We start from the raw sequence: 115,343 nt of genomic DNA, 5'->3' as shown, positions 1-115,343 counted from the left end.
TCGGATGAGAAAGCGTGGAGACGATTTAGGTGCAGCTAGATCTATTAGTGAAAAAGAAAATGTTGTTCGCTTAATGACCATCCATTCCTCTAAAGGTCTGGAATTTCCTGTAGTGTTCCTCGCAGGTATGGGAAGACCATTTAACCAAATGGACTTTAATGAGTCATATTTATTTGACCAAAACTTTGGACTTGCCGTAAAGGCAATAGACCCTATCAAACGTATTTCCTTTACATCGCTTCCATTCCTAGCGGTAAAAGAAAAGAAACAAATGGAACTAAAAGCAGAGGAAATGCGAGTTCTCTATGTGGCGATGACTCGTGCCAAAGAGCACTTATTCTTAGTAGCAACTATAAAGGACTTAGCAAAAACCCTAGATAAATGGGAGGATTCTCAAACACTTATGAGTGATGAGATGATCCCAGATTATAAAAGGGCGAAAGCGAAAGGATATTTGGATTGGATAGGTCCTGCTCTTGCTCGACACCGGGATTATAGTCAGCTATCTCAAATAAACGAGGCAAACATAGTGGAGGGTCCCTCCAAGTGGAATATAGTTGCTAAGCATATAGATGAACTTAAAGTTCACCAGGAGGAAGAGAAAAAAGAGGAAACTTCGCTTCAAGGACTTCTGCAGCTAGAAAATACTGCGGTACTAGACGATATAAAGAAAATTTTTGATACGCGTTACGAATTCGAGGGGTCCACTCATAAACGTTCTAAGCAGTCAGTGAGCGAGATGAAGCGACTACAATTATTGTCCGAGCGCCATGATGAAGAGTTCTTTGGCCCTACTACTACTCCTTTAAAAAGTAAAGTGGCTAAGCGTCCTTTCTTTTTACAGGAAGGAACGAAGTTGACGGGAGCAGAAGCAGGTACTGCTGTCCATGCATTTATGCAGCATGTAGATTTATCTGAACGAAAGACCGAAGAACAAGTACTGGCATTTGCAGAGAGGCTAAAAGAACGAGAAATCATTACTAATGCTGAAAAAGAAGCGATTAATCCACAAAAGATGGTCCCTTTCTTTCATTCCGAAATGGCCGAACGTTTGAGAGTTGCTAAAAAAGTAATGAGAGAATTTCCTTTTACCTATGCTTTAGTTGATCAAGATGGCGATAAGCAGATTGTCCAAGGGGTTGTAGACTGTTTATTCCAAGAAGATGATGGTCAGTGGGTGCTGCTAGATTATAAAACAGATAAAGTAAAGCATTTACAAAACAACGAGAATCTTTTACTACAAGAGATGAAAAACAGATATGCAATACAGCTTTCGTTATATGAAAAGGCTATCGAAGACATCTTGAAGGTCGATATAAAAGAGAAAGTATTATATCTATTTGATATAAATAAAACAGTAGTTATTTAGGGGGAAGTTTGGTGATTTTACCTACGCAAGAAAAAGAAAGAATCATTTCTATCGATGTAATGAGAGGCTGTGCTTTACTAGGGATCTTTGTAGTAAATATGCTATTTTTTCATGGCCCGTATATTTATGTGAATCCATATGACTGGTATCAAACTCCAGCTGATCAAGAAGCCTATAAGTGGATTGATATTTTCGTACAAGGCAGTGTCTATCCACTGTTTGCGATGCTATTCGGATACGGATTAGCAATGCAATTTATGAAGTCTGAGTCAAAGGGTACCTCCTTTTCTCGCCTCGCAGTAAGTAGGCTATTGATACTACTAGGAATTGGGTGTATTCATGCGTTTCTGATCTGGTCTGGTGACATTTTGATTACCTATGCATTAGCCGGATTGTGTTTAATAGTGTTAATGAAGTTAAAGCCTCTATGGTTAATGCTAATTGCAGCTTTATTGTATTTACTACCTAATGGCTTGTTAACTGGATTGGTCTACTTCATGACAAAATTAGCTCCTGACCAGTCCGTTCTTTATACAGCAATTCAAAAGGTAGAGGAATCGGCCGTAGCCTATTCACAAGGATCATGGTTTGATGTATTTGGACAAAGGTTAGCTGATTGGCTATACATGCAAGGCTATGGTCTAAATGTTGTACTTATTCTTTGTACGATATTGCCGCTTTTAATGCTTGGTTCGGCTGCTGCAAAGCTAAGACTAATCGAGCGAGCGAGAGAGCTGAAGCTATTTTGGATCATTACAGTAATTATTGCGATGACAGCAGGAACTGCTATTAAGTGGTTACCGTTTAGTCAAGGTGATGATTTATTTACAATGACTGCACAAGACACTTTTGGTGGGCCTCTTCAAGCCATTGCTTACGGTGGTTTCCTTGCATTGATTTGTACAATTCCTATAGTAGGAAAACTATTATCCCCAATTGCTAAAGCTGGAAGAATGTCTATGACCATTTATTTAATGCAATCTATTCTTGCAACTACTATATTCTATGGTTATGGCTTTGGTTTATACGGTAAGGTCGACATAGCGACAGGAACATGGATGGCAGTAGGTATCTTTGTGATACAATTGATTTTTGCAGAAATCTGGTTTACTAAGTTCAAACAAGGGCCCGTCGAATTATTGTGGAGAAAACTGACTTATTCGAAAATATGATCGAAAAAGATGAAATTAAACAAAGTTTGTAATAGACTATATTAATAGATTCAAATTTCTTTAGAGGAGTGTTTATAGATGAAGCTATTGTCATACCGATTAAACGATAAAATTTATTTTGGTCCAAAAGTAAAAAAAGAAGAAGCAGTATGGGATGTACTTACTATTCAAGAAGAATTACAAGTGCTACCTAATTTTCCTGCAACTATCGTCCAAGGTGTCAGCTTCGGGATGGATTTTATTGAACAAATACGTGTTTTAATAGAAACAGCTTTAAAAGAAGAGGATCCAAATCGTTTTAAACGCTCATTTACAGAAATTGAATGGCTATCACCGATACCTCGCACACCAAAAAATGTAATGGCAATTGGTAAAAACTATGCGGATCATGCAAAGGAAATGGGTGGGGTAGCGGAGGACTTTGTTGTATTTACAAAGGCTCCAACAACTATTGCAGCAGATGAACAAACATTACCAGTTCACTCAGAGGTTACTACTTCCTTAGATTACGAGGGAGAGCTTGCCATTGTTATAGGAAAAGAAGGGAAAAACATTCCATCCAAACTTGCGTATGATTATATCTTTGGATATACAATTGCCAATGATATAACAGCACGAGACCTACAAAAGAAACACCAACAGTTCTTTTTAGGAAAAAGTTTAGATTGGTCATGTCCGATGGGACCTTATGTCGTGACGAAGGATGAGATTCCAAACCCGCAGGACTTAACGATCGTTACAAAAGTTAACGATGAAATACGTCAAAATGGAGTTACCTCCGATATGATTTATTCAGTTGAGAATATTATTTGTGAAATATCCAAAGTTGTAACCTTGGAGCCTGGAGATATCATTTTAACAGGCACACCTGCTGGAGTAGGTAAAGGGTTTAATCCTCCAAAATTCTTGAAATCAGGCGATATTGTGAAAGTTTCTATAGAAGGAATCGGAACGCTTGTAAACAAGTTTGAGTAATGGTAGTTTAAAAGTGGTATAGTAAAGATATATTAAAATTAACGTTGAGGTGAAACAATGGATTTCTTAGCAAGTACGCACTTACACATAACAACTTGGGTAGTAGCATTAATTTTATTTTTTGTTGCTCTAGCAATGTCTAATTCAAAGGTTGTTCATATGATCTTACGTTTAGATTATTTGCTAATCATCCTTACAGGAGTTGCTTTATTCATCAAAGGGATGGATTATGGAGAAGGCATGCTGTATGGCTTGAAGTTTATAGCTGGTATTCTTGTAATTGGTATGATGGAAATGACTTTAGTTAAAAAAGCAAAAGGTAAACCATATACGACGTTCCTTGTATTAGTATTTGTGTTCTTCTTTATTGCTTTATTCTTAGGATTCAAGCTTCCAATGGGTATTAATTTCTTAGCGTAATTATTAAAACTCTCATGTTTACATGGGAGTTTTTTTGTATTTAAATAAAAAGTTTATACCCATTGTAATACAGGGAAGAGCGATGGTAGATTTTTGCTTCGGTAGACGCTATCCTTATGGTGAGCTAGAAGCTATTACCCATATCTGAAGTGATGATTTATATAGTCCCTTTAAGAAGCTATGGTGAAAATGAAGGTTGATTTAAGATTCAACCCTCTAGAGCAATAATAAAAAGATGATAATATTGATTATAGTCATTCATTTTTCCAAAAGGGAGGTTAACCCATATGATCTATCTGAAAAGCTTCAAGCTTTCTCCTCATACAGTCAATAATCCAAATGCATATCCATACAATGTGTTAAAAAAAATAACTGGAGAAGTGTTAGTCTTTCATAACATTACAGTAGTGTATGGTAACAATGGTTCCGGTAAGTCCACACTATTAAATTTAATGGCAAACAAGCTTAAAATTACAGGGGCTGAGGAAATAACAAATAATAGCCATAACATGTACCCGTTAGATTACATATCAGAATGTTCATACGCGCTAGGTGAAAATAAGAGTGACGGAGAGTCAGATCAACTACCGTATAATAGTTTGTACATCAAAAGCGAAGATATTTTATATGAGATCAAGAAGATTCAGCAGGAGGCAGTTCTTAAGGAAGGTTACCTGTACCAACACTCTAGGTTGGGATATACTAAGGAACATTTGGAAGAGTTGAAACATTCTTCACAGATGTACAAACAAATGAAGATTATGAATTTTTCTAATGAGAAGTATTCTAACGGTGAGACATCCATGCAAATATTTGATGAATATCTTGTCCCAAACGGATTATACTTGCTCGATGAACCTGAAACCTCTCTTTCTCCTACAAACCAAATTCAGTTGGCAGAAGAAATCAATAAACTCGTAAGGTTTTTTGACTGTCAATTTATTATAGCGACACATTCTCCATTTATGTTGGGAACACTAGATGCTAAGATTTATAACCTTGACGCACCCCTTTTGACAACAAATAGATGGACTGAGCTTGAAAACGTAAGATTTTTCTACGACTTTTTCAATAATCGGAAGAATGAATTTGAATAATCTGCAGAAACATCTGCCGGTTCTTCAGAACGCATATAATAGCCAGCCAAACTAGCCACTTAATGGTTGAATAAATAAAGCAATATACTTCTAATAACTTTTCGAAAAAAATAAGTAAGTGAATCAATTTCATAATTCCTATTTTTATAGAAGAATATGAACATTAAAGATAAACCAATTAAAATCATGTGCTTATTAAAGAGTAAAGTAGAATTGATTTTCGCTCTAGGCGGACGCTTTCCGTGGGGTGAGCGATAAGCCATCACCCATCGCTAACGCGCATGGTTGTGATGTCTTATCTGTCTCACTCATCCCACAGGAGTCGCCGCCTGCCGCTGCAATCAATACAGAGATAATATTCGTGTTTCATTGTTGAAACGCTATTTATAAAATTAACTCAAGTATGACTCTTTTAAAAAAAGGCATAGAGCTCGCGAAATTACATCTTCGCGAGCTACTTGACCAATAGAGAAGTTATTTATTCCTTTATTAGCTAAAACGCATTTATTCCGTTTCTAATAGTTGTAGGGAGGCGACGGAGAGAATTAAGCCATAAGATTACCGAAAGTAGAGTGTTGTCGTGACGGTAGTCACGACAACACTCCTAAAACTTCTCCGATAATGATATGGCCAAAGTCTATCCCAAAGCCGACCGGAAACGAATAGGCACCAGCTTAAGGTTTTTATACCTCAAAATAGGAAGTAAAGATTTAATGGTTTATCATTAAAGATATACATATCCTTCTTATTAGCCCTTTCAAAAAATAAGTAAGAATTATTCTTTAAAAAAGCGAAGAGCTCGCGAAATTACATCTTCGCGAGCTACTTGACCAATAGAGAAGTTATTTATTCCTTCATTAGCTAAAATCCTTTATTCCGTTTCTAATAGTTGTAGGGAGGCGACGGAGAGAATTAAGCCATAAGATTACCGAAATTAGAGTGTTGTCGTGACGGTAGTCACGACAACACTCCTGAAATTTATCCGATAATGATATGGCCAAAGTCTATCCCAAAGCCGACCGGAAACGAATAGATTCCGACTTGGTTTTATATCTTGTTGTCAAAGGAAGAATAGAACAACTTAGTATATGACACAGTTTGGACGAATACTTTTTTATTTTCTACCGATTTCTGTTTAAAACATAGCGAATGAAACGTAGCTTTGTTAAAATTAACGATGATAAGTCTTGTTTTAGGGTATAAATAAACAAGACAATTTTATGTTTACCCGATGTAGAGGAGGATTACCTTGAAATTTAAAAAATGGCTTGTTTGTATTGTACTTTTCAGCAGCCTATGGATGACAACTGCTTTTAGTGCTCAAGCAGAAGCTGATTCATCTATACAAAATGAAAGTATTTATGACTTATATGTTGATCGATATTTTAATAGCACTGTTGCTAATGACTACAATGTTAATACGAAAGATCATCTTGCTTTCGCTGGTGGAGACTTTAAAGGAATCATGGATAAAATGGATCATATACGTGATTTAGGCTTCACGATTTTATCGATTGGTCCAGTTTTCTCAACGGAATCCTATGATGGTAAAGCAATTTTAGATTTTAATGAAATTGAAAAACATTTTGGAACAGCTGATGAATTAGAGGCTTTGATTGAGAAAACACATACTCAAAAGATGAAACTAATGATAGAATTTCCATTGAATAACTATAGTACGCAGCATACTTGGGCAAGTGAAGAGGACAAGCAAGATTGGATTATATCCAAAGACGGTGTACTACAACTAGATTTAGAAAATTCAGAAGTACAAACAGAACTTATAGACACGATTGTAGCTTTTGCTAATAAGTACAAAATTGATGCAGTGAAGCTTTCTGAAATAGAAGGCGCACCTACAGAATTTATAAACGAAATGATTACAGCATTAAAAGAAGTAAGGAATCCAATGTACGTTATAGCATTAGAGGAAAGCGATGCGAATTTTGATGTCAACTATTCAGAACAACGCATGGTCGAACTAAGAGATGCGTTCAAAAACACGGATTACCCTTCAGATGTTATTAGTTCTGTTGAATCCAATGATTTACTCTTAATTGATAATTTAGTATCAGAACGTTTTACTTACCATAGTGCTTTGGAAAACATGTTCCCTCCGACGCGTATTCGCACTGCTATTGGAACCCTACTGACATTACCTGGAGTTCCTTATATGACATATGGAACGGAAATTGCGATGAACGGTCAGGTACCAGAAGAAAGCCATCAAATCATGAATTTTCGTGTGGATGAAGAATTAATCGAATATATCCAAGACGTTAACTCCATTCGCAATAAATCGGCTGCACTTAGATCTGGTGACATAGAAGTACTAAAAAATGAAAATGGTTATGCAGTATATAAGCGTGAATCAGGTGAAGAAACGTTTATCATAGTCGTAAATAATACTAGTGCTACTCAACGTATTGATCTTTCAAGTAAAGTGATCGGCGAAGACAAGGAAGTTAGAGGGATTTTTGAATCCGATTTAATTAGAAGCACGGATGACGGCTCCTACCGCATAGTTATAGATCGCGAAATTGTGGAAGTCTTTCAAGTAACAGACCGCAAAGGTTTAAATACAGCTTATATAATCGCTATGGTAATCTCTTATTTGTTGTTTATCGTATTCCTCGTAATTGTTTGGAAAAAAGGAAAACAAAGAAGAAGAGACGATGAAAACAAAGCGAAATAATTAAAAAAACTATCTCTTGAGTGCCAAGAGGTAGTTTTTTATTAGTTAGAAAATTATTAAATTACGAATCTTTAGATGAATTGTTGTCTAGCTCCATCGCCTTGTCCCTCGGGGGCAAATGAATAAAAGGGACTCGTTGCAAAACAAGAAAGTTTGCGGTAGCAGAGGAACTGCCTCTTCGCTTTTCTCCATTTTCCGGGGCAGACCTAGGCGCTTGCGCTTTTCTTGTTAGCTATGATCTGTATGAAGTGGAGGTAGGATTAACCAACCTTTTTCCTTCGTTAACTGCAATAATTTTGCACCTAATTGAGCTTTTTTCATATGGAATTGACCATACATTGTAGCTATGTCTTCTCTTGTAGAAATACCCATTGCCTTACTGCAGGCTACTAATCCTGCTGCACCATCGATTGCTAACGCAGCTGCAATTTCAGGATCATTGAATTTTGCACCTGGTGGGATATTTTCCACTTGAGCTACAGGACGCTCAGGAGGGGCAGGTGGAAGTCCAATGCCATTTTCCTTGAGAATTCTTTCCAAATACTTGTTTTCATCCTTCATGGCATCCACGGAATCTTCAAGAATTTTTTTAAAATCTGTATCTCCTGCGTGATTATAAAAGGTTTGGTGTGCAGCAATTAATCCTTGGTTGGTTGTTAAATTAGTCCAAATAGCAAAAACTTCACCACAGTGTAATGGTTGCTCTTTTTGATTCCCAGATAAAATACCCATTTTTTCACTCCATTTCGTCTTAAGTCGACATGATTTTTTCAGGTCGACCTTATTATGTGACAACATGGAGGAACTATTCTAGTTCCAATAAAAAAGACAAATCTGCTGGAAGATTTGTCTTTTAATCTATTAAAAGTTTTATGCTTCTTTGTTCAAAAAGAAGACAGAGATTGCTCCAGGTCCAGTGTGGGCACCAATTGTGGAACCAATCATATGAATTTCTACATCTGTAGGCTGCATTTTTTCTAATATCATTTCTTTTAGTTCTTGTGCTCGATCTAATACGTCTGCATGACTAATAGCAATTACTTGTCCTTCTAGATTTCCTCCGCGTTCCTCGACTAATTCTACTATACGCTTCATTACTTTTTTAGTGCCGCGAATTTTTTCAATCGGTACAAGTTTGCCCTCTTCTACATGTAGTACAGGCTTGATGTTTAATAGGCCACCGATAAATGCACTTGCTTTTGATACTCGTCCACCGCGGGCCATATAATCTAAGTCATCTACAGTGAAAAGATGCTCCATATGCTTAGCATTATATCTAATTTTCTCTTCTATTTCTGTATGGCTTAGTCCTTCATCTCTTAGCTTTACCGCTTCTTTTACAAGCAGTCCATATCCAAGGGAAGCACATTTTGAATCAATGATCGTTAGCTTCATCTCGGGATATGTCTCTATTAATTGTTCCTTCATCATGACAGCTGTGCTATAAGTTCCTGAAAGCTCAGAAGAGAAAGCGATGTAAATACCCGGTTCTCCCGATTTAGCAAGGTCCTCAAAAATACGTAGGAAATGTTCAGGAGAAGTTTGAGAAGTTTTAGGTTGCTTACCGTTTCTTATCTCGGCGTATACCTCTGTTGAATTAATATCGTTTATGTCTTCATATTCTTTATCGTCAATATGAACACGAAGTGGTGCTAACTCGACTTGATTTGTTTCAAAAAATAATTTTGGTAAGTCACTTGCACTGTCGGCAAATATTCTCATTTTTGTCCTCCTAAAATTTGTGAATTATATTAATTCAATTTTAATCTTTCTTTTAAGAATTCTGCAATACCATCTTCATTATTTGTTGCAGTAATTTCATTTGCGATATTTTGCAAAGGGGAAATAGCATTACCCATTGCGACACCAACGCCAGCATATTCAATCATTTCTAAATCATTGTCCTCGTCTCCAAATGCAATAATTCTATCTTTAGGGATATTTAAATATTTGGATACATGGTCTAGACCTACTGCCTTATTTAGACCGTGTCTAACAATTTCAATAACATCCCAAGGTGCTCCCCAACGGCGGTGGTCAATAACTTCTGCATGTACTTCTTTCAGATGCTTGCGAACATCGTCTATTGAATTTTCTTCAGCATGTATGAGAAGACTAGTAGGATCCGCTTGTAAAAATTGACGAAGGTCACCAGTAGTTATATTGGGATTTCCTTGTACTAAAGCGGAGATCATTTGTTCATCATGATAATGTAAGTATACGTCATCTAGGACTTCTGCGAGCATATTTTTTATCGAATAGCTTTGGACGGCCTCAACTACTTCTTTTACAACTTTCAAGCTAATTGGTTTATGTATCATTTGCCATGAACGATTTCTTGGATGATGTACGAATGCCCCATTGAAGTTGACAATAGGTGTAGTTAGCCCAAGTTCATGATAATACATTTCACTTGCGCGATAGGGTCTACCCGTTGCAATCATTACTTCATGCCCTTCATCCTTAGCCTTTAATAAAATTCTTTTAGTGTTATCAGAAATAACCTTTTGGTCGGTTAATAAAGTTCCATCTAAGTCTAATACGATTAAGTGTCGTTCCATGTGCATATTCCCCCTCATCTTATTAAAGTTTATCTTGTTCCAGATGTTCCGTCAAAATGTATTAGTTCGCGATTTTGTAAAAAAACTTTTACTTTGCTAAAATAGTAATATAACGAATAAGGGGTGTATATTCAATGATTACTAATTTAGAAAATTGGGGAGACATCCCTGTGCTACATATATCAGAAGAAAACTTTACAAATAATGCTCCCGTAGTCTTTTTCCTTCATGGTTTTGAGAGTGCAAAAGAGCATAACCTTCACTATGCGTATCAGTTAGTCCAAAAGGGTTGCAGAGTAATTATGCCTGATGCCCATTTACATGGAGAACGTGATATACATCTTGACCAAATACAGATCAGCCTTCGTTTTTGGGAAATTGTTTTAACATCAATCGAAGAGCTAGGTAAACTAAAAAAAGAATTAAACACACGCGGATATGACAACGGACAAAAAATAGGTTTGGCTGGAACCTCTATGGGCGGTATTACTACACTGGGCTGTTTAACGGCCTACCCCTGGATCGATGCAGCTGCTATTATGATGGGAACCCCGGGATATGTAAACCTTGCTAAAGATCAAATGACTTTAGTTGAGCAAAGAGGATTTAAGATTCCAATGAATGAAGAAGAAAAGAAAAAAATGTTTGATACACTTTCTATATTTGATGCTTCTAAGCAATTAGAGAAACTAGAAAATAAGCCATTATTTTTCTGGCATGGCATGAAGGATGAAGTAGTGCCTTTCGCACCTACTGCCAAATTTGTTGAAGAATTGATTGAAAAATATAGTGATTCTCAGATTGAGTTTATGAAAGAGAAAAGCGTTGGTCATGCAGTTTCAAGAAAAGGTATGCTTCGTGCAACGGAATGGTTAGCTAACCGTTTGGCATAATTGATATATCTTTGTTATGATGAATGAAAGATGTAAGGAGGTATTAGTATGGATCAAGATATGAAAGATAGTATGATGGCTGCCCTGGAAAATGTTATTGACCCAGAGCTTGGCGTAGATATTGTTAATTTAGGTTTAGTATACGATGTGGATCTAACTGATGAGGGACAAGCAACAGTTACGATGACATTAACTTCTATAGGATGCCCGATGGGTCCAATGATAGTAGATCAGGTTAAAACAGCACTAGCTGAGCTACCTGAGGTTAAAGACACTGAGGTTAATATTGTCTGGAACCCGCCATGGTCAAAAGATAATATGTCTCGATATGCAAAAATTGCATTAGGTATTCGATAATTATAATAACTTCTCTATTCATAAGAGAAGACATTTAAAACAAAAACAAGGCATCTTCTGTTCAAGTCGAACAGGAAGTGCCTTGTTTGATTATACGCGTTTTTTTGTGAATTATAAGAGTCGTTTTCCTGAGCTGCTTAGGATTTGAGACTGAATGCAGCGAGGGAAAATCCTGGAGTCGTGCCCACGAAAAGCGTCCGCAAATGGAAATCAACATTATAAACAAGTGAGTAAACGAACGACAATCGTTCACTTACTCTAATTAATCTATCCGACAAACGCAAAGAGGACAGCTTTCGCACTGGTTTTCTCTTCTTAATAACTCTAAATCGTTTATCGTAATAATACCTTTATGAAACGAAATTAGACCCTCGCTTTTCATATCATTTAACATTCGATTAACTACTTCCCTACTCATCGAGCAAAGGTTAGCTATCTCCTGATTAGTAAGTGAGAAATTAATTTTAATCTTACCATCAGACAATGGTTCACCATACGTGTTACACAAGCGTATTAAAGTAGAATATAGAGCGCCTTTTTTACCATAAAGCATCAAATCACGAAACCTTGTCTGGTTTTTTAAGTAAATAAGCTGTATATATTTTGTCCATTCCACCATTAACTGAGTAGAATTAACAAGAAAATTTTCTAATTTATTTTTTGGTAGCACTAATAGCTGTGTAGTCTCCAACGTAAGAGCAGAAAAGCTATGATGAGTATTATCTGCGAAAACACCAGATTCACCTATACAGTTTTCGGGACCTACTATTCTTAAAGTGAGTAATTTGCCACCCTCTGTATCTTTATTAATCGCAATAGAACCGCTTACGATAAAATATACGTCTTGTGCTAGTTCGCCTTCTACATAAACCGAACGATCCTTCTCTAATTTTATAATAGAACCGTATTGTTTAAATAATAACCTAATATCTGGGGATACTAAAGTATGATCCACCTCAACACCACCTTTATATGTACCTATAAATATAGCATATATTCCGTTACATAAAGCTTAATACTTTACAAATTATGCTACAAGGATTTATATTTATAATAGTCAATAAAGGTCAAAGTTTTGTGAAATGGAGCTGTTAATTATGCAAATGAACCAACAAGATCAAAAAAGTCCTTTAGAAACGTACGGACGTAATTTAGTAAATGCAGTAAAAGACGGCAAAATGGACCCGGTTATCGGTAGAGATCAGGAAATTCGAAATGTCATTCGTATTTTATCAAGAAAGACTAAAAATAATCCTGTTCTGATCGGAGAGCCAGGGGTTGGTAAGACCGCTATTGTAGAAGGATTGGCACAAAGAATTGTAAAAAAAGATGTACCAGAGGGCTTGAAGGATAAAGAGATATTCGAATTAGATATGAGCTCGCTAATCGCAGGAGCAAAGTATCGTGGGGAATTCGAAGAAAGGCTTCAAGCAGTACTTAAGCAAATCAAAGAGAGCGAAGGAAAAATCATTTTATTTATTGATGAAATCCACACAATAGTTGGTGCTGGGAAATCAGATGGTGCCATGGATGCGGGGAATATGTTAAAGCCAATGCTCGCACGAGGAGAACTGCACTGTATTGGAGCGACTACTCTTGATGAATATCGTATGTATATTGAAAAGGACCCAGCTTTAGAGCGCCGTTTTCAGCAAGTATTAGTAAGAGAACCCTCCGTAGAGGATACAGTATCCATCCTTCGCGGTTTAAAGGAACGCTTTGAATTACATCATGGTGTACGTATACACGATCGAGCAATTGTAGCAGCATCTCAGCTTTCCAACCGCTATATTACAGAACGTTTTCTTCCTGACAAGGCAATAGACTTAATAGATGAAGCATGTGCCATGATTCGTACGGAAATAGATTCAATGCCTCAAGAGCTGGATGAAGTAACAAGAAGAATGATGCAGCTCCAAATTGAGGAGCAAGCGCTGATGAAAGAAAAGGATTCAGCTAGCAAAAAGAGATTAGAACAATTGCGTCAGGAATTAGAGGAGTTAGACAAGTCCTCAGCAGATATGCGTAAAAAATGGGAATCAGAGAAAGAGTCCATTCAAGTAGTTCAAAAAAAGAGAGAGCTGTTAGACCGCTATCGTAGAGAGTTAGAGGAAGCAGAAAATAAATACGATTTAAATAAAGCAGCAGAGCTACGTCATGGTAAAATACCACCTTTAGAAAAGGAACTTCAATCATACGAAGATGAGATAAACAATGATTATGATTCACGTTTACTTCGTGAAGAGGTAACTGCTGATGAAATAGCCCATATTATTTCAAGGTGGACGGGTATACCTGTAACTAAGCTGGTAGAAGGAGAAAGAGAAAAACTTCTCCGTCTCAAAGAAACATTAGGAGAGCGTGTAGTTGGTCAAGATCAGGCAGTACAATTAGTGACAGAGGCTGTTTGGCGCGCACGAGCAGGCATAAAAGATCCAAATAAACCAATTGGCTCGTTTCTCTTCTTGGGGCCAACTGGTGTAGGTAAAACAGAACTAGCTAAATCTTTAGCCGCAAACCTGTTTGACTCAGAAGAACATTTCATTCGTATAGACATGTCCGAATATATGGAAAAGCATAGCGTATCTCGATTAGTCGGTGCACCTCCAGGATATATAGGCTATGAGGAAGGTGGTCAACTTACAGAGGCTGTGCGAAGAAATCCATATTCTGTAGTGCTATTAGATGAAATAGAAAAGGCTCATCCAGATGTTGCTAATATTTTGTTACAGCTGATGGATGATGGAAGGATTACAGATAGCCAGGGAAGAATCGTCAATTTTACAAATACGGTTGTCATTTTGACTTCCAATATAGGCTCCCAATATTTATCCAATACCACAGGGGAAGTTTCAGAAACGGACGAGGAACTGGTAATGACTGCTCTTCGCGCACACTTCAAGCCAGAGTTATTAAACCGTATGGACGACATTATAATGTTCCACTCCTTAACGACTCATCACTTTGAATTGATTGCGAAAAAGTATGTAAAACAACTACAGAATCGTTTGTTGGAGCAGGAAGTTACATTAGAGGTAGAGGAAAATGTCTATACGTGGATCGTGGAAGAGGGAACAGATGCAGCTTATGGTGCTAGACCGCTCAGAAGATTTATTCAACGATATCTCGAAACAGCAGTTGCAAAAATGCTAATTGGAGGGAATGTCCTGCCTGGTAGCACAATTGTAGCGAGCCTGGAGGATGGCCAGCTAATGGTGAAATAGTATCGCTATACAGCTATCAAATAAAAAAACTCCCTTTTGAAGGGAGTTTTTTTTATTAATGATGTTTAGCTTCTACAGGCTCATCCGGAATTACTTTAGTAATTAGTATAATTATAATAGCTGCTGGGATAGCCATATATAAACCATGGAAAAAGTTAAATTCTTCTACGCCATTAACTGATCCTACTACGTAATTTAACATCGTAACCAAGATAAGTGTCCAAATTACTGTCATAACATATTGCATATAATTTCACCTCAAAAAAATTAATTTATCTATAGCTATCATAACATAGGGTTGTCCTATACAAAAGAATTATTCTTAACATCCAACAACTATGTTGAAAAATGTTCATATATTCGCTATTATTAATACCAGGTACTAATAATAGATTACAAGAAAAGAGGAATTTCATGAATGCAGGAATTATAGGTTTAGGAACTTATGCACCTGAGAAGATTTTAACCAATGAAGACCTTGAAAAAAGAATAGATACATCGGATGAATGGATAAAAACAATGACTGGTATAGAGGAGCGTCGAATAGCTGCTCCTGGAGAAGAAAGTTCACATATGGCTGTAAAGGCAGCTAAGGAAGCAATAGAGGATGCAGGAATTTCTCCGGAACAAATAGGACTAATTTTGGTAGCAACAGTAACCCCGGATCGCCCTTTTCCTAGTGTCTCCACGATGCTTCAGGAGCAATTAGGGGCTACTAATGCAGCTGCAATGGATATATCCGCAGCATGCGCAGGGTTTATGTATGGTGTCGTTACTGCAAAGCAATTTGTAGAATCTAAAACGTATTCTCATGTGTTAGTAATTGGTGTGGAAAAGCTGTCTAAAATTACAGACTGGGAAGATCGAAATACTGCTGTCCTCTTTGGGGATGGAGCAGGGGCTGTAGTTATTGGAGAAGTCTCAGAAGGCAGAGGCATATTGTCCTTTGAGCTCGGAGCCAATGGTAGTGGAGGAAAGTATTTATTGCAGGACGGACCTTACATTACGATGAATGGTAGAGAGGTATTTAAATTTGCGGTTCGCCAAATGGGTGAATCTGCTATTAATGTTATCGAAAAAGCAGGATTGCAAAAAACAGATATTGATTTGTTAATCCCTCATCAAGCAAATATTCGTATTATGGAGGCATCTAGAGAACGATTAGAGTTGCCTGCTGAAAAAATGGCAAAAACCATTCATAAATACGGCAATACATCATCTTCATCTATTCCACTAGCATTAAAAGAAGAAGTAAAAAATGGAAAAGTGAAAGATGATGATATTATTGTAATGGTAGGTTTTGGTGGAGGTTTGACTTGGGGAGCAATAGCGCTAAAATGGGGAAAATAATTTAATTTGTCGAAGGGACGGACATACATGACGAAACGTAGGGTTGTAGTAACAGGATTAGGTGCCGTAACACCACTAGGTAATGATGTAGAAACTACTTGGGCTGGTATTAAGGAAGGTAAATCAGGTGTTGGAATGTTAACAAGACTTGACGCATCTTTGTTTCCAGCGAAAGTGGCCGCAGAGGTAAAAGATTTTGACATAGAGAAGTATATTGAAAAGAAAGATGCACGAAAAATGGACCGTTTTACTCATTATGCTTTAGCTTCTGCAATTATGGCAGTAGAGGACGCCAATTTAACAATCACAGAAGAGCTAGGTCTACGAACGGGCGTTTGGATTGGTTCAGGTATTGGTGGAATGGAGACATACGAGAATCAGTTCCGAGTATTTTTAGAAAAAGGAACGAGACGCGTAAGTCCATTCTTCGTGCCAATGATGATTCCTGATATGGCTGCAGGTCAGGTGTCAATTCATTTTGGGGCAAAGGCGATTAATTCATGTACGGTAACGGCTTGTGCATCCGGCACTAACTCTATAGGGGATGCTTTTAAAGTAATCGAACGAGGAGATGCAGATGTGATGATTACCGGCGGAGCAGAGTCTCCGATTACGCATATGTCTGTAGCTGGTTTTTGCTCCAATACGGCACTTTCTTTAAATACAGATCCTAATACCGCATCGAAACCTTTTGATGCTAATCGAGACGGATTTGTTATTGGTGAAGGAGCTGGAATTCTTATATTAGAAGAATATGAGCACGCTGTTGCTCGTGGTGCTAAAATCTATGCAGAAATAATAGGTTATGGTTCTACAGGAGATGCCCACCATATTACTGCACCAGCTCCAGAAGGAGAAGGGGCAGCTAGAGCGATGAAGCAAGCATTAGACGATGCAGGAGTGTCTCCGGAGAAAATCGATTATATTAATGCGCACGGTACTAGTACGCCTTATAATGATCAGTTTGAAACAATGGCTGTAAAATCCGTATTTGGTGAGCATGCGTACAATCTGGCTATGAGTTCCACTAAATCTATGACTGGTCACTTGCTCGGTGCGGCAGGAGGGGTAGAGGCAATATTCAGTGTATTAGCTCTCCATGAAGGCATCTTACCGCCTACCACAAATCTGGAAACGCCTGATCCGTTATGCGATTTAGACTATGTTCCAAATGAGGCAAGAAAAGAAGAAATTGACTATGCTATGAGTAATTCATTAGGTTTTGGTGGTCATAATGCAAGTATATTATTTAAAAAAATCAAATAAACAACAAAAAATCCACGTTCTTGTGAACGTGGATTTTTTTGTATATTATAGTTCTTTTAGAACAAATATATATTAAAAAGTATTAAGAAATAAGTGTATATTTAATTTATTTTCATAACAATTTTCCATTATTTAGACTAATTAAAACCTTGATATTCCAATGTTTATAATAATTTTGTATGGTTCAGAATATATTAAATAAACAAAATATATAAAAAATTTGTATTGCGCTTGTAATCATCCTGTAATAGACTTTACAAAAGGAATCAAATAACAGAAAAGTTTTAATCTTTAATTATTTGGAAAAAATCAGACCGAACATAAAGTTGCGTGAGAGGAGAATTAGTTTGAACAACTCAGAACAGCTATTAACCATAAACAATTTACATACCGGATTCAGAATAAAAGATACATATTATGATGCCGTGGATGGGGTATCCATTTCGCTAAAGAGAAATGAAATTCTGGCAATCGTAGGAGAATCAGGTTGTGGGAAATCTACTTTAGCAACGTCCATTATTGGGTTACATGACCACAACAAAACAAGAGTGGAAGGCGAAATTATATACAATGGTATCAATCTTGCTAAATTGAATGATGAAAACTTTAATGCTGTTCGAGGAGAAGAAATAGGGATGATTTTCCAAGATCCCTTATCTGCATTAAACCCGTTGATGAAGATTCAAGACCAAATTGAAGAAAGCCTTGCCTTTCATACAAAGCTGAGTAAGTCTGAAAGAAAAAAAAGAGTATTAGAGTTATTAAAACAAGTAGGTATCCCAAATCCAGAGCGAACTGCAAAACAATTCCCACATCAATTGTCTGGAGGGATGAGACAGCGGGTTATCATTGCGATTGCAATCTCTTGTAAGCCTAAAGTAATCATTGCAGATGAACCAACTACTGCATTGGACGTAACCATTCAAGCTCAAATATTGGACTTACTTATTGACTTACAAAAAGAAACAGGTTCGGGAATTATATTAATAACACATGACTTAGGCGTAGTAGCTGAAGTAGCAGACCGGGTTGCAGTAATGTACGCAGGACAAATTATTGAAGAGGCTCCTGTAGAGGAACTATTTTCTAATCCGTTACACCCTTATACTCGTTCATTATTTAACTCTATACCACAGATGAATAGTGAGAATGATAGGCTTGAAGTTATTCAAGGAATTGTACCTTCTTTAGCCAAATTACCTCGAGAAGGATGTAGATTTTCTGCCAGAATCCCTTGGATCAGTGAAGAGACACATGAAAAAAATCCAGTATTGCATGAAGTTTCTCCAGGACACCTTGTCAGATGCACATGTTGGCAGCATTTTCATTTTGAGGGTGAGAAAGGGGAAGTAACCAATGAGTTTTATGCAAATTAAGGACTTACATGTTCATTATCCTATCAGGGGTGGATTTTTTAATACAGTGGTTGATCGTGTGCATGCAGTAGATGGAATCTCGTTAGAAATTGAAAAAGGGAAAACGTATGGATTGGTAGGAGAATCTGGCTGTGGAAAGTCTACTACTGGTAAATCTATTATTGGACTTGAAAAAATAACATCTGGACAAATCATATACGAAGGACAGGATGTTACAAATAGCCGTCGTAGTCCATCTTCTTCCTATAATCGAGATATTCAAATGATATTTCAAGACGCTCACTCAAGTTTAAATCCTAGAAAACGAGTTCAAGATATCATAGCAGAACCTATTAGAAATTTTTTGAAACTGTCTCCTACCGAAGAAAAAAGAAAAATTAATGAACTGTTAGAAATAGTGGGAATGAGCGAGGATGTCAAGGTAAAGTATCCTCATGAGTTTTCAGGCGGTCAGAAACAAAGGATTGGCATTGCTCGTGCTATTGCAACAAATCCTAAATTGATCATAGCAGATGAACCAGTATCAGCACTAGATTTATCGGTTCAAGCACAAGTGTTGAATTTTATGAAAGATATACAAAGAGAATTTGGATTAAGTTACTTATTTATATCCCACGATTTGGGTGTAGTTAAACATATGTGTGATGAAATTTCTATTATGTACAAAGGTAAATTTGTAGAAACTGGAAGTAGGGAAGATATTTATACAAATCCTCAACATATCTATACAAGGAGATTGCTATCGGCTATACCTGACGTAAATCCAAAAGGTAGAGAAGCAAGAAAAAGAGAAAGAATTGAAGTAGAAAAAAATTATGTAACTGATCATCAGAAATACTTTGATAAGGATGGGAAAGTATTAGATTTAGTACCAATCTCAACTACTCATCAAGTAGCAATGGCCACTAGAAGCAAGGAGGTCATCTAATATGTGGAAAACAATATTGAGAAGAGTTTTAGCCATGATTCCACAGCTTTTTGTCTTAAGCCTACTAATATTTATATTAGCTAAGCAAATGCCTGGAGACCCATTCACAGGCCTAATAACACCAGAATCCGATCCTAATCGATTAGAAGAAATGAGAGTGTTAGCAGGATTTTATGATCCTTGGTATGTACAATACTACAATTGGATAACGAATGCAATTCAAGGGGATTTTGGTAAGAGTTATACGTATAGCATGCCTGTTGCGGATTTAATAGGATTTCGGGCGATGAACACACTGTGGCTATCCTTGCTCAGCGTTGTTCTTCTATACTTAATAGCTATTCCGTTAGGAGTATTGGCGGGGCGCTTTCAAGATACATTCCTAGATAAAACAATCGTACTATACTCTTTTGTGACCTATGCGATCCCAACATTCGTACTTGGCTTGCTAGCATTATTCTTTTTCGGTTATCATCTTGGATGGTTTCCGACAGCCGGTACGGTGGACATAAAGTACGAGGAAGGTACCCTTGGGTATGTATGGAACCGAATTTATCATATGCTATTGCCTGCAATGACCTATGCAATCCTTGGAACGACCGCAGTAATTCAGTACCTAAGATCTGAAATTATAGATGCAAAGTCGATGGATTATGTCCGTACAGCAAGAAGTAAGGGAATTCCTATTAAAAAAGTATACAGTAGACACATTTTCCGAAACTCATTATTGCCAATTGCAGCTTTTCTAGGGTTTACAATTACTGGGTTACTAGGTGGCTCCATATTTATAGAAACCATTTTTGGATATCAAGGCATGGGGCAATTGTTTATACAATCTATATCCTCCAGGGATTATAGCGTTATTACCGCTTTAGTATTGCTTTTTGGCTTCTTAACTTTATTAGGTAGTCTATTGTCTGATATCATCATGAGCATTGTAGATCCACGTATTAGAATAGATTGACCCAAAATATAAGGTTAAGGAGAGAGTATGATGAGTGAACAAATACTTAATACAGAAATTCTAGAAAAAAACACACAAAGCTCTCCGCCTACAGGTTTTCAAGTGCTAGTAAGAGAGTTTAAAAAAGATAAGTTAGCAATGTTCTCGCTATTTTGTTTAGTCATTGGAATAATAGCTATCTATATCTCAGCAGCAATGATCAATCAAGAAGAATTAATGAATGTAAGTTTAAGAGACAAATTTTCAGAACCTGGCGAAAAGTTTATTCTGGGAGCTGATCAGGGTGGACGTTCCATTTTAGGACAGTTAATCATCGGAGCTAGAAACTCCATTACTATAGCATTATCGGTGACAATTATAACAGGTATTGTAGGTGTGGCCATTGGTATGATTACAGGCTACTTTGGTGGTTTAATAGACAATATATTTATGAGAATTATTGACTTTTTCATCACTATTCCAACTTTAATGATCATCATTGTGTTTGTAACAATTATTCCGAAATACTCTATATTTGAGTTCGTTCTTATTATGAGTACTTTTTTATGGGTGTCAACGGCCCGACTGGTTAGAAGTAAGTCATTAACTGAGAGTAGAAGAGATTATATAAATGCCTCTAAAACATTAGGAACTGGCAATGGCAGAATTATCTTTACAGGTGTTATGCCTAATCTTAGCTCTATTCTAATCGTTGAACTGACGTTAAGTTTTGCAGGAAATGTAGGTTTAGAAACAGGATTATCTTATTTAGGCTTTGGCTTACCGCAAAGTGTACCTAGCTTGGGAACTCTTGTGAGTTATGCGAATAATCCGTTAATTTTAGAGGACAAATGGTGGGTATGGCTACCAGCTTCCTTGCTAATTTTGTTATTAATGCTTTCCATCAATTATGTAGGGCAAGCGCTACGTCGCTCGGCAGACGCAAGACAAAGGCAAGGATAATGAATATGGTATTAAACGATTTCTGTTTGATATATAAAGATATATAAAAAGGAGGAAAAAGGATGAATAAGAAGCTTTGGACATTATTAGCTGTACTAATAGCATTTATGCTTGTGTTAGGCGCATGTAACAACGACGAAGAATCTTCAGGCTCAAATACTGAAGGAACAACAGAACCGGCAAAGACTGAGGAAGATAAGGATAAAGAAGAAGATAAAGAGGAAGAACCTGCTGCAGAAGAAGGTACTTCAGAATTTTCTCAAAAGGTTGAGCATGAGGGAGATGCAATTGATGGCGGAATTTTAAAGGTTGCATTAGGAACAGATACTCCTTTTGAAGGGATCTTCTCTCTAGTATTATATCAAAATGGTGTAGATGCAGATATTTTAGATTACGCTAGTAATTCCATTTTCTCTGTAGATGGTGACTTTTTAATTGATGACAGAGGTATTGCTACACTTGAAGCAGACCCTAATACAAACAAAGCAACAATTAAAATCCGTGAAGGTGTAAAATGGTCAGATGGCGAGCCTTTGAAAATTGAAGATGTTATGCTTCCATATTTAATCATTGGACACCCAGACTATCAAGGTATTCGTTATGACGGAGATTTTAAAAATATCATTGGTGCAGAAGAGTATAATGCAGGAACTGCTGATACAATTTCTGGATTAAAAAAGGTTGACGAAACTACATTAGAAATTTCCTTTAAAAAATTATCTCCAGCAATTTATTCAGGTGGAGATGGTCTATGGGGTTCTGCTGAACCAAGTCATATTTTAAAAGATATTCCAGTAGGACAATTGTTAGAATCTGACCCAGTTCGTAAAAACCCATTATCTTTAGGTGCATTTAAATTTGAAAAAATTATTCCTGGTGAATCTGTTCAATTCGTAAAAAATGAGCATTACTTTAAAGGTGAGCCTAAGTTGGATGGAGTACTTTTAAAAGTAGTACCTTCTAGCTCTATCTCAAAAGCTTTAGAAACTGGTGAATACCACATGACAGCTGGATCATTACCAGCAACGAAATATGCGGAAGTAAAAGAATTTAAAAATGCTTCAATACTTGTACAACCAGAGCTATCTTATTCTTACCTTGGATTTAAATTAGGAAAGTTTGATACTAAAGCTAAATTAAGTACGATGGATCCAAATGCCAAGATGGCTAACTTAAACTTACGTATGGCAATGGGTTATGCTTTAGACGTAGAGTCTGTAAATGAGGCATACTACGATAATTTACGTACTCGTGCTACTGGTTTAATACCACCAGCATTTGCTTCTTTCTATGATGACACTTTAGAAGGCATTAAGTATGATCCAGCAAAAGCAGAGCAATTATTAGATGAAGCTGGTTATAAAGATATCGATGGAGACGGATTCCGTGAAACTCCAGAAGGCGAAAAATTAGAGATTAATTATGCAGGTATGTCAGGAGACGTTACAGCTGAAGAAATGGCTGCATATTGGATTCAAAACTGGAGAGACGTTGGTCTAAAAGTGGTTTTAACAACTGGCCGTTTAATCGAAATGAACTCTTTCTATGATAAAGTAGAAGCAGATGATCCTGAAATTGATATTTACATGGGAGCTTGGGGAACAGGTACAAACCCATCACCACTAGGCTTATATGGAAAAGACTCAGCATTTAACTATAGCCGCTTTACTTCACCTGAATTAGATGAATTATTAGCAGCTATCGATTCACCGGATGCATTTGACTCTGCAAAACGTGCGCAAGCATTCCGTGATTTCCAAGTATACATGTCAGAGCAAGTTCCAGTAATTCCTACTCAATTCCGTAGCGCAATTTATGTAGTAAACAAAGCAGTGAAAAACTATGATGTAACTTATGGAACTGACTTTGGATTACATGAACTTCAACTAGTATCAGAAGAGCCATTAAAATAATCTTCAAAAAAACCGTTCCTAGACGAAAGTTTAGGGACGGTTTTTCATATGTTTTATGAAGGACGTGATACTAATGAGACTACTAATTTTTCTAATAAGCTACGGAATAGCAATTATCAGCTGCTCCCATTTAGTACTATATTTAAATTTCTTATCTTTAGGATATTCATGGAAATCTGTGTTGATGTATATGCTAAACTCAAAAGACTTTATTGTATTTTGTCTATCTATTTTAGGATTAACGATTAGTGTCTTCTACCGAGACCCATTGCGGCTTCCATCTTAACTAGTGTTTCATTTGCTAATTGGTTAGCTTTTTCTGCACCGCGATCTAGAATGGAATCTAGTTCTGATGAGTTTAATAATTCCTCGTATCTCTGTTGAATAGGTGCTAGATGATTAATAATAGCTTCTGCAACAGATGCTTTAAAATCTCCATAACCTTTTCCTTCATATTTAGCTACTAATTCTGGAATAGGTGTACCCGTCAAAGCAGATTCTATTGTTAATAGATTAGAGACACCTGGTTTGTTTTCAGTATCAAATGCTACGATTCCTTCTGAATCAGTAACAGAGCTTTTGATTTTCTTTTCTATTTGCTTTGGCGTATCTAAAATACGAATAGTTGCTTTTTGATTAGGGTCTGACTTACTCATTTTTTTCGTTGGATCCTGCAGGGATTTGATACGTGCGCCGTGCTTAGGAAGCTGGATTTCAGGCATAGTTAATACATTACCGTATCTTTTATTGAAACGTTCTGCCAAGTCACGAGTTAGCTCTATATGTTGTTTTTGATCATCGCCAACAGGTACGATGTTTGTTTGGTAGAGAAGTATATCAGCGGCCATAAGTGGTGGGTAAGTCAATAATCCAGCAGTCACAGCATCTTTCCCATCTGATTTATCTTTGAACTGCGTCATTCTTTCCAGTTCTCCAATGTGAGAAATACATTGCATCATCCATCCTGCTTTTGCATGGGCTGGAACCTCTGATTGGACAAACAAAATCGACTTCTCTGGATCTATTCCTACCGCTAGATATAAGGCTGCCAACGAACGAATATGATTTTGAAGTTCTTGGGGGTCTTGAGCTACAGTAATAGCATGCTGATCTACGATGCAAAAAATACAATCGTTATCATTTTGTAGGTCTATAAACTGTCTAAATGCGCCGATATAATTTCCCAAAGTAATTGTACCGGTAGGCTGGACGCCCGAAAAAAGTGTTTTCATAAAATTTTCCTCCTTAGAATATAAAAAAACATCATGCATCCCTAAAAAAGGGACGAATGATGTAATATCCGTGGTACCACCCAGCTTGCTAAAATAAATAGCCACTCTTCTTCATAACGCGAAGGAAACGGTATAAGCTACTTGACCTTTCACTTATACTGCTCAGAAGCCCATTCCATTTATCGTATGATCTGCTTGCAGCATCCGCAGACTCTCTAAACATACTCTATAAATGTACTTTCTTCATCAAAGCTCTTTATTTAGTTTTGATTATTATATATAGAAGAAACTCAAAAATCAAGGGACAAATTTATCCATAATAAAAAAGTAACGCTATACATGTACAAGCTAAAATCGATAACCCTAAAGCAAATAGTGGTTTAGGGGAGAAAGAAAAAACTTCGGAAGGAAGTCGCATATTCTCTATTTCTTCTCTCAAATGCTTCCGCGTGAAAAATTTTCTAGAGCTTGATACATATAAGTCAAAAAATCCTCCTGATACAACATATGTAACTAACCCTACAAATGTAACAAGCCCTCCTATATAGAAGGAAACATTAATATATGCTTCCAAATCGATACGTATAGACGTTAATAGCATCACTAAAACTATTATAATTTGAGCACTAAAAAAATAGATAAGCTTCTTTTTCATAATTCACCTCTAATAATTTAAATTATAGAAGATTTGCTTGAAATAATCAAAACTAATAAAAAAATATGGCTATGTTAAAGTTCGGGGGTGATTTATGATGCAAAGAAATATTTAAATCAGAAAGTAGAATTGATTTTCGCGCCAGCCGGACGCTTTCCACGGGGTGAGCGATAAGCCATCACCCATCGCTTACGCGCGTGGTTGTGAGGTCTTATCTGTCTCCCTCATCCCGTAGGAGTCGCCGTCTGGCGCTGCAATCAATAAATGGGAACAGCTTTAATGCATCGATAAGTGCTTATAAATTTACTCGCATAAACACAGCTAAAAACTGCACCAACCCAATTTCATAATCTAGTTTATGTTCTTAATAGCCATTTGAAAGTTCCTTTTTTAATTATTACAGTCACTATAAAAAAGAATTGTTAATCAAAATCAACCAATAACTTTAACAAAGCTAAAAATATAAAAGATAATTAACAAAATAGTTAAGAATCTTCCTAATTCGTTAGGACAATGTAATGATTTTGTTACATGATTGTAAAAATATTTAAAAAAAGGTATGTACAACTCTCTTATAAAATGTATAATAATAAATGTAATGAATTTTTCTGAATATTAGGGAGGTTATTTTTGTGAAGAATAGTAAATTAGTATGGCTTCTTAGCCTACTGTTAGTTGTAGGTCTATTCCTAGCTGCATGTGGCGGCGACGATGAGGCTAAAGAAACACCAGCTAACGAACCAGCAACTGAAACAGATGGAGAAAAAGAAGACGATGGTGCTGAAGAAGCAACATTAGACGAAGAGCAAGTATTAAACTTAATCATGGGTTCTGAAATTCCAACTCTTGATTCTGCTTTAGTAACTGACTCAGTAGGTTTCGATCTACTAAACAACGTAAATGAAGGTCTTTACCGTTTGAATCAAGAAAATGTAGCTGTACCAGCAATTTCTGATGGAGAGCCAACAGTTTCTGAAGATGGATTAGTTTATACGTTCAAATTACGTGACGCTAATTGGTCTGATGGTACACCAGTTACTGCAAATGACTTTGAATTCGCTTGGAAACGTGCTATGAACCCAGATACTGCTTCTGAATACGGTCCATATATGATGGAAGGCGTAATCGCAAATGCATCTAAAATTGTAGCTGGAGAAGTTGAGTATACTGAATTAGGTGTTAAAGCTCTAGATGAGAAAACATTAGAAGTTACTCTTGAAAAACCAGTTCCTTACTTCTTATCATTAATGTCATTTGGTACATTCTTACCACAAAAAGAAGAATTCGTTACAACTCAAGGTGAAAATTACTCTAAAAACTCTGAAGCACTTTTATACAACGGACCATTCGCTTTACAAGATTGGGATGGAACAGGCTTAAGCTGGAAACTAGTTAAAAATGATCAATATTGGGATAAAGATACTGTGAAACTTACTGAAATTAACTATGATGTAGTTAAAGAAGTAGCTACAGCGGTTAACCTTTACACTAATGGTGAAAAAGACCGTACTGGTCTATCTGGTGAGTATGCAATGCAATATGCTAATGATCCAGAACTAGTAACAGAAATGGAAACATCAGTATTCTATTTCAAATACAATCAAGAACGTAATGGAGAACCTACTCCACTTGCTAACGTAAATATTCGTGAAGCAGTTTCAAAAGCTATCAACAAAGAAGATTTAGTTAAAGTAGTTTTAGCTAATGGTTCTGTACCTGCTCATTACCTAGTACCACAAGGATTCACTTTTGACGAAGATGCTAATGATTTCCGCGAAGTTAATGGAGATATGTCTACATTTAACGTAGAAGAAGCAAAAGCAGCTTGGGACAAAGGCTTAAAAGAACTAGGAGTTACTGAGCTTACTCTAGAAATTCTTGGCGGAGACTCTGATCTTTCTAAGAAGATGGATGAGTATTTCAAAAATCAATTAGAAACAAACTTACCAGGTTTAACTGTTACTCTTAAAGAAGTACCATTTGCAGTGCGCTTAGATCTTGATACAAACCAAGACTATGACATTCAAGTTGCTGGATGGGGACCAGATTACCAAGATCCTTACACATTCATGAGCTTATGGTTAACTGATGGTGGTAACAACCAAATGTCTTATTCTAACCCGAAATATGATGAGTTAGTAACTTCTGCTAACAATGAATTAGCATTAGATACAGAAGCTCGTTGGCAAGCACTTGCTGATGCTGAAAAACTTCTAATTGCTGAAGACTATGCTATTGGACCAATTTACCAACGTGGTCTTATGCAACTTCAAAAACCATATGTTAAAGGTATCGTTGCTCACCCATTCGGTGGAGACTATAGCTACAAATGGGCATATATCGAAGGTAAAAACTAAGATAGTTTAAAGTTTTAAAAATCTCATAAAATGAGAGTATATGTATTCCTTTCGGAACATATACTCTCTTTTTAAATGAGTCGAAATATACGCAATATTTTTACTATAAAATATGATTTTGACAAATTACTATTTTTTTTGTTTAATATATAGATTAGTAAAATTATAATTTATTAAATAATTTAGGAGGTGCAAAGATGGCGAAATATATTTTGCGTCGTGTTTTTTATATGTTTATCACGCTTTTCCTGATTGCGACAGCTACATTCTTCTTAATGAAGACGCTACCAGGATCCCCTATAAGCTCTGCTTCAAAACTATCCCCGTCTCAACTTGAAATAGTGGAAGCGAAATATGGATTAAATGATCCAGTTCCCGTCCAGTATGTAAATTACATGCTTAACTTAGTTCAAGGTGATTTAGGTAACTCGTTTCAGTTCAAAAATGCTGAAGTTACTGATTTGATTTTAAGTCGTATTGGACCATCGTTCCAAATTGGTGCCCAAGGTCTTATTGCCGGAGTACTAGTAGGTATTCTTTTAGGAATGATTGCTGCATTAAAACAAAATACATTTTGGGACTATGGAAGTACCATCATAGCCATTATTGGTATCTCTATACCATCGTTCGTGTTTGCCACAGTATTACAATATTGGTTAGGTGTAAAGTGGGGAATTCTACCGGTAGCTTTATGGAAAGATGGATGGGCCTCAAGTATTATGCCTTCCATTGCATTAGCACTGGGACCACTGGCTACTGCAGCTCGTTTTATAAGAACCGAGATGGTAGAAGTTTTAAGCTCTGATTATATAACATTAGCAAAGTCTAAAGGAGCCAATGGTACTGAAATAGCATTTAAACATGCTTTGCGAAATGCTTTGATTCCGTTAGTGACTGTACTTGGTCCGATGGCAGCAGGATTGTTAACTGGGTCATTAGTAATTGAACAAATCTTTGCTATCCCAGGAATCGGAGAACAATTTGTAAAATCTATTAATGTAAATGACTATTCTATTATTATGGGTACTACGATTTTCTTCTCTGTATTCTTAATTGTTGTAATATTCATTATAGATTTACTTTATGGAATCATTGATCCACGTATTCGTTTGTCAGGAGGTAAAAACTAATGAGTCAAGACTTGAAAAAATTACCTGCTGATTCATTTGATAGAATCCATGTAGATAGCAGTCAAGCGGAGAGAATTTCTAAACCGAGCGTAAGCTTTTGGAAAGATGCTTGGTATCGTATAAGAAAAAATAAAGCTGCTATAGTCAGTGTTTTTATACTAGTATTTATTATTCTTATGTCATTGATTGGTCCATACATTGGCCCTCATGATGCAGAAACACAAACAATTACACATGCTAACTTGCCACCAAAAGTTCCAGGAATCGAAAAGCTTGGAATTATGGACGGATATGGAAACTTGGCAGGTAAAGAAGTCAATTTATATGAATTAAAAAATGTAGATACTTATTATTGGTTTGGAACAGATGGTCTAGGTCGTGATATGTTTGCTCGAGTATGGGAAGGAACTCAGGTGTCACTTTTCATCGCATTCATGGCAGCGCTAATTGACATGGTTATTGGAGTGGCCTATGGAGGTATCTCGGGTTACTACGGTGGACGTGTAGATGATGTTATGCAGCGTATAGTAGAGATTCTAATTGGTATTCCGAATCTAGTAATTGTTATTCTCATGATTATGTTTATGGATCCTGGTATCACGGCAATTATTATTGCCATTACGATAACTGGATGGATAGGTATGTCTCGCGTTGTTCGAGCTCAGGTTTTGAAATATAAAAACCAAGAATTTGTTTTAGCTTCTCGTACGTTAGGTGCTTCAAATAACAGAATCATAACAAAACATATTCTACCAAACGTTTTAAGTATTATTGTTATTAACACGATGTTTACTATACCTGGTGCGATTTTCTTCGAAGCTTTCTTAAGCTTTATCGGGTTAGGATTACAACCGCCTGCAGCTTCTTTAGGTACACTAATTAATGATGGAGTTAAATTACTAAAATTCCAGCCACATATTTTAGTATTCCCAGCTGTAATTATAAGCTTACTAATGCTGTCCTTTAACCTTCTTGGTGATGGTTTAAGAGATGCGCTAGATCCAAAAATGAAAGACTAAAGGAGGAAAGCAAGGATGGATAAAATATTGGAAGTTAAAGATCTAGAGCTTTCCTTCCATACTTTTGCAGGTGAAGTTAAAGCTATTCGTGGTGTTAACTTCGATCTTTTAAAAGGTGAAACACTTGCAATCGTAGGGGAGTCTGGTTCTGGTAAGTCAGTTACAACTAAGGCGATTATGCGTTTATTACCGGAATCAAGCTCTGAATTTAAAAATGGACAGATTCTTTTTAATGGTAAAGATTTAACAAAGCTTACGGATAGAGAAATGCAAAAGATTCGCGGAAAAGATATCTCTATGATTTTCCAAGATCCAATGACTTCTTTAAACCCAACAATGACAATAGGTAAACAAATTATGGAGCCTATTTTAAAGCATCGTAAAGTAAGTAAGGCAGAGGCAAGAAAAATAGCGGTGGATTTATTGCGTCTAGTTGGTATGCCAAAGCCGGAAGCTCGTATAAAACAATATCCTCATCAATTCTCTGGTGGACAGCGTCAACGTATTGTTATAGCTATTGCCCTAGCTTGTAATCCACAGATTCTGATTGCGGATGAACCAACAACGGCATTGGATGTAACAATTCAAGCGCAAATTTTAGAATTAATGAAAGACTTACAAAAGAAAATTGATACATCCATCATCTTTATTACGCATGATTTAGGAGTAGTAGCTAATGTTGCGGACAGAGTAGCTGTAATGTATGGTGGTAAGATTGTGGAAACTGGGACGGTAGATGAAATATTCTATAACCCTCAGCATCCATATACATGGGGCTTGTTAAGCTCTATGCCTTCATTAGATACTGCTGAAGAAAAGCTCTATGCAATTCCAGGAACACCACCCGATTTGTTAAGCCCTCCTAAAGGAGACGCTTTTGCTCTTCGTAGTGACTATGCGATGAAAATAGATATGGAGCAATCTCCTCCATTCTTTAAGGTTAGTGATACGCATTACGCTGCTACATGGTTATTGCATCCCGATGCACCAAAAGTAGAGCCACCTGCTTCTATTGTTGAACGTATGAAAAATTTCCCTGGAAGTCGTTACTACGAAGGGAGTACTAACTAATGGCTGAAAAATTACTAGAAATTAAAAATTTAAAGCAATATTTTAACGAAGGTAAAGAAAATGAAGTTCGTGCAGTAGACGACATTAGCTTTGATATCTATAAAGGTGAAACTTTGGGTTTAGTAGGTGAATCCGGATGTGGTAAGTCTACAACTGGACGAACTATTATTCGACTTTATGATGCTACTGACGGAAAAGTTATTTATGATGGTGTAAACGTACATGATAAAAAATCAAAAAAAGATTTAAAAATCTTTAACCGTAAAATGCAAATGATCTTCCAAGATCCTTACGCATCTTTAAATCCGCGTATGAAAGTTTTGGATATCATAGCAGAAGGTTTAGATATTCATGGCTTAGTTAAAAATCAGACTGAACGTAAGGCGCGAGTAATTGAATTGCTGGAAACAGTGGGTCTTAATAAAGAGCATGCTGAACGTTATCCTCATGAATTCTCTGGTGGTCAGCGTCAACGTTTAGGTATAGCTAGAGCGTTAGCTGTAGATCCTGAATTCATTATTGCGGATGAACCAATATCAGCTTTAGATGTATCTATCCAAGCCCAAGTAGTTAACTTATTAAAAGAATTGCAGGAAGAAAAGGGTTTAACATATCTTTTCATCGCGCATGACCTTTCCATGGTTAAATACATTTCAGATAGAATTGGTGTAATGTATTTCGGTAAATTAGTAGAGCTTGCACCTGCCGAAGAATTATACTCAAATCCATTACATCCATATACGCAGTCTCTATTATCTGCTATCCCGCTTCCAGATCCTAACTATGAGCGTACTCGTGTACGTAAGTCTTATGATCCTTCTTCGCACAAATATACGGATGGGGAAGAAATTGCAATGCGTGAAGTTACACCGGGTCACTTTGTATTTTGTTCTGAAAAGGAATTTAAAGAACTAAAAGCTATATCCCAATCACGTATTTAATAAACCATTAAAAGTAGGCTAATCGAAGAAATTCGAATTAGCCTACTTTTTTTGTCAGAATATATTTTCAAAGTTAAAGCTAAAAATAAGTTATACAAAATTTCTATGCTTATGGAGTAAAAGGGTGAAAAAGAAATAATGATATAGCTGAACATTTAGATTAATTATAATTTTTATTGTAATATTAGACGTATGTACTCTTTTCATCGTACGATATAGTTGTTAGAATGTTAGACGTAAAGAAAGGGAGACGGTTATGAAACAAAAATTATTAACAGTAATTTCTGGTATTATGCTAGGTGTTTTAATGATGACACCATTCGAAGTTTCAGCTGAAACAAAAGCTTTCTCGAAGGATTTTACATCGAAGGAATTTGGCTTTAATTCAATAGAGGAAACGTTAGTATCCTCTTCTAAGCTATTTGTCTATGACTCCGGACTTACTTTTAACTATCCTGATGCGGTAAGAGGAGTGTACGTGACGGGTCACTCAGCAGGCGGTTCAAGGTTTAATCAATTAGTAGAGCTAATGGATAATACTGAGTTAAACGCTATGGTCATCGATATTAAAGATGATTTTGGGAACCTAACTTATAAGCCTAAAGAGGATTCACCTTTGTTCAAGTATGAAATTGGAAAACCATACATAAAAGATCTTAGAGGAATTCTAGAAGTGATGGAGAAAAAAGAGATTTATCCGATTGCCCGCGTTGTTGTTTTTAAAGACACGGAACTAGCGGAAAGAAAGCCAGAATTATCATTTGTTGAAAATGGTTCCGTTTGGAAGAATGGAAGAGGCGAAGCTTTTGTTAATCCATTTATGCAAGAAGTATGGGATTACAATGTAGAAGTTGCAATTGAAGCAGCGAAAATGGGATTTAAGGAAGTTCAGTTTGACTATGTACGCTTTCCAGAAGGATTTGAAAAAAGAGACACTACATTAGAATATGGTAAGGGAAAATATGAGGCATCTGAGTTGGACTCAACCCAGCGTAGAGTTTCAGCAGTAACTGACTTTGTTGCTTATGCTAGAGAAAAATTAAAGCCATATGGTGTACAAGTGTCTGTTGATATATTTGGATACTCCGCAACACTACCAGAAGCTCCAGGTATCGGACAAAATTTCTCGAAGATATCGGAAAATGTAGATGTCATTTCATCCATGATTTATCCAAGTCATTGGACATCTTATTTTGGGATTGCGAAACCGGATTTAGAACCATACCGTCTTGTCCAAGAATACGCTAAGGTTGAGAATGCCAAGCTAGGAGAGCTAGAAAACCCTCCAGTGTCCAGACCTTGGTTACAAGATTTTACTGCTTCTTATCTAGGTAAGGGGAATTACTTAGTATATGGTAAGACCGAGGTAGAGGCTCAAATAAAGGCATTAAACGAAGCCGGTATTAACGAATTCTTATTATGGAATGCCGGGAATAAATATACACCAGGTGTAGATTATACACCAGTTAACTAATGTGACAAGTGTCTAGGATTAAAAGCTCCCAAGATTTTACGAAAGTAAAATTTAGGGAGCTTTTGCTTTTTTACTATCTGCTATTTTGATAGGATACTTCCATACAGTTGCTTAAAGCGACAACAATGGGGGAAATTAAAACTATAGATGTACGTGATATCCAATCCAACTGACTATTCGATCATTTTACTTAAAAAATGAGCAAACGCGCCTTAATTACAACATAAAATGAAACTTTTTTTCATGAAAAACGTACTATATAGTGTAACAGTTGTTTTCATTAAAGAACTGCTAATTGAGAATGAATATTTTTTAGAAAATATGGTTTAAATGCTTTTAAAAAAGGGTATCATTGTATTAAAGAAACATTATTATTCTAAAAATGTATCAGGTTGTTCATTATATGGACAAATTGTAAATACTCTTTATAAGTGAGAAAATTTCTGGAAAAATGTATTTTAAATACTTATTAATTAGTGTATACTATAAAAGTGCTAAACTACATTAAATTAATTATAATCTACTTTATATAACACAAGTAACAATCGAGAGGAAGTGTTTTTTAATATGATGGTTACATTATTTACTTCTCCAAGCTGTACTTCATGTAGAAAAGCAAAAGCCTGGTTAGAAGAGCATGACATTCCTTACACAGAAAGAAATATCTTTTCTGAACCATTAAGTATCAGTGAAATTAAAGAAATACTACGTATGACCGAAGACGGTACAGACGAAATAATATCTACTCGTTCAAAAATATTCCAAAAATTAAACGTTGATGTGGAGAGCCTACCACTTCAAAGGTTATATGAATTAATTCAAGAATATCCAGGTTTACTTCGTAGACCTATCATATTAGACGAAAAACGTTTACAAGTTGGATACAATGAAGATGAAATTCGAAGATTTTTACCTAGAAAAGTTCGTGCGTATCAATTACTAGAAGCGCAAAGACTTGTGAATTAGTTCAGGATTAAGCTGATGATTTTCAAAGAAATTTTGAAAATCATCAGCTTTTCTTTATTAGTTTTTCTTGCCTCATGTTATAATTTTTAAAAACATAAAAAGTTGTATTAATATTTTTAAAAGTGAAGCTGGAATCCTTTTCTTTTTTTATTAAACAACATACAATAGTAATAGACACTACAATAATGAGGCGGAAGAAGCGAAAGGAGATGTGTTAAATGGATATCGAGCGCATCAATGACAACACTTTCAAAGTATACATTTCATACATCGACATTGAAGAAAGAGGCTTCAGCCGAGATGAAATATGGTTTAATAAAGATAAGAGCGAGCAGCTTTTTTGGGAAATGATGGATGAGGTTCATGATGATGATCATTTTGAGGAGTTAGATGGTCCCTTATGGATACAAGTTCATGCGATGGAAAAAGGTTTAGAAGTGATTGTCACTCGAACGGAAATGGCAAAAGATGAACGATCAGACGATAGCTTAAGTGCAGAGGATTTATCAAACAAGATATTTAAAAGTGCTGTCTCCAATTCCATGGGGCCACATGAGTTTGATGATTTTTCAAATTATATGGATGACTTAGATGAAATACCCGCAGAATATACTTTTATATTCGAAAATTTTGAAGATGTTATTGGATTGTCCAAAAAACTTGATGATTTAGATCTTGACACTTCTTTATATCATTATAATGAAAAATATTACTTACACGTAATTTTTGATATGGATATGGTGGAGTTAGAAGTTATTTTAAATACGTTGAGTGTTATTTCAGAGTTTGGGCAAAGCACAAAAACAACAATTCACATAATACAAGAGTATGGCAAAGAAATTATAGCAGCCAATGTGATGGAAGAATTAAATAAACATTTTTAAAACCTTCTGAAAAGAAGGTTTTTTTGTTTTAAAAATTTGGCTATGTTAAAGGGTAGGGTTGATTTATAATCCAAAGAAATCTTAGATCAGAGAGTAGAATTGATTTCCGCCCCAGCCGGACGCTTTCCGTGGGGTGAGCGATAAGCCATAACCCGTCGCTAACGCGCGCGGTTGTGATGTCTTATCTGTCTCACTCATCCCACTGGAGTCGCCGTCTGTCGCTCCAATCAATAAATAGGAACAGCTTTAGCATTAATAAAGAACTAATAAATTTACTCGCATAAACAAAGCTAAAAAACTGTCACCAACCCCATTTTCATCATCTATTTATGTTCTTAATAGCCATTTGAAAGTTCAATTGTTTATGTTTACAGTCACTATAAAAAAAAGAATTGTTAGTCAAAATCAACTAGTAACTTTAACGAAGCTAAAAATTTTAACCTCATACCATTATGATTTTGATTATTGTGTTTTATTTCTTTTATTTGTATATTAAGAATGGAGGTGATTATCATATTAACAGCCCTAACAAAGGACGGCGAAATCTTCATACCAGCTCATTATTCAAGAGACAGTTTAAAAATGATGAGACAAAATGTCTATAATTGTGCTGAATGTAAAGAGACGCTTATTTTAAAAGTCGGCAACATCAAAATTCCTCATTTTGCTCATCAACATAATACCGTTTGTGCACAGTCATTTTCAGAAGGGGAAAGTGAAGATCATCTGAGAGGGAAAATTCAACTGTACGATTTTTTGCAAAGTAAAAAAGTACCTTGTAATTTGGAACCATTTATTTTAGATATTAAGCAAAGGCCGGATATTTTAATCTTTACAGACAATATAAAGGTTGCACTGGAGTATCAGTGTAGTAAAATACCCACTAGCATCATACGAAAGCGTAATAAAGGCTATATGCAGGTCCATATCAAACCACTTTGGGTTTTAAAAACCCCTAACCCACTGGATTTTCCCCTTCAGCAAATTGGTTCCATGAAGATTTCTGCTTTTCAAACAGAACTTTTATATCATAGTATGAATGGTAAAGTTCTAATCACGTACTGTCCTCAAACCAAATCCTTTTCCTATATTTCTAATCTCCTTTATCTATATTCCAATCATTTTATCGTAAAAATTAATAGGCTACCCATTACTATGCAAACATGGCCTTTAGCTATGGTTAAAACAATTACTGAGCACGAGTTTCAGACTTATTTAAAACTCTACCAAGATAAGAGAATGAAACGTTTAAAAAATTTATATCTATATAACCGTAAAGGTATTCAATCTTCCTTTTTACAGGTGTGCTATAAGTGGAGAATAAATCCTATAAATCTTCCTTTGTTTATTGGGGTACCGTCTTATGGGGCTGATGCGTTTGATGAGCATGCCTGTGAATGGCAGCTGCAGTGGATCGATTTTTTACTAGGCAATAGTCTGATGTTAGACACGATTACCGACCAACACTATCGCTATTTCTTACTGGTTCATCGTTGGAAGGATCCCAATCGATTAGTAATGCGGATAAAGGCTTTAAAAGCGTATGTAGCGATTCTCTTGGAATGCTTAGATATACCGAAACAACTTCACCTAGAGAGTACATGCAACTATACCAAAATGCATAAATTACTTTATAACCAATTCCTTGCAAAAGGAGCTGAAAATTGAGAAAATAGAATTGGTTCGTAGTTCGAAACAATAGGAGGAGAGAGTATTTTGACAGCAGATACAAAAAATAAAATCTTAACAAGAAGTGAAGTAGATGAACGTCTTACTTGGAAGTTGGAGGATATATTTTCTACTGAAGCGGATTGGGAAAAAGAATTTAAGGAAGTAGCGGAGTTAGCTAAAAAAGCCTCTTCTTATCAAGGAACAATAAGTTCTGGACCAGAAGCATTATTAGAAGTTTTAACATATCGTGACGAGCTAACTAGCCGATTACGTAAGCTATATACTTATGCTCATATGCGTAATGATCAAGATACTTCAAATAGTAAATACCAGGCTTTAGATAGCCGTATAAAGTCTTTATACGTAAAAGTTTCCACAGAGCTTTCGTTTTTAGTACCTGAAATATTGTCTTTAGATGAAACGGTACTAGGAAATTATCTAAAAGAAAACAACGACCTTCAAGTATATAAACAAATGCTAGAAGAGATAAACAAAGAACGTCCACATGTACTTCCAAAAGAGCAAGAGGCACTACTTGCTCAGTTTTCTGAAGTGACCGGGGCATCAGCAGATACTTTCGGTAAGTTAAACAATGCAGATTTGGAATTCCCCTTCATTAAGGATGAGAATGGCAATGAAGTACAACTTACACATGGTCGCTATAGTAGATTTTTAGAAAGTGAAGATCGACGAGTGCGTGAGGATGCATTTAAGGGTATGTACGAAACCTATGGTAAATTTAAAAATACATTTGCGTCTACTTTGAGTGGGAATATCAAAGCAGATAATGTTAATGCAAAGATCAGAAACTATTCATCTGCTAGAGAAGCTGCTTTATCAGCTAACCACATCCCTGAATCGGTTTATGATAACTTAGTGGAAACGGTTAACAAAAATGTACATTTACTTCATCGATATGTCAGTCTTCGTAAAAAAGTTCTAGGTGTAGATGAGTTACATATGTATGATTTGTACACACCACTTGTCAAAGAATTGAAAATGGAGTATACGTATGAAGAGGCTTGTGCTGTAATGCTAGAGAGCTTTAAACCATTAGGTGAGGAATATGTATCTATCGTTAAAAAAGGTCTTGAGAGCCGTTGGGTAGATGTTGTAGAGACGAAAGGAAAGCGTTCTGGTGCCTATTCATCCGGTACTTATGGAACTAATCCTTATATTTTAATGAACTGGCAAGATAACGTAAATAACTTATTTACACTTACTCATGAGTTTGGACATAGTATTCATAGCTATTATACTAGGGAAAATCAACCGTATGTGTATGGGGACTATTCTATATTCGTTGCAGAGGTAGCGTCAACTTGTAACGAGGCTTTGTTAAATGATCATTTACTAAAAACAATAGAAGATCCTAAGAAACGTATTTATTTACTAAACCATTGGCTTGAAGGGTTTAGAGGGACAGTATTTAGACAAACCATGTTTGCGGAGTTTGAGCATATCATTCATCAATTAGACCAAGATGGAGAAGCATTAACAGCTGATAAGTTTACAGAGGTGTATTACGAGCTAAACAAGAAATATTTTGGTGACGATATTGTTATAGATGAGCAAATTGGTTTAGAATGGTCTAGAATTCCTCACTTCTATTACAATTACTATGTATATCAATATGCAACTGGCCTAAGTGCCGCTACTGCACTGAGCAATCAAATCTTGTCTGAAGGACAGCCAGCGGTTGATCGTTATATTAATGAGTTCCTTAAAGCTGGGTGCTCAGATTATCCAATCGAAGTTTTGAAAAAAGCTGGAGTAGATATGAACACAGCTTCTCCAATTGAAGAGGCTTGTAAAGTATTTGAAGAAAAACTAAATGAATTAGAGCAGTTACTGAGCTAATTAGACAAAGCCATCTCTTAATAGAAGAGGTGGCTTTTACTCGAATGGAAAAATATAAATTCTAGGATAATGTTTGACGAATTTGTGAAAGTGAAGTACAAGGAGTTGTTTTTATTACTGGAGCATGCTAAAGTAAGAGTGTGAAATAAATCACAAGATAACATACACCCCTTTGTTTGAACGTGAACATTTCTCCCATCCCCTTTGTAAAAAACCCTTTCCTAATTGAGGAAAGGGTTTTTTCTTTTGGCTATGTTAAAGTTATTGGTTAATTTTGATTAACAATTCTTTTTTATAGTGACTGTAAACATAAACAAAGGAACTTTCAAATGGCTATTAAGAACTTAAATAGATGATGAAATTGGGGTTGGTGACAGTTTTTCAGCTTTGTTTATGCGAGTAAATTTATTAGCGCTTTATCGATGCTAAAGCTGTTCCGGTTTATTGATTGGAGCCCCAGACGGCGACTCCAGTGAGATGTGTGAACAGATAAGCCATCACAACCTCATGCGTAAGCGATGGGTGATACGCGGAAAGCGTCCAGTTGGAGTGGAAACCAATTTACTTTCCGATTTAGAAATTTATTTGCATCATAGATCAAGCCTAGCCTTTTCTTTATATAAAATCTAAAGCAGTATATGGCAATAGCTATGGCTCATTAACCGAGGGGAAAAGCTCTTTTATTACATAATAAAAGGCTGTAAACAAGTGTTTACAGCCGATGAATAATCTATTTATCTATTTTTTAAACGCCAAACTACTAGATTTGGAAGTACGATTCTTTCAACCTCTTGACGCAATAAAAGCTTTTTTAATTCACATTCAGCTTGTTGCATCGTTAAACCGTAGTAATCAGCTATTTCCTTAGTAGTCAATGAATGAAATCGATTTAATAATTTATCAAGTCCGGGTGGATCTTGTCTTTTGGGAGAAGCATTTAACATCTCCTGTAAAATTTGTACATATATATCATAAGGATAAGTGCCAGAAATTTTGATGCCTTCATCTTCAATGTTTTCATTAAAAAATACAACCGTTGGGAACGTATCAACTTCCATTTCACAAGTGATGGATAAATCACTTTGGAAGGAGCGTAAACATTCCTGAGACTGGAAGTCACGTGTAAATTCCTCTACATCAATTTTCGCTTCATATGCAAGCTCCTGTAATACCGAAAAAGAAGTTACATTTTTTGTTTGAAGGAATAGATATTCCTGTATTTTATTAAAAAAACGAAGTCCAGCTTTTTTTCCTTGAAATTCTGCTGCTTTTACTGCAATAGAAGGCAATACAGAATGCTGAATATATGGATAGTTGATATCATCTTCAACTGTTCCTTTGGAAAAAACGCAGGCAGTATTTAAATTGTTTAGTCTTGTACTAAGCACTGTTCGAATAGTAAAGTACTGCCCATACTCCACTTGTAATTTTCTAATAATCGGTTGCAAATCCCAACAAGCAGAACAAAGCGGATCTAAAAACATATACATTTCAAGTGGCTTGTTTGTAATAGGAGCATTGATCGGCTCAACAGGAATTTGTATTCTTGTCACATCTTTTCCTCCTCATGACTCATTTGATTGACCATGTGGTTGGCAGTAAGTACAAGTCTTCTATATAAATCATGACGCACCTTTCCATCAAGTTCGACTTCGTCCATTGCATCTGACATACAGCTGAGCCAAGCTTCTGCACGTTCTGGTGTGATAGAGAAAGGGTTATGGCGCATCTTTAGCATGGGATGGCCATGTTCTTCTGAATATATGTTTGGTCCCCCAAGGTATTGGGTTAAAAATTGTTTTTGTTTACGCGCTGTTTCCGTTAAATCTTCAGGAAATATTGGCTTTAGCTTTGGATGTTTTGCTACTTTGCTATAAAACGTATCAACAAGGAGTGATAATTTATCTGCACCTATCTCGTCATATGGTAAAATCGGCTTCTGGGTCATAGTTGTTTACTCCTTTGCTTTAGCACTAAATACATTTTAGCAATCAAATACGAATATCTCAAACAATTAGACTGTAATCAGAAACAATATAGAAAAAACGACCAATTTTGGCGGTCGTTTATACGTCAAGCTAAGAAATTATTTAGAACTTTTTTCACATAATTTTCTGTTTCCTTATAGGGAGGAATTCCGTCGAATTTTTTAACTGATCCTGGTCCGGCATTATAAGCGGCCAGCGCTTTTTCTATATTACCATCAAATTGCTCTAACATCTGTTTCAGGTATTTTGTTCCACCCATGATGTTTTGCTCTGGATCCAGAATGTTTTGTACACCTAAATACTTAGCTGTGCCTGGCATAAGTTGCATTAAGCCAGATGCCCCAGCAGAGCTAATTGCACTAGGATTAAAATTCGACTCTTGTTTGATGACAGAAGAAATTAATTTTGCTGGCACATTATATGCGTCAGAAGCTTTGTTTATGATTTCTTCTATTGATGAGGGGTTACCTACAGAAACTTTCATAGACTGGTAGGAATTATTTATACCGTTTTCGGGTATATAAACAGGTGAGTCACCACTATAGAAAAGGGAATCGAAAGTAGTTGTGGGACCCCCAATAGATGTTTCTTGTAGAACCTGTCCAAGCATTTCTGAAAAAAGGGAAGAAGCGTTGTTAGTTTGAGAACTTTGGACACTTCCCAATGTTTGCATAGCATTAATATCCATTAACGTTTTTAGTGACTTTATATCTATAAAGCATCAACCTTTCAAAGAATTCATAGCCTTTACAAGACGTGCAATCTTTTTATCGGTCGAACGAAGGGGGATTTGATGTTTTTTCAATAATTCATAAAAGAATTTTTGCCCTTTTTCGACATCTTTACTTTCATATTCTACCTCATAATCTTCAGTATGACTATATGAGGAGTGGTCTAAGAAAAGTATGCCTTCCTCCAGCTTCAATTGAGCACGATTAGTCTCTATACTACCAAAGCAAGAAAGGGATTTAGAAGCAATCAGCTCATCAATGAAAGCGATAGAAGGAAAAATTGCTTGGTTAATGATTAAATCTCTTTGCTCATCCGTTACTAAAATTGTTTGCTCATTCATCACGTGCTTTTTTACTGGTGATTTTAGGGTAAGTTCATTTCGATCTTCCAACACTCTTAAGCGAAAGCCCATATGATTATTTTTAAAATATTGGTCAGGTGTATCAAAATAATAGTTTATTTGACTTTGAAAATGCTTAGGCTCGATATGGAAAAAGTCTGTCAAACTCATGAATTCTTCTTTCGTTAATAAGTTTTTAAATTCAATCTCTTGTTCAGATAACATAGTCTCACACCTTTCATATTATTTCATTATAGACGGTTTCCAATGAGTTTCAATATGTTAAAATAGTTACAGAATAGACAGAAGGGAACGATGTGTTTTGCCTATTACATTTCAAGTACAAAGTGGCGTGCAACTAGAAAATGATATTCGGTTTACTTTAGAGGATGTGCCTAAAGGGTTAAATATAAAAGCTGGCGGACAAATGATTACAGATTCTGATTCTTTAGCTTTCGTATATTTATTAGAAGGAGATAGCGAATATCACTATCTTAAATTTGGTCAGGATGTATGGCCATTACTAGTTAATACTTTAAAAGCTACCGAGGATCCTATTTTACAAATTGGAGACCAAAGGGTCGTTTTAGTGAAGTTTAAAGAAGAGTTAGAGATGCTAATTTTCAATATAGAAGGCAATGATAACTACGGAGCAGAATTTGCTCAAGCCGTTGAAAATGCTTTTAAAGAAATTTTAAAAGCATAATAAGTGTTCAAAGTGGAGGTTTAGTAGTATGGGCCAATGGGAACGTTTTTTAGAGCCGTATAAGCAGGCAGTTGATGAGTTAAAAGTTAAAATGAAAGGTATGCGGACTCAATTTGATATTGAGAATACTAACTCCCCTATTGAATTTGTAACTGGTCGGGTTAAACCACTGGCTAGTATATATGATAAGTCATTAGAAAAGGGAATTGTATTTGAACCTTCTGCAACACTTGCAAGAGAAATCCCAGACATTGCTGGACTTCGAATGATGTGTCAATTCGTAGATGATATAGAAACCGTTATCCAATTACTCCGTAGTAGAAAAGATATGACTATTATTGAAGAAAGAGATTATGTTAGTCATAAAAAGCAAAGTGGCTATCGATCCTTTCATGTCATCATTGAATACCCTGTACAGACAATTCACGGTGAGGTTACTATATTAGCGGAAATTCAAATTCGTACATTAGCAATGAATTTTTGGGCATCCATAGAGCATTCGCTAAACTACAAATATAAAGGTGTGTTTCCAGAAGAAATTAAAACCAGGCTGCAATATGCCGCAGAGGCCGCATTTCGTTTAGATGAAGAGATGTCACTTATTCGAGGTGAGATTCAGGAAGCACAAAAATATTTTAGTGAGAACAAGGAACAATCCCCACCTCACATAAAAGAAGAAAAAATATAAAAGAGAGGCCGTGGTACAATGAATTTCTTTATACAGTCTCGAAATGATGAACTATCCAATCAATTAATGGAAACTGCTAAAATGTACCTTACAGATTTTGGACTAACTTTAAATGAAGAGAATCCTGATATCGTTCTTTCCATCGGTGGTGACGGGACATTATTGCATGCTTTTCATAAGTACAAGCATATGACAGATTCTGTTGCATTTGTTGGTATTCACACAGGGCATCTTGGTTTTTATGCGGATTGGAAACCTTCAGAAATAGAAAAACTAGTTATTAGTATTGCCAAAAAAGAATTTAAAGTTATCGAATATCCATTACTTGAAGTAACGATTAACTATAAGCATGGAGAAGATAGCTCTGTTTATTTGGCATTAAACGAATCGACAGTGAAATCTCCAGACGTTACCCTTGTGATGGATGTGGAGCTAAACGGTAGCTTATTCGAGCGATTTAGAGGAGATGGCTTATGTATGTCCACTCCATCAGGAAGTACTGCTTACAATAAAGCACTAGGAGGAGCAATAGTACATCCTTCTTTAGAGGCTATGCAGCTAGCTGAAATTGCTTCCATTAATAATCGAGTGTTCCGTACGGTTGGTTCTTCTTTAGTGTTGCCTAAGCATCATACCTGTTTACTAAGACCAGTGAATGGTCCAGATTTTATGGTGACTGTCGATCATCTACACCTGCTACATAAGGACGTTGCCTCTATTGAATATAAGGTCGCAGAAGAAAAAGTTCGTTTTGCTAGATTCCGTGCCTTTCCTTTTTGGACTAGAGTGCATGACAGCTTTATAGATAGTGACTTAAAATAATGATGGAAAATAGAATACAGCTTTCCTTCACTGTGGACAAATCACTTCTACTAAGAGAAGCGATTAGCCAATATGGCATATCAAAAAAAGCCCTTACTAGTATTAAGTTTGAAGGTGGTCAAATTATAGTAAATGGGGAAGAAAAAACAGTTAGACATACACTTGAAAAAGGTGACCTCGTAACTATTGTGTTTCCTAAAGAGAAAAAAAGCGAAGGCTTAATAGCCGAGGAAATGTATTTTCCTATATTATTTGAAGATGAACATTTACTTGTTATATCTAAAAAGGATGGGATAAGTACAATTCCTTCTCGTGAGCATCCTACGGGAACAATAGCAAATGGGATTGCTGGTTACCTTGAAAAGAATTCATCTGTTTCCACCGTACATATCGTGACTAGGCTGGACAAGGATACGTCGGGCATTGTCTGTATTGCAAAACATCGTCATGCTCATCACTTAATGAGTGAAATGCAAAAGGCTGGATCTATTTATAGAACCTATGAGGCAATTGTTCATGGCAGTGTAGAACAAGATTCTTTCCTTATCGATGCCCCAATAGGCCGAAAGGATACCAGCATTATTGAGCGAAGGATTGACCCAGAAGGTAAGCAAGCTAAGACGTCTGTAGAAGTAATAAAAAGATTTACTGTTAATGGTGAAAATCTGACTCATGTAAGGTTGAAGCTTTTTACCGGTAGGACTCACCAAATAAGAGTACATATGATGTCAGTGGGGCACCCATTAATAGGTGACGATCTGTATGGAGGAAGTTTGGCTATAATGACTCGTCAGGCATTACATGCTAAGCAACTAAAATTGGTGCATCCATTTACAAAACAAGCTTTAACGATAGAAGATGAATATCCTATGGATATGGCGGCGGTTTTGGAAAAAGCTACGATAGATAAATGAGTAAATAAACTCAAAATAAATACTGGATGAAAACAAGGGGGGGTGAATCAAATCGCTGCCCTTGTTTCATTTGATAGGTAGTGTTCGTCTTGTTGTGACATCGATACAGAACAACTTTATACATTGTACTAATGTAGGGTTAAGTAGTGAATTCTTTTACATTTAGTTTTAGTATGATTTCCCGGGGAATAATATATTGATGTAACTTTTTTGCCAAATTAAGAAAGCAGTTGCTTAATAAAAATTGTGGTCTTACAATAGTAAAGGATAAATGCCGAAGGGAGGGAAAGATATGAGAGAAGAAAAGATGGATTTATTAGAATTAGAAGAATCAAATTTAATTCATTTTTTACTTGCAGATTCTATGGATGAATTTAGAGAAATTTTTATGGAGCTACATCCATACGATCAATCATTATTTTTTGAGAAGGTAGAGCCAGAGCTGCGACAGAAAATCTTTCATTATCTTTCTCCAAAAGAGATGGCAGAGCTTTTTGAAGCAAATAAGTTTGATGAAGAACTGTATGAATTTTACTTAAAAGAAATGGATACGACATACGCAGCTGATATGCTTTCCTATATGTTTGCTGATAACGCAGTAGACGTCTTAAACGAGCTTGAGGATGCCCAGGTTGCTAGCTACTTAAATATTATGGATAAGGAATCTGCTCAGGAAATAAAAGACTTGCTACATTACGAGGAATATACTGCTGGGTCTATTATGACTACGGAATATGTAGCAATTCCAGAAAATTCAACCTGTCGTTCTGCAATGACCATTTTAAGAAATGCAGCTCCTGATGCAGAGACCATTTATTATTTATTTGTAGTAGACGAAGCTCATCGACTTTCTGGAGTAATATCCTTAAGGGATTTAATAGTAGCGGATGAAGATACCCTGATAAAAGATATTATGAATGAACGTGTTGTTAGTGTACTAGTAAACGAGGACCAAGAAGAGGTTGCTCGAATGATCAAAGATTATAATTTTTTAGCTGTTCCTGTTCTAGATTTTGAAAACCATCTACTTGGAATTGTAACTGTAGATGATATTATCGATGTATTAGATGAAGAAGCTTCTGATGATTATTCTAAGCTTGCGGCGGTTTCTGACATGGATACTTTCGATAAAGGGCCATTTTCTGCTGCAAGAAAAAGATTGCCGTGGCTAGTTATACTTCTTTTCTTAGGTATGATGACAGCAAATCTTATGAGTATTTTCGAACAAACACTAGATAAGGTAGCTCTGCTTGCTGTGTTTATTCCTTTAATTGCCGGGATGGCTGGTAACAGTGGAACTCAAGCTCTCGCTGTAGCAGTTCGAGGAATTGCAACAGGTGATATTGAGGAACAAAGTAAAACGAAGCTATTATTTCGTGAAGCAGGAACAGGTCTAATAACAGGGTTAATATGTGGCTTACTAGTTATAGGGGTCATTTACTTCTGGAAACAGGATCTGTTAATTGGAATGCTTGTAGGAGCAGCAATTTTTGGCTCTATATTTTTTGCAACGCTTGGAGGATCTTTTATACCCTTACTTATTCATCGGTTGAAAATCGATCCTGCGGTAGCTTCAGGGCCATTTATAACGACTATTAATGACCTAGTTAGTATTTTAATTTATTTGGGCTTAGCAACCCTGTTTATATCTTCTTTATAGATTCACCAATCCAAACTTTTTGGCATAAAGTAAAGGAAAAAAGGATGTGCCCATGAGCTCTTTAAATGATCCTATACTTTATATATCCGGTCCCCCTGTTTTTCATCTACCTCCACAGATACGCGCCAAGGAGGAAGTAGAAATAGTAGTAGATGAGACCATCATAGAAGAAGAAAGTACTTCTATTTATGAGATGAAGAATAAGATATCAGAGAAGAATATTGCTGTATTTGAAAAACTGAAATTTTTATCTAAACCATTTCAACGGAAAGTTTATCGCCCGCTAAGTTTTCACATGGTTGATGGTAGTATTATTCAAGGCGAAGTGCAAGAAGTGACTGATGATCAGGTAATAATTTGTACCAATGGCGAGAATTTAGAGAACTATCCCATACATCAAGTAAACAAAATATTTTGGCGTGGAAGTATATTGAAATAGTTTGAGGCTACCTTATATAGGTAGTCTTTTTTGTTTACCACGATAAGTATATGGCATTGTTTACAGAGGTTAACGAGTGCAGGGACTATGCAAGAGAAAATTATACTTTGACATATGAAAAAAACCCGTTCGGTGAGTAACCGAACGGAAAAGACACTACAATATTGGAAGACGATCAGTCACACACATCTAAGAATACATCTGCTACACATTCAATTCCACAGAAACAATTTAAATCTACAGTTACACAGCTACCAGTTAAATCGAAATTACGGACTTTACAAATTTGTTTTAGATCAATCTTAGTACCATCACCATTCAATAGATTGATCCCTTTCCTATGAGCATCAAGTGGTTCTAAAACTCTTAAGGTAGCACAGCAATCATCAAAAATATCTTCTACACGGAAAAATACTGATACACAATCATTATCATTTGGTCTAGGTGTTAAATCACGGAAGAAGGCTTTGAAAGGATCACCATCTTTTGTCAATAACATAAAAACACGTGTATCTGCTTGATTTCTTGATGGACTTACAAGTCCTCCAAGTGGCTCTAAAAAGCAACTAGTTGGACATGGACCGCAATTATTTTCTGCTTGATCTTGTATATCCTTGATAGCTCGAACTACATCACATACGCAACGTTTAGTTCTATCATGACCATTAAAGTCATCTACATTTCCACAACCCATTTTGTTTCACCTCCTTTGCTTCTTTCTTTAGTAATTTATGTTGAGGGTTCTAATTGAACAAGGGCAAATAGCTCAGTTCCATTTGTATATTTACAAAGTCTGCGTACATACTAACCTAAAAAAAGAGGAGCAAATAGCCAAATGCGCAAAATAGTGTATATTCTACTGTTGTCTTTATTATTGACGGCTTGTTCTAGCTCTAAAGATCAGGTGTATTCGGACAGAGATACCTCAAAACTTGAGCAAGTCCTTAAGGAGCAGGATAAGATTGCCGGATATCAAAGTGTAATTGATAACAATGATGTGGTTGTTGCAATAGATATTCCGAGGTTCAAACGTTTCCAAAAAGTTAAAATAGAAGATGAAGTAAAAAAAGCAATTGAAAAAGAGTTTCCAGATAAAGAAGTAATCGTTACAGGAGATATAAAAATTAAATGGGAAATTGAAAAAATAGTAGACAAGAAGAAGAAAAATGACGAATTAAAAAAGTCAATTAGTGACATTAAATCCCTATCGAAGGAAGAGACATGATGGATCAAAAACAATATCAAAAAATTGTCGATAAGCAAACTCCTAAGGCCCCATTATTTATGAGCTGTTTTAAAGCATTTCTAGTAGGTGGAATATTTTGCACAGTTGGACAACTAATTACTTTTTTCTATATACGTTTTTTCAATTTTACCGAAAAGACTGCTGGTAATCCCACAGTAGCAACGATGATTTTTATTGCCATGATTTTAACGGGGACAGGTTTATACAAAAAAATCTCTCAGTTTGGAGGGGCAGGATCAGCGGTCCCTGTTACTGGGTTTGGTAATGCTGTAATTTCAGCGTCCATCGAGCATAAGACAGAAGGATACGTTTTAGGTGTAGGTGGCAATATGTTTAAGCTTGCAGGATCTGTTATTGTGTTTGGTGTACTTTCCGCTTTTTTAGTGGCTTTAATTAAAACTATTTTAGTTAAATTGGGAGTGGTTTCGTGGTAAATACCGGTGGAACGATTTCATTTACGCAACGACCTAGTATTGCAAGTGCCGGAGTAATCGTTGGTCCGGTTGAAAAATCAAGTCCATTTGCCGAGGGCTTTGATGAAATACTAGAAACTGAAAAAGAAACTAATGAAACATATGAGCAGGCAGCAAGTCGATTTATTGAAAAGGCCTGTTCTACGGCAGTAAAAAAAGCACATGAAAAAATGGATAATATTGACTTGTTAATTGGAGGGGACTTAGTAAATCAAATGTCACCTTCTAACTTTGCTGCAAGAAAGCTTGCTATTCCTTATTTCGGTGTTTTTTCTGCATGTGCGAGTTCAATGGAGGCAGTTATCATTGGATCGCTTATATTAGAATCCGGAAATGCTAAGAATGTCCTTGCCGGGGCATCGAGTCACCACCCTTCTGTGGAAAGACAGTTTAGATATCCCTTAGAATACGGAGCTCAGAAACCAAAAACAGCTCAATGGACAGTAACTGCAGCTGCTTTTGCATTATTACAAAGTAAGGCTAAAAATGCTCCTTATATTACTCATGCTACTATGGGCAGAGTTGTGGATGGCCAGCAATCGGACCCTCTTCATATGGGAGCTGCAATGGCACCTGCTGCGAGAGATACGATTGAAAGGCATCTGAAAAACACGAATAGCAAAATGACTGACTATGATTTAATTATGACTGGCGATCTTGGGAAAATAGGTCTTTCTATATTAAAGGAAATGTTCCAAGACGAGAATAGTGGAGTTATTTTACAGGATGCTGGTGCTCAATATTATGGAGACAACCAATTTTTTAATGCTGGAGCGAGTGGTCCTGGTTGCTCCGCCTCTGTATTCTTTAGCCATATTTATAGTCAACTTAAAAAAGGAACGTTTAACCGAGTATTGTTAGTAGCTACAGGGGCTCTATTGTCCCCTTTAACTTATCAACAAGGGGAAACAATCCCTTGTATAGCACATGCCATAGAATGTCGAATGGAGAAGAAGGGATAATATGATATCATCATTAATTACAGCTTTTGTAGTAGGTGGATTAATATGTGTAGTTGGGCAAATCTTAATGGATGCATTTAAGCTTACGCCAGCCCATACGTTAAGTGGATTAGTTGTTACAGGATCGATTCTAGATGGGTTTGGTTTATATGAGCCTCTCATCGATTTTGCTGGAGCTGGTGCAACTATACCAATTACCTCTTTTGGAAACTCATTAACTCATGGAGCGTTGGCCGAAGCAGAGAAGCACGGATTAGTTGGAGTAATAACAGGAATGTTTGAAGTAACTAGTTCAGGTATTAGCGCAGCAATCTTATTTGGTATCATTGGAGCCTTTATATTTCAGAAACGGAAAACCACCTACTAATTAAAATGCCCTACTTCCTCTTACCCCTTTGCATACTATAAGTTGAAAGGAAGGGGGGAAAGATATGTACGGCTATTGTGGTGGCGAAAGTTTTTGCTATGGTGGTGGTTACGGCTATGGCTATGGCGGAGGTTATGATGGTGGAGGATACGGTGGTTTTCAAGGTTCTAACGCATTTGTTCTGCTTGTAGTGTTATTCATTCTTTTAATAATAGTAGGAAGCACCTTTCTCCCTTAACACCTGGATATAAATAATGCGAGGGGGAAAATACATGCAAAATTCTTTTTTTAGAGCGATTGAGAATAAAACTGGCGTATCAATGGATCAGCTTTTTACATTAGCTAACGCTATTTCAAATGCGGATTTTACTGATGAACATCAAGTTAGAAAAATCGTAAGAAAAGTAGGTAGGGTAGCTAACAAACCTGTTTCTGAAGAATTAGAAGATCAGCTGACGAACTCTATCCTCCAAAAAGGAAGTTCCATCAGTTTAACTGATATTGAAAAAATGTTGTAATTTTTTTAAAAAAGAGGTTTAAGGTAATTTCAAATGGGGTAAAGAGCATAGAGTTTATAATGGAGGTGGATAAGAATGGGGTATATTATTCCAGTTCAACCTTTGCAGTCACAAATTTATGCTAATCGAATGCAAATGGAAGAATATAATTTTGCTCAAATCAGCAATGTTCAAACAGTTAAAATGAAATCACTTTTTGATAATCACTTAACAAACCTTCAACAAAATGAAGACGTAGAACAAAAAGAAGAGAAGCAATTATCGGGTAATAAGGAACTTTCTAGCTTGCCATTATACAAAGGCTTTATCCAACCTAACCCCGTCAATTTATCACCTATTATTGCAGAAATATCAGGTAAAGGTCATTTTGTAAATACCTATATTTAAGCAAAAACAAAACCCGCTAACATACCGTTAGCGGGTTTTGCTTATGTAGGATTATAATTCTTTTTCCATAGCTCGGTGAGGAATATTTGCCTCCAGAAATTCTGGGGATGTAATAGTATACCCTCTTTTTTCATAGAAAGGTAGCGCCTGACTTTGAGCATTAAGCTTTAGCTTTTTAAATTGATGATCCATCGCATATTTCTCCATACAATCCATCATCAAGTTACCTAAATGCTTCCCTCTGTACTCTGGTAAGATACATACTCGCTCTACTTTACCGACATGGGGCTCTGCAATACGGATCCGGCCAGCTCCAAAAGGAGTGTCTCCATCATAGGCTACAAAATGCGTGGAATTCAGATCATATTCGTCTAACTCTAAATGTAGAGGAACGTCTTGTTCCTCTACGAACACTTTTCTTCTTATATGAATAGCATCCTCATATTCTTTCTCTGTTTCAACAATTTTTGCAAATACCAAGGTTACTCAGCTCCAGACAATCTAAATGTTTCATATACGGTCCATGAACCGTCTTCTAATTGGTACAACAGGTGAATTCGGTCAATTTCTTCCTCAAACTGTGCACCAATCATTTTTAATTGAGGTAAAATATCGTCGTGTTCACTTCCACTAAGTTTTTGTGCAATAGTAATATGAGGAACAAACGAATACGTTTCATCATCATGAAATTCAATAGAATTTAAATCCTCATGAAGCTTCTCTAGCTCTGGAGTTGATTGAACATTAAAATAGATAGCATTTGTTACAGGTGCAAAAGAACTTACCTTTGTAGTTTTCATAGTAAAAGGTTTATGTTTTTTAGCTATATCATTAATATGGTTAGCTATTGTTTTAATTTGGGCTTCATCTGCCTCAAAAACTCCCTTCAATGTCATATGAGGAGTAATTAGGGCATAATGGGGATCATAACGCTTTCTATAAGAGTTTGCAAAATCTTGTACCTTTTTTGATGGAAAAGCAACAATACCGTATTTCATAATCATGACCTCCTTATAATTATCTTACAATATATTTCTATTATATCAAAAATACCCTACAGACTGAAATTGTTTAGCAGTGATCTTTTAATATCTGGCTGCCAAAGCTTCCATGTATGGTCTCCATTTAATTCGTCGTAAAAGGTAGAAACTCCTTTATTTTTTAGCAAATCATGAAGTTGTCGATTAGGTGTAAGGAAATCGGTGAGTAGTCCGTCTCCTGTTTTAACTGCCGTTTCTTCATTTCCTATTACTTGATAAATGGAAAAAGCACTTACCTCTTTATGATTTTCCACCTTTTCTAATATTTCTTCATTAACCAAAGGGGAGTGAAGGATGACCTTGCCGAAGGTGTTTGGGTATCTCAGAGCAGTAAGCAAAGAAATTGTTCCTGCCAGTGAATCACCTATTAGAGCTCTTCCCATTCCAATTTGATAAGTGGGATAATTTTCATCAATATAAGGAACAAGCTCTTGTGCTATAAACCTTGAATACGCAAGCTGTTGTTCTCCCTCTGGATGATATTTACTTCGGCGATCTTTTACATTTTTATAAGGCACGCCCACAATGATTAAGTTTTCTATTTCCCGGTTTTCATATAACTCATCTGCAATCCTGGATATTCTGCCAAGCTGAAAGTAGTCTTTTCCGTCTGATGCGATTAAAACACTATATTTGTATAATGGTGAATAATTGGGAGGTAAATAAATTAATAACTGGATCTCTTCATCTAACGCTTTACTGTAAATTGTTATGTCTTGTAATGTGCCTCGATTCATATTTACACCTCGTTGTCATGTTATATAGAAATTGTATCATATACTGGTAAAGAGGTATAATAAGAGGAGTTCACAAGGATTGTTTTACATTGTTAGATTAGGATATGTTAAACGGTGGGTTGATTTAGGGTGCAAAGAAATCTTAGATCAGAGAGTAGAATTGATTTTTCGCACCAGCCGGACGCTTTCCACGGGGTGAGCGATAAGCCATCACCCATCGCTTACGCGCGTGGTTGTGATGTCTTATCTGTCTCACTCATCCCGTAGGAGTCGCCGTCTGGCGCTCCAATCAATAAATGGAACAGCTTTAGCATCGATAAAGCAATCAATTTACTCGCATAAACAAAGCTGAAAAACTGTCACCAACCCCCATTTCATCATCTATTTATGAATAGCCATTTGAAAGTTCCTTTGTGTATGTTTACAGTCGCTATAAAAAAGAATTGTTAGTCAAAATCAACCAATAACTTTAACAAAGCTTTAGATTATAAGGAGGTTATTTTTTTGGAAAATGAATCATTAAGAGTGCATTCGAGAACAGTAGAGCAAGCCACGTTAGATGCCTTAAAACGTAGAGGGGTTACCATCGAAGAGGTTGCTAAAATAGTATATGAAATGCAGTTTCCTTATAATAAAGGATTAACAATTGAACATTGTATTGAGTCGATCAAGAGCGTCATGAAAAAAAGAGAAATGCAGCATGCCATTTTAGTTGGTATTGAATTAGATGAGCTTGCTGAGAAGAAGATGCTTTCCGCTCCTCTTCAGCAAATTGTAGAAGCAGATGAAGGTTTGTTCGGAGTAGATGAAACAATCGCATTAGGCGCTGTATTTACATATGGAAGTATAGCCGTCACCACGTTTGGGCATCTTGACAAGAATAAAATAGGTATTATATCAAAACTAGATACAAAGAAGGGTGGAAGTATTCATACCTTTTTAGATGATTTAGTTGCAAGTATCGCTGCTAGCGCAGCATCTCGTCTCGCTCACCGAACGAGAGACTTAGAAGAAGCAAATGAAACCTTTGAAGATATAACACCAGAAGAAACAGCTCCAGAAACTAAAATTAAAGGTGCAACAACATAATATAATATATAATCGTATTAAAGTCTGTGGACAAACTGAAATTGAAGTTTGTTTGCAGTCTTTTTAGTTAAATGAATTTATTAGTACAATTTATTTCGCCTATCAATTGGTAATTTCCAATGAGTGGAGGCGAAGTTATTATCCCTCTTTTCCATTCACATAAATATAATGATTTTGAGTTTATATTTTATCAATTAACATGATTAGGTACATTATTTCTAAAGTATTGTAAAGAATAAAATATATAAGAGCGTTGATCTCCATATTAAAAGGAGGAGAATCTTCGGACTCTCCTCCTACATGTTCTAAGTAACTACGATATATTACTAATTCAAAATAAAAAAACTGACTTTTAGAAAATAATCTATTCGATTGTAGTTGGCTCGGTTATAGTAGAGTCACTTTGTTGGAAATATAAAAAAGTTTCCTCTTCTAGTTCATTTTGTAAACGTTCTTTGTTTAAACCTATGGACATTGGTCCTTGAAAAATAGGTTCCCACCATGTTTGAGTTTCAGTCATTATATTTCCTCTCCTTTTTAAAAGCTTTTAAATAATTCATTTGATTTTTATATACCCCAATTTGTTGCACCATCAAACACTAATTACGAAATTAAAACTTTTCATAAGACAGGACTGGTTAAAGAACGGTTAAAAAGATTACTTTATAACTCATCCTTTAAAAGTAGTATGCCATTTTTGAATCATTTAATGTACTAGTTAGAAAATCCAATTTCTTTCGTCTACTTGAAAAAAATAGTATGCTTTAGCAAGAAGGTCTTTTAGCACTAAAGAAGTTTTACTACAAAACAAAGTCGATGAGGAGATGATTTATGTGAAATTTAATTCACAGCAGTTGGATATTATGTTAGAGGAGCATCATGCTTTTTACTACTCAGGCATAACAAAATCCGCGAAGTTTCGAATCGAACAATTAGAAGTGTTGAAAAAAACGATTAAGAAGTATGAAACTGAAGTAATTGAAGCTCTTTATAAGGACTTGAGAAAGAGTGAGTTTGAGTCATATACGACAGAAATAGGCTTAATATATGAAAGTATTTCAAACATGAACAAAAATTTGGAGCACTGGATGCAACCTAAACAGGTAAAGACTCCAATGGCCTTAATGCCATCTAAAAGTCAGATTATTAGTGACCCCTATGGAACTGTATTAATTATTGCCCCATTTAACTATCCTTTTCAATTAGTAATGGAACCGTTAATTGGTGCAATTGCTGGCGGTAATTGTGCCATGATTAAACCTTCAGAAACTACTCCTTACACTACTAATATAGTGAAAAAGATTGTTACAGAGGCATTTCATCCGCATTATATAAGAGTTGTGGAAGGAGAGAAAGAAGAAACTTCCCTTTTAATCCATGCTCCATTTGATTTTATTTTCTTTACAGGTAGTGTAAATGTAGGGAAGGTAGTAATGGAAGCAGCTTCTAAAAGACTCACTCCTATTGCTTTAGAATTAGGTGGGAAAAGCCCGGCTATTGTCGATCATACAGCTAACTTAGATTTAGCCGCTAAACGTATTATTTGGGGGAAATTAGTGAACGCCGGACAAACTTGTATTGCACCTGATTATTTACTAGTAGAAGAGCAGGTAAAAGACAAGCTAATTGAAAAATTACAGGAAGCAATTCATCATTTTTATGGAGAAAATGTACAAGAAAGTCCAGACTACGGCAGGATAGTTAATACCAATCACTTTAAACGACTACAAAAAATGATTGTACAAGAAAAGGACCAGATTATTTTTGGTGGAAAATCAGACAAGGAAGATTTATATATAGAGCCTACAATTCTAGATGGTGTGCAATTTTCTAGTCCATCTATGCAGGAGGAAATCTTCGGACCAATTTTACCTGTAATCACTTACAAAGAGTTACCTGATATTATTCGTCAGATTAGAAAATTTCCTAAACCTTTAGCTGCCTATATGTTTAGTGAGCATGAGGGGGCTCAAAACTATTTCCTAGAAGAGCTTTCATTTGGAGGCGGTTGTATAAATGATACTATCATGCATGCAGGTAGTGCACATTTACCTTTTGGTGGGGTAGGAAACTCTGGAATGGGTGCATATCATGGGCTAGCGAGCTTTGAATTATTTACTCATCAGAAATCTATTGTGAAGAAGAGCACAACTATACCTCTTAATGTAGCATTCCCGCCTTATAAGAACAAAATAAAGCTAGTAAGAAGTTTATTAAAATAATAGTATTTTTTGGAGGTGCGATGATATAAAATTGTCGCACCTTTAGTGCGTTATAATTAACTAATGTCCAAATGGTGACAATGAATAATCCTATTATATCAATGCAATATTGACATTTTGTATCTTTTTTACTAATATTTGAAGTGAAGCGGTTAGGTTTTTACGATAAATTAAAATTGGAGGACAAATTATGGAGTCCATATTTGGAACAGGTTCCGAAGATTTATTGCTCACAGTAAAAGAAGCTTTACATAAAGAGTCATTGTCAGATATTAACCTTTTGGGAGAAAAACTTGAAGATACATTATATAAAATGAATCTGATGAGCTATGCAGTAAATAAAACAATGATTATAGCTTTAACTAATCGTGCAGGAAAAATATTATATGTAAATGACAAATTTACAGAGATATCTGGTTACTCTCGTGAAGAATTAATCGGAAAAACTCATCGAATTATTAATTCCTTCACCCACCCGTCTGGTTTTTTTGAAGAATTGTGGAAAACTATTCTTCATGGTCAAACATGGGTAGGTGAAATATGTAACAAACGTAAAAATGGAGAATTGTATTGGGTAAAGACTTATATTTTGCCTATTAATACGATTGACCAAGGTACATACTTTTTAAGTATTCGAACAGATATAACGCCTGAAAAAGAAAATGAGCTACGTTTAAAGACTAATATCATTAATTCCTTTGATACTGTAGTGAGGCATGTAAACAACTTAATTTTTAGATTAGATAAAGAGTTGAATTTTACCCTACTAACCGGAAAGATAGCAACAGAGTATTTTTTGGAAAGAGGAATTCCGATGATTCACCCTTCCAATGAACTGTTTGCGGAACAAACATCTCAATCCTTCAGTCAGACGATGGATTATTTCCCTAAAGAAATATCTGATAGATTTAAGGAGAATATTTCAAAGGTCTTTTTAGGGAAGGAAGTTTCTTATAAAGAGTGGTTTGGGCCGAAATGCATTCATATCACCATCTCACCTATTGAAAAAGAAGGTGAAATAATGGGCGCTATAGGAATAGGAAATGATATTACGGAAATAGAAAACACTAGAAGGAAGCTATCAGAGCTAGCGTACGAGGATCACTTAACAAATACATACAATACTGCAGCGTTAAATAGGGATATCCAGCTTAAGATAAAATTAAAGGAAAAGTTTAGTTTTCTATATATTGATTTAGACCGATTTAAAAATATTAATGACTCATTAGGTCATGTTACAGGGGACTTGCTATTACAAAAGGTTTCTAAAAGAATGAAGAAATTCTATAACAAAGGCGCCAAGATATATAGGATGGGCGGGGATGAGTTTGTTATCCTTTTGGAGGATGACTATTTTTCTTGTAGAGACTCATTAAGTAATGCCCAACTTTTATTAAAAGAAATTGAAAGGCCGTTTAGCATTCATGAAATGGAGTTATACATTTCATGCTCTATTGGAATTTCCTGCTTTCCTGAACACGGCGATAGTTATACCGCTTTACATAGAGCTGCAGATTTAGCGTTAAATGAATCGAAAGATAAAGGGAAGAGAACAGCAGTCTTGTATACATCTGAATACGAAAAAGGATATATAGATAAATTGTCTTTAGAGAGTGATATTCGAAAGGGACTTAAAAAGAACGAATTCTTTCTAGTCTACCAACCGAAATTAAACATAACTACCAACAAGGTTCAAGGCTATGAAGCTCTTATTAGATGGAATAGAAAGGGGGGAAATATTATTCCTCCGAATGAGTATATTCCATTTGCAGAAGAGACAGGGCTAATTATTCCGATTGGTAGGTATGTTCTTAAGGAAGCATGTAAGCAAGCTACACAATGGTTAAAAGAGGGATTGTCTTTTAGTACAATATCTGTGAATATAAGTCCAGTTGAGTTAGATCAAAATGACTTTACAACCAATGTAAAATATATTCTTCATGAGACGGGGCTTCCAGCACATTATCTAGAATTGGAAATTACGGAAAACATTCTAATGAAAAATATAAGCAAGCTGTCTAGTATATTGGATGATTTAAAACAACACGGTGTTCGAATTGCAATGGATGATTTTGGCTCCGGCTTTTCAAATTTCCGTTATTTAAAGGAACTCCCTATTCACACTTTAAAAATAGACCAAGTCTTTATGAATCAGATCATAGAAAAAAGAGACGAAGTAATAGTGTCCTCTATTATAAAAATAGGCAAAAGTCTTGGTTTAGAAGTAGTAGCAGAAGGTGTGGAAACAGAGGAAGTCATCCAGTTTTTAAAGCTGCATAATTGTGAAATTGTCCAAGGCTTCTATTATTCTAAGCCTCTTCGTGTGGAAGACGTTCCGGGATTTAAGCTATTGGCTTCGCAAATATAAAATTATATGGGGATCTTTTAATCTTTTAAATTGGATGATAACTACCTTTTCATTTTTGAGAATTAGCGAACTCCTACTAAAGTAAAAATACCTTGAGATTCACTTCTCAAGGTATTTTTACTTAGTATATGGAGGATGTAAGTCTTTGATGCAATGGATATAAAAAGAAGAGACTAGCCCGTAGCCTCTGTGTTTGAAGTGTAAGGTAACTGAATAGTTACCGTAGTTCCTTGTCCTTTTTGGCTTTCAATGGCAATCGTTCCACCATGTTCAGTAATAATTTTTTCGGAAATCATCATTCCAAGGCCTGTCCCGTTAATCTTAGTAGAGAAAAATGGATCGAAAATTTTCTCTACAATCTGCTTGTCCATTCCTACTCCATTGTCTCTAATTTTAATAAGGATGATATCCTGGGGATCGATGGAACAGCTAATATGGATTTTGCCATTGTCAGAAATTGCCTCTATCGCATTTTTCACTAGATTAATAAGTACTTGCTTCATCTGACCTTCCTCACCATAAAGGTGTATTGGACCTTTTATAATATCAGTAGTCAAAAATATCCCATTCAAGTTAATCTCGGGTTGAAACAAAACGAGAAGGTCATCTAATGTTTGAGTTAAATCATATTTCTTTGGCAATTTTGCGTGTGGCTTTGCTAAAACTAGGAATTCACTAATAATGTAATTGATTCTTTCAATTTCGTTTTCAATTACTTTCGTGTAACGGTAATAGGGCTGAGTAGGGTCCCCATTCATAATCTGCATAAAGCCAGATATAACTGTTATAGGATTTCGAATCTCATGAGCTACTCCAGCAGCCATTTCCCCAGCAACTTTTAACTTTTCTGATTGTAGTAATAAATTCTCAGTTTCTTTTTTAAAGCTAACGTCCCTACTAATTATAGAAAGAGCAATGAGCTCGTTTTGGTAATCATAAATAGGAGAAAAAGTGATTTGGGCATCAAAATAAGTTCCATCTTTTTTTCGATCAGTTGTTTCGAGAAAATGATAGCTGGCCCCTTTTAATACCTCTTGTTTTCTTGCTTCATCTAGCTGATATTGTGGGGATAAAATAGAAACACTTTTTCCTATTACTTCTTCCCTTTTCCAACCATATAAATCCTCAAATGCAGGATTTACCTCTATTATTTTATTGTCTTTATCAAATACGGTAATACTATCCTTCGCATTGTCAAAAAAAAGCTGTAAATAACTTTCTCGCGAATATTGCTCTTTTCTCATAGAAGTATTTAGTTCAGAAATCTTATTCCAATATTTACGGTCAAAGTATGTATTTAAGATGGAAGTGAAAATAAGTATAGCTAAAAGTAGTATAAAAGCAATTAAATCTTCTGAGGACAAAATATATGTATAGTCATCATATTTATAATAGATGAGACCAAGAATTTCAATGATAGTTAGAAAGAATAATAATATTCTAGGAACGATGTTGGAATAGATGACTGCGATGTATATTGGGTAAATAAAAAATACTATCATTACTACGCTGTCACTGTATATATTCAAGATTAATAGATAAAGATTGAGTGTTGTAAACAAAATGTATTGGATAATTGGGTTCTCTGAGTTTACCCAACATAACAACGATAATATGAGTAGGTATACAATCCCAGCGTACAGATAAATTAATAGGTCCTTGTTATGTAAAAGTGTTGCAAGAATAATATGGCATACGGTAAAACAGGAAAAAATAATGAAAAACAATTTATTTTTATCTTTCGTAATATTAATATATTCCATTTTTCCCACCTCCTATCAAATTAGATACTTCTTATATTAGCCTATTTAGAGGTATCTGAAAATACAAGATTTTGATAAGATGGAGTAAGAATAAAGGAGGAGTCATTATGTCATACAAATTCCAAGAGCAAGAGACTGTCTCTTTGCTAAAACAATTAGTGGAAATTCCTAGTCCTTCCGGTTATACAAAGGACATCATGGACTTTATGGAGCAGTTTTTAAAGGATATTGATGTGAATTATATTAGAACTAACAAGGGAGCGCTTATTGGCACCATTACAGGTGAAAATGATACTAAACATCGTTTACTGACAGCACACACCGATACTTTGGGAGCTATGGTAAAGGAAGTGAAGTCTTCTGGCAGATTGAAGCTTGCAATGGTAGGTGGCTTTAACTGGAACGCAGTAGAAGGTGAGTATTGTACAATCCATACTGCAGATGGAAGAAAAATACGGGGCACCATTCTCATGCATCAAACAACAGTACATGTATATAAAAATGCGACTACGCTCGCTCGTGATGAGCAAAACATTGAGGTACGAGTGGATGAGAAAGTAAAAAATGCTAGTGAAACAAGAGAGTTAGGTATAGAGGTCGGGGATTTTGTTTCATTTGATCCTCGATTTGAGCAAACGGAATCTGGCTTTATCAAGTCACGTCATTTAGATGACAAAGCAAGTACTGCCCTTTTACTCCAACTAATGAAGGCTATTAAAGAAAATAAATGGACGATTCCTTATACAACACACTTTTATATTTCTAATAATGAGGAAATTGGATTTGGGGGCAATTCTAACATTCCAGAACAAACAGTGGAATATATAGCAGTAGATATGGGTGCAATAGGCGATGGACAAGCCTCGGATGAGTATACTGTTTCCATTTGTGCAAAAGATTCCTCTGGGCCGTATCATTATGAATTAACCCGAAACTTAGTAGAACTAGCTAAGGCAGAAGGAATCGATTATAAGTTAGACATCTATCCATACTATGGTTCTGATGCTTCTGCTGCAATAAGAGCAGGTTTTGATGTCAAGCATGCATTGTTTGGACCAGGAATCGAAGCGTCGCATGCATATGAAAGAACGCATATTGAATCATTAGAAAATACAGCGAAGCTATTGTATTCTTATATACAATCTGAAATTCTGTAATGGATACTAGTAGACATTTTTACGATTAATTTGTAAAATTGTCTGCTAGTTCTTTTTTTACTTGTATTTTTGCTAGTAAATCCATATGATAAAAAAGTGAATAAGAAGGAGATATACAAATATGGACAAACAATTACAAGAAGAAATACTTAAGAGAAGAACCTTTGCAATAATTTCCCACCCAGATGCTGGTAAAACGACTATAACGGAAAAGCTTTTATATTTTGGAGGAGCTATTCGTGATGCAGGTACAGTGAAGGGGAAAAAATCTGGGAAATTTGCAACTTCAGACTGGATGGAAATTGAAAAGCAACGTGGGATTTCTGTAACATCCTCTGTTATGCAATTTGACTTTAATAATTGTCGTATAAATATATTAGATACACCTGGACATCAGGATTTTAGTGAAGACACTTATAGAACATTGATGGCTGTGGATAGTGCAGTGATGATTGTAGATGCTGCCAAAGGGATAGAGGCTCAAACATTAAAACTATTTAAGGTTTGTCGCATGCGCGGTATTCCTATCTTTACTTTCATTAACAAACTAGACCGACAAGGTAAAGAACCTCTTGAATTAATGGAGGAGCTAGAAGAAGTACTTGGAATTCAATCCTATGCAATGAATTGGCCTATTGGTATGGGAAAAGAATTTTTAGGGATTTACGATCGCTACAATCATAGAATTGAGCAATTCCGCACAGAGGAATCTGAAAGATATCTTCCTTTAGATGATGAAGGAGAATTAGCTGTCGATCATTCTATGAAAGAAACATCTTATTATACGCAAGCTATGGAAGATATTATGTTGTTAAATGAAGCAGGGAATGATTTTGATAAGGAAAAAGTACTTTCTGGTGATTTAACACCTGTATTTTTTGGTAGTGCATTAACTAACTTTGGTGTGCAAACCTTCTTAGAAACATATCTTCAGTTTGCTCCAACTCCACAGCCGAGAATGACAGATGTTGAAGAAGAAGTAAATCCTTTGAACGAAGATTTTTCCGGTTTTATCTTTAAGATTCAAGCGAATATGAATCCTGCTCACCGAGATCGAATAGCATTTGTACGTATCGTTTCGGGGAAATTTGAACGTGGAATGACTGTTACTCTGGCACGTACTGGAAAAACGTTTAAAGTCACTCAGTCTACTCAATTTTTAGCTGATGACCGTGAGACAGTTGAAACTGCAGTAGCAGGAGATATTATTGGTCTTTATGATGTAGGAAATTATCAGATTGGCGATACGGTTGTTGGAGGGAAAAAAGCATTTAATTATGAAAAGCTTCCTCAATTTACGCCAGAAATGTTTGTAAAGGTTACTGCTAAAAATGTATTAAAATCTAAGCATTTCCATAAAGGTATCATGCAGCTTGTACAAGAAGGTGCAATTCAATTTTACAAAACACTTCATACAGAAGAAGTAATTCTTGGCGCAGTTGGACAGCTTCAATTTGAAGTATTCGAGCATCGTATGAAAAACGAATATAATGTAGAAGTTCGTATGGAGCCAATTGGATCGAAGGTAGCTCGTTGGATTGAAAACGAAGAAGATGTAAAAGAATCGATGACAGGTCCAAGAAGCATGCTAGTAAAAGATCGTTATGATCACTATGTATTCTTATTTGAAAATGAATTTGCAACTCGCTGGTTCCAAGACAAATATGAGCATATAAAGCTATATAACTTACTATAAGGTATAGATCCCTACCAAATAGGGAATTGTAAATAAAGGTAATCGGAAGAATGCTCGCATTCTTTTGGTTACTTTTTTTATTAGGCTATGTTAAAGAGTAGGGTTGATTTATGATACAAAGAAATCTTAGATCAGAGAGTAGAATTGATTTCCGCACCAGCCGGACGCTTTCCGCGGGGGGAGCGATAAGCCACCACCCATCGCTGACGCGCGTGGTTGTGATGTCTTATCTGTCTCCCTCCTCCCGCTGGAGTCGCCGTCTGGCGCTCCAATCAATAAATGGGAACAGTTTTAGCATCGATAAAGCGCTAATCAATTTACTCGCATAAACAAAGCTGAAAAACTGTCCAACCCCAATTTCATAATTTATTTATGATTACAATAGTCATTTGAAAGTCACTTACATAATGTTTACAGTCACTATAAAAAGAATTGTTAGTCAAAATCAACCAATAACTTTAACAAAGCTTTTTATTATAAAAAACGAGAGAATTTGATTTCTATATGGAGCAGAAAGAATAAATTAAAGAAGTACATTTTCCATTGAGGTGAGTGAAATCGTGGTATTTTTAACTTATATAACTGGAGAGCTACCCGTTCTAACCATCATCGGCTGTGTATGAAAGGGGAAGTAGTTCGTAATTAACGTTATTAGTTGTTTCTGCACATTTCTACGGCATAGAAAAAAGTTATACAATTGTTATATTCTCTTTATTTATCTATCCCTAAGCAATAATAAAATTTGAACTCTTACGTCATAGAGCATATGATATAAATAGCGAAAGTAAAGGTGGTTCCCTGTATATGAAAATTAGTGGTTTCTCTATAAAAAGACCTGTATTTACTACTGTAATTATGTTTTTAGTAGTTATATTAGGAGCTGTTTCTTTTTTTAAAATTCCAATCACATTGATCCCAGAGTTAAATCCTCCAATCGGCGTTGTTGTAACTAACTATCCTGGTGCTGGGCCAATAGAGGTAGATGAAAAAATAACCAAACCATTAGAAACTTCTTTAAGTACCTTACCTGGTATTAAGTCAATCAGTAGTACCTCTCAAGAAAGCGCTAATTTTATTTTATTAGAATTTGATTGGTCTACAGATATGGATGATGTTCAATTGGACATCATGCAACGAATAGATTTAGTGCCCGTACCTACTGGAGCAGATAAACCAAGATTTTTAAAATTTGATCCTGCACAGTTTCCAGTCATTCAGTTATCACTAAGAGCTGCTGATGATGGACAAGATATTCGATTGATAGCAAAAGAGCTAGAAAAAGAATTAATCAGCACAGAGGGTGTTGCAAGTGTTAATATATCTGGCTCACTTGTCGAAGAAGTGCAGATATTATTAGATCAAAACAAATTAATTCAAAATGGACTAACTCAAAGTGATATTGTCCAGTTAATTCAAGCGAATAATATTTCTCTTCCTGGAGATCCAATAGAAACAGAGGAAAAGATGTCCTTAACTACTCGAATTATGAGCTCATTAACCTCTGTTGAAGAAATACAAAATTTAATTATTACTGTTAACCCAATTGATGGTTCGAAAATAACTATTTCCGATGTTGCAACAGTTCAGTTAGCCGAACAAGAAACAAATAGTGAAACAAGAGCCAATGAAGAGCCGGCTGTTCTCTTGTCTGTGCTCCAAGAATCTAGTGCAAATACTGCACAAGTATCTACAGCCTTTCAAGAAGCTTTGGACAAGCAGCTAGAGAAAGAGGAATATAAGGGAGTTACAGCGGATATTCTTTTTGATCAAGGGGATTACGTAAAGCTGGCCATTAACAATATTGGAACCACTTTAGTAACAGGTGGTTTATTGGCAATGGTAGTTTTGTTCGTGTTCTTAAAAGGGATTAGAAGTCCAATTATTATTGGTGTAGCAATTCCATATTCTGTTATTGTGACATTTTTACTGATGTACTTTGCAGGTTTTTCTTTAAATATAATGACGCTCGGGGCACTTGCATTGGGAATTGGGATGCTAGTTGATAATTCGATTGTTGTTATTGAGAATATCGAAAGGCATCTCGGTTTAGGAAAAGACCCTAAAGCTGCAGCTTTAATAGGCACAAAAGAAGTAAGTGGTGCAATTACGGCCTCTACTTTAACAACTGTAGCAGTATTTATACCTGTAATTTTCCTTTCAGGTCTTATAGGGCAGATATTTACCGAATTTGCGTTAACTATTTCCTTTAGTCTTATTGCCTCACTTTTTGTTGCACTCACTGTGATACCTATGATGGCTAGTCGAATGTTAAAAAAACCAAAAGGAGATTTAGAGGCGAGAAGACGAAGATCGAAGGCTTACAACAATTTGGAGAAGTCAGTTAAGTGGTCTTTAGGTCACCGAGCTTTAGTTCTTACTATGACATTAGCTTTACTAATTATTTCTGTATTTGGTATTTTCCGTGTAGGTACTGAATTTTTACCTCCTACGGATGAGGGCTTTGCTTCTATTAGTGTAAGGCTACCAAATGGTTCATCGTTTACATCTACAAATGAAGTAGTAGACGAGATAGAGAATATATTGCAGGAACAGAAGGATGTAGATGTCTATGTAAGCTTTGTAGGCGGAAGTCAAGAGGGCATGTCTCGAGGTACTTCTAGATCTAACATCGCAGAAATCTCTGTGAAACTAATACCGCTTGATGAACGAAGTCAATCTACTTTTGAATTTGTAGATAAAGTACAGCCTAAAATAGCACAAGCAATAGGAGAAAGAGCAGAGATAAACTTTAATGTTCAAACAGCATCAGGCTCCTCACCTAATGTGGTATCTTTCAATATTTCCTCTGCTGATAAAGATATATTAAACCAAGCCGTTGCTGATTTGCAGGCTGATTTAGAAAAAATAAAAGGCGTAACTAAGGTCAACAATGACATTATTTCTACCGTAGAGGAAGTGCAAATGATTGTTAAGCGAGATGCAGCAACTGAACTAGGTCTCGCTCCTGCACAAGTAGCTCAAATGGTTAACAATGTAACGAGAGGTGTGTTGGCTTCCCAAATAATCTCGGAAGACAATGAAGTTTACGGAGTTTACGTTAAATATAACGAATCAGACCGGGAAAATATTGAAACCTTAAAGCAATTAAAACTGCGTACTCCATCAGGTCAATTTGTAAACCTTGAGGATGTTGCAAGTATAGAGGTTGCTGAGGGACCAGTAGCTATACGAAGCTTAAACCAGGCTAGTGCGGTTGCATTTTCTGTTAAGTATGAGTCAGAAAATACACTAGGGGATATGTCCGAACAAATTGATCAAGTAATAGAGAAACAAAACTTTAATGATAAAGTGCAGGTCAATTTTGGTGGCGACAGAGAGTTGATGGATAATGCCAAAAATGATATGATTTTGGCTGTTTTATTGGCGGTAGTCTTAGTGTTTATCGTAATGGCGGCTCAGTTTGAATCTTATAAATATCCGTTTGTAATCATGTTTACTGTACCGTTAATCGTGATAGGAATTGGAATTGTCTTATTCCTTACAAGTACTCCTATTAGCGTTTCAGCTGTGATTGGAATATTAATACTTGTTGGAATTGTTGTGAATAATGGGATAGTCTTAGTAGATTACATTAACCAGCGTAAAGCAGATGGCTATTCATCCTACGAGGCAATTACGACTTCCGTACGAGATAGAGTACGTCCGATACTAATGACAGCTCTAACGACAATATTAGGTTTAATTCCATTAGCCCTTGGAATTGGAGAGGGAACAGAAATAAATCAACCAATGGCTTTAACTGTAATTGGTGGTTTAGTTGCTTCGACTTTACTAACATTGTTTGTAGTGCCAATCATCTATAGTTTAGTGGACAAAGAGACAAGGAAAATAAAATCATCTTAAATATGAAAAGCTCCGAACATTTACGTACTGTAAAATTTCGGAGCTTTATTTTTGTATATATTGTTTTGGTTTAAGGCACTAGACCTAATAGTATCGTGTAACACCTTTTCCGATTAAAGTTTATGTATGCGCATTTAGAGGTCTTTAGTATAATCAAAAAAAGGGGATGATTACCAATATGTCTAATGCATTGATTACAGGATTTCCAGGGTTTTTGTCGAAAAATATCATAAAGGAACTACGTCATCAAAATCGATATTCCGCTATTTATGTTCTTGTTCTTCCTAATCTAGTTCAAAAAGCTGAACAGGTAATAAATGAAATTTACGAGGACGGAATAACTAATCAATCGATTATTGTGGTAAAGGGGGATATTACACTTTCAAATGCCGGACTTGATAATGAAACAATTAACAACTTGAAGCAAGAAATAAATGATGTATGGCATTTAGCAGCTATTTATGACTTAGCTGTTCCAAAAGAAATTGCCTGGAAGGTTAATGTTGAAGGAACCAAATTATTTAATGAATTAGTTCTTAAACTTCCCAACTTAAAAAGATACATGTATTTTAGCACGGCTTATGTGGCGGGAAAAAGAGAAGGTAAGCTACTGGAGACGGAACTTATTAAACCCCCTGGATTTAAAAATCATTATGAGGAAACAAAATACGAGGCAGAAGTACTTGTAAACAACTTAAAGAGCCAACTGCCAATTACCATTATTAGACCAGGGATTGTAAGGGGACATTCCATCACAGGAGAAACGATTAAGTTTGATGGGCCATACTTTTTTATAAACATGATTAACAGATTGAAACGATTACCAATAATACCTTATCTCGGTAAGTCAAATTCTTTTATTAATGTAGTACCATCTGATTACATAACGAAAGCCTCGATATATTGCTGTTTTGATGAAGAAGCAGAAGGTAAGACTATTCATTTAACTGATCCAAAGCCTTATCCTGTTGAAGAGGTATATAGAGCTTTTGTTAGAGAAGTTACAGGGAAATACCCAAAGGGGAGAATACCATTAGTATTAGCAAAGGGATCTGTTAGCTTATTACCTATAAGAAAGTTCCTGCAGGTGGAAAAAGAGACTTTAGATTATCTCACTTGGAATTCTTCTTTTGATACAACAAATGCTGAAAAAATTCTTCGAAAAGGTGAAATATATTGTCCAGATTTTATAGAGTCGGTACCTTCTATGGTTCGATTTTACAATAAACATAAGGACGACCCAACATATCACATTCTTATTAAATAAAGCTTTGTTAAAGTTATTGGTTTACTTTGACTAACAATTCTTTTTTATAGTGACTGTAAACATTATAAAGGTGTCATTCAAATGATTATTAAGATGAAAAATAAATTATGAAATTGGAGTTGCCGACAGTTTTTCGGCTTAGTTTATGCGAGTAAATTTATAAGCAATTTATCAATGGATTAAAGCTGTTCCCATTTATTGATTGGAGCGCCAGACGGCGAATCCTACGGGATGAGTGAGACAGATAAGACATCACAACCACGCGCGTAAGCGATGGGTGATGGCTTATCGCTCACCCCGAGGAAAGCGTCCGGCTGGCGCGGAAATCAATTCTACTCTCGGATTTAAAGATTTCTTTTTCTATCTATCGTAAATCAACCCTACTTTTAACGAAACCTGAAATAATTATGCTTTACTAATCACTTAAATATTGTTATTATAGACATATAAATAAATAGACTCTTGACGTTCGTCAAAGGGGAGTAGCTATAGGGAAACCTATTTCATAGTCGTCATTACATGGCTTTTGCCATCGGTTATGATAGCACATTAATTTTTAATTTGCTTAGCAAGACCTTTGCCTTTTTTAGGCAGGGGTCTTTTTATATTTCAAAGGAGGATTTTTATGGATTATGGAATTTTGTTAGAGTATGGATGGGTTTTACTTGTCCTAGTAGGACTGGAAGGCTTGCTAGCTGCCGATAACGCAGTAGTAATGGCAGTAATGGTTAAGCACTTACCAAAGGCCCAGCAAAAAAAGGCTCTGTTTTACGGTCTATTAGGAGCTTTTGTTTTTAGATTTGCCGCTTTATTTATGATTACGTTTTTAGTCAACATTTGGCAGGTGCAAGCACTAGGTGCTGCTTATCTGTTATTTATCTCGATTAAACATATTTACGATCAACGTAAAAAACCAGGTCCACATATTGAAACAGATGGTATAGAGAAGGAAGCAAAAGGTTCAGGATTCTGGATGACTGTATTAAAAGTAGAATTAGCAGATATCGCGTTTGCAATTGACTCTATGTTAGCTGCAGTTGCGATTGCAGTAACATTACCATATTGGGGAGACTTTGAAATTGGTGGAATTAACGGTGGACAATTTGCAGTAATGTTCATCGGTGGTGTTATTGGGCTAGTTATTATGCGTTTTGCCGCACATAAATTTGTTCAATTACTTGAAAAATATCCTACACTAGAAACGGCTGCATTTTTAATAGTAGGTTGGGTAGGGGTTAAGTTAACAGTACTAACACTATCTCATCCAAGTGTAGCTATACTTGATGAGCATTTCCCACATTCAACTGGATGGAAATTGACTTTCTGGGTTGTTTTACTAGTAATCGCTATTGGTGGATATTTACTTGGTGTAGCCAAAAACAAAAAGACTGCTTAATTTTAGTAAATATATAATGATTTAGTTAAAAGTATGAAAAGATAGTATTGTTACTGCTATCTTTTTATACTTTTTTTTTTTACAATGATTTAATAGGCTCTCTTTAACTTGAAAGGAACATATTAAATGAAAAACTATACATTTAAAGCGAAATATAAAATGACACCGGCTCAAATAATTGTTTCTTATTATTTTATTGCCATTGCTATTTCAGTTATTCTACTTCGCTTACCCGGAGTTCATAGGCCAGGTGTGAAAGTAGACTTTATTGATAGCTTGTTTACAGCAGTTAGCGCCGTCAGTGTAACAGGGCTCACCACTATAAGCATTGTAGATACATATACTATTTTTGGGTATATCATGCTTATTCTAATTCTCCAGCTTGGAGGAATTGGAATAATGTCCTTAGGAACATTTATTTGGCTTGTGGTTGGTAGAAGAATTGGTTTAAGGGAAAGGCAGTTAATCATGGTTGACCACAACCAGTCTAAAATGTCGGGTGCTGTAATGCTTATAAAGGAAATTATTAAAATTCTCTTATTCATTCAATTGCTCGGATCAATTATACTGACAGTTTACTTTACGCAATACTACGATACGTTTAAACAAGCATTGTTACATGGAGTGTTTACTTCTGTTTCTGCTACTACTAATGCCGGTTTTGATATTACAGGTGAATCCTTAGTTCCTTATCATCATGATTACTTTGTTTTAATCATCACTAGTATAATGATTGTATTTGGTGCGATTGGCTTTCCTGTTTTAATTGAGGTAAAAGAATTTCTTTCCAATAAAAACAAAAGTTTTAGATTTTCATTATTTACGAAGCTCACTACTTTAACGTATGGGGCCCTATTAGTTATAGGAACAGTGATGATTTTTTTACTTGAATTATTTAATACTCTTAAGGATCTCCCTTGGCATGAGAAATTCTTCACTGCTTTTTTTCATTCAGTATCAACTCGGTCTGCGGGGCTAACTACTGTGGACATCAATATGTTTAACGAAGGAACTAATCTTTTTATGAGTGCACTCATGTTTATTGGTGCTTCTCCTAGCTCAGTAGGTGGAGGAATACGGACAACTACCTTTGCCCTTGCAATCTTGTTTCTAATAAACTTTTCTAGAGGTAAAGAAAATATACAAATATTTAATCGGGAAATTCATTTGCTCGATATTTATAGGGCCTTTGCAGTATTTGTTTTAGCTATCCTGATGGTCTTTGCTGCAACAATTATATTGTCGGTTTCGGAACCGGGTGTTCCAGTAGCATCCCTACTATTTGAAATAACCTCTGCGTTTGGTACATGTGGTATGTCGCTTGGGGTGACAGAGAACCTATCTTCCTTTGGTAAGCTAGTAATCATGCTCCTCATGTTTATAGGAAGAGTTGGTTTAATATCTTTCCTATTTACACTAGGAGGTAAGCGAAAAATTACCAAGTACCATTATCCAAAGGAACGTGTAATTATTGGGTAATTAAAACTGCTTTTGAATAACCGCTAGTTATTCTTACAGAACACAGTGACTAAGCTTGTGGAAAGAGATAACCAATCAATAACCCTCTTGTGAAACAAAGTGGAAACAAAAGCTATGAGGAAACAACAGAAGCCCCAGAATTTACCGAATGGTAAAATTTCTGGGGCTTTTGAAATTTTAAAGCGGGTAAATCAGCCTTCTACTAATTTCTGGGATGAAATTTGGTGATTATTAATTCGTTACTGTTATATTTTCTTTTGTTTGCAAAAAGAAGAATTGTGGAGCTTCTCCGTTTTGGAATGCAGTCAGTAAGAACCCATTATCTTCTTTGATGATTCCTTGCTTAAACAAATCCACATTAACAGTAATCGGTGTGATAAATGTCTGCTTGTACAATTCTCGTTCTGACAAATTTAAGTGTGAAAAGTCTACTCCACCAATCGAGGGATCCTCTATTAGTAGCTTATAGATCGCAGACTGAGTTTCTTTGTTTAAATCATTATTCCACCAAGGCTTCCGTGGTTGGAATTTTTGTTTTGATAAATAATCTAGTTTCATAACAGATTTAATAGTTGCTAAAGGAATATTTTCTAATTGTTCTAGGAAAGCAAAAAGACGAGTATATAGGTCCTCTAGCTGATGACCAATTCTAGACCAATTTCTTTCTTCCCAATAGGTACCGAATTGTTGGAAAAAGTCGAAAGGTGTTTCAAATACATGCTCAAATAGAAATTCTAACGTTTGGTCCATTCTATGTGCATTCCAATACTTTTCAAGAACGTCTTCCACTTGCTTAATACGTAAAATATCATGAAAGCTTAATACATTATTAGAGAAAATTTCATATGGCGCTTGGTCTACATACACATAACCATACTTTTCCGCTTCAACTCTCAATCCTGTACCTCTTAAAAGCTTCAAAAACCCTAGTTGTAATTCTTCGGGACGCATTTCGAAAACTTCATTGAAAGTATTTCGGAAGGAATGATAATCCTCTTCTGGTAGCCCAGCGATTAAATCTAAATGCTGATCGATTTTTCCACCGCTTTTAACCATAGTAACTGTCCTTTTCAACTTTTCAAAGTTCTGTCTGCGTTTAACTAACTCATTAGTCAAATCGTTGGTAGATTGAACACCAATTTCGAAACGGAAAAGACCAGCTGGAGCATTTTCATTTAAAAATTGAATAACTTCTGGTCGCATAATATCAGCTGTTATTTCAAATTGAAAAACAACTCCCGGTAAATGTTCATCGATTAGAAATTGAAACATTTCCATAGCATAACTTCTACTAATATTGAAGGTACGATCGACGAATTTTATAGTTTTTGCACCATTTTGCATTAAATATCGGATATCCTCTTTAACTTTTTCACGATTGAAATATCGAACACCAACTTCAATAGAAGAGAGGCAGAATTGACAAGAAAAAGGACACCCTCTACTAGTCTCAACGTAAACAATACGTTTAGAAAGATTGGGTAAATCTTCTTCGAAACGATACGGAGAAGGAGATTCACGTAAATCTAATTTTGGAGGTAGCGGATTTAGAATAAATTTGTCGTTTTGTACATATGCTAGTCCAGGTACTTCTTTTAGCTCTTTCTTTTTGGAAAGGAAGTCTAAGGTTTCCTTGAAAGTCTGTTCGCCTTCTCCAACTACGATATAGTCAATTTCTGGCACTTTACGGAGCCAAACATTCGTGTCATAGGAAACTTCGGGACCGCCTAAAATAATAGTTATGGAAGGATCTACTGTTTTTAACATCTTGACTACTTTAATGGTTTCTTCAATGTTCCAAATGTAACAGCTAAAGCCAACTACATTCGGTTTTTTTTGGTACAAATCAGCTACTATATTAAAAGTTGGATCTTTTATAGTATATTCAACAATAAGGGGGGAATAGTCAGGTGCTGCTGCAGCCTTTAAACAACGTAATGCCAAATTCGTATGGATAAACTTTGCATTTAATGTGGTTAATATTATATTCATTTTCTTAACTCCTTTAGTTTTGCATAACTATTGTAACAGTGAATATTCATGTCGACAATATGGTCAAAAATAACCATATCCAGAATTATAAAAGTGTGGAATAATCAGAATTAATCAATAATTTAAAAATTTGAATTGTTTATTCTCAGATTCTTATGAGAGGTTGGGTGCAAAATGTTAGCAGAATACGAGTACAAACAAAGGTTTGAACAGGTTTTCCAACTCTTTTCTAGTGGATTAATATTTATAAGCGATGAAGGAGAAGTATTAGACGCTAATCCATATATAGAAAAAGTCTTAGAGATAGAACGAGAAAAATTGCTTAAAATGAACTCTAATACACTTTTAAATATGTTCTCCCTCACAGGAGCTTCTAGGAAGACATTTCTACAGAATTTAGCTTCAAAAGGACAAGCAGAATTTTTTAGTGAATTTCAAACATATATGGGTGACAATAGGTATCTACATTTGATTGTATCTAAACAGAGTGAATCGAATTTATTTCTCATGGAAATACATGATGAATCAGAAAAGATGTTTATGAAGAAGCGCCTCAATCATAACGAATCGTTAAGTACTCTAGGACAACTTGCGGCAAGTATCGCTCATGAAATACGTAATCCCATGACATCTTTAAAGGGATTCACACAGTTGTTACTGAAAACTGCTAATGAAGACGGAAAAAGATACTTGGATGTTATTGATCATGAGATACAAAGAATGGAAGAAATATTGACAGAATTTCTTCAAGTTTCAAAGCCGAGCAACAAAGAGTACACCTACTTCGAAATTGACCAGCTCATAACAGAGGTAGCTAGTTTCATGACTCCTCAATCTCTAATGAAAGCAATTGAAATCAATATTACTAATGAATTATATCCGAACATTAGAGTATTGGGAAATAGAAACCTTTTAAAACAGGTTTTTATAAATGTCATAAAAAATGCTATTGAATCTATGGTAAAAAGTGGTAAAATAGATATTAGATTATCTTTGTCTTGTGATGGATTTATAAGTATTAAAGTAAAAGATGAGGGGAATGGAATTGGAGAAGAAGAGTTAGCTAATATTTTCAAGCCATTCTTCACGACTAAATCGACAGGGACTGGGCTTGGATTATCTCATGCCTATGAAGTTATGGAGGCTCATGGCGGTAAAATAGAGGTTGAGAGTATGGTAGGAAACGGAACGATCTTTAATTTTCTACTTCCCTTACAAATAGCTTCCTAAGCTATTTTGACAATCTATTAGTCTGACCTATATAATGATTGTTAATGTAATTTAATATAGGTGAGGATGACGACAATGACCAATGACTTATCGAGTAGTGCTTTGAAATTATTTATAGTACTTTCCCGTGCTCATAAAGTAATACATGAATGTACAAATCATTTCTTTCAACAAAATGGGTTAAATCCAACTGAATTTGCGGTATTAGAGCTTTTGTTCCATAAAGGAAAGCAACCCTTGCAACAAATAGGAAATAAGATATTACTCGCTAGTGGGTCTATAACTTATGTAGTAGATAAGCTTGAGGGGCGTGGCTTTATAAAGCGGGTTTCCAGCGATACAGATCGAAGAGTTACCTATGCGGAAATTACAGAAGAAGGTTCAGAGTTCATGAAAGAATTATTTCCACGTCATGAGCAGCAGTTAGTACAATTAATGAGTAGCTTGACAGAAGATGAAAAAAAAGATGCTATAGAATTAATAAAGAAGCTTGGTCTGTCCATTAAAAAATTATCTTAAGAACTTCGAGCCATAGTACGGCCCGAAGTTTTTATTTTAATTGATTTTAATAGTATTTGCCATTTTTATGAAATCTTCAATAGCAGGCGATTCTGCTGTATCAAAAACCGTTAATTTTACTCCTAAGCCATCTTGTAGGAATGTGTAGCCATAAACATTATTGCCATCTGGAATTTCTGCTTTGTACGACTTAACATCTTCTATTTGTTTCCCAGAAGGGACAATTGATTTATCAGTGATTTCTGTTACGTTGCCTTCTGAATTAGATGCTTTTACCGTCTCTACTAGCTCATTGGTTACATCTGCCATATTAACCTCAGAGGCATTATAGACTTCTATACGCATAGATTGCTCTTCATTTTCTTTATTGAATAGCAGGTCTTTATTTGGTTCTTCTGCGGTTAATTCATAGCCATCTAGTACGGATATGGAGTATTCCTGATTATCACTATCTACAGAAGTTCCAGTTGCTTCAGAACTATTTTCTTTTTCCTCTGAACCGTTAGCTTCACTGCTGTTTGTAGAATCTGTTACTTGATCATCGTTAGATGTCTCTTTCTCTGAAGAACCACAAGCAGCAATCAAAAGTGTTAACAGTAGGACAGATAGTATTGAAATTACTTTTTTCATTTATTCAGCTCCCTTTCTAGTATTGTTATGGTTTACATAACTTTCATATTAGTGGTAGCACCAGGAATAGCATTAAAAGAAATATAATATGGGCTACAATATTAAGCGGCATACTTTTTTTCTTTTCGTAAAGCCATCCAAAAATGATTCCTACAATAATAGCAAAAAAAACACCAATGTAGAAACCACTCACTATAAAGGATGCTCCATATAAAATGGAACTAGTTAGTATAGCGAGAGTAGGAGAGAACCAATTCTTCACTGCATTTTGGATGAAGCCACGCCAGAAAAATTCTTCTCCAGGAATAATGATGAAGAACAATAAAATGTAATGCCATATAGCAGAAGGTGCAAATACACCAAAGAAACGTGAAACTTCTTTCGTCGCTTTAGACGGTAATAGCTCCAGTAGCTGAAAACCTAAAAAGCACAAGAAGTAAGTTCCTATACCATATACTATACCCCAAAATAAATAGTTAAACGTTTTCAGCTGGTCTTCTAATTTTGAAAAATAAAAAGAAGAAGCCGTTAAAAAAAGTGTTGTAAACGAATAGAAATACCAGAATACGTTTTCATTATTAAACGTAACCCAAGTAAAAACAAAAGCTAATACTAGTGATATTACTAGACCTATAAAAAGTTTTCGATTATTCATATATGCACATCCTTACCATAGTCACAAAAAAAGAGAAGTATAGAGTTTTATGACGGTCTAGGAAAAAGAATTGCCTGTTACTTAGAAATAAAACCGTTCATCTCATGGAGAGGAACGGCATGACGTTTAATCTTCATTGCTATATAATATCTTATAACGCTTATGGTTGATTACCGTTTTTTCTTCTAGTTCAAGCTCGTTAAAGTTTTCCATATAAGTTAAATCAACTATGACAGAATTCTCGTTAACTTTTTCTACTATACCTTGAAGACCATTTTTAAACTCAATAATGTTACCGACTTCAGCGATTTTCATAGATTGTCCCATCCCCTTAAGAACATAATATAATACAGTTTGCCCTAAAAAAAGATGTACGTAAAGTATTTTTATCAAAAGTTTTAAAACTATACATTTTGACTGATATTAAAATACTACTTTTCAATAATACATGAGTAATTCAGTTTAGGAGGCATTCTATGATTGTTGTTTTTCGAAGGAATAGTAAACACCATATTTAAAATATAAGGAGATTTAAAAATATGCAATCGATAGATGAACAACTTAATGCGCTAAAAAGTGGGATGGTAGATCAAATTCACGTCTCTAAGGAAGAGTTTTTAGCATTTAGAGAAGTACTTGTAAAAAGAGAAGATTTTAAACACTTTAGTGGTAATGCGATGCAAGGTGGAGATATAATATATACTTATCTAACGCATCCAAGAAGTTAATGTGCTGAAGTACATTACTTTACACTAAATTGTCGGTATATTCTGATTAGTATAAGTGGTTTATGTATAGATAGTAGTGGGAAATATACAATTTTCAAAAGGAGAGTTTTCTAATGATGGAATCTATTCTAAAAAGGCTAGAATATACAAGAGAAAAGATGATTCAATCTGCGATAGAAAATGGTGTAACTAATAGGGAAACTATTCGATTAAGCGAAGAGCTAGATCATTTACTTAACGAGTTTCATTCCCAAGTTAAACAGCTAAGCACATCTAAACAAATCGACTAATAAATTGGAGAAGATATGAATGGATTCAGCTTTAATCAAACTAAAAAAAGAATTGAACCAATCCATTATAGGTAGAGAAAAAGAAATCGATTTTATGTTAATGGGTTTGTTAGTTCAAGGCCATGTGCTATTAGAAAGTGTACCGGGATCAGGAAAAACAATGATGGCTAAATCTTTTGCAGAAGCTATTCAAGGAGAGTTTAAACGAATACAATTTACTCCCGATGTTCTTCCTTCAGATGTAACAGGAATTAGTTACTTTCATCCTCAGAAGCAGGAATTTATTCTGCGGATAGGTCCAGTTATGAGTAATATTTTGCTTGCAGATGAAATTAATCGTGCCACTCCAAGAACTCAGTCCAGTCTTTTAGAGGCGATGGAAGAGAAACAAGTGTCAATAGATGGTGAAACTATTAAGCTACCTTATCCTTTTATGGTGATTGCTACACAAAACCCAATAGAATCACAGCAAGGTACCTTCCAGTTACCTGCTGCTCAGCTAGACCGCTTTCTATTTAAGCTTAATATTGGTTATCCAACCATGAAGGAAGAGAATTACATTTTAAAACATTTTGGTCAAGCTCCTGGAAAAGTTAAAACAAAGCAAGTTGTGTCTCTTGATAAAATTGAAGAATGGACTAAGCAAGTAAACAATATTCAAGTTCATGAAGACATTTTTACTTACATCATACAAATTGTACAAGGGACGAGAAAACACCCGTACATAGAACTAGGGTTAAGTAGTCGAGCTTCTTTAGCTATGCTACAGGCTTCTAAAGCCCACGCCTTCATTAATGGTAGGGAGTATGTGACACCTGACGACGTAAAGAACATCATAGACCCTGTTTGTTTGCATCGCCTAAGATTGTCCTCGCAAGGAATGCTAATCCATGAAATATCTAGCATTATGACAGAATTGATTAAAGAAATTGAAGCACCTGTAGAGGCCAATATATAATGACGTGGAAACGTAACGATGTAAACTATAAGTATATAAAAATATATAGGGATATATTGCTGATCAGTGCGGGATTTCTTTTTATCTTTGACCAGCATGTACTTTTCGTTATTATTATCTTTTTGTTATGTTTCGTGTTGATTCAACTGCTTTACTTTCAAAAAGTTGGTAGTGGACTTACTTTTGTAAACGAGAAAAAAAGAGTTAGATTAATGAAAGGGACTACCTCACATTTTGAGCTGACTTTTAAAAATAAAGGTATGCCGATTTGGAATGGCACCATTACATTAGCATTCCACGATTCAGTTGCTCCAGTTAGAGTCAATAATATTTCATCTTCAGGATTTTTTGAGGTGAATGTTCCTTTTTCTATTGGATACAATAAAACAGTTACGATACAAGTACCTATAGTTGGTAGTCGAAGAGGTCTTTCGAGGTTTAGAGGCATAGATATTAATATCCCTCATCCTTTAACGGAAGGTTCTATTATATTGAATTACCAACCATACATATTGTTGGATGCGATCGTTTATCCAACTATCTATCCAATTAAAGAAGAATTTCTTCCTACTCGACTTAAGCCTGGAGAGCTGGAGTTAAATTCTTCTTTGTTTGTTGACCCATTCTTCCCTGTTGGTACTAGAGAATATGAACAAGGTGATCAGTTTAATCATATTCATTGGAAAGCAAGTGCAAGGACACACCAGCTACAAACCAAAATTTTTACAAAAGTTACTAATGTATCGGTATTATTTTTAGTTAATCTTGCAGATGGGTATAGGATGGTTCATGATTTTGAGGATAAGATAGAGTGGCTTGCATCTAATGTGGAAGCTTGTTATAAGGCAAATGTTCCCTTTGGATTTGGCTTAAATATTCGAGCATCAGGAAAGAGACCATTCGTATTTGTTCCTTTAGGCTCTGGTGATGTACATAGACTAAATGCTTTAGAGTTACTTTCTATTTTATCGGTTAGCAATATCACTATACCATTTGAAAATATTATTAAATATATTGATAGTCATGAGGAAATGCCGGTGTCTGTTCGAGTTTTTTCTCATAATATAGAGAAGTATCATTCCATATTAACCCTATGGGAGCAGAAAGCGATTGTAACATATCTGACTGAGCAAGAGGAGGGAGATTATGTTAAATAACTCCACTCAAACTTTCCCTGTACAAAAATTGTCCTATGAAAAGTACCTGAAGGATATGTGGATTGTTAGCTTGTTCTTTGTTTTATTGTTAAATGAGACTTTGGTGAGTTTGCCGATTCTATGGATTGGTATCCAAATTTTAATCGGGATGATTGCCCAGTATACTTTTTCCAAGTTTGGGCCTAGTTTAATCATCGCATTTATTATTCCTACGGTGTCATTATTTTTCCTCTTTTTATTTGGAGGTCCCTTTTGGCTATATTGTATAGGGGTTCTAATATCTGTGTGTTGCTTACATTATAGATATAATGTCATTCAGTTGGACGAGGACAGTGATAATCCTTTTGCCTTACTGTCTTTAATGGTATTTTTCTCTGTCCACTTAGCTTGTTTTATGCTTATGATCGAAAATTATAAAGTCTCTTTATATAGTGTATTTATAGGAGGAGTTATTTTCTTTGTAGGGTTAAGGTTATTTAGTGTTTGGAGAAAAAGTTACAGTCATACAAAAGAATCGTTAAACCGATTTGCACTATACTATTTAGTTGGTTTGTCAGTTATCTTTCTTCTAACTTTCTTAACCTATTTAATTTTTAGCCCAATGAGACAACTTTTAAATGTGATCCTCCAGGGGTTGTTTACTATTGTGATGTTGCCTTTGACACCTTTGTTCATTTTACTTGAAGAATATTTGAGTAATTTATTCGGCGAACCTGCAGAGGAAAAAGAACATGATATTTTAGCAAATGACGACTTAATGGATGGTTTACTTGAAGATAAATCTGAAGCAATTACTTCTTCATTTCCAATAGAGTGGATTCTATTTGGGGCGTTAGGTATAGTAATACTTTTAATCGTTATTTATATAATCAAAAAGAAAATAGAATTTCCTGTGCAACAAGAAGGGAATAATTTTATTTATAAAAATGATAATTTGGCAATTGAGGAGGAAGAATTATTAAAGCAAAGTACCATTTATAAAGTTGAAGCTTCATTCCTGAGAGAGCTGTACTTAGAATTTGAAAAAGAGGCAATATCATTAGGGTACAAGAGAGAAATGAGTGAAACTGTTAGGGAATGGTTTAAAAGAATGTCATGGGAGGTAAAAGGTGAATTCTTTTCTACATATGAAGAAGTAAGATATGGTGGTCACATGGTAGGAGAAGAACAGGCCGATATTTTTATAGAAGAACTGGATAAAATAAAAAAAATAATTTTTTTTAAAAAAGAGGTTTAAATAAATGTGAGCAGGGCATATTAATAAAGAACACAGCAACATTCTCATTTCCCCCTTTTTAAGGATCATCCATTGGATGGTCCTCTTTTTTTGTCTAAATTTATCATTTGCGTATTCTTTATTGAAATAAAGTGCACTTTCCTGATATAAATATTTACATCTTTTAATTATGGATGTAGGGGCAGTTTGCTGATCCAGTAGGATGCATGGGACAGTGAAGAGACAAAACAGGTGATGATAGTTTATCGTTCGCCCGATGGAAAGGGACCTACTTCATTTCTGAAAAGAGATATAATATTTTTCTCTTTTCAATCGTCCCTGTCTTACATAAAAACCGAAATTATGAAATGGATTAATCATTAAAGTGAAATTTTAAATAAACTTGTTTTATTTTTCTGATAAACTGTATTTAATACAATTATATTGGAGGAGTTATTTATGTCGGAGCAACTAAAAATAGGTTTTATTGGCACAGGTGTAATGGGTAAAAGTATAGTTAAGCATTTACTGAAAGCAGGTCATGAGGTTAGTGTATACACAAGAACTAAGGAGAAAGCAGATGAGTTACTTACTTTAGGTGCAAGATGGGTCTCAAAGCCTAGTGAAGCTGCTAGCAGTGTACAATACCTCTTTACCATGGTTGGCTATCCACACGATGTAGAAGAAGTTTATTTTGGAGAAGAAGGAATTTTCTCAATAGAAAACAAAGGATTAACTGTCATCGATTTAACAACATCTACACCTACTTTAGCAAAAAAAATTAACGATCGTGCTAAGGAGCTAGAGATGCAATCCCTAGATGCTCCAGTGTCGGGTGGAGATATAGGTGCTCAATTAGGAAAGCTATCCATTATGTGTGGTGGAGAGAGGGAGACCTTTGATAGTTCTTTACCAGTACTGAAGCTATTTGGTGAGACCATTCTCCATGAGGGAACTGCGGGCGCTGGACAACATACTAAAATGTGTAACCAAATAACAATTGCATCTAATATGATAGGAGTCTGTGAGGCACTTACATACGGAAAGAAAGCTGGGTTGGAGTTAGAGCAAGTATTAAGAGCAATTTCTACTGGTGCAGCTGGTTCTTGGTCATTAAGCAATTTAGCACCGCGGATGATTAAAGGTGATTTAGAGCCGGGATTCTTTATCAAGCATTTTGTTAAAGATATGAAAATTGCTTTGGAAGAATCAGAAAGAATGAATTTGACATTACCTGGGTTAGAGTTAGCGAAGTCATTATATGACCAATTAATAAATGACGGATATGAGGATAAAGGTACTCAAGCACTAATAAAATTATACGAATGATATAGTAATATTTTACCTCTGTATGATACAATTGGTATAATCGTGAGCGTGGAAAGGAAGATTTTTTGTGAATGACCACAAAGGAATATTACTAGAAAGCGGAACCAATGAGTTGGAAATCGTAGAGTTTCAAGTAGGTACAAATAGTTTTGGCATTAATGTGATAAAAGTAAAGGAAATTATTCAACCTATCCCGGTTACTTTTATCCCTCTTTCACATCCGCATGTGGAAGGCATTATTCAATTACGAGGTGATGTTCTACCTGTGATAAATATGAGTAAAGTTTTAGGTTTGCCAATGCAATCAACAAGTGAGCAACAAAAATATGTTGTTGCGGAATTTAATAAACAAAAGGCTGTATTTCACGTAGACAATGTAACTCAAATACATCGTATATCATGGGATCAAATAGAAAAGCCTGGTTCCCTATATCAAGGAGGATCTTCCCACGTAATAGGAGTTATTAAAAGAGGCGAAGACATGCTCTTATTATTAGACTTTGAAAGAATTATTGTGGATATAAATCCTGAATCAGGAATGAGTATAGATTCGGTGAAGAAGTTAGGGCCAAGAGAAAGATCTAACAAAAAAATTGTAATTGCAGAAGATTCACCTCTATTAAGGAAATTATTGCATGATACTATGCATGAGGCAGGTTATGTGAACCTAGAGTTCTTTGAGAATGGGAAGGATACTTTAGCATACCTGGAGCAATTAGAGAAAGTCTCTCCAGATGTATCGGAACATGTTCAAATGATCGTAACCGATATTGAGATGCCACAGATGGATGGGCATGCTTTGACAAAATCTATTAAAACCAATAGTAATTTAGCCAAACTGCCAGTAGTCATTTTTTCAAGTCTGATTACAGACGACCTTAGACACAAAGGTGATTTAGTAGGAGCAGAAGATCAAGTAAGTAAACCAGAAATTACTGAACTAGTTTTAAAAATTGATAAATATATACTGTAACAAATATATAGGAATTAAAAGAGGGATTCTCATAGCTAATGCTATAAGAATCCCTCTCCATAATATTATATCGAATATACACTACTCAGCGTTAAAATAGGGTTAGGTAACTAGAACATTATAAGGAAGAAGAAATACACTTTTTTGACTTATAAAAGTGTTTGCTTCTACGAAATTTTATCGATCTAGGTAAGATTTCATCTTACTTGGGCGTCTATTGGAAACACGAGCAAACTTCGCAGTACAAGATGTAGAGTGATTAGTGGACTTGCTTTTAGTAGCTTTGGGAGGTCCTATATAATCGGTTAATAATTGTTTAGCCATTCTTATACTCATTTTCCTGATAGGGTTTCTATAAGTATCATCTAAATGACCGAGATGTGGTAAAGTTTTAAAATCTTCTTTAACCGGAAGAAGGTGGAAATAATAGTCAGCACACTGAACTAAAACGGAGGATTGCTGTTGGCTATTTCTAGGATTACGCACAAAATGAAGACCAATTTTACTAGCTTTTTTTTCTGTGATCATTTTTTGAATAGCTAATTTTTTCAGCTCATAAAGGGGCTTGTTGTCTATAGCAGTTTTTGCATGCCTATTAACTGTATATATCGCAGTCGCTAACTGCTTGTCTGATTCAGTAGTCATAATAAGTACACTCCTTTCTTTTACTCTTTCTATACATACTATCATACCAACTAATGACCTAATTGTGTACACAAATCAAAAAAATATTATATAAAAATATTTAATAGTATTTTTATTAAAAATTACCATTATTTGACGATACAAAAGAGAGTACAGTGTGTTGATTTTTGCAATATGTCTTATACGAGGCTACTGGAGGCTAACATGAACAATTACGAACAGCTTAAGATGGATGATTACTTAGCAGATATGATTCATGAACAACCCAACCTGATAACTTGCCTATTGCAAAAAAAGGAAGATGGTTCTCATGTAATTATTTATACAAATAAAAGTGCTAACAAATTTTTAATAAGTGCGATAAATTTAAATAATTTCACTCAAGAATTATGGATTCAATTAGAACCACTTTTTTTAGAAGAGGCGAAGCAGAAAGTCTACCATAACTTTGACATTTTATTAAACGACCAAGTTTATACGTTTGATATTACAATAGCTCCAATGGGAGAAAAAACAAGAGGGATATATGGTTTGATGATGGTTGATCAAACGGTAAAACCCCATTTTGATCCCTTATTAGAGGTTCAAGAAAAATACCATTCGTTAATAGAACACAATCTAGACACCATATTGGTTATTGACAAAGAAGGTAAAATTCAATACGCAAACAAAATAATAAACACAGTTTATGGATATAAGTCGAATGAGTTATTAAATATACCATTTGAAAAATTTGTAGGAGAAGAATCTCTGTGGAACTTCCGCAATATTATGAGCCATGTAAAGACAGGCAAAGCTACCGAAATGCAGAATTGCTTGATACAACATGAAAAAGGCCATTTTATAAGTACAGATTTAAAAGCAATTCCTATAGTAATTGGTGGAACTGTAAGTGGACTTCATATAGTTCTGCGAAATACAATCAGTGATACCGAGGAGCAGGAGCAATTATTCTATCTTGTTTACCACGATCATTTGACTGGCTTATGGAATAGAAGAGCATTAAAAGAACACTTACATGAAAATATTAAAGACGCTCAAAAAACAAATAGTGAAATATCTATTATACGAATTGACCTTGATCGATTTAAATTAATAAATGAATCATTGGGTTATACATATGGTGATGAGTTACTGAAAAAAATTGCAGATCGTTTAAGTTTATATATTGATAAGGCGAGTAATTTATATAGGCAAAGTGGAGATGAATTTGTTTTTTTATTAAAGGGGAAAACAAAGGAAGCTACTAGTGCTTTTGCGGAAAATATATTAACGGAACTAGCCAAACCGATTTATTTAGATCATCAAGAGTATTTTGGTACAGCCTCTATAGGAATATCGATGTTCCCTTATGATGGAGAAAAAAGAGATGAGTTATTGTTAAAGGCTGATCAGGCTTTATATGTGGCAAAAGATAGAGGCAGAGCTCATTATCGATATTTTCAGGAACAGATGAATTTATCTTTTCCAAATGCAGCATTAATGGAATCACACTTAAGAAGAGCAATTGAAAAAGACGAGTTGTCTATACATTATCAGCCACAGGTCAATCTATTGACTGGGGAGATAAATTCATTCGAGGCTTTGCTACGTTGGAATAATCGAAAGTTTGGATATGTCTCTCCTATGCAATTTATCCCTCTGGCAGAAAAGTCGGAAATTATTTTCAAGCTGGGAGATTGGGTTTTAGATGAGGTTTGTAGACAGTTAAAGCAATGGCAAGATAAGGGCTTCCGAATGGCGAGAGTGGCAGTCAACATTTCACCTCAACAATTTAAACAAGATAATTTTGCTTTCAAGATTAGAGATAAAATTAAGAAATTCAATATACTTGCCTCTTCTTTAGAGGTAGAAATTACAGAAAGTGCGATGACCGACTTGCAGAACACTTTCACTATTCTAAAAGAATTGAAAGATATTGGAGTCGTTATATCAATTGATGATTTTGGAACCGGTTATTCCTCACTGAGTTATTTAAGAAAGTATCCAATCGACATTATTAAGATTGATCAGTCCTTTATAAAAGACATGGAAACTGACGAAAAAAGCGCTGCTATTGCAACGACGATTATTCGTTTAGCTCATAGCTTAGGCATGGAAGTAATCGCTGAAGGAGTAGAAAAAAATACCCAGGTGGAAATCTTAAAAGCAGCGAACTGTCAAAAAGCTCAAGGCTTCTTTTTTAGTCGACCTATCCCGATAGAGGATATTAACAAATCATATATGAATTATCAATAATAATTGTAGACCCAGGAGAGAGCAAAAAGCACTTTTCTATGGGTCTTTTTTTATTAATATAGACTCTAACAAGCCATAGTGCTTTTCTTAGAAGGGTATGATAAAATATTGAGTGAATGTTCATTCAATTTTAAAAGGGGTGTGTTTCCAATGTTATTAAAGGGGAAAACGATTATTGTCACTGGTGGTTCTAATGGGATGGGGAAATATATGGCAATGGCTTTCGTAGCCGAAGGGGCAAATGTCGTCATTACTGGTAGGGACAAGGAAAAGCTAGATAATGCAAAATTAGAGATTGCACAGAATGGGGAACAAGTGGAAGTATTTCAAATGGATGTACGAGACCCTGAGCATGTTGCAGCAATGGTTGAGTTTACGGATAAGGCATTTGGTAGCATAGATGGCCTAGTTAATAACGCGGCAGGCAACTTTATTGTCGAGACCTCCAAGCTTTCTCCAAATGGTTGGAAGACCGTAATCGATATTGTCCTAAACGGTACTTTCTATTGTTCAAATGCTGTAGGTAACTATTGGATAAATAAAGGAACGAAGGGTTCTATTATTAATATGCTTGCAACCTATGCTTGGGGAGCAGGGGCTGGAGTAGCTCATTCTGCTGCAGCTAAAGCAGGAGTGATGTCCTTAACTAGAACACTAGCTGTGGAGTGGGGAAGTAAATATGGTATTCGAGTTAATGGAATTGCCCCAGGTCCAATTGAACGTACGGGTGGAGCGGGGAAGCTTTGGGAATCAGAAGAAGCTGCTAAAAGAACAATTCAAGCGGTTCCTCTAAAGCGTTTAGGTAAACCAGAAGAAATAGGTGATCTTGCAACATTCATCATGTCAGACAAAGCTGCTTATATGAATGGAGAAATAGTAACGCTAGACGGTGGACAATGGTTAAATCAATTTCCATTTTAAAATAAATGTTAACTTCATCTGAAATGGTGAATTCCATAAAAAATAATAGCGGGTATGTGAATGGATGGTAGTCACATACTTGCTTTTTTTATGGAGTAATAAAGTGTTGCGCCAAAGTCAGCAAGTGTTGCGGGAACCAATGAACCAATATGAAGTGTTGCACCTAATTCCTCTTATATCGAAAATTCTTTAGAGATGTTTAATGAGCGATGTCCTCATTTGAATTTAAAAATAATGAGATATTGTAAGCGATTTCATAGTTTTTTATTCCTTTCATATGCTATCATAGTTTTATAGGTTGTGTTTTCCAATTAGGAAAACAGACAAAGGAGTAGGATTCAATGATATTTGTAAGTAGTAAGGACTTTTTGCAAATTCCTATTAAGGATTACATTATTTCAGCGGATAAGGTTGCTCATGTGCAATTAGGAAATAATGCAGAACATGCATTGCTTGTGTTAACAAAGACAGGTTATTCTTCAATCCCAGTCCTAGACGTAAAGTATCGTCTGCAAGGACTTGTTAGTACTCAACAAATTACAGATGAAATACTTGGCCTTGAGCATATTGAATATGAACGATTACCTGATTTAAAGGTTGATCAAATTATGAAAAAGGATATTGCTTCTATTCACGTGAATGAAAAATTTCAAAAAGGTTTAGACCTCTTAGTCAATAACCCATATGTATGTGTTGTAGATGATGAGGGTACTTTTATCGGTATTTTAACGAGAAGAGTTATTTTAAAGCAGATGAAAAAGTATTTATACCAATCCCAGGAACCTCAAGAATGATTTAATATAAATAGCTAGCGTAATATTAAGACACTTACTGTGTGGGTTAACAGTAAGTGTCTTATTTTATGGGCAAAATAAATGGGGTATATAGATTTCCTTTAAATTTCTTAAGGCCTAGCCTGTAGCTACGATTAAAAGAAGAAAATACTCATGTTTGATATGTAAAAAAATTTTCCTATTTCTCTTTCCGTATGATTGTTATGACTTTAGAATTAAATTAGATTACTTAATAAAAGAAATAAAGTATACAATTAAGATGACTAAGTACTATAGCGATAAAGTAATCTCAATTGTAAGGAGTAACATGGAATAACTATGACGAGATGAATGAGAGAGATAAGTCCTGCAGTAAGTATAAATACATGCTTGTAAATTCTCGTGTGGAACATCAACCATTTGAAATAGTAACCAAACTTAAAGAAAGAGGGGCAATAAATGAATTCAGATTATCTTATTATCAAAACATTAGCTGAAGAACAAAATATGCGTAAGGCCGCAGAGCGACTTTTTCTTTCTCAACCAGCCTTATCCTTACGTCTGCAAACAATTGAAAAGGAATGGCAAACAAAATTATTTTTAAGATCTCAAAAGGGTTTAACAGCAACTCCTGAGGGAGAACTTGTTATTGAATTTGCTAACAGTATACTCCAGCAAAGAGAAGAACTTTTTGAGACCATTCAATCTTTAAGCTCTAAGGTGCATGGAACATTAAAAATTGCATGTGCCTCTATAGTAGGTCAAAATTGGCTCCCAAAGGTATTAAAGGATTTTGTCCAAACGTATCCAGAGGCTAAGGTTTCTTTGTTAACCGGTTGGAGTTCAGAAATAGTGAAGGCTATTTACGATGGAGAAGCCCAAATAGGTATTGTACGTGGACAAACAGATTGGAAAGGGAGCAAAATACATTTATTTAGAGATACTCTTTATTTAGTGGATAAAGAAATGACAAACATTGATGAAGTTTTAACAACGGAAAAGCCTTTTATCCAATTTAAAAGTGATTCGAATTATTATCAAGAAATTCAGCAATGGTGGCAAAAACACTTTTCTGTTAATCCGAAGCGTCAAATTATTGTAGATCAAATTGAAACATGTAAGCAGATGGCTTTAAATGGTATTGGGTATGCTATTTTGCCTTCCATCACACTGACAGGTCATGAGGATGTAAACAAGATTCCGTTAACTAATAATGAAGAAGAGTTTGAACTTACAAGGGATACTTGGTTAATAGGGTATGACAGCTCATTCGAACTTCCACAAGTTGAGGCATTTGTAAAAATTGTGAATGAGCATGCGAAGAAATTCCACTAAAGGAACTTTTTTGGGTGAGAAACGTACTAAAAGATATACATAATAGGAGGGAAATAATATGCAGATACGTAAGTTTGCTTGGGCGATCGTAGCACTTTTTATCATTTTTTGTATACAACCATTAGATGCCTTAGCAGCTCCAAGCTTAAAGGTCAAGACTACTCTAGGTTTTGACGGAAAGGCAAAGTATGGAGAGGGCCTTCCTATAACCATCACTGTAGAAAATTCAGGTGATGCTTTTTCAGGGGATATCGTGCTTGATATGTTCGAATCCTATAGTTTAGGGAATGGGCAGGCAATTCCATTTGAAATTGGTGCTAACGAAACAAAGACAGTTCAAATTGCCTCTTCGGGGTTAAGTGACGATTATTTATACTCTAACTCCAATATTCAGCTTGTACATTTTTATGAAGGCGGCTGGAAAAAAGGAAAATCCATTGAATATAAAGGCTCCAAGAATTTAAAGGCAAATTTTATGGACCCATCCTCGACCTTTTATTTGACAATGACTAACAGTGCCGACCGTTTAACTGTTTTAAATGGTTTAAAGCAATCGAATAGTCAGGTAATCCATTTGAGTCAACTAAGTGATTTCAGCTATCCTACTGAAGGTATAGCATGGCAAATGGCAGATTACATATTCATAGATGAATATGTTTTAGCTGACCTATCTAATAGTCAGCAACAGGCTTTAGTTGATTATGTTAGTTCAGGGGGATATATCCTTGCTGGGGCCTCCGATAATACGTCCGCAGAACTTGGATTATTAGCAGAACACTTACCGTTCAATTTGCAATCGACCACAAAAAGTCTTTCACCTGAAACTGTTAGCTCTATTACTGGAGAAAAGTTATTAACAAATGATTTAACAGTTTATGAAGCAACTCTAACTGAAGGTGCACAGCCTTTGATCAATTTAGATGGTACATTACTTGCTGGTCAAAAAAAGTTGGGCAAAGGTGCAATTATACAAACAAGCTTTTCTTTAGGTGATGCGCCTCTAGCAAAAGACGAAGCGTATCCAGAGTTAATGAAAAAAATTCTGAACCCTTTAAAAACGCAGGCTACTAACTATATGTATGGATATAACGTGAAGGATCAATTAGTACATGAAATTGGTAATACGAATTCACTTTTTGCTTCTTTTAAAGTCTCAACTCCTTTGATGATAGGAATTGTAATTGTTTATATGCTTTTAGTGGGACCTTTACTGTACTTTATATTGAAAAGAAAAGATAAAAGAGAATACGCTTGGGGAATTATTCCGCTTCTTGCTATTATAACTTCTGCTGCCATATTTGGTTATGGAGCAAAGGATCGCATTGCCAGACCACAAGTTCAGCAATCTTCATTTTTATATGTAAATGAAGATAGCAGCCTTAGTGGGTACTATGCGGAATCTATTTTGAGTAATAAAGGTGGAGAATTTGCTTTTACGTCTCCAACTAGTACTTCTATGGTAGCAAGTCGAGAATACAACTCCTTTACAGGCGATGTAGTTAATATTCATGAAAACGTAATACTTGAAAAGAGTGCTTCAAGCTCAGAACTAACCTACCGCGACCTTGGTTATTGGTCCGTTTCTTCATTTTATGGAGAAACATTTATTCCAGATATAGGTAAAATAGATTCGGATCTTCGAGTAGAGGCAAGTAAACTATCAGGTACTATAACGAATAGCTTCCCTTTTACCCTTAAAGAAGTTTCTATATGGTCGGGTTCCAAGATAATAAAACTGGGAGATTTAGAACCTGGTGAACAAATGGCTGTAAATAAGGATATAGGATCCATTATGCTAAGTCCAACCTCCAACCCTTATATTAATAGTGGGGGCAGCTATGGCCAAAATGCTGGAAATCAAGACGATTTAATAACTCAACGTAAAAAGTCACTGTATGCAACAAGTAAAACTATTGAGCAACAGACAACCAAACCTGCTATTACTGCATTTGTAGAAGATAATGTAATACCAATCGAGCTTAAAGATAAAAAGGTAGAAATGTCTGCACTTCATTTATTAATACAACCATTTGAGGCAGAGACAATTATATCAGGAGATTTTACACTTCCTTCCACTAGCTTTACGGTTAATGTTGAAACAAATGCATACGGAAAATACATGGAGCCAATGGAGAATAGTAACTTTGAGTGGTATTTAGATGACGGAGAATATATTACGTCATGGAAGCTACCAGAAACTTTATCAGTAGAAGGCGTGACTTATACACAATTGCAAATTGCGAATACGGATCGCAACTCACAAACGATCGAGCTATGGAATAATAAATCCGAAACATATGAACCAGTTGATGAAAGCAGATTTACGATAAAAGAAAATATTTCCGATTATATTAACCAAGATGGAGTAATTATATATAAATTGACGAAGGATTCTATAGACGGAAATTCTTATACACGACTTCCAGAGGTTCGGATGAAAGGGGAGGTTAAGTAATGATCGAGATTAAGGGATTAACCAAAAAGTATGGCTCTTTTTATGCTTTAAATGATTTAAATTTAACCTTACAAGAGGGAACTGTTTTTGGATTTGTCGGGGCAAATGGTGCCGGCAAATCTACGACTTTCTCTATTTTAGCTACATTGTTGCAGCCTACCTCCGGTGAAGCGTTCGTCAATGGAAAAAGTGTTAAGACGGAGCCTCATGAGGTAAGAAAACAAATCGGCTACATGCCTGACTTTTTTGGTGTCTATGATCAACTGAAGGCAAATGAGTATTTAGACTTCTATGGAGCTTCTTACGGTATTCCAGAAGCAGAGAGGGCTGTTTTAATACCCCAGTTATTAGAATTAGTGAATCTAACACATAAACGATATGAATATGTAGATCTCCTTTCTCGTGGGATGAAACAACGTTTGTGCTTAGCAAGGGCATTGATCCATGATCCAAAGGTATTGATATTAGATGAACCAGCATCTGGCCTAGATCCACGTGCACGTATTGAAATGAGAGATATATTAAGACAGTTGAAGGAAATGGGAAAAACTATTCTAATTTCTTCTCATATATTACCGGAGCTAGCTGAAATGTGTGACGAAATTGGAGTGATAGATGGAGGTAAACTGATTGCGCACGGTTCTGTTCAGGAAATTCAAGCACAGCTTGCTGGCGAGAGACATATAACCGTTAAAGTAAAAGGTTTACTTGAAAATGTAGCAACCTTCTTTGAAGAGGATCCTTTTGCTTCTAAAGTAGAGAGCGACCCTGTGAGAAACGTTATTAGGTTTAACTATAGGGGAACGGAAGAAGATCAGATTAATTTACTTAAAAAAGCAGTAGAGCAACACCTAAAAATTATATCTTTTGCAGAAACAGAAACAGATTTAGAAGACGTATTTATGGAAATTACGAAGGGGGCGAAGTAAGTTGAAACAAGCTTTAAATAATCCAGTACTTATCAAAGAGATAAAACTTCGCTTTCGCTCTCTGAAAAGCTTCACAGGTATTTTGTTTTATCTTATTGCCATGTCTATTTTTGTGTTTGGTTTTATACTATTAACAACATCTTTTACAGGCACAGGATATTTTAGACCAGAAGAAAGCTTCTTTATGTTTGTGATGCTTACCTATATTCAGCTCGGTCTTATTCTTTTCATCACACCTGGTCTAACAGCTGGAGCAATTAGCTCAGAGCGTGAGAAACAAACCTTGAATATATTGTTAACAACGTCTCAAACTTCTTTTCAAATTATTATAGGAAAGCTTTCTTCATCCATTGCTTTCTTATTGTTATTGTTAGTGGCAGGCTTACCTGTATATAGCTTTGTGTTCCTTTTTGGTGGGGTATCACCAGGACAGCTTGGGCTAATCTTTTTATTCTTTTTCTTAACCATGATGGCAATTGGCGGTATAGGCATTATGTATTCCACAATTATTAGGAAGACGATTGTTTCTATGATTGCTACCTACGGGACAATGATTTTTTTAGCTGGGGTAACTGGATTTATTTATCTAGTCCTTACTGGTATGAACAGTATGGCTACGGGAGCACTTGCAACTACTCCTCAGCCAATAGCTCATTTTTTTGCAACGATTAATCCGGTTGTCCTTATGTTAAATTTAACAATGTCCAGTTCGGAGAGCTTTATCGGCCAAACAACGAATATAGATTTTCCGATATGGGCGGGATATGCTATTTTTTACGTTTTACTAACGGTTCTAACAATCTTTATAGCAGTCAAAAAGTTACGAGTTAATATGAAAAAATCTAAGTGAGGAGGATTGTAAATGGAGGACAGAAACAGATTGATTCAGTGGATTAAAAAAGCTAGATATAGCCTAGCAATTGAGCACTATTTTAAAATGCTCCAAGGAGCACTATTTTACGCATTTCTTTCTGTTGCTGTGATTTTACTAATTTCTCGCTTATTTGTCTTACCATATTACACAATTTATGCCTGGTCATTAGCCATTATTGTTTTTGTCACTTTATTAGGATGGGCATTTTGGAAAAGGCCGAAGAAAGAAATTGCTCTTCAACAGTTAGATGCATATTTCCCAGATAATGTTCTAATGACTGCCGTGTCATTTATGCACAATAAAAACCCCCTCGCTCAAGGTATTTTGCGCAAAGCTGAAACTAGTGGGGGAGCAGCTTTTGAGGCATTTAAAAAAAGAAAAAAGAATTATTTTGAAGTAAAATGGATGGTCGGGTTTATAATCTCATGTGCAGCGATTCTTTTGTTATACACCTTTCCAGCGATTACTCAATTAGAGGCAAAAGATATTGAACAAGAAAAACAAATAATAAGTGAAATAAAGAAGGAAGTAGAGAAACTAGAGAAAAAAGATTTATCTAAGGCAGTAAAAAAAGATTTAGAGGAATTAAGGGAATCATTGAAGGATACAGAACTTGCTGAAGAAGCATTGAGAGAGCTTATAAAAAAACAAAAGGAGCTTGCTCTTAAGGAACAAAAATTAGAGGAAAAGAAAGATATGGCTAACTCAGATGGATCAGAGGGCTCCGCATTGAATGAGGAAGAGCTAAAAGAGCTTGCTTCCTTAAAGGAGTCCAACAGCGCATTGGCAAAAAGTTCAGCATCTGCCCACTCTACTCTAAGTAAAATGGGGAAAAAGCTTCCATTTTCCTCGAACAATGTAGCACAAGGTAATACAAATTCAAATAATAACAGTAACAATAACCAGCAAGGCCAAGGACAGCAAGGCCAAGGACAGCAAGGCCAAGGACAGCAAGGTCAAGGCCAAGGCCAAGGACAGGGTCAAGGACAAGGACAGGGTCAAGGACAGGGTCAAGGTCAAGGTCAGGGTCAAGGTCAAGGTCAAGGCCAAGGCCAAGGTCAAGGTCAAGGCCAAGGCCAAGGCCAAGGACAGGGTCAAGGGCAAGGACAAGGCCAAGGCCAAGGCCAGGGTCAAGGCCAGGGTCAAGGTTCAGGAGGGCAAGGAGCTGGTAAGGGTTCTGGAGGAAGGGACCTCCTTTCTATTCCATCTAGAATAGGTGGTACTGGAGATACGAGTGTGGACAGTGGAAGCCTTGGCGAGGGTGACTCTTCTAGTGAAGAACCCGCAGAAGCGCCGACAACTAGAGGTACGGTTAAATCTTACGAGGAAGTCATCAATGAATACACGGACTCCTATTTAAAGAGTTCGGACAGAATGCAGTTGCCTAGTGATTTGCAGAGGATTGTTCAGGATTATTTCTCATCCGTAGAAAATAACGATTAATGGAGGAAACTATGGAGTTAACAACTGAAGACTATATCAATATGAGTAAACGTTTAGAAACGGTACGCCAGGAAATTGGTCAATTTATTGTTGGCCAAAAAGAGGCAGTAGAATTTTCTATTTATTGTGTTTTAGCAGATGGCCATGCACTTTTAGAGGGATTGCCAGGACTTGGGAAGACTATGCTTATCCGTACAGTTTCTGAGGTACTTGACCTTTCCTTTTCACGTATTCAGTTTACCCCTGACCTCATGCCATCCGATATTACCGGGACTAGTATGATTGAACGATTAGAGAGTGGTAAACAACAATTTAGTTTTCAAAAAGGACCTATATTCAGTCAGATGGTTTTGGCAGATGAAATAAATCGTGCAACTCCTAAAACTCAAAGTGCCCTCTTAGAGGCGATGGGAGAGAAAACTGTTACGGTCCTCGGAGACACAAAGAAGATGGATCGACCATTTTTTGTATTAGCAACACAAAATCCGATTGAAATGGAAGGGACTTATCCATTGCCAGAAGCACAAATGGACCGATTTTTATGTAAGATAATTGTTTCCTATCCAACTAAAGAAGAGTTAATAGAAATTACAAAGAGAACTACGGGAAGCCAAGACATTCGTTTGAACAAAGTAATGAATGCAGAAGATCTGATTATTGCTCAACAAATGGTTAAGGAAGTATTGATTGCGGATGACATGTTAGAGTATGCAGTTGATCTTATTGCAGCTACTCACCCGGAATCTTCTGTCGTCCCAGAAGTTCAGCAATATGTTCAATATGGAAGCGGCCCTCGTGGTTTGCAAAGCCTTATTAAACTAGCAAAAGCAAGAGCCTTGGTTTCAGGACGTTATCACGTTTCGATAGCAGATATTAAAACCGTAGTAAAGCCTGTACTAAGACATCGTTTGTTGCTTAACTATGAGGGGGAAGCAGAAGGTAAAAGTACGGATGATTTAATAGAAATTATTTTACAAACAGTGAAGCAAGGACAAAGTGTATGAGTAAGGATTACTTGATCCCAAAAGACTGGGCTGGAAAACTAAGTCGATTGTCTATAGCAACCAAATCTAAACTACGTGGACAGCATAAAGGGTCTCATCGCTCCCAAAGATTCGGCGCTTCTCTAGACTTCTCTGATTTCAGGGAATACACGCCTGGAGATGATGTTCGTCAAATTGACTGGAATGTTTATGCTAGAACAGATAAGTATTTTATCAAACGTTTTTTAGATGAACAGGAAATGAGAGTACATATTCTACTAGACTCCTCAAAATCGATGGGAGAAAAAGTAAAGTGGAATTTTGCTAGGCAATTAGCAGCTTCCCTAGGTATCCTTGTACTTCAAAGAGATGATCGACTTACCTTTTCCATGGTTTCAAATGAAAAAGTTCCTCTTTTTAGAAGAAAAGGGGCAACCTACCGTAAAGCTTTTGCACAAGTAATAACCGATTTGAATCCGCCCTCCATGGCAGATTCCTTTGCTAAAAATGCAATCTCCTTTCTGCCAAAAGACAGTACTGTATTATTCCTTATTACGGATTGCTTGGAGGACATAGAGCATTTAAGAACTCTTATACAAAAACTACCTCGCTTTGCGGGTGATATACGACTGTTACAAATTGTTACGAATGATGAGTTAACCCCTTCTTTTTCTGGTGACATGCAGTTGGAGGATGTAGAAACCGCTCAACAATTAAATATATCTATGTCTTCCAGAGTAATAGATTCTTACAATGAGGAAAGAAAGCTGCATCAACTTGCTTTGGAAAAGTTATGTAGTAAATTCGGTATCAAACTAATACAGGTCAATGCAGATGAGGGCATTTCTCATGTCCTATTTCATCAATTACTAAGAGCAAATTGGGTGCAGTGAGGTGAGTACATTTGGGTTTTAGTCAATTACCATATTTATGGACAGCAATATTTCCAGTAGTTGTTCTCCTTTATTATTTCTTCCGAAAAAAATACAAGAAACAATCCGTTTCATCTACGCTTTTTTGGGAGGAAGTAATGAAAGAAACGAGAGCCTCTCCTTATTTACAGCACCTTCAAAAAAACGCCTTATTTTATCTTCAGATGTTAGCAATGATTTTACTTGTTCTTGCACTGATTCAGCCTTATTGGAAAAAAGAAGCACTTGCGGGAGAGCAGGTTATCTTTGTCTTAGATACATCCGCTAGTATGGAAGTAAATATTAATAATGCTAATTTATTTGACCTTCATAAACAAGAAATGCTTGATATGATTGAGCAGTTATCTGGTAAGCCATTCACCCTTATTACTACAGGAAATGAACCAACTGCTGTATTAAAACAAGAAACAAATATAAATCATATAAAAAATGAAATAAATAAATTAGAAGTGACATATGATGATGAGGCATTTTCCAAAACACTAGATTTTGCTCAATCTTTTTTTCAAACGAAAGATACTTCGGTTTATGTATTCACGGACATGCTTGATCGACAGACATTACCACTGCACTATGAAAATGTCAGCTGGAATGTTATTGGACAGCCAGTAGAAGTGGATAATATATCCATTAAACGTTTTGGGGCTACTAAGATGAAAAACGGAACTTCAGCATTGGTCCAAATTGACAATCAAACGAACGAAGAACAAAATGTCTCTTTAAAAGTATCGAATGGAGAGAAGGATGTTATAAAAGAAGCGGTTATTTTGCCACCTAGAGAAACGGTGACTCTTTCTTTTAATGAGTTGGAGGAGGCAAGCTTTCTTAAAGCTACTATTGATGTTTCTGATGATTATCTCCTAGATAATGAAATGGTTGTATTTATGCAAGACCAGCTTTCTAAGATTTACATAGATAGCTCGCTACATACATTGGTTCGTACAGCATTTCAATCACTAGGGATTGAAATGAGCAGTATACCATCAGAGCAGGTAAGCTTAGTAAAAGAAGAAGGTATTCTCGCTACCAATCAGTTTGGTTTGATAAATCAAATGGAAAGACCAGCCTTATTTATTGGAAGAAATGATGTGACGCCAATCGAAGTGAACGGTAATGTTCAAACTGTGGAGCACCCGTTATTTTCTTTTGCTGATTTATCGGATATTTATGTGAGCAGTGTATACCCAGGAGTAGATGGCTATTCTACAATTGCAACAGTCGATAATAAGCCCTTTATACAGGTATCACCCAAAGGCGATGTAGTCGTGCTTTCCGATATACAAATGACTGATTGGCCATTAAGTCCTTCCTTTCCATTATTTATGTGGAGCGTCAAAGAACAGCTATCCAATAGTAATCTATATTTAGGAACATTTACTCCAAATGAAAGAAAACCTCAATCGTTAGGCAGTACGACGAACGAATGGGAAATATATACGATGGAGGATTCTTATTTATATTCTATTGAAAATGGAGGAGCCTTTATGGCACCAAAGGAGCCCGGTGTGTATGTCATACGTTCAGGTGAAAAAGAAAAATACTTTACGGTAGCGTTATCACAAAAAGAAAAAGAAATTTCCAAAGGAGCTTCTTATTCCATTGGAGCTCAGAAAACAGATAAGCAATCCGAGAATCATGAACAATTTTCGCTAGTTCCATTTTTAATTGTTGTATTGCTCTTGTTGTTTGTTATTGAGTGGGAGGTGCAAAGACGTCGTGGATTTACGAGTTGATCAACCACTATTGCTATTAATATCACTACCTATTCTTATTTATTTTATATGGATTTGGAATAAAGACAGAAAGCACTGGAAGAAGGAAGGTCTTGTAGTGTTCTTTATCCGCTTGCTTGCTATTCTTTGTTTAATACTTGGTCTTACGAATCCTTATCTATTAATGCCGATCAAAGAGGAACAGGTAGTTTTCCTTATTGATCGTTCTGCCTCCGTTCAAGGTACGGAACAACAGGTTTCTGAGTGGATTGAAAAAAGCTTAGATGCTCAAACAGACAAGCATCTAGTTGGAGTTTATTCTTTCGCTGAAAATTTTCAGTCAGAGATAGCATTAACGAATGAGGATATAAAGCTTCCTGTATTGAGTCCAATGGATTTACCTGGTAATACAGATATAGCTAAAGCATTGCAATTATCTACTGGAATAATTGATCCCAACAAAGCTACACGAATTGTTCTCTTTACCGATGGAATTGAAACAAGTGGATCGGTGGCAGACGAACTCATGAAAATGACAGGTAGTAATGTAACTGTTGATGTGGTGGAGCTTGAGAGAATATCATCGGAGGATGTAGCGATTACTACTTTTGAGACTCCACCTGTAGCCTTTGAAGGAGAACAACAGCAGCTAAATGTGGAGTTAGAGGCTACCAAGGCAACTAATGCAGAGCTATTACTTTATCAAAACGATGAATTATTATCTAGAGAACAAGTATCCTTGGAACAGGGCTCCAATAGTTTTACATTCCGGAACACGTCTAAGGGTGAAGGTCTATTGAAATATGACGTACAGGTGATAGTTCAAGGGGATGCCCTAATCGAGAATAATAAGCTTACGAGTGTTACGAATGTAGAGAGCTCTCCAAGATTGCTGATTGTCACCAATGAGGATGCTACAACTAATATTACTCAAGTAATTGACCAAGAGGCAATTACTACAGATGTTATCTCTGCAAGTTCCTTACCATATGATTTATCAAATTATCTAGCCTATGATGCAATTATTTTTGATAATGTTCCAGGGCATCTTGTTGGAGAGCAAAAAATGAACGTCATCGAACAGGCAGTCAAAAATTTCGGTACTGGATTTATGATGGTTGGTGGACAAAATAGCTTTGGACTAGGTGGATATTTTAAAACACCTATAGAAAAGTTATTACCCGTTGAGATGGAAGTGAAGGGGAAGCAACAATTACCTTCCTTAGGACTTATTATAGTGATGGATAGGTCAGGAAGTATGGCTGGCTCTAAAATGGAGTATGCAAAAGAGGCAGCTGCTCGTTCGGTAGAAATGCTAAGAGACGATGATTATTTAGGCTTCATAGCCTTTGATGATCGACCATGGCAAATCATTGAGACAGAGCCACTTACAGACAGGGAAGACGCGGTTGAAAAGATCCTTTCTGTAGGCGCCGGGGGAGGAACTGAGATATATTCAAGCCTTGCGCAAGCATACGAGCAGTTACAACCATTGAAGCTACAACGAAAACATATCATCTTACTGACAGATGGCCAATCAAGCTCTTCTAATGACTATCAAACTTTAATAGAAGATGGAAAAGAGAACAATATAACTGTTTCCACTGTAGCGGTTGGTCAGGATGCAGATCGTGCTTTATTAGAAAGCCTTGCTGAAATGGGAGGCGGAACATTTTATGAAGTACAGGATGAATCTACCATTCCAGCGATTATGTCTACTGAAACGGCGATCATCTCCAGAACCTATATAGAGGATAATCCGTTTTATCCTACTATTTATGGAGACCCGACCTGGTCTAGTTTGTTTGTGGAAGGAGTTCCACAGATGAATGCATATATTGCAACCACTGCAAAACAAACTGCAAATGTTATTGCACAAAGTGAGAAGGAAGATCCAGTTTTAGCTGAATGGATGTATGGTTTGGGAAGAACACTTGCCTTTACTTCTGATTCTACTGGTGCCTGGAGTGGTGATTTTGCTCGTTGGAATAATTGGGGAGATTTTTGGAACACAGCAGTCTCTAGAATGCTCCCATCCTATAGTGAAGTGCCATATACGATTCAAAAAGCAAGTGATGGAAGCTATACGGTAACAGACCCATCTGGAAAATCATCCTTTATAGAAGTGGCAGCGGTCAATGAAAAAGGGGAAGAGCTAGAAGTAAGTTCAGAGCCATTGGCGCCTGGAAAATCACGTGTCACGGTTGAGAGCGAGCCAGGACTTGTATTTTTCCGAGTTTCCAATGAACAGGACGCTGTCTATCAAGCTGGAATATCTATTCCCTATAGTGAAGAATATAAGGTCCAACAGCCAGATGTCCAAAAACTACAGCTTATAACAAACAGAACTGGTGGAGAACTTTTAAGTGAACCAGCAGAGGCGTTTCGAGATATGGATGTCACTAGCTCCGAAAAACAGCCTATTAGACAGATGTTAATATTAATATCGATAATCCTTTTCTTTATCGATATAACAATCAGGAGATTTGGATTTAAACAGCTAATTTTACCATTTAAGAAACCTAAAAAAGTAATTACCCCTTCCACTACAACAAAGTCAAGTAATATGGAAAAGCTAGTGAGAGAAAAGAAAAAACGATAAAACGTAAAAAAGCGCAACAGAGGCTTGTATCCTCCGTTGCGCTTTTATCATAGAATGACAGGTTTCTTCCTTTTAACCCAAACAAGTGTAATGACCCAAGTGCAAAGTAAAATTACAGCACCTACTAAAAATGGTATGTTAATATTTACGTCAAATAATATACCAGCAAGTGCAGGGCCAATCATATTGCCTAAACTCATATAAGCATTATTCATACCAGCAGCAAACCCCTGCTCATTGCCAGCAAGCTTAGAAACGATAGTATTAACAGCTGGTCTAATCAATGTAGTAGCAATCGAGAAGACTGTTGCTAAAAATAAGATAAGCCAAAAGGAGTCTACTAAAAAGAATAGAACTAATGAGACGGCTCCCACAACTAAGTTGACAAGAATAACGTTTAATTCACCAAAACGTTTAAATAAGCGATCAATGACAACTGTTTGAATAACTACTCCCACAAATCCACCTACCGTTAAAATAGCAGCTATTCTTTGCGGACTATAATCGTATTTGTGATCTACATATAAAGAAAAGGTTGCCTGGAAGTTAGCGATTCCAAAAGAAAATACAAAAATGATAAATAACATCATAAAGTAAGGTGTATAAATCGAGCTTTTCATTTGAGAAAGAATATTTTCACGTTTTTTTATAGCTGGATTTAAATCAGTTATTACATTTTTAATATCAGGCAAAATGATCAAGGATACTATTGCGGAAAGAAAAGAAACTACCGCTGCCATGTAAAATGGAAAGGATAAACTAACTCCTGCTAAAAATCCTCCAATAGCCGGCCCAATCATAAAGCCTAGTGACATGGAAGCTCCAATGAACCCCATACCTTTCCCACGTTCTTCATAACTTGTTATGTCAGCGACAAAGGCCATCGTTGCAGGTACTAAAAACGCTCCTCCAACTCCACCCATAAATCTTGCAATATAGAGCATCCATTCTTGAGTAGCTATCCCAAACCATAATTGTGAAACAGCGAAGATGATCAAGCCAATAATAATCATTTTTTTTCTTCCATGTTTGTCAGATAGTTCACCCGCTAATGGGGAAAATATAAATTGTCCTAAGGCATAGGATGCGATAATAAAACCTAAGGCTTGCCCAGCAACTCCAAAAGTTTCTAAATAAGAAGGCATTACTGGAATAACAATTCCTATCCCTGACATTACAATAAACATATTGAACATCAGAATATATAATGCAAATTTATTTCTTTTCTCTGTCATAATGACTCCTGCTTTCTCTCGTACTATTATTCATCTATCGATAATATCATATTTTCTCATTAATACATACTTTCGTGTCCCGAAAAATTATACAATTTTTTTCAATTAGAGTACTGTGTAAAATAAATAATAATAATATAAAGCATTAATGAAATATGAGGTTTAAGCATATATAGAGGCCGCTTTCGAAGTAGGGTTAGTCCTATAATAAATCATTGTAAAAAAAAGGTTGTTTGATTATTTATGATTGTTTGTAACAGATTCCATTCGAAGGACATTAGTGGTGGATAATTATGTTAAAATCATTTGTAAGATTGTGGATAATGTTACTGGGTAGAAAGATTATAAGTGAGAGGAGGTAGTTGTTTGTATGAGAAAAAAAATAGTAGTAATCGTTGCTATTGTTATTGTATCTATTTTTGTTTTAGTGGATCTATTCATGGAGGACTTATGGGAGAGTAATGAAAATTTATTGAAAGAAGAAGCGTTGTCTATAGAGGAATCTGTAGAAAATATAAATTTTAACGAGTTAACGCCATTTGAATGGGATGTAGCTTATGCTTTTGACCCCTATACAACAAATGACACGATCTACGAAACAGTTGGATATAAGTGGGATAAAATTAGGGAGACGATAAATGAAGGTATGAACCAAATTGTGTTTCTAAAGGATGGAAAAGTAGTTTGTTATTTATATGGGTACCCTGAGAACAATGGTTATGGTATCTATTTTACGCAAGAAAATAGAACGGAACTATCCTCTGCTTCTGTGATTAATTCGAAGGATGATTTAGTTTTTCAAGTTGTACGAAGTAATAATGTTATATATTTAGAAAACAAGGTGCGTAAAAAGTAGTTAATTTCAAAAAAAGAGGGTCAGACGTAACAATCCTCGAAATAAAATGTAGTAGTTTTCCGTTATGACGGACGCTTTCTCTGGGCACGTCTTCCATCTCCTCATCGCTTGGCTATTGCATAAAAAAGTAAAAACGCGAAATCAAGTTGCAGATTTCACGTTTTTTTTATTTATTCTAGAAGAAATAATTAAGTTGTTGAAATTAATTATCTCCCATTTTAAATTTCAAGAATAATTCATTGTAATGGCCTAGCATTTCGAGACCAAGATTTTTGTAAACTTCTAAATTATCTCTAGCTTCTTCTGTAGGATAGAAACGCTCGTCTGCGATAACCTCTTCATCCATTATTTCCATCGCTGCAGTATTAGGAGTGGAATAACCAACGTAATCTGCATTTTGAGCAGCTACCTCTGAATCTAACATGAAGTTGATGAAAGCATGTGCACCATCCACGTTTGCTGAGGTTTTAGGGATTACCATATTATCAAACCATAAATTAGAGCCTTCTTCAGGAACAGAATAGTCTAGTTCTTCATTTTCCCACATCATGTCAGCAGCTTGTCCAGACCAAGTAAGGGCTACAGCTGCTTCTTCATTTACCATCAGCTGCGTTACTTCGTCACCAATAATTGCCTTTACATTTGGAGTCAAGCCTTGAAGCTTTTCAAGAGCACTTTGAAGCTCATTTTCATCTGTAGAGTTTAAGGAATAACCTAGGCTATTTAATCCCATTCCAATGACCTCACGTGCTCCATCTACTAATAATACCTTGCCTTCCAATGAGGGATCCCACAAATTATCCCAGCTTTCAAATGTTTGCCCCTCCAATAGGGAAGGATTATATACAATTCCTACTGTTCCCCAAAAATAGGGGATAGAAAACTCATTTTTAGGATCAAAAGGTAAATCTAAAAAGTAAGGATCAATGTTTTTTAAATTTGGTAACTTGGAAGGATCGATTGGCAAGAGTAAATCATTTTCCTTCATTTTTTCAATTGCATACTCTGAAGGGACAGCTATATCATAAGAAGTCCCGCCTTGTTCAATCTTAGTCATCATTGCTTCGTTTGAATCAAATGTTTCATAAACAACTCGATATCCAGTTTCTTCTTCAAACTGGTATATCAACTCAGGATCAATGTATTCTCCCCAGTTAAAGACAGTAACAGTATCACTACCAGCATTATTTGCATTTTTTCCTAAATAATCGTTTGTGATAAATAATACGATACATACAACTATAATGGCTACAGCTGCTCTTACAATTTCCTTCATTTACGTATCCCCATTCCTGTCAGGTTTTTACCGCCTCGCTGGCTAATGAAGTAGTAACCTACAACTAAGAACAATGTTACGATAAAAATAATACCTGAAAGTGCATTTATTGTTAAAGTAATTCCAGCTCGAGCCATGGAGTATATTTCAACAGATAGAGTACTAAAACCATTTCCTGTTACAAAAAAGGTCACTGCAAAATCATCTAAAGAATAGGTAAGTGCCATAAAGAAACCTGCGAAAATACCTGGCTTGATGAAAGGGATGATAACCCTTCTTAAAATGTCTCTTCTAGTTGCACCTAAGTCAGCTGCCGCATCGATTAATGAGCTGTTCATCTCTTGTAGCTTTGGAAGTACCATTAAAACAACAATAGGAATACTAAAAGCAATATGAGAAATAAGCACAGAGGCAAATCCTAGCTTAACGCCCACCATAGTGAATAGAATTAAAAATGACGCCCCAATGACAACGTCAGGACTTACGATTAACACGTTATTTAACGATAAAATCGAATTTCTCAAAGATTTGTTTCTAATATAAACTATTCCTAAGGAACCTAGAACTCCAATAGCCGTTGAAATTAAAGCCGATAGTAATGCGACTATAACTGTGTTTATAAGTATCATAATTAAGCGAGTATCAGAAAATACTGCTGCGTAATGCTCCCAAGTAAAGGAGTCAAATTCATTCATCGTACCGCCGCTGTTAAATGAATAGAATATCAAATAAAAAATAGGAGCATAAAGAATGACGAAAATAAGGACTAAATATATTTTTGCTGCCTTACTTGTGTTTCCCATTGGAAGTTGCCCCCTTATCTCTTTGCCCTGTAATAATCATTACGATTACCATGAAAATGATTAAGAATACAGCGATCGTTGAACCCATTCCCCAATTTTGAGTTACGAGGAATTGTTGCTCAATAGCTGTTCCTAAAGTAATTACTTTGTTACCAGCGATTAAGCGGGTAATCATAAATAGGGATAAAGAGGGAATAAATACTGCTTGAACTCCAGCCTTTACACCATTTGTTGTTAAAGGGAAGATAACCTTTCTAAAGGTTGTCCAACCAGAAGCCCCCAAATCTTTACTTGCATCAATAAGAGAAGGATTTAACTTATCAAGTGAGTTAAAGATTGGAAGAATCATAAATGGTATAAAAATATATACCGAAACGAAAATAAAACTGAAATCAGTAAATAGTATTTGTTGCTCTCCTATACCGAATACATTTAAGAAAGCATTAATTGGGCCATATAAGCCGAAAATACCAATAAAGGCATATGTTTTTAATAAAAGGTTTATCCATGATGGAATGATGATTAAAAGTAACCATAATTGCTTATGCTTTGTTTTAGTCAAAAGATAAGCTGTTGGATATGCGATTAACAATGAGAACAAAGTAATAAGGAACGCATACCAGAAAGAGCTAAGTGTTAGTTTTAAATAAACAGACGTAAAGAAATTTTGATAGTTATCTAAAGTAAAGTTTCCGCTTAAGTCGAAGAAGGAATAATAAGCGATTAATGCAATTGGAGCTATTACAAATAACAGTATCCAAGCATAGTAGGGTATTAGATAAAGTGCCCTAGCTTTTTTAGTTTCCATAAGCGTCTTCTCCGTAAGACTCTAGGCGTTTATCAAACTCTTCTTCCGTTTCATTCAGACGCATAACATGAATAGACTCAGGATCAAAATTCAAGCCAATCATTTCACCTACGGCTGCCTTTTTAGTTGAATGCACTAACCACTCATTTCCTTCTTCATCATAAGTGGAAAGTTCATAGTGAACTCCTCTAAACAATTGTGTATCTACTTTAACTTTCATTTTTCCTTTATCAATCGTTGTGATTTCTAAATCCTCTGGACGAATAACGATATCGACTTTTTCATTTGGGTTTAGACCTTGGTCTACACATTCAAATTCCTTGCCACCGATACGAACACGGAAATCAGCTACCATTGTTCCTTCGACGATATTAGACTCACCAATAAAGTCTGCAACAAAACGATTAATCGGTTCATCGTAAATATCCATAGGCGTACCACTTTGTTCAATGTTCCCAGCATTTAGGACAAATATTTCATCCGACATCGCAAGTGCTTCCTCTTGGTCGTGGGTAACAAAGATAAATGTTTTACCTAGACGTTGTTGTAGCTCACGAAGCTCGTATTGCATTTCGGATCGTAGTTTTAAGTCTAATGCTGAAAGTGGCTCATCTAGTAGTATAATTTCAGGGTCATTGACAATAGCTCTAGCAATAGCGACACGTTGTCTTTGTCCGCCAGACATCTCTGCTATCTCTCTATTTTCATAGCCGTTTAGGTTAACGAATTTTAACGCCTCTAACACTCGATCCTCTATCTCTTTCTTACCAAATTTTTTAATACGTAGCCCAAATGCCACATTTTCAAATACGTTTAAGTGAGGGAACAGGGCATAATCCTGAAACACCGTATTTACTTGACGTTGGTTGGCAGGCACGTTATTAATAAGTTTTCCGTTAAGATAAATACTGCCATTTGAAGGCTGCATGAAACCAGCTATTAAGCGAAGGATAGTTGTTTTCCCACAACCAGATGGGCCTAACAATGTATAAAACTTTCCACGCTCTAATTCAAAATTAATGTCTTTAAGAACTGTTGTGTCCTCATCATAAAATTTAGTAACATTTTCAAAGCGAATAATAGGTGTCTCTGACATAATAACCCTCCATTTTCATAAATAAGAATTCGTGACGACATAAATAACCTTGGAGATATCATCTGATGCATTTTTCAACAGATGATGATCTGCCGCTTCAAAATAGAGGGACTCTCCAGCCGAAGCAAAGTAGTGTTGTTTGCCAAGTTGTAACTCGACGCGACCTTGTAAAACGTATATAAAAGTTTGAGATAAGGAAGGTTCAAACTCTTTAAACTGACCGCCTTTATCAAAAGTGATCAATACTGGCTCCATATCGTTTTCATTGGATTCAGAAATAAGCCAGTGAAGCTTGTACTTTTTTTCTTCATCTATGTAAACAGTTTGCTCCTCTTCTTGGAAAACCACCTTAGTTCTACTATGTTCATCATCAAAGAAATCCTTAGGCTTACAACCTAAAACATTTAAAATAGAAAAAAGTGTCTCAATGGAAGGAGAATTTAGGTCTCTTTCCAGCTGGGATATGAAACCCTTGCTTAAGTCCGTTCTCTCGCCTAGTTCTTCCTGTGTTAGACCTTTTTTCAGTCTTAACTGTTTAATTTTTCTACCAATTTGCATGTAATTACGCTCCTTCTCTTTTGTAAAATAAAGAGCTTTTCCATAAAACAAAGTTTATTTTAACATAACTTTAAGTTTACTTTAACAACTTTTTAAAGATAATACAAAAAAAAAATTTTCCAACTATTAGATGCAACTATCTCTTAGTTGCATAGACTGAATATGGATGAAGGATAAAGGAGAGATATGGATGAATTTGAGAGAGGAGTTACCGGAGTTTCCTATTACAACTAAATGGTTAAACGGCTCATGGACAAAGGGACAGTTATTAGGTACAAAGCCTTTGCTTGTCTATTTTTGGTCTGTTAGCTGTGATGCCTGTAAGGTTGCTCCACCATTAATAAATAAATGGAAAGAGAAGTATGAAAATCAGTTTAATGTCATTGCTGTTCATATGCCTAGGTCTCCTGAAGATGCGAGTAAAAGCTTAGTGAAATCAACAGCTTCTGCAGCAGGAATTTTCGACTCTATTTGTCTAGATCATGATTTGGTGCTATCTGAAATGTTCCAGTGTAAGCTTGTACCAAATTTTTATTTGTTTGATAAAAAAGGCCGACTGCGACACAGGCAGGCTGGCGAGAGAGGGCTGCAAATGTTAGAAAAGCGACTTGTCCTCTTGGTAAAAGAGATTTAAATTTTTATAAAAAGCATGGGTTTAAAAAATGATGGAAATCTAGATAGCAGTAGAACCACTGTTGTGTTAAACTAATGGCAATTAGTTCTAGGAGGCGCAGCTATGCAGAAGGAATTTGTTGTTATTGGTTTAGGACGTTTTGGTGGAAGTATCGTTAAAGAGTTAATGGAGCAAGGCGCCGATGTTATGGCCATTGATAAGGTACAAGAAAGAGTTGATGAATTTGCCTCCATAGCAACCCAAGCAGTGATTGCGGATACGACAGACGAAGCAGTCTTAAAATCGCTTGGGATTAGAAACTTCGAACACGTTATTGTTGCAATAGGAGACGATATTCAGTCTAGTATTCTTACAACGCTTATGCTAAAAGAAATAGGTGTAAAGAAGATTACAGTAAAAGCTCAAAATGATTATCATGAGAAGGTGTTGCGTAAAATTGGAGCCGACCAAGTAGTCCATCCGGAGCGGGACATGGGGATACGAATTGCTCATAACATCCTGTCCAACAATGTTTTGGATTATTTGGAGCTTTCCGACGAGCATTCTATTATGGAAATCAAAGTAAATGAAAAAATTGCTGGCTTCTCTATAGTAGACTTGGATATTCGAGCTAGATATGGCATCAATATAGTTGCCGTAAAGAGGGGAAAAGAAATTATAGTATCTCCACAGGCACAAGATAAGATGCAGCTGAATGACGTTCTCATCATCATTGGAGCAGATGTGGATATCAATCGTTTCGAAAAGAAGGTTCTTTCTTAAATAAACGAAGTGTTCATTCTGTCCAAAAGTTAGTTGGCAGTTTTTTGCTGGATGAGCGATAAGCTATCAGCCTATCCATCTCGGGAAATTTTATTAGACTCGTTCATCCAGCTAGATTTAAGGACATCAATTCATAACCTGCAATCTCCCAAAAAGGGGTTGCTTTCCTATTTTCTTCCCTTACAATATTATTAGATAATTAAAACGGGGCATTAGCTCAGTTGGGAGAGCACAACACTGGCAGTGTTGGGGTCAGGGGTTCAAGTCCCCTATGTTCCATCCTCTAGAAACCTTGATATAAAGCGATTCTTTGCTAATGCAAAGAGTTGTTTTTTTATTTTTTTCTAGTCCAGTGTGACCGATTCCGAACTTCGTCTTTTTCTTCTGTATACATCTTACCAAAAGTGATGCTGGCAACTCAATCATCATCCTGATTAATCTGAGTATAAATATTTAAAGCAGTTTTAATAGCTCTATGTCCAAGTCGTTTTTGTATAATCTTCATATTAACTCCCTCACTAAATATGTAAGAGGCAGAGGAGTGCCTAAGACCATGAAATGAAACAGGGCGAAGGTTCTCCCTTTTAATAAATCTATTTCAAAACTGGGTAACAGAATCAGGTCGATAAGGCTTACCGTATTCATTAGAAAATAGCAGCAACACCTCTTTTCCTTCTTCATCTTTAAACCCTTCCAATAAGTTATCCATTTCATCTTGTAACTTTATTTTAAATTGATAATAGTAATATAGCTTGTCCATTAAATATTTAGGATAAGTTACATAACAATCCTCAACTGTCTTGGTCGACTTAAGACGAAATCCCATCTTCTTAGATAACTGTAAGTCTTTTTACATGTATCTGATTAGTATCCCAATAAATTACTTCTGGAGTGATGGCTAATACTTCGCCTCTTCTAAGACCACTAAACAAAGCTAAGGCAGATATGAGGTATTGATGTTCTAGTGAATTTTCCATTACTTTTAATAAGGTAGGTATTTCGTTCTTATCAAAAAATTTATTTGTTTCAACTTTCATTTTTTTACTTTTTGGTTTGCTAACTCCATGCATTGGATTGTTGCGTTCATCGATAATTTTCCAAAGAACCGCATGCTTAAATATTGACTTCAATAGTTTACATTTCTTTTCTAAATTTGCACTTTGTTCCTTTTCCCGGGTGAAAAATTGTACAATTTGAAATGTGGTAATCTCCTTTATTCGTTTTTGTTTTTTCCAAAGTGTTTTATTAAACTGTTCAGGCATAAGAATAGGTTTCAGCAGTAATGCTTCTAATTCAACATCTGCAAAGTTTTTATTCCATCTTATTGCGAAGTCCCCAAAAGAAGGATTGTCATTATCTAAATGCAAGCTTTCTTTTACTTCATGTTCAAATATCCTCAATAACTCTGCAGCATGAGGAAGCAGAGGCAGAGTTCCTTAAACGTCAGGTGACTATCGATGAAAAACTTGAATATCAGGAGAGGATGCGAGCATGAACAACATTCTCTTCGAAATACCAGGTGAACCAGTAGCGCAAGGAAGACCAAGGGCAGGGAAATCTTGGACAGGTAAAACTGTCCTCTATGATCCTGATAAGTCTAGGGACTTTAAGCAATATGTAAAGCTGGTAGTTGGTCAGTACGCTCTAAAAGAGCTCATAACAGGACCGATTGACTTAGCGATAGACATTTTATAGAGCAACCCCTAAGAAGTATCAGACAAAGCCAAAACAGGCTCTAATTGAACAAGGAGAACTAAGACCAACCACTAAGCCTGATGTAGATAACTACGTGAAGGGTGTTAAGGACGGCTTGAACAAAGTAATCTGGCAGGATGATAGCCAAGTGGTGAATTTAACAGCATGCAGCTGAGGGTGGTAGTGAGGGTTGCTTTTTGAAAAGACGTACTAAAATCACAATGTGAATTTATGTATGAGTTTAATTTATAAGTTTATTAATATCGGAGGCGAACCAGTACTCTTAACTGAGTATGGTTGCTTTTATTGAAAGTCGGTCAAGAAATTAACTGATTGAGGATCGTCTCTACAATTAATAAAATTAATTGTTTGAGAAATTTAATCAAAGTTTTTTTCCATTCTTTTCTCACGACTTTCACACCTCCTTACACGAACGAAGATGAGAATCTAATAATAGTTCTTCTAATCATTATTATCTTATTCAGATTTTCAAAAAGTGTTCTACGAAAGGAGTATGAAAATGGAACAACCACTAATAGTAAATCATGGGGAGTATGAATTTACAAGATTTGAGCGCGCTGTATCAGAACTTCAAGAGGAATACGGTTATGAAGGATTAGCTTGGGATATGGTCGTAACAAGTGGTGATTTTGATGTTCTGTGTGACTTTTTAAACGGTGACGGTTTAGATGCGGAACTAGATTAAATACGACACATTAGAACAAAAACTGTTCAATAAAGAGAAAGAAAAAAAGCAATGAAATCTCATTGCCCTAATTCGTTCTTACGTTTAAATATTAATTCAAAAAAACCAGGAGTCCCATAACCTTTTAAGCCTGGTGCAAAAATCTGTACTAATTCCCATCCTTCTTTTTCATGGTCATAAACAACTTGATGGTAACTTTCCTCAGCAGTACGTAGGAATGTAGATAATTGGATTTTCACGAATTTATGTTCGTACAAAAAAACAACCTCCTTTTTTATCTTTAATTTACGTTTTATATTAATGTAAGGTTTCAAAAATCTTAGGGAGTTGATGGACAGTTCGGAGATATTGCGAAGTAAAAAACCAATTAGAATATTCCAATCAGCTTTTGTTTTTTAGTTTTTTTCCTATTTCAACACCAACACCTAAAATAGCGAAAATCATTCCAAAGAAAAATAGTATTTGAACGAATCTAGCTGCTGCCCAATACCCTAAAAAATTCATGAAAACAACGATGATAATTAAAATTACTAAAACAATATTCGTATAGAAACGTAAATTACCAGACATTTTATACCTCCATTTTGTTCAAATATAATCACGCTTTAAGTTTAACATAAAATGGGTATTTAACCCGTTCTTATTACTGCACATTACGTAGAAACTACGTTGAACTAGAAATATATATTGCCATTGAGAGTAGGTGTTATAGAAGTGAAGGAGGCTTGGAAAATGTGCCTCTTCTTAATCTTTTAACTATTAGAGGCTTGAAATTAATAACATAGCTATTCCGAGCCAGATAAAACTAAGAGCCAATGATTTATTTGGTAAAAGAGAATTGAATTCTAGTGGACCAAGCGTTGTTCCAAGACCAGAAATGAAAAATAAGAAACCTAACCAAAATATGATTTTCCCAAATAAATTATGTGTTTTAATTGCCAAAACCTCCGGAATATATTTCTTAATATATGTATACATGATATTTTTTTCTGCATAAATGGTTTAAGTCAAAACACGTAGATAGTGTGTATTAGAAACCTATAACGTAATAAAAAAACATCTATTTCTTTAAGAAATAGACGTAAGTTATTTTTTTAAGGCTTACAGCAAAGGTTTCCTTCTCCTTTTTCAAGTGCAGATTTAAGACTACTTAATACACCAGACCATGCCATATCATGCCATTTAATAGCCTCTGCCCAATTTTCACCACTATTAAAACCAGAGTGGTGTAATGTAATCTTAGTAATATTATTATCTAAATTTAAAAAAACTACCTTTACAAGCGTTAGGGAATTCTCATCGTTCATGACACTTTCAAATTGGTCAGGCCCTTTCCAAGTAAATTGTAGCTCATTCTGTTCATCTAGTTTAGTTATCTTGCAACCTTTAGTATTCATGCCAGTTTTATTCCCAGGTATGAAATAAAGCTCATATGCTCCACCAACTTTAGGATTAATGATTGCTTCAGAAGCAAACCATTCAGAAACTCGTTCTGATATTGTCCAAGCATACCAAACTAAATCCATTGGAGTATTGATAGTGATTTCTTTGTTGATCTCAATACCTTCTAATAATTGTTTCATTCCAAAATCCTCCCTAGTTATTTACTGCTATTCAATACCGATTATATCAAATATTAAAATTATTTTGTATTTTTGTAGAAAATATATTGTATTGCTAACAACTAAGTCGTTATACGTAGAAAAAGTTTTGTATCGGTAGGAGAGAATGGAAGATGTATGGTTCTATGTTTATAAGATGATTCAAGAAGAGGGTCTGGATGGGCATTTTTATTAAGACCTGAATGATGACGAATTGTACGAGATGTATTTTAAGAAAAGAATTAAATAACGCATCTATCATACGATTTAAAAAATTGTCCAGTATAACACCCCTACTGCAGTGAAGTATTCTATTAAGTTAACTTCTCTATCAGTTTCAAGACTACTTTCTCGATTTGGATCCGTAATTAATTAACGATTCTACTTAGAAAGCATTTCATTAATCAAACATGAACATTTTCTCTATATTGAAGCGGCAGGCGGCGACACAAGTAGGGATGAGTGAGACAGATAAGACATCACAACCGCGCGCGTAAGCGATGGGTGATGGCTTATCTCTCCCCCCGCGGAAAGCGTCCGCCGAAAGCGAAAATCAATACTACTTTATTTATTTAAAAGCTTATAAATCTCCTAATTCTCTATCAATCGTTCGTGTTATCAAAATAACTTTTATTAAAAAAGACTGCAATCAAGCACGAAAACCTCGTGGATGACTACAGTCGAAGATACTTTTAAAAATACTAGATTAGATTATACTATTTACACTTCCATAATGATTGGTAAAATCATTGGACGGCGCTTAGTCTTTTCATATAAATAAGGGCTTAAAACATCTGTAATTTCATTTTTCAATTCAGACCACTCTATTGCTTTGTCTTGAATTGTAAACCTTAAGTGCTTATTTAGCATTTGCTGTGCTTCATTAATCATTGTGCCAGATTCACGCATATACACGAATCCTCTAGAAATAATATCCGGACCAGAAACAATTTTCTTTCTTTCCATATCCGCACTAACAACTACTATTACTAAGCCTTCTTCAGAAAGAATTCTACGATCTCTTAATACGATATTACCTATATCCCCAATACCGCTACCATCGATATAAACATCTCCTGATGGTATGCGACCAGCTACATGTGCTTCATTAGAACTTAATGCTAAAACTTGTCCATTTTCCATAATGAATGTGTTTTCAATAGGAACATCACAATCTGCTGCTAACTCTGTATGAATTTTTAACATACGGAATTCCCCGTGGATTGGCATAAAGAATTTAGGCTTCATTAAACGTAGCATAAGCTTTTGTTCTTCTTGAGAGCCATGCCCAGAAGTATGGACATTGTTCAAGGAACCATGAATAACTTCTGCACCCGCACGGAACAACAGATTAATCGTTCTATTAACGCTTGCTCTGTTACCTGGGATAGGAGAAGAAGAAAATACTACAGTATCTCCTGGTTGAATTTGAATTTGTCGGTGAGTACCATTAGCAATTCGAGAAAGAGCTGCCATTGGTTCCCCTTGACTACCTGTACAAAGGATTAAAACTTCGTTAGCAGGTAATCGGTTTAATGCGCTTGTATCAATGAACATTTCCTTAGGGGCTGTAATATAGCCTAGCTCTCGTCCAATTGTAATATTGTTGTCCATGCTTCTTCCGAAAACAGCAATTTTGCGATTATGATGAATCGCAGCGTCTATTACTTGTTGAAGTCTATGGATATTCGAAGCAAAGGTTGCAAAAATAATACGACCATTTACTTTACGGAAAATGGAATCCATACTTTCTCCAACTTTGCGTTCGGACATTGTGAAGTTAGGAACTTCAGCATTAGTACTATCTGAAAGAAGACAAAGAACGCCATCACGACCGATTTCTGCCATTTTCGTTAAGTTTGCAGGTTCGCCGACAGGAGTAAAGTCAAATTTGAAATCTCCTGTATGCACAATATTACCAGGTGGAGTTTTTACCACAATTCCAAAAGCATCAGGTATACTATGCGTAGTTCTAAAAAAGCTTACAGCTGTTTTTCTGAACTTAATCACATCGTCTTCTTCGATTACATTCATTTTCGTTTGACGTAGTAAGCCATGCTCTTCTAGCTTGTTTCGAAGCAGACCCAATGCTAGCTTACTTCCGTATACTGGGACATTGAGTTGCTTAAGTAAGTAAGGAATTCCACCAATATGGTCTTCATGTCCGTGGGTAATAAAAAGGCCTTTAATCTTGTCCACATTTTTGACTAAATAAGTATAGTCTGGGATCACATAATCGATTCCTAAAAGATCATCTTCTGGGAATTTAATACCCGCATCAATTAGAATAATTTCATCTTGAAATTGAACACCATACGTATTTTTGCCGATTTCACCTAGTCCGCCGAGGGCGAAAACAGCTGTTTGGTCATTTTTTACAAATTTCATGAATTACAGCTCTTCTACTTTGAAATTTGGACTTGCTTGTTCGTATTCCAAGTGGTTACCTTCAAGCAACTGGATAAGCTCAATGTTATACTTGCGGTCTATAAGAAGTGAACGAACCTCACGCTCTGATTCAGCCTCTACGTATAAGCTTTTAGTGTTTTCGCGAACTGGTACCTCTAGTGCATTTTCTTGATAATAAACTTTATAAATCATTTTTATACTCTCCTTTTTCACGTTCAAAATAAATCAATTCTCTTTATATTATCACGCTACTTATTTAAAATAAAGAAAAGCCCTTCAATTTTTGAAGGGCAAGACATTTGA

The 115,343-nt window shown here is 35.7% G+C and carries 109 protein-coding genes, 1 tRNA gene, 1 pseudogene and 1 other annotated feature (1 of these 112 cut by a window edge); of the genes and pseudogenes, 75 read left to right on the top strand and 36 right to left on the bottom strand.

The genetic code is table 11. The features are described from left to right. The 6 genes from addA to MKX96_RS14675 form a co-directional block, all read left to right on the top strand. Positions 1 to 1,369, top strand: partial view of a helicase-exonuclease AddAB subunit AddA gene (gene addA / locus MKX96_RS14700; protein WP_340884640.1) — the end only. It extends 2,345 nt beyond the left edge of the window; 1,369 of the gene's 3,714 nt are visible here — the last part of the coding sequence; its start codon lies off the left edge, out of view; its stop codon occupies positions 1,367 to 1,369. 11 nt (positions 1,370 to 1,380) lie between these two features. Then, positions 1,381 to 2,541, top strand: coding sequence for a DUF418 domain-containing protein (locus MKX96_RS14695; protein ID WP_340884637.1), 1,161 nt, complete (start codon positions 1,381 to 1,383; stop codon positions 2,539 to 2,541). A gap of 78 nt (positions 2,542 to 2,619) precedes the next feature. Further along, positions 2,620 to 3,516, top strand: a complete 897-nt coding sequence (locus tag MKX96_RS14690; RefSeq protein WP_340884634.1) for a fumarylacetoacetate hydrolase family protein — start codon at positions 2,620 to 2,622, stop codon at positions 3,514 to 3,516. Between the two features lie 57 nt (positions 3,517 to 3,573). Continuing rightward, on the top strand, positions 3,574 to 3,936 hold the full coding sequence (locus tag MKX96_RS14685) for a YisL family protein (RefSeq protein ID WP_340884632.1): 363 nt from the start codon (positions 3,574 to 3,576) through the stop codon (positions 3,934 to 3,936). A 287-nt stretch (positions 3,937 to 4,223) separates the two neighbouring features. Then, entirely contained in the window at positions 4,224 to 5,033 is an 810-nt protein-coding gene (locus MKX96_RS14680) for an AAA family ATPase (RefSeq protein ID WP_340884630.1), read from the top strand. 1,249 nt (positions 5,034 to 6,282) lie between these two features. Continuing rightward, the gene (locus MKX96_RS14675; protein WP_340884627.1) at positions 6,283 to 7,728 is read left to right on the top strand and encodes an alpha-amylase family glycosyl hydrolase; all 1,446 of its coding nucleotides are present in this window, start codon (positions 6,283 to 6,285) and stop codon (positions 7,726 to 7,728) included. 228 nt (positions 7,729 to 7,956) lie between these two features. Here the strand turns inward: MKX96_RS14675 and MKX96_RS14670 are convergent, their stop codons facing one another. From MKX96_RS14670 to MKX96_RS14660, 3 genes are all read right to left on the bottom strand, one after another. Continuing rightward, positions 7,957 to 8,460: a DUF3231 family protein gene (locus tag MKX96_RS14670; RefSeq protein WP_340884624.1), complete on the bottom strand. Its 504-nt coding sequence runs from the start codon at positions 8,458 to 8,460 to the stop codon at positions 7,957 to 7,959. Positions 8,461 to 8,598: 138 nt separating this feature from the next. Continuing rightward, positions 8,599 to 9,450 carry a DegV family protein gene (locus MKX96_RS14665; protein ID WP_340884621.1) on the bottom strand — a complete coding sequence of 284 codons (852 nt, stop codon included), beginning with the start codon at positions 9,448 to 9,450 and terminating at the stop codon, positions 8,599 to 8,601. A 29-nt stretch (positions 9,451 to 9,479) separates the two neighbouring features. After that, positions 9,480 to 10,289: a Cof-type HAD-IIB family hydrolase gene (locus MKX96_RS14660; RefSeq protein WP_340884619.1), complete on the bottom strand. Its 810-nt coding sequence runs from the start codon at positions 10,287 to 10,289 to the stop codon at positions 9,480 to 9,482. A gap of 134 nt (positions 10,290 to 10,423) precedes the next feature. On the opposite strand from MKX96_RS14660, the gene MKX96_RS14655 reads away from it, so the two are divergent. Both MKX96_RS14655 and MKX96_RS14650 read left to right on the top strand, forming a co-directional pair. After that, complete coding sequence (locus tag MKX96_RS14655) at positions 10,424 to 11,182, top strand: prolyl oligopeptidase family serine peptidase (RefSeq protein WP_340884617.1); 759 nt, start codon at positions 10,424 to 10,426, stop codon at positions 11,180 to 11,182. Positions 11,183 to 11,230: 48 nt separating this feature from the next. Further along, a complete protein-coding gene (locus tag MKX96_RS14650) occupies positions 11,231 to 11,539 on the top strand; it encodes a metal-sulfur cluster assembly factor (protein WP_169361026.1) in 309 nt (102 codons plus the stop codon). A gap of 262 nt (positions 11,540 to 11,801) precedes the next feature. Here the strand turns inward: MKX96_RS14650 and MKX96_RS14645 are convergent, their stop codons facing one another. After that, the gene (locus MKX96_RS14645) at positions 11,802 to 12,494 is read right to left on the bottom strand and encodes a Crp/Fnr family transcriptional regulator (protein ID WP_340884613.1); all 693 of its coding nucleotides are present in this window, start codon (positions 12,492 to 12,494) and stop codon (positions 11,802 to 11,804) included. Positions 12,495 to 12,636: 142 nt separating this feature from the next. On the opposite strand from MKX96_RS14645, the gene MKX96_RS14640 reads away from it, so the two are divergent. Further along, positions 12,637 to 14,763, top strand: a complete 2,127-nt coding sequence (locus MKX96_RS14640) for an ATP-dependent Clp protease ATP-binding subunit (RefSeq protein WP_340884610.1) — start codon at positions 12,637 to 12,639, stop codon at positions 14,761 to 14,763. 55 nt (positions 14,764 to 14,818) lie between these two features. Here the strand turns inward: MKX96_RS14640 and MKX96_RS14635 are convergent, their stop codons facing one another. Beyond that, positions 14,819 to 15,010: a DUF2929 family protein gene (locus tag MKX96_RS14635; protein ID WP_169361213.1), complete on the bottom strand. Its 192-nt coding sequence runs from the start codon at positions 15,008 to 15,010 to the stop codon at positions 14,819 to 14,821. Between the two features lie 167 nt (positions 15,011 to 15,177). Between MKX96_RS14635 and MKX96_RS14630 the strand changes: the two genes are divergently transcribed. From MKX96_RS14630 to MKX96_RS14600, 7 genes are all read left to right on the top strand, one after another. After that, positions 15,178 to 16,113 (top strand): beta-ketoacyl-ACP synthase III, encoded by a 936-nt coding sequence (locus MKX96_RS14630; RefSeq protein ID WP_340884605.1) that lies wholly within the window; start codon positions 15,178 to 15,180, stop codon positions 16,111 to 16,113. Positions 16,114 to 16,140: 27 nt separating this feature from the next. Then, the gene (gene fabF / locus MKX96_RS14625; protein ID WP_298468610.1) at positions 16,141 to 17,379 is read left to right on the top strand and encodes a beta-ketoacyl-ACP synthase II; all 1,239 of its coding nucleotides are present in this window, start codon (positions 16,141 to 16,143) and stop codon (positions 17,377 to 17,379) included. 347 nt (positions 17,380 to 17,726) lie between these two features. Beyond that, a complete protein-coding gene (locus tag MKX96_RS14620) occupies positions 17,727 to 18,755 on the top strand; it encodes an ABC transporter ATP-binding protein (protein ID WP_169361210.1) in 1,029 nt (342 codons plus the stop codon). Then, positions 18,736 to 19,683, top strand: a complete 948-nt coding sequence (locus MKX96_RS14615; RefSeq protein ID WP_169361209.1) for an ABC transporter ATP-binding protein — start codon at positions 18,736 to 18,738, stop codon at positions 19,681 to 19,683. Before MKX96_RS14620 ends, MKX96_RS14615 begins: the two co-directional genes overlap by 20 nt. Position 19,684: 1 nt before the next feature. Beyond that, on the top strand, positions 19,685 to 20,647 hold the full coding sequence (gene opp4B / locus MKX96_RS14610) for an oligopeptide ABC transporter permease (protein WP_169361208.1): 963 nt from the start codon (positions 19,685 to 19,687) through the stop codon (positions 20,645 to 20,647). 30 nt (positions 20,648 to 20,677) lie between these two features. After that, the gene (locus tag MKX96_RS14605) at positions 20,678 to 21,589 is read left to right on the top strand and encodes an ABC transporter permease (protein ID WP_251556044.1); all 912 of its coding nucleotides are present in this window, start codon (positions 20,678 to 20,680) and stop codon (positions 21,587 to 21,589) included. A gap of 62 nt (positions 21,590 to 21,651) precedes the next feature. Further along, on the top strand, positions 21,652 to 23,502 hold the full coding sequence (locus tag MKX96_RS14600) for an oligopeptide ABC transporter substrate-binding protein (RefSeq protein ID WP_340884596.1): 1,851 nt from the start codon (positions 21,652 to 21,654) through the stop codon (positions 23,500 to 23,502). Positions 23,503 to 23,747: 245 nt separating this feature from the next. On the opposite strand, the gene trpS is transcribed toward MKX96_RS14600, so the two are convergent. Beyond that, positions 23,748 to 24,734 (bottom strand): tryptophan--tRNA ligase, encoded by a 987-nt coding sequence (trpS, locus tag MKX96_RS14595; RefSeq protein WP_340884594.1) that lies wholly within the window; start codon positions 24,732 to 24,734, stop codon positions 23,748 to 23,750. A gap of 45 nt (positions 24,735 to 24,779) precedes the next feature. Beyond that, positions 24,780 to 24,993, bottom strand: a binding site (T-box leader). Between the two features lie 51 nt (positions 24,994 to 25,044). Then, complete coding sequence (locus tag MKX96_RS14590) at positions 25,045 to 25,389, bottom strand: DUF3899 domain-containing protein (protein ID WP_340884592.1); 345 nt, start codon at positions 25,387 to 25,389, stop codon at positions 25,045 to 25,047. A gap of 632 nt (positions 25,390 to 26,021) precedes the next feature. Here MKX96_RS14590 and MKX96_RS14585 point away from each other — a divergent pair. The 10 genes from MKX96_RS14585 (at position 26,022) to pepF (ending at position 38,762) form a co-directional block, all read left to right on the top strand. Continuing rightward, complete coding sequence (locus MKX96_RS14585; RefSeq protein WP_340884589.1) at positions 26,022 to 27,746, top strand: peptide ABC transporter substrate-binding protein; 1,725 nt, start codon at positions 26,022 to 26,024, stop codon at positions 27,744 to 27,746. Between the two features lie 197 nt (positions 27,747 to 27,943). Next, positions 27,944 to 28,876 (top strand): oligopeptide ABC transporter permease, encoded by a 933-nt coding sequence (gene opp3b, locus MKX96_RS14580; RefSeq protein ID WP_169361202.1) that lies wholly within the window; start codon positions 27,944 to 27,946, stop codon positions 28,874 to 28,876. After that, positions 28,876 to 29,895: an oligopeptide ABC transporter permease gene (gene opp3C, locus MKX96_RS14575; RefSeq protein WP_169361201.1), complete on the top strand. Its 1,020-nt coding sequence runs from the start codon at positions 28,876 to 28,878 to the stop codon at positions 29,893 to 29,895. The genes opp3b and opp3C overlap by 1 nt, the downstream gene beginning before the upstream one ends. Positions 29,896 to 29,910: 15 nt before the next feature. Next, positions 29,911 to 30,966, top strand: a complete 1,056-nt coding sequence (locus MKX96_RS14570) for an ABC transporter ATP-binding protein (RefSeq protein ID WP_340884584.1) — start codon at positions 29,911 to 29,913, stop codon at positions 30,964 to 30,966. Next, positions 30,966 to 31,907, top strand: coding sequence for an ABC transporter ATP-binding protein (locus MKX96_RS14565; protein ID WP_169361199.1), 942 nt, complete (start codon positions 30,966 to 30,968; stop codon positions 31,905 to 31,907). The genes MKX96_RS14570 and MKX96_RS14565 overlap by 1 nt, the downstream gene beginning before the upstream one ends. A 307-nt stretch (positions 31,908 to 32,214) precedes the next feature. Then, positions 32,215 to 33,381, top strand: a complete 1,167-nt coding sequence (locus MKX96_RS14560) for a putative glycoside hydrolase (protein WP_445678217.1) — start codon at positions 32,215 to 32,217, stop codon at positions 33,379 to 33,381. A gap of 570 nt (positions 33,382 to 33,951) precedes the next feature. Then, positions 33,952 to 34,347 (top strand): transcriptional regulator SpxA, encoded by a 396-nt coding sequence (spxA, locus tag MKX96_RS14555; protein WP_053590237.1) that lies wholly within the window; start codon positions 33,952 to 33,954, stop codon positions 34,345 to 34,347. Between the two features lie 218 nt (positions 34,348 to 34,565). Further along, positions 34,566 to 35,231: an adaptor protein MecA gene (gene mecA / locus MKX96_RS14550; RefSeq protein ID WP_169361197.1), complete on the top strand. Its 666-nt coding sequence runs from the start codon at positions 34,566 to 34,568 to the stop codon at positions 35,229 to 35,231. Positions 35,232 to 35,729: 498 nt separating this feature from the next. Next, complete coding sequence (locus MKX96_RS14545; RefSeq protein ID WP_169361196.1) at positions 35,730 to 36,899, top strand: competence protein CoiA; 1,170 nt, start codon at positions 35,730 to 35,732, stop codon at positions 36,897 to 36,899. A 48-nt stretch (positions 36,900 to 36,947) separates the two neighbouring features. Continuing rightward, complete coding sequence (gene pepF, locus MKX96_RS14540) at positions 36,948 to 38,762, top strand: oligoendopeptidase F (RefSeq protein ID WP_340884574.1); 1,815 nt, start codon at positions 36,948 to 36,950, stop codon at positions 38,760 to 38,762. A gap of 734 nt (positions 38,763 to 39,496) precedes the next feature. Here pepF and MKX96_RS14535 read toward each other — a convergent pair. The 4 genes from MKX96_RS14535 to MKX96_RS14520 form a co-directional block, all read right to left on the bottom strand. Then, entirely contained in the window at positions 39,497 to 40,315 is an 819-nt protein-coding gene (locus tag MKX96_RS14535; protein WP_340884572.1) for a ClpXP adapter SpxH family protein, read from the bottom strand. Next, on the bottom strand, positions 40,312 to 40,710 hold the full coding sequence (locus MKX96_RS14530; protein WP_169358857.1) for a globin domain-containing protein: 399 nt from the start codon (positions 40,708 to 40,710) through the stop codon (positions 40,312 to 40,314). The genes MKX96_RS14535 and MKX96_RS14530 overlap by 4 nt, the downstream gene beginning before the upstream one ends. A gap of 125 nt (positions 40,711 to 40,835) precedes the next feature. Next, positions 40,836 to 41,423, bottom strand: a complete 588-nt coding sequence (locus MKX96_RS14525; RefSeq protein WP_240949626.1) for a lytic transglycosylase domain-containing protein — start codon at positions 41,421 to 41,423, stop codon at positions 40,836 to 40,838. Between the two features lie 48 nt (positions 41,424 to 41,471). Then, a complete protein-coding gene (locus tag MKX96_RS14520) occupies positions 41,472 to 42,047 on the bottom strand; it encodes a CYTH domain-containing protein (RefSeq protein ID WP_169358859.1) in 576 nt (191 codons plus the stop codon). A 97-nt stretch (positions 42,048 to 42,144) separates the two neighbouring features. On the opposite strand from MKX96_RS14520, the gene MKX96_RS14515 reads away from it, so the two are divergent. The 6 genes from MKX96_RS14515 (at position 42,145) to MKX96_RS14490 (ending at position 47,051) form a co-directional block, all read left to right on the top strand. Continuing rightward, positions 42,145 to 42,528 (top strand): UPF0738 family protein, encoded by a 384-nt coding sequence (locus MKX96_RS14515; protein ID WP_340884566.1) that lies wholly within the window; start codon positions 42,145 to 42,147, stop codon positions 42,526 to 42,528. Between the two features lie 28 nt (positions 42,529 to 42,556). Continuing rightward, positions 42,557 to 43,216: a GTP pyrophosphokinase gene (locus tag MKX96_RS14510; protein ID WP_340884564.1), complete on the top strand. Its 660-nt coding sequence runs from the start codon at positions 42,557 to 42,559 to the stop codon at positions 43,214 to 43,216. 18 nt (positions 43,217 to 43,234) lie between these two features. Next, a complete protein-coding gene (locus tag MKX96_RS14505) occupies positions 43,235 to 44,038 on the top strand; it encodes an NAD kinase (protein ID WP_340884562.1) in 804 nt (267 codons plus the stop codon). Continuing rightward, positions 44,038 to 44,952, top strand: coding sequence for an RluA family pseudouridine synthase (locus MKX96_RS14500; protein ID WP_340884560.1), 915 nt, complete (start codon positions 44,038 to 44,040; stop codon positions 44,950 to 44,952). Before MKX96_RS14505 ends, MKX96_RS14500 begins: the two co-directional genes overlap by 1 nt. 292 nt (positions 44,953 to 45,244) lie before the next feature. Next, positions 45,245 to 46,612, top strand: a complete 1,368-nt coding sequence (gene mgtE, locus MKX96_RS14495) for a magnesium transporter (RefSeq protein ID WP_169358863.1) — start codon at positions 45,245 to 45,247, stop codon at positions 46,610 to 46,612. A 52-nt stretch (positions 46,613 to 46,664) separates the two neighbouring features. Continuing rightward, positions 46,665 to 47,051, top strand: coding sequence for a hypothetical protein (locus MKX96_RS14490; RefSeq protein ID WP_340884558.1), 387 nt, complete (start codon positions 46,665 to 46,667; stop codon positions 47,049 to 47,051). 175 nt (positions 47,052 to 47,226) lie between these two features. Here the strand turns inward: MKX96_RS14490 and MKX96_RS14485 are convergent, their stop codons facing one another. Then, complete coding sequence (locus MKX96_RS14485; protein WP_298469850.1) at positions 47,227 to 47,745, bottom strand: CotY/CotZ family spore coat protein; 519 nt, start codon at positions 47,743 to 47,745, stop codon at positions 47,227 to 47,229. A 141-nt stretch (positions 47,746 to 47,886) separates the two neighbouring features. On the opposite strand from MKX96_RS14485, the gene MKX96_RS14480 reads away from it, so the two are divergent. From MKX96_RS14480 to MKX96_RS14450, 7 genes are all read left to right on the top strand, one after another. Beyond that, the gene (locus MKX96_RS14480) at positions 47,887 to 48,276 is read left to right on the top strand and encodes a YhcN/YlaJ family sporulation lipoprotein (protein WP_340884554.1); all 390 of its coding nucleotides are present in this window, start codon (positions 47,887 to 47,889) and stop codon (positions 48,274 to 48,276) included. Beyond that, positions 48,276 to 48,731 (top strand): stage V sporulation protein AC, encoded by a 456-nt coding sequence (gene spoVAC, locus MKX96_RS14475; RefSeq protein WP_340884551.1) that lies wholly within the window; start codon positions 48,276 to 48,278, stop codon positions 48,729 to 48,731. Before MKX96_RS14480 ends, spoVAC begins: the two co-directional genes overlap by 1 nt. Next, positions 48,725 to 49,732, top strand: a complete 1,008-nt coding sequence (locus MKX96_RS14470) for a stage V sporulation protein AD (protein ID WP_340884549.1) — start codon at positions 48,725 to 48,727, stop codon at positions 49,730 to 49,732. The genes spoVAC and MKX96_RS14470 overlap by 7 nt, the downstream gene beginning before the upstream one ends. A gap of 1 nt (position 49,733) precedes the next feature. Further along, the gene (gene spoVAE, locus MKX96_RS14465; RefSeq protein WP_298469861.1) at positions 49,734 to 50,099 is read left to right on the top strand and encodes a stage V sporulation protein AE; all 366 of its coding nucleotides are present in this window, start codon (positions 49,734 to 49,736) and stop codon (positions 50,097 to 50,099) included. 64 nt (positions 50,100 to 50,163) lie between these two features. Next, positions 50,164 to 50,337 (top strand): YjcZ family sporulation protein, encoded by a 174-nt coding sequence (locus tag MKX96_RS14460; protein ID WP_169358869.1) that lies wholly within the window; start codon positions 50,164 to 50,166, stop codon positions 50,335 to 50,337. A 34-nt stretch (positions 50,338 to 50,371) separates the two neighbouring features. Beyond that, the gene (locus MKX96_RS14455) at positions 50,372 to 50,617 is read left to right on the top strand and encodes a stage VI sporulation protein F (protein ID WP_340884541.1); all 246 of its coding nucleotides are present in this window, start codon (positions 50,372 to 50,374) and stop codon (positions 50,615 to 50,617) included. Between the two features lie 75 nt (positions 50,618 to 50,692). Then, positions 50,693 to 51,004, top strand: coding sequence for a hypothetical protein (locus tag MKX96_RS14450; protein ID WP_340884539.1), 312 nt, complete (start codon positions 50,693 to 50,695; stop codon positions 51,002 to 51,004). A 51-nt stretch (positions 51,005 to 51,055) separates the two neighbouring features. Here MKX96_RS14450 and MKX96_RS14445 read toward each other — a convergent pair whose 3' ends face one another. The 3 genes from MKX96_RS14445 to MKX96_RS14435 are packed head-to-tail and all read right to left on the bottom strand — an operon-like array spanning position 51,056 to position 52,781. After that, entirely contained in the window at positions 51,056 to 51,484 is a 429-nt protein-coding gene (locus MKX96_RS14445; protein ID WP_340884537.1) for a GNAT family N-acetyltransferase, read from the bottom strand. Positions 51,485 to 51,486: 2 nt separating this feature from the next. Beyond that, the gene (locus MKX96_RS14440) at positions 51,487 to 52,002 is read right to left on the bottom strand and encodes a YjcG family protein (protein ID WP_340884535.1); all 516 of its coding nucleotides are present in this window, start codon (positions 52,000 to 52,002) and stop codon (positions 51,487 to 51,489) included. A gap of 56 nt (positions 52,003 to 52,058) precedes the next feature. Beyond that, a complete protein-coding gene (locus MKX96_RS14435; protein WP_340884533.1) occupies positions 52,059 to 52,781 on the bottom strand; it encodes an alpha/beta hydrolase in 723 nt (240 codons plus the stop codon). Between the two features lie 504 nt (positions 52,782 to 53,285). Between MKX96_RS14435 and MKX96_RS14430 the strand changes: the two genes are divergently transcribed. Beyond that, the gene (locus MKX96_RS14430; protein ID WP_340884531.1) at positions 53,286 to 53,870 is read left to right on the top strand and encodes a phosphatidylglycerophosphatase A family protein; all 585 of its coding nucleotides are present in this window, start codon (positions 53,286 to 53,288) and stop codon (positions 53,868 to 53,870) included. Positions 53,871 to 54,234: 364 nt separating this feature from the next. Here MKX96_RS14430 and MKX96_RS14425 read toward each other — a convergent pair whose 3' ends face one another. After that, entirely contained in the window at positions 54,235 to 54,390 is a 156-nt protein-coding gene (locus MKX96_RS14425; protein WP_340884529.1) for a hypothetical protein, read from the bottom strand. 313 nt (positions 54,391 to 54,703) lie between these two features. On the opposite strand from MKX96_RS14425, the gene MKX96_RS14420 reads away from it, so the two are divergent. Continuing rightward, complete coding sequence (locus MKX96_RS14420; RefSeq protein WP_340884527.1) at positions 54,704 to 56,092, top strand: aldehyde dehydrogenase; 1,389 nt, start codon at positions 54,704 to 54,706, stop codon at positions 56,090 to 56,092. 190 nt (positions 56,093 to 56,282) lie between these two features. Beyond that, positions 56,283 to 58,460, top strand: coding sequence for a sensor domain-containing protein (locus MKX96_RS14415; protein WP_340884525.1), 2,178 nt, complete (start codon positions 56,283 to 56,285; stop codon positions 58,458 to 58,460). A gap of 173 nt (positions 58,461 to 58,633) precedes the next feature. Here the strand turns inward: MKX96_RS14415 and MKX96_RS14410 are convergent, their stop codons facing one another. Next, positions 58,634 to 60,223: a two-component system sensor histidine kinase NtrB gene (locus MKX96_RS14410; RefSeq protein WP_340884523.1), complete on the bottom strand. Its 1,590-nt coding sequence runs from the start codon at positions 60,221 to 60,223 to the stop codon at positions 58,634 to 58,636. A gap of 107 nt (positions 60,224 to 60,330) precedes the next feature. On the opposite strand from MKX96_RS14410, the gene MKX96_RS14405 reads away from it, so the two are divergent. From MKX96_RS14405 to MKX96_RS14380, 6 genes are all read left to right on the top strand, one after another. Further along, positions 60,331 to 61,380, top strand: a complete 1,050-nt coding sequence (locus MKX96_RS14405) for a M42 family metallopeptidase (RefSeq protein ID WP_340884521.1) — start codon at positions 60,331 to 60,333, stop codon at positions 61,378 to 61,380. Between the two features lie 121 nt (positions 61,381 to 61,501). Next, a complete protein-coding gene (locus MKX96_RS14400) occupies positions 61,502 to 63,076 on the top strand; it encodes a peptide chain release factor 3 (RefSeq protein ID WP_340884519.1) in 1,575 nt (524 codons plus the stop codon). Between the two features lie 804 nt (positions 63,077 to 63,880). Further along, positions 63,881 to 66,940: an efflux RND transporter permease subunit gene (locus MKX96_RS14395; RefSeq protein WP_340884518.1), complete on the top strand. Its 3,060-nt coding sequence runs from the start codon at positions 63,881 to 63,883 to the stop codon at positions 66,938 to 66,940. A 178-nt stretch (positions 66,941 to 67,118) separates the two neighbouring features. Continuing rightward, on the top strand, positions 67,119 to 68,207 hold the full coding sequence (locus MKX96_RS14390) for an SDR family oxidoreductase (protein WP_340884516.1): 1,089 nt from the start codon (positions 67,119 to 67,121) through the stop codon (positions 68,205 to 68,207). 625 nt (positions 68,208 to 68,832) lie between these two features. Beyond that, positions 68,833 to 69,603, top strand: a complete 771-nt coding sequence (locus tag MKX96_RS14385; RefSeq protein ID WP_340884513.1) for a TerC family protein — start codon at positions 68,833 to 68,835, stop codon at positions 69,601 to 69,603. 126 nt (positions 69,604 to 69,729) lie between these two features. Beyond that, positions 69,730 to 71,082 carry a TrkH family potassium uptake protein gene (locus MKX96_RS14380; protein ID WP_340884511.1) on the top strand — a complete coding sequence of 451 codons (1,353 nt, stop codon included), beginning with the start codon at positions 69,730 to 69,732 and terminating at the stop codon, positions 71,080 to 71,082. A 231-nt stretch (positions 71,083 to 71,313) separates the two neighbouring features. Here the strand turns inward: MKX96_RS14380 and MKX96_RS14375 are convergent, their stop codons facing one another. Beyond that, entirely contained in the window at positions 71,314 to 73,074 is a 1,761-nt protein-coding gene (locus MKX96_RS14375) for a B12-binding domain-containing radical SAM protein (RefSeq protein ID WP_340884508.1), read from the bottom strand. A gap of 174 nt (positions 73,075 to 73,248) precedes the next feature. On the opposite strand from MKX96_RS14375, the gene MKX96_RS14370 reads away from it, so the two are divergent. Beyond that, on the top strand, positions 73,249 to 74,304 hold the full coding sequence (locus MKX96_RS14370) for an ATP-binding protein (protein ID WP_340884504.1): 1,056 nt from the start codon (positions 73,249 to 73,251) through the stop codon (positions 74,302 to 74,304). Between the two features lie 75 nt (positions 74,305 to 74,379). After that, the gene (locus tag MKX96_RS14365) at positions 74,380 to 74,823 is read left to right on the top strand and encodes a MarR family winged helix-turn-helix transcriptional regulator (protein WP_340884502.1); all 444 of its coding nucleotides are present in this window, start codon (positions 74,380 to 74,382) and stop codon (positions 74,821 to 74,823) included. A 36-nt stretch (positions 74,824 to 74,859) separates the two neighbouring features. On the opposite strand, the gene MKX96_RS14360 is transcribed toward MKX96_RS14365, so the two are convergent. From MKX96_RS14360 to MKX96_RS14350, 3 genes are all read right to left on the bottom strand, one after another. Beyond that, entirely contained in the window at positions 74,860 to 75,453 is a 594-nt protein-coding gene (locus MKX96_RS14360; RefSeq protein ID WP_340884500.1) for a hypothetical protein, read from the bottom strand. Positions 75,454 to 75,496: 43 nt separating this feature from the next. Beyond that, positions 75,497 to 76,108 carry a CPBP family intramembrane glutamic endopeptidase gene (locus MKX96_RS14355; RefSeq protein WP_340884498.1) on the bottom strand — a complete coding sequence of 204 codons (612 nt, stop codon included), beginning with the start codon at positions 76,106 to 76,108 and terminating at the stop codon, positions 75,497 to 75,499. Between the two features lie 126 nt (positions 76,109 to 76,234). After that, positions 76,235 to 76,423: a YkvS family protein gene (locus tag MKX96_RS14350; RefSeq protein ID WP_340886053.1), complete on the bottom strand. Its 189-nt coding sequence runs from the start codon at positions 76,421 to 76,423 to the stop codon at positions 76,235 to 76,237. 224 nt (positions 76,424 to 76,647) lie between these two features. On the opposite strand from MKX96_RS14350, the gene MKX96_RS14345 reads away from it, so the two are divergent. The 7 genes from MKX96_RS14345 to MKX96_RS14315 all read left to right on the top strand — a co-directional run bounded on the left by MKX96_RS14345 (position 76,648) and on the right by MKX96_RS14315 (position 82,759). Further along, a complete protein-coding gene (locus tag MKX96_RS14345) occupies positions 76,648 to 76,836 on the top strand; it encodes a hypothetical protein (protein ID WP_340884495.1) in 189 nt (62 codons plus the stop codon). Positions 76,837 to 76,949: 113 nt separating this feature from the next. Next, on the top strand, positions 76,950 to 77,126 hold the full coding sequence (locus MKX96_RS14340; RefSeq protein ID WP_169358892.1) for an aspartyl-phosphate phosphatase Spo0E family protein: 177 nt from the start codon (positions 76,950 to 76,952) through the stop codon (positions 77,124 to 77,126). A gap of 19 nt (positions 77,127 to 77,145) precedes the next feature. After that, positions 77,146 to 78,084 carry an AAA family ATPase gene (locus MKX96_RS14335; protein WP_340884491.1) on the top strand — a complete coding sequence of 313 codons (939 nt, stop codon included), beginning with the start codon at positions 77,146 to 77,148 and terminating at the stop codon, positions 78,082 to 78,084. After that, positions 78,084 to 79,241 (top strand): DUF58 domain-containing protein, encoded by a 1,158-nt coding sequence (locus tag MKX96_RS14330; protein ID WP_340884488.1) that lies wholly within the window; start codon positions 78,084 to 78,086, stop codon positions 79,239 to 79,241. The genes MKX96_RS14335 and MKX96_RS14330 overlap by 1 nt, the downstream gene beginning before the upstream one ends. Further along, positions 79,231 to 80,478 carry a DUF4129 domain-containing protein gene (locus tag MKX96_RS14325; RefSeq protein WP_340884486.1) on the top strand — a complete coding sequence of 416 codons (1,248 nt, stop codon included), beginning with the start codon at positions 79,231 to 79,233 and terminating at the stop codon, positions 80,476 to 80,478. The genes MKX96_RS14330 and MKX96_RS14325 overlap by 11 nt, the downstream gene beginning before the upstream one ends. 438 nt (positions 80,479 to 80,916) lie before the next feature. Then, the gene (locus MKX96_RS14320; RefSeq protein WP_340884484.1) at positions 80,917 to 81,786 is read left to right on the top strand and encodes an NAD(P)-dependent oxidoreductase; all 870 of its coding nucleotides are present in this window, start codon (positions 80,917 to 80,919) and stop codon (positions 81,784 to 81,786) included. Positions 81,787 to 81,853: 67 nt separating this feature from the next. After that, a complete protein-coding gene (locus MKX96_RS14315; protein WP_340884482.1) occupies positions 81,854 to 82,759 on the top strand; it encodes a chemotaxis protein in 906 nt (301 codons plus the stop codon). Between the two features lie 177 nt (positions 82,760 to 82,936). Here MKX96_RS14315 and MKX96_RS14310 read toward each other — a convergent pair whose 3' ends face one another. Beyond that, complete coding sequence (locus tag MKX96_RS14310) at positions 82,937 to 83,404, bottom strand: YkyB family protein (protein ID WP_169358898.1); 468 nt, start codon at positions 83,402 to 83,404, stop codon at positions 82,937 to 82,939. Positions 83,405 to 83,608: 204 nt separating this feature from the next. Between MKX96_RS14310 and MKX96_RS14305 the strand changes: the two genes are divergently transcribed. The 12 genes from MKX96_RS14305 (at position 83,609) to MKX96_RS14250 (ending at position 100,601) form a co-directional block, all read left to right on the top strand. Further along, positions 83,609 to 85,642, top strand: a complete 2,034-nt coding sequence (locus MKX96_RS14305) for a putative bifunctional diguanylate cyclase/phosphodiesterase (RefSeq protein ID WP_340884479.1) — start codon at positions 83,609 to 83,611, stop codon at positions 85,640 to 85,642. 150 nt (positions 85,643 to 85,792) lie between these two features. Further along, a complete protein-coding gene (gene fadH, locus MKX96_RS14300) occupies positions 85,793 to 86,563 on the top strand; it encodes a 2,4-dienoyl-CoA reductase (RefSeq protein ID WP_340884477.1) in 771 nt (256 codons plus the stop codon). Between the two features lie 341 nt (positions 86,564 to 86,904). Then, on the top strand, positions 86,905 to 87,357 hold the full coding sequence (cbpB, locus tag MKX96_RS14295) for a cyclic-di-AMP-binding protein CbpB (protein WP_169358901.1): 453 nt from the start codon (positions 86,905 to 86,907) through the stop codon (positions 87,355 to 87,357). 438 nt (positions 87,358 to 87,795) lie between these two features. Beyond that, the gene (locus MKX96_RS14290; RefSeq protein WP_340884473.1) at positions 87,796 to 88,671 is read left to right on the top strand and encodes a LysR family transcriptional regulator; all 876 of its coding nucleotides are present in this window, start codon (positions 87,796 to 87,798) and stop codon (positions 88,669 to 88,671) included. A 58-nt stretch (positions 88,672 to 88,729) separates the two neighbouring features. Then, complete coding sequence (locus tag MKX96_RS14285; RefSeq protein WP_340884469.1) at positions 88,730 to 91,126, top strand: hypothetical protein; 2,397 nt, start codon at positions 88,730 to 88,732, stop codon at positions 91,124 to 91,126. Next, a complete protein-coding gene (locus tag MKX96_RS14280; protein ID WP_340884465.1) occupies positions 91,126 to 92,055 on the top strand; it encodes an ABC transporter ATP-binding protein in 930 nt (309 codons plus the stop codon). The genes MKX96_RS14285 and MKX96_RS14280 overlap by 1 nt, the downstream gene beginning before the upstream one ends. 1 nt (position 92,056) lies before the next feature. Next, positions 92,057 to 92,905 (top strand): ABC transporter permease, encoded by an 849-nt coding sequence (locus tag MKX96_RS14275; RefSeq protein ID WP_340884463.1) that lies wholly within the window; start codon positions 92,057 to 92,059, stop codon positions 92,903 to 92,905. A 12-nt stretch (positions 92,906 to 92,917) separates the two neighbouring features. Then, positions 92,918 to 94,372, top strand: a complete 1,455-nt coding sequence (locus tag MKX96_RS14270; protein WP_340884461.1) for a hypothetical protein — start codon at positions 92,918 to 92,920, stop codon at positions 94,370 to 94,372. Between the two features lie 11 nt (positions 94,373 to 94,383). Next, the gene (locus MKX96_RS14265; RefSeq protein ID WP_340884459.1) at positions 94,384 to 95,376 is read left to right on the top strand and encodes an AAA family ATPase; all 993 of its coding nucleotides are present in this window, start codon (positions 94,384 to 94,386) and stop codon (positions 95,374 to 95,376) included. Then, positions 95,373 to 96,248 carry a DUF58 domain-containing protein gene (locus MKX96_RS14260; protein ID WP_340884456.1) on the top strand — a complete coding sequence of 292 codons (876 nt, stop codon included), beginning with the start codon at positions 95,373 to 95,375 and terminating at the stop codon, positions 96,246 to 96,248. Before MKX96_RS14265 ends, MKX96_RS14260 begins: the two co-directional genes overlap by 4 nt. Positions 96,249 to 96,259: 11 nt before the next feature. After that, positions 96,260 to 98,020: a vWA domain-containing protein gene (locus tag MKX96_RS14255; RefSeq protein WP_340884453.1), complete on the top strand. Its 1,761-nt coding sequence runs from the start codon at positions 96,260 to 96,262 to the stop codon at positions 98,018 to 98,020. Then, a complete protein-coding gene (locus MKX96_RS14250; protein ID WP_340884452.1) occupies positions 98,004 to 100,601 on the top strand; it encodes a VWA domain-containing protein in 2,598 nt (865 codons plus the stop codon). The genes MKX96_RS14255 and MKX96_RS14250 overlap by 17 nt, the downstream gene beginning before the upstream one ends. A 47-nt stretch (positions 100,602 to 100,648) precedes the next feature. Here MKX96_RS14250 and MKX96_RS14245 read toward each other — a convergent pair whose 3' ends face one another. Further along, complete coding sequence (locus tag MKX96_RS14245; RefSeq protein ID WP_340884450.1) at positions 100,649 to 101,836, bottom strand: MFS transporter; 1,188 nt, start codon at positions 101,834 to 101,836, stop codon at positions 100,649 to 100,651. Positions 101,837 to 102,206: 370 nt separating this feature from the next. Between MKX96_RS14245 and MKX96_RS14240 the strand changes: the two genes are divergently transcribed. Then, entirely contained in the window at positions 102,207 to 102,692 is a 486-nt protein-coding gene (locus MKX96_RS14240; RefSeq protein ID WP_340884447.1) for a hypothetical protein, read from the top strand. 202 nt (positions 102,693 to 102,894) lie between these two features. Here the strand turns inward: MKX96_RS14240 and MKX96_RS14235 are convergent, their stop codons facing one another. Genes MKX96_RS14235 through MKX96_RS14215 form a run of 5 tightly spaced genes read right to left on the bottom strand, consistent with a single transcriptional unit; the run spans position 102,895 to position 107,233 of the window. After that, the gene (locus MKX96_RS14235; RefSeq protein ID WP_340884444.1) at positions 102,895 to 103,968 is read right to left on the bottom strand and encodes an ABC transporter substrate-binding protein; all 1,074 of its coding nucleotides are present in this window, start codon (positions 103,966 to 103,968) and stop codon (positions 102,895 to 102,897) included. Further along, on the bottom strand, positions 103,965 to 104,771 hold the full coding sequence (locus MKX96_RS14230) for an ABC transporter permease (protein ID WP_169358913.1): 807 nt from the start codon (positions 104,769 to 104,771) through the stop codon (positions 103,965 to 103,967). Before MKX96_RS14230 ends, MKX96_RS14235 begins: the two co-directional genes overlap by 4 nt. Further along, positions 104,755 to 105,579, bottom strand: a complete 825-nt coding sequence (locus tag MKX96_RS14225; RefSeq protein WP_169358914.1) for an ABC transporter permease — start codon at positions 105,577 to 105,579, stop codon at positions 104,755 to 104,757. Before MKX96_RS14225 ends, MKX96_RS14230 begins: the two co-directional genes overlap by 17 nt. Continuing rightward, positions 105,569 to 106,675, bottom strand: coding sequence for an ABC transporter ATP-binding protein (locus MKX96_RS14220; RefSeq protein WP_340884439.1), 1,107 nt, complete (start codon positions 106,673 to 106,675; stop codon positions 105,569 to 105,571). The genes MKX96_RS14225 and MKX96_RS14220 overlap by 11 nt, the downstream gene beginning before the upstream one ends. Positions 106,676 to 106,690: 15 nt before the next feature. Beyond that, positions 106,691 to 107,233 (bottom strand): helix-turn-helix domain-containing protein, encoded by a 543-nt coding sequence (locus MKX96_RS14215; RefSeq protein WP_169358916.1) that lies wholly within the window; start codon positions 107,231 to 107,233, stop codon positions 106,691 to 106,693. 190 nt (positions 107,234 to 107,423) lie between these two features. Between MKX96_RS14215 and MKX96_RS14210 the strand changes: the two genes are divergently transcribed. From MKX96_RS14210 to MKX96_RS14200, 3 genes are all read left to right on the top strand, one after another. Continuing rightward, a complete protein-coding gene (locus MKX96_RS14210; protein WP_340884433.1) occupies positions 107,424 to 107,867 on the top strand; it encodes a TlpA family protein disulfide reductase in 444 nt (147 codons plus the stop codon). Between the two features lie 102 nt (positions 107,868 to 107,969). Continuing rightward, positions 107,970 to 108,629, top strand: coding sequence for a potassium channel family protein (locus tag MKX96_RS14205; protein WP_169358918.1), 660 nt, complete (start codon positions 107,970 to 107,972; stop codon positions 108,627 to 108,629). 206 nt (positions 108,630 to 108,835) lie between these two features. Continuing rightward, positions 108,836 to 108,908 (top strand) — tRNA-Ala (locus MKX96_RS14200). Between the two features lie 139 nt (positions 108,909 to 109,047). Here MKX96_RS14200 and MKX96_RS19600 read toward each other — a convergent pair. The 3 genes from MKX96_RS19600 to MKX96_RS14190 are packed head-to-tail and all read right to left on the bottom strand — an operon-like array spanning position 109,048 to position 110,029. Continuing rightward, positions 109,048 to 109,218, bottom strand: coding sequence for a tyrosine-type recombinase/integrase (locus tag MKX96_RS19600; RefSeq protein WP_445678216.1), 171 nt, complete (start codon positions 109,216 to 109,218; stop codon positions 109,048 to 109,050). A 9-nt stretch (positions 109,219 to 109,227) separates the two neighbouring features. Continuing rightward, positions 109,228 to 109,455: a hypothetical protein gene (locus MKX96_RS14195; protein ID WP_340884428.1), complete on the bottom strand. Its 228-nt coding sequence runs from the start codon at positions 109,453 to 109,455 to the stop codon at positions 109,228 to 109,230. 4 nt (positions 109,456 to 109,459) lie between these two features. Continuing rightward, positions 109,460 to 110,029: a hypothetical protein gene (locus MKX96_RS14190; protein WP_340884426.1), complete on the bottom strand. Its 570-nt coding sequence runs from the start codon at positions 110,027 to 110,029 to the stop codon at positions 109,460 to 109,462. Positions 110,030 to 110,120: 91 nt separating this feature from the next. On the opposite strand from MKX96_RS14190, the pseudogene MKX96_RS14185 reads away from it, so the two are divergent. Beyond that, positions 110,121 to 110,499: pseudogene (locus MKX96_RS14185) on the top strand (RusA family crossover junction endodeoxyribonuclease). A 345-nt stretch (positions 110,500 to 110,844) separates the two neighbouring features. Next, on the top strand, positions 110,845 to 111,030 hold the full coding sequence (locus tag MKX96_RS14180) for a hypothetical protein (RefSeq protein ID WP_340884424.1): 186 nt from the start codon (positions 110,845 to 110,847) through the stop codon (positions 111,028 to 111,030). Between the two features lie 59 nt (positions 111,031 to 111,089). Here the strand turns inward: MKX96_RS14180 and MKX96_RS14175 are convergent, their stop codons facing one another. From MKX96_RS14175 to MKX96_RS14155, 5 genes are all read right to left on the bottom strand, one after another. Continuing rightward, positions 111,090 to 111,287: a DUF4177 domain-containing protein gene (locus tag MKX96_RS14175; RefSeq protein ID WP_340884421.1), complete on the bottom strand. Its 198-nt coding sequence runs from the start codon at positions 111,285 to 111,287 to the stop codon at positions 111,090 to 111,092. Positions 111,288 to 111,411: 124 nt separating this feature from the next. Then, entirely contained in the window at positions 111,412 to 111,600 is a 189-nt protein-coding gene (locus tag MKX96_RS14170; RefSeq protein ID WP_340884416.1) for a hypothetical protein, read from the bottom strand. Between the two features lie 524 nt (positions 111,601 to 112,124). Continuing rightward, a complete protein-coding gene (locus MKX96_RS14165; protein WP_340884413.1) occupies positions 112,125 to 112,613 on the bottom strand; it encodes an SRPBCC family protein in 489 nt (162 codons plus the stop codon). A 738-nt stretch (positions 112,614 to 113,351) separates the two neighbouring features. Next, a complete protein-coding gene (rnjA, locus tag MKX96_RS14160) occupies positions 113,352 to 115,019 on the bottom strand; it encodes a ribonuclease J1 (protein ID WP_340884410.1) in 1,668 nt (555 codons plus the stop codon). Positions 115,020 to 115,022: 3 nt separating this feature from the next. Next, positions 115,023 to 115,232: a DNA-dependent RNA polymerase subunit epsilon gene (locus MKX96_RS14155; protein WP_169358920.1), complete on the bottom strand. Its 210-nt coding sequence runs from the start codon at positions 115,230 to 115,232 to the stop codon at positions 115,023 to 115,025. Between the last annotated feature and the right edge of the window lie 111 nt (positions 115,233 to 115,343).

Origin of the sequence: Psychrobacillus sp. FSL W7-1493 (assembly GCF_038004905.1) — a bacterium.
GTDB lineage: Bacteria > Bacillota > Bacilli > Bacillales_A > Planococcaceae > Psychrobacillus.
Note: the sequence above shows the minus strand (reverse complement) of the source record. Positions and strands in the feature narration are given on the sequence as shown.

Coding starts and splice junctions, on each gene's coding strand:
- fabF (WP_298468610.1), top strand. CDS start 16,141: ATGACGAAACGTAGGGTTGTAGTAACAGGATTAGGTGCCGTAACACCA.
- opp3C (WP_169361201.1), top strand. CDS start 28,876: ATGAGTCAAGACTTGAAAAAATTACCTGCTGATTCATTTGATAGAATC.
- MKX96_RS14290 (WP_340884473.1), top strand. CDS start 87,796: ATGAATTCAGATTATCTTATTATCAAAACATTAGCTGAAGAACAAAAT.
- cbpB (WP_169358901.1), top strand. CDS start 86,905: ATGATATTTGTAAGTAGTAAGGACTTTTTGCAAATTCCTATTAAGGAT.
- MKX96_RS14320 (WP_340884484.1), top strand. CDS start 80,917: ATGTCGGAGCAACTAAAAATAGGTTTTATTGGCACAGGTGTAATGGGT.
- MKX96_RS14165 (WP_340884413.1), bottom strand. CDS start 112,613: ATGAAACAATTATTAGAAGGTATTGAGATCAACAAAGAAATCACTATC.
- MKX96_RS14510 (WP_340884564.1), top strand. CDS start 42,557: ATGGGCCAATGGGAACGTTTTTTAGAGCCGTATAAGCAGGCAGTTGAT.
- trpS (WP_340884594.1), bottom strand. CDS start 24,734: ATGAAAACACTTTTTTCGGGCGTCCAGCCTACCGGTACAATTACTTTG.
- MKX96_RS14240 (WP_340884447.1), top strand. CDS start 102,207: ATGAGAAAAAAAATAGTAGTAATCGTTGCTATTGTTATTGTATCTATT.
- MKX96_RS14570 (WP_340884584.1), top strand. CDS start 29,911: ATGGATAAAATATTGGAAGTTAAAGATCTAGAGCTTTCCTTCCATACT.
- MKX96_RS14360 (WP_340884500.1), bottom strand. CDS start 75,453: ATGAAAAAAGTAATTTCAATACTATCTGTCCTACTGTTAACACTTTTG.
- MKX96_RS14245 (WP_340884450.1), bottom strand. CDS start 101,836: ATGACAGAGAAAAGAAATAAATTTGCATTATATATTCTGATGTTCAAT.
- MKX96_RS14590 (WP_340884592.1), bottom strand. CDS start 25,389: ATGAAAAAGAAGCTTATCTATTTTTTTAGTGCTCAAATTATAATAGTT.
- MKX96_RS14440 (WP_340884535.1), bottom strand. CDS start 52,002: ATGAAATACGGTATTGTTGCTTTTCCATCAAAAAAGGTACAAGATTTT.
- spoVAE (WP_298469861.1), top strand. CDS start 49,734: ATGATATCATCATTAATTACAGCTTTTGTAGTAGGTGGATTAATATGT.
- MKX96_RS14155 (WP_169358920.1), bottom strand. CDS start 115,232: ATGATTTATAAAGTTTATTATCAAGAAAATGCACTAGAGGTACCAGTT.
- MKX96_RS14325 (WP_340884486.1), top strand. CDS start 79,231: ATGTTAAATAACTCCACTCAAACTTTCCCTGTACAAAAATTGTCCTAT.
- MKX96_RS14355 (WP_340884498.1), bottom strand. CDS start 76,108: ATGAATAATCGAAAACTTTTTATAGGTCTAGTAATATCACTAGTATTA.
- MKX96_RS14560 (WP_445678217.1), top strand. CDS start 32,215: ATGATGACACCATTCGAAGTTTCAGCTGAAACAAAAGCTTTCTCGAAG.
- mecA (WP_169361197.1), top strand. CDS start 34,566: ATGGATATCGAGCGCATCAATGACAACACTTTCAAAGTATACATTTCA.
- MKX96_RS14640 (WP_340884610.1), top strand. CDS start 12,637: ATGCAAATGAACCAACAAGATCAAAAAAGTCCTTTAGAAACGTACGGA.
- MKX96_RS14330 (WP_340884488.1), top strand. CDS start 78,084: ATGACGTGGAAACGTAACGATGTAAACTATAAGTATATAAAAATATAT.
- opp3b (WP_169361202.1), top strand. CDS start 27,944: ATGGCGAAATATATTTTGCGTCGTGTTTTTTATATGTTTATCACGCTT.
- MKX96_RS14350 (WP_340886053.1), bottom strand. CDS start 76,423: ATGAAAATCGCTGAAGTCGGTAACATTATTGAGTTTAAAAATGGTCTT.
- MKX96_RS14545 (WP_169361196.1), top strand. CDS start 35,730: ATGGAGGTGATTATCATATTAACAGCCCTAACAAAGGACGGCGAAATC.
- MKX96_RS14335 (WP_340884491.1), top strand. CDS start 77,146: ATGGATTCAGCTTTAATCAAACTAAAAAAAGAATTGAACCAATCCATT.
- MKX96_RS14635 (WP_169361213.1), bottom strand. CDS start 15,010: ATGCAATATGTTATGACAGTAATTTGGACACTTATCTTGGTTACGATG.
- MKX96_RS14565 (WP_169361199.1), top strand. CDS start 30,966: ATGGCTGAAAAATTACTAGAAATTAAAAATTTAAAGCAATATTTTAAC.
- opp4B (WP_169361208.1), top strand. CDS start 19,685: ATGTGGAAAACAATATTGAGAAGAGTTTTAGCCATGATTCCACAGCTT.
- MKX96_RS14425 (WP_340884529.1), bottom strand. CDS start 54,390: ATGACTGAAACTCAAACATGGTGGGAACCTATTTTTCAAGGACCAATG.
- MKX96_RS14500 (WP_340884560.1), top strand. CDS start 44,038: ATGATGGAAAATAGAATACAGCTTTCCTTCACTGTGGACAAATCACTT.
- MKX96_RS14365 (WP_340884502.1), top strand. CDS start 74,380: ATGACCAATGACTTATCGAGTAGTGCTTTGAAATTATTTATAGTACTT.
- MKX96_RS14415 (WP_340884525.1), top strand. CDS start 56,283: ATGGAGTCCATATTTGGAACAGGTTCCGAAGATTTATTGCTCACAGTA.
- MKX96_RS14690 (WP_340884634.1), top strand. CDS start 2,620: ATGAAGCTATTGTCATACCGATTAAACGATAAAATTTATTTTGGTCCA.
- spxA (WP_053590237.1), top strand. CDS start 33,952: ATGGTTACATTATTTACTTCTCCAAGCTGTACTTCATGTAGAAAAGCA.
- MKX96_RS14480 (WP_340884554.1), top strand. CDS start 47,887: ATGCGCAAAATAGTGTATATTCTACTGTTGTCTTTATTATTGACGGCT.
- MKX96_RS14370 (WP_340884504.1), top strand. CDS start 73,249: ATGTTAGCAGAATACGAGTACAAACAAAGGTTTGAACAGGTTTTCCAA.
- MKX96_RS14530 (WP_169358857.1), bottom strand. CDS start 40,710: ATGACCCAGAAGCCGATTTTACCATATGACGAGATAGGTGCAGATAAA.
- MKX96_RS14485 (WP_298469850.1), bottom strand. CDS start 47,745: ATGGGTTGTGGAAATGTAGATGACTTTAATGGTCATGATAGAACTAAA.
- MKX96_RS14395 (WP_340884518.1), top strand. CDS start 63,881: ATGAAAATTAGTGGTTTCTCTATAAAAAGACCTGTATTTACTACTGTA.
- MKX96_RS14450 (WP_340884539.1), top strand. CDS start 50,693: ATGGGGTATATTATTCCAGTTCAACCTTTGCAGTCACAAATTTATGCT.
- MKX96_RS14650 (WP_169361026.1), top strand. CDS start 11,231: ATGGATCAAGATATGAAAGATAGTATGATGGCTGCCCTGGAAAATGTT.
- MKX96_RS14380 (WP_340884511.1), top strand. CDS start 69,730: ATGAAAAACTATACATTTAAAGCGAAATATAAAATGACACCGGCTCAA.
- MKX96_RS14305 (WP_340884479.1), top strand. CDS start 83,609: ATGAACAATTACGAACAGCTTAAGATGGATGATTACTTAGCAGATATG.
- MKX96_RS14310 (WP_169358898.1), bottom strand. CDS start 83,404: ATGACTACTGAATCAGACAAGCAGTTAGCGACTGCGATATATACAGTT.
- MKX96_RS14665 (WP_340884621.1), bottom strand. CDS start 9,450: ATGAGAATATTTGCCGACAGTGCAAGTGACTTACCAAAATTATTTTTT.
- MKX96_RS14400 (WP_340884519.1), top strand. CDS start 61,502: ATGGACAAACAATTACAAGAAGAAATACTTAAGAGAAGAACCTTTGCA.
- MKX96_RS14265 (WP_340884459.1), top strand. CDS start 94,384: ATGGAGTTAACAACTGAAGACTATATCAATATGAGTAAACGTTTAGAA.
- MKX96_RS14435 (WP_340884533.1), bottom strand. CDS start 52,781: ATGAATCGAGGCACATTACAAGACATAACAATTTACAGTAAAGCGTTA.
- MKX96_RS14205 (WP_169358918.1), top strand. CDS start 107,970: ATGCAGAAGGAATTTGTTGTTATTGGTTTAGGACGTTTTGGTGGAAGT.
- fadH (WP_340884477.1), top strand. CDS start 85,793: ATGTTATTAAAGGGGAAAACGATTATTGTCACTGGTGGTTCTAATGGG.
- MKX96_RS14285 (WP_340884469.1), top strand. CDS start 88,730: ATGCAGATACGTAAGTTTGCTTGGGCGATCGTAGCACTTTTTATCATT.
- MKX96_RS14455 (WP_340884541.1), top strand. CDS start 50,372: ATGCAAAATTCTTTTTTTAGAGCGATTGAGAATAAAACTGGCGTATCA.
- MKX96_RS14390 (WP_340884516.1), top strand. CDS start 67,119: ATGTCTAATGCATTGATTACAGGATTTCCAGGGTTTTTGTCGAAAAAT.
- MKX96_RS14195 (WP_340884428.1), bottom strand. CDS start 109,455: ATGGGATTTCGTCTTAAGTCGACCAAGACAGTTGAGGATTGTTATGTA.
- MKX96_RS14630 (WP_340884605.1), top strand. CDS start 15,178: ATGAATGCAGGAATTATAGGTTTAGGAACTTATGCACCTGAGAAGATT.
- MKX96_RS14225 (WP_169358914.1), bottom strand. CDS start 105,579: ATGGAAACTAAAAAAGCTAGGGCACTTTATCTAATACCCTACTATGCT.
- MKX96_RS14280 (WP_340884465.1), top strand. CDS start 91,126: ATGATCGAGATTAAGGGATTAACCAAAAAGTATGGCTCTTTTTATGCT.
- MKX96_RS14655 (WP_340884617.1), top strand. CDS start 10,424: ATGATTACTAATTTAGAAAATTGGGGAGACATCCCTGTGCTACATATA.
- rnjA (WP_340884410.1), bottom strand. CDS start 115,019: ATGAAATTTGTAAAAAATGACCAAACAGCTGTTTTCGCCCTCGGCGGA.
- MKX96_RS14215 (WP_169358916.1), bottom strand. CDS start 107,233: ATGCAAATTGGTAGAAAAATTAAACAGTTAAGACTGAAAAAAGGTCTA.
- MKX96_RS14235 (WP_340884444.1), bottom strand. CDS start 103,968: ATGAAGGAAATTGTAAGAGCAGCTGTAGCCATTATAGTTGTATGTATC.
- MKX96_RS14605 (WP_251556044.1), top strand. CDS start 20,678: ATGAGTGAACAAATACTTAATACAGAAATTCTAGAAAAAAACACACAA.
- MKX96_RS14410 (WP_340884523.1), bottom strand. CDS start 60,223: ATGGAATATATTAATATTACGAAAGATAAAAATAAATTGTTTTTCATT.
- MKX96_RS14230 (WP_169358913.1), bottom strand. CDS start 104,771: ATGGGAAACACAAGTAAGGCAGCAAAAATATATTTAGTCCTTATTTTC.
- MKX96_RS14375 (WP_340884508.1), bottom strand. CDS start 73,074: ATGAATATAATATTAACCACATTAAATGCAAAGTTTATCCATACGAAT.
- MKX96_RS14600 (WP_340884596.1), top strand. CDS start 21,652: ATGAATAAGAAGCTTTGGACATTATTAGCTGTACTAATAGCATTTATG.
- MKX96_RS14210 (WP_340884433.1), top strand. CDS start 107,424: ATGAATTTGAGAGAGGAGTTACCGGAGTTTCCTATTACAACTAAATGG.
- MKX96_RS14660 (WP_340884619.1), bottom strand. CDS start 10,289: ATGGAACGACACTTAATCGTATTAGACTTAGATGGAACTTTATTAACC.
- MKX96_RS14170 (WP_340884416.1), bottom strand. CDS start 111,600: ATGTCTGGTAATTTACGTTTCTATACGAATATTGTTTTAGTAATTTTA.
- MKX96_RS14345 (WP_340884495.1), top strand. CDS start 76,648: ATGCAATCGATAGATGAACAACTTAATGCGCTAAAAAGTGGGATGGTA.
- MKX96_RS14615 (WP_169361209.1), top strand. CDS start 18,736: ATGAGTTTTATGCAAATTAAGGACTTACATGTTCATTATCCTATCAGG.
- MKX96_RS14340 (WP_169358892.1), top strand. CDS start 76,950: ATGATGGAATCTATTCTAAAAAGGCTAGAATATACAAGAGAAAAGATG.
- MKX96_RS14505 (WP_340884562.1), top strand. CDS start 43,235: ATGAATTTCTTTATACAGTCTCGAAATGATGAACTATCCAATCAATTA.
- MKX96_RS14260 (WP_340884456.1), top strand. CDS start 95,373: ATGAGTAAGGATTACTTGATCCCAAAAGACTGGGCTGGAAAACTAAGT.
- MKX96_RS14405 (WP_340884521.1), top strand. CDS start 60,331: ATGTCATACAAATTCCAAGAGCAAGAGACTGTCTCTTTGCTAAAACAA.
- MKX96_RS14220 (WP_340884439.1), bottom strand. CDS start 106,675: ATGTCAGAGACACCTATTATTCGCTTTGAAAATGTTACTAAATTTTAT.
- MKX96_RS14490 (WP_340884558.1), top strand. CDS start 46,665: ATGAGCTCTTTAAATGATCCTATACTTTATATATCCGGTCCCCCTGTT.
- mgtE (WP_169358863.1), top strand. CDS start 45,245: ATGAGAGAAGAAAAGATGGATTTATTAGAATTAGAAGAATCAAATTTA.
- MKX96_RS14520 (WP_169358859.1), bottom strand. CDS start 42,047: ATGTTATCTGAACAAGAGATTGAATTTAAAAACTTATTAACGAAAGAA.
- MKX96_RS14460 (WP_169358869.1), top strand. CDS start 50,164: ATGTACGGCTATTGTGGTGGCGAAAGTTTTTGCTATGGTGGTGGTTAC.
- MKX96_RS14680 (WP_340884630.1), top strand. CDS start 4,224: ATGATCTATCTGAAAAGCTTCAAGCTTTCTCCTCATACAGTCAATAAT.
- spoVAC (WP_340884551.1), top strand. CDS start 48,276: ATGGATCAAAAACAATATCAAAAAATTGTCGATAAGCAAACTCCTAAG.
- MKX96_RS14180 (WP_340884424.1), top strand. CDS start 110,845: ATGGAACAACCACTAATAGTAAATCATGGGGAGTATGAATTTACAAGA.
- MKX96_RS14670 (WP_340884624.1), bottom strand. CDS start 8,460: ATGGGTATTTTATCTGGGAATCAAAAAGAGCAACCATTACACTGTGGT.
- MKX96_RS14525 (WP_240949626.1), bottom strand. CDS start 41,423: ATGCAAACATTGGGAAGTGTCCAAAGTTCTCAAACTAACAACGCTTCT.
- MKX96_RS14385 (WP_340884513.1), top strand. CDS start 68,833: ATGGATTATGGAATTTTGTTAGAGTATGGATGGGTTTTACTTGTCCTA.
- MKX96_RS14685 (WP_340884632.1), top strand. CDS start 3,574: ATGGATTTCTTAGCAAGTACGCACTTACACATAACAACTTGGGTAGTA.
- MKX96_RS14270 (WP_340884461.1), top strand. CDS start 92,918: ATGGAGGACAGAAACAGATTGATTCAGTGGATTAAAAAAGCTAGATAT.